General features: G+C 71.6%; 92 protein-coding genes and 4 pseudogenes (2 of these 96 only partly in view). 59 read left to right on the top strand and 37 right to left on the bottom strand.

The features are described from left to right. The 4 genes from ACI2K4_RS21360 to ACI2K4_RS21375 form a co-directional block, all read left to right on the top strand. Positions 1-528 carry the end of a PhoH family protein gene (locus ACI2K4_RS21360; protein WP_404513475.1) on the top strand. It extends 885 nt beyond the left edge of the window, so only the last 528 of its 1,413 coding nucleotides appear in the window; the start codon falls outside the window, past its left edge; the stop codon is at positions 526-528. A 284-nt stretch (positions 529-812) separates the two neighbouring features. Further along, positions 813-1,487, top strand: coding sequence for a lytic transglycosylase domain-containing protein (locus tag ACI2K4_RS21365; RefSeq protein WP_404513476.1), 675 nt, complete (start codon positions 813-815; stop codon positions 1,485-1,487). 150 nt (positions 1,488-1,637) lie between these two features. Then, positions 1,638-2,288, top strand: coding sequence for a rhomboid family intramembrane serine protease (locus ACI2K4_RS21370; RefSeq protein WP_404513477.1), 651 nt, complete (start codon positions 1,638-1,640; stop codon positions 2,286-2,288). Between the two features lie 159 nt (positions 2,289-2,447). Next, positions 2,448-3,416 carry an NAD(P)/FAD-dependent oxidoreductase gene (locus ACI2K4_RS21375; protein ID WP_404513478.1) on the top strand — a complete coding sequence of 323 codons (969 nt, stop codon included), beginning with the start codon at positions 2,448-2,450 and terminating at the stop codon, positions 3,414-3,416. A gap of 188 nt (positions 3,417-3,604) precedes the next feature. Here the strand turns inward: ACI2K4_RS21375 and ACI2K4_RS21380 are convergent, their stop codons facing one another. Then, entirely contained in the window at positions 3,605-4,471 is an 867-nt protein-coding gene (locus tag ACI2K4_RS21380) for a TetR/AcrR family transcriptional regulator (protein ID WP_404513479.1), read from the bottom strand. Positions 4,472-4,614: 143 nt separating this feature from the next. On the opposite strand from ACI2K4_RS21380, the gene ACI2K4_RS21385 reads away from it, so the two are divergent. Beyond that, a complete protein-coding gene (locus ACI2K4_RS21385) occupies positions 4,615-5,544 on the top strand; it encodes an NAD-dependent epimerase/dehydratase family protein (RefSeq protein ID WP_404513480.1) in 930 nt (309 codons plus the stop codon). Between the two features lie 45 nt (positions 5,545-5,589). Here the strand turns inward: ACI2K4_RS21385 and ACI2K4_RS21390 are convergent, their stop codons facing one another. Further along, entirely contained in the window at positions 5,590-6,570 is a 981-nt protein-coding gene (locus ACI2K4_RS21390; protein ID WP_404513481.1) for a DMT family transporter, read from the bottom strand. Beyond that, entirely contained in the window at positions 6,567-7,598 is a 1,032-nt protein-coding gene (gene glpX, locus ACI2K4_RS21395; protein WP_404513482.1) for a class II fructose-bisphosphatase, read from the bottom strand. The genes ACI2K4_RS21390 and glpX overlap by 4 nt, the downstream gene beginning before the upstream one ends. Before the next feature lie 158 nt (positions 7,599-7,756). Between glpX and ACI2K4_RS21400 the strand changes: the two genes are divergently transcribed. Continuing rightward, positions 7,757-8,473 carry a DUF4245 domain-containing protein gene (locus tag ACI2K4_RS21400; protein WP_404513483.1) on the top strand — a complete coding sequence of 239 codons (717 nt, stop codon included), beginning with the start codon at positions 7,757-7,759 and terminating at the stop codon, positions 8,471-8,473. A 161-nt stretch (positions 8,474-8,634) separates the two neighbouring features. Next, complete coding sequence (locus tag ACI2K4_RS21405) at positions 8,635-9,432, top strand: hypothetical protein (protein ID WP_404513484.1); 798 nt, start codon at positions 8,635-8,637, stop codon at positions 9,430-9,432. A 98-nt stretch (positions 9,433-9,530) separates the two neighbouring features. On the opposite strand, the gene ACI2K4_RS21410 is transcribed toward ACI2K4_RS21405, so the two are convergent. Together ACI2K4_RS21410 and xseA are read right to left on the bottom strand one after the other, a co-directional pair. Beyond that, positions 9,531-9,770 carry an exodeoxyribonuclease VII small subunit gene (locus ACI2K4_RS21410; RefSeq protein WP_404513485.1) on the bottom strand — a complete coding sequence of 80 codons (240 nt, stop codon included), beginning with the start codon at positions 9,768-9,770 and terminating at the stop codon, positions 9,531-9,533. Between the two features lie 126 nt (positions 9,771-9,896). Further along, entirely contained in the window at positions 9,897-11,123 is a 1,227-nt protein-coding gene (gene xseA / locus ACI2K4_RS21415) for an exodeoxyribonuclease VII large subunit (RefSeq protein ID WP_404513486.1), read from the bottom strand. 129 nt (positions 11,124-11,252) lie between these two features. Between xseA and ACI2K4_RS21420 the strand changes: the two genes are divergently transcribed. Together ACI2K4_RS21420 and ACI2K4_RS21425 are read left to right on the top strand one after the other, a co-directional pair. Next, positions 11,253-12,281 carry a 4-hydroxy-3-methylbut-2-enyl diphosphate reductase gene (locus ACI2K4_RS21420; RefSeq protein ID WP_404513487.1) on the top strand — a complete coding sequence of 343 codons (1,029 nt, stop codon included), beginning with the start codon at positions 11,253-11,255 and terminating at the stop codon, positions 12,279-12,281. Positions 12,282-12,496: 215 nt separating this feature from the next. Next, positions 12,497-12,826 (top strand): hypothetical protein, encoded by a 330-nt coding sequence (locus ACI2K4_RS21425; protein WP_404513488.1) that lies wholly within the window; start codon positions 12,497-12,499, stop codon positions 12,824-12,826. 81 nt (positions 12,827-12,907) lie between these two features. Here the strand turns inward: ACI2K4_RS21425 and ACI2K4_RS21430 are convergent, their stop codons facing one another. Together ACI2K4_RS21430 and ACI2K4_RS21435 are read right to left on the bottom strand one after the other, a co-directional pair. Beyond that, on the bottom strand, positions 12,908-16,168 hold the full coding sequence (locus ACI2K4_RS21430) for a S8 family serine peptidase (RefSeq protein ID WP_404513490.1): 3,261 nt from the start codon (positions 16,166-16,168) through the stop codon (positions 12,908-12,910). 155 nt (positions 16,169-16,323) lie between these two features. Continuing rightward, positions 16,324-17,499 carry a DNA recombination protein RmuC gene (locus ACI2K4_RS21435; protein WP_404514055.1) on the bottom strand — a complete coding sequence of 392 codons (1,176 nt, stop codon included), beginning with the start codon at positions 17,497-17,499 and terminating at the stop codon, positions 16,324-16,326. A 79-nt stretch (positions 17,500-17,578) separates the two neighbouring features. On the opposite strand from ACI2K4_RS21435, the gene ACI2K4_RS21440 reads away from it, so the two are divergent. Both ACI2K4_RS21440 and ACI2K4_RS21445 read left to right on the top strand, forming a co-directional pair. Beyond that, a complete protein-coding gene (locus tag ACI2K4_RS21440) occupies positions 17,579-18,445 on the top strand; it encodes a hypothetical protein (protein ID WP_404513492.1) in 867 nt (288 codons plus the stop codon). A gap of 193 nt (positions 18,446-18,638) precedes the next feature. After that, positions 18,639-19,277 carry a hypothetical protein gene (locus ACI2K4_RS21445; protein WP_404513494.1) on the top strand — a complete coding sequence of 213 codons (639 nt, stop codon included), beginning with the start codon at positions 18,639-18,641 and terminating at the stop codon, positions 19,275-19,277. A 92-nt stretch (positions 19,278-19,369) separates the two neighbouring features. Here ACI2K4_RS21445 and ACI2K4_RS21450 read toward each other — a convergent pair whose 3' ends face one another. Next, entirely contained in the window at positions 19,370-19,867 is a 498-nt protein-coding gene (locus ACI2K4_RS21450) for a winged helix-turn-helix transcriptional regulator (RefSeq protein WP_404513496.1), read from the bottom strand. Between the two features lie 160 nt (positions 19,868-20,027). Here ACI2K4_RS21450 and ACI2K4_RS21455 point away from each other — a divergent pair, with 160 nt between their 5' ends. Continuing rightward, positions 20,028-21,503 carry an MFS transporter gene (locus tag ACI2K4_RS21455; protein WP_404513498.1) on the top strand — a complete coding sequence of 492 codons (1,476 nt, stop codon included), beginning with the start codon at positions 20,028-20,030 and terminating at the stop codon, positions 21,501-21,503. 22 nt (positions 21,504-21,525) lie between these two features. Here ACI2K4_RS21455 and valS read toward each other — a convergent pair whose 3' ends face one another. From valS to ACI2K4_RS21480, 5 genes are all read right to left on the bottom strand, one after another. Next, entirely contained in the window at positions 21,526-24,129 is a 2,604-nt protein-coding gene (valS, locus tag ACI2K4_RS21460; RefSeq protein WP_404513500.1) for a valine--tRNA ligase, read from the bottom strand. Positions 24,130-24,321: 192 nt separating this feature from the next. Further along, a complete protein-coding gene (locus tag ACI2K4_RS21465; RefSeq protein ID WP_404513502.1) occupies positions 24,322-26,202 on the bottom strand; it encodes an ABC transporter ATP-binding protein in 1,881 nt (626 codons plus the stop codon). Then, a complete protein-coding gene (locus ACI2K4_RS21470; RefSeq protein WP_404513504.1) occupies positions 26,199-28,085 on the bottom strand; it encodes an ABC transporter ATP-binding protein in 1,887 nt (628 codons plus the stop codon). The genes ACI2K4_RS21465 and ACI2K4_RS21470 overlap by 4 nt, the downstream gene beginning before the upstream one ends. 37 nt (positions 28,086-28,122) lie before the next feature. Continuing rightward, positions 28,123-28,644: a methylated-DNA--[protein]-cysteine S-methyltransferase gene (locus tag ACI2K4_RS21475; protein ID WP_404513506.1), complete on the bottom strand. Its 522-nt coding sequence runs from the start codon at positions 28,642-28,644 to the stop codon at positions 28,123-28,125. Further along, positions 28,641-30,119, bottom strand: a complete 1,479-nt coding sequence (locus tag ACI2K4_RS21480) for an AlkA N-terminal domain-containing protein (protein ID WP_404513508.1) — start codon at positions 30,117-30,119, stop codon at positions 28,641-28,643. The genes ACI2K4_RS21475 and ACI2K4_RS21480 overlap by 4 nt, the downstream gene beginning before the upstream one ends. A 183-nt stretch (positions 30,120-30,302) precedes the next feature. On the opposite strand from ACI2K4_RS21480, the gene ychF reads away from it, so the two are divergent. Both ychF and ACI2K4_RS21490 read left to right on the top strand, forming a co-directional pair. Next, on the top strand, positions 30,303-31,388 hold the full coding sequence (ychF, locus tag ACI2K4_RS21485) for a redox-regulated ATPase YchF (RefSeq protein WP_404513510.1): 1,086 nt from the start codon (positions 30,303-30,305) through the stop codon (positions 31,386-31,388). Between the two features lie 440 nt (positions 31,389-31,828). After that, entirely contained in the window at positions 31,829-32,938 is a 1,110-nt protein-coding gene (locus ACI2K4_RS21490; RefSeq protein ID WP_404513512.1) for a peptidoglycan-binding protein, read from the top strand. 27 nt (positions 32,939-32,965) lie between these two features. On the opposite strand, the gene ACI2K4_RS21495 is transcribed toward ACI2K4_RS21490, so the two are convergent. Beyond that, positions 32,966-33,331 (bottom strand): PH domain-containing protein, encoded by a 366-nt coding sequence (locus ACI2K4_RS21495; RefSeq protein WP_404513514.1) that lies wholly within the window; start codon positions 33,329-33,331, stop codon positions 32,966-32,968. Positions 33,332-33,443: 112 nt separating this feature from the next. On the opposite strand from ACI2K4_RS21495, the gene ACI2K4_RS21500 reads away from it, so the two are divergent. Continuing rightward, entirely contained in the window at positions 33,444-34,637 is a 1,194-nt protein-coding gene (locus ACI2K4_RS21500) for an aromatic acid exporter family protein (RefSeq protein WP_404513516.1), read from the top strand. Positions 34,638-34,654: 17 nt separating this feature from the next. On the opposite strand, the gene ACI2K4_RS21505 is transcribed toward ACI2K4_RS21500, so the two are convergent. Beyond that, the gene (locus tag ACI2K4_RS21505; RefSeq protein WP_404513518.1) at positions 34,655-34,969 is read right to left on the bottom strand and encodes a 4a-hydroxytetrahydrobiopterin dehydratase; all 315 of its coding nucleotides are present in this window, start codon (positions 34,967-34,969) and stop codon (positions 34,655-34,657) included. Between the two features lie 181 nt (positions 34,970-35,150). Between ACI2K4_RS21505 and ACI2K4_RS21510 the strand changes: the two genes are divergently transcribed. Next, the gene (locus tag ACI2K4_RS21510; RefSeq protein WP_404513520.1) at positions 35,151-35,618 is read left to right on the top strand and encodes a (deoxy)nucleoside triphosphate pyrophosphohydrolase; all 468 of its coding nucleotides are present in this window, start codon (positions 35,151-35,153) and stop codon (positions 35,616-35,618) included. A 169-nt stretch (positions 35,619-35,787) separates the two neighbouring features. Here ACI2K4_RS21510 and ACI2K4_RS21515 read toward each other — a convergent pair. From ACI2K4_RS21515 to ACI2K4_RS21545, 7 genes and pseudogenes are all read right to left on the bottom strand, one after another. Beyond that, positions 35,788-36,030, bottom strand: a pseudogene (locus ACI2K4_RS21515) (succinate dehydrogenase/fumarate reductase iron-sulfur subunit); the annotation flags it as partial. A gap of 48 nt (positions 36,031-36,078) precedes the next feature. Next, positions 36,079-36,831 (bottom strand): annotated as a pseudogene (locus ACI2K4_RS21520) (succinate dehydrogenase/fumarate reductase iron-sulfur subunit); the annotation flags it as partial. Beyond that, positions 36,831-38,786 carry a fumarate reductase/succinate dehydrogenase flavoprotein subunit gene (locus tag ACI2K4_RS21525; RefSeq protein ID WP_404513522.1) on the bottom strand — a complete coding sequence of 652 codons (1,956 nt, stop codon included), beginning with the start codon at positions 38,784-38,786 and terminating at the stop codon, positions 36,831-36,833. The pseudogene ACI2K4_RS21520 and the gene ACI2K4_RS21525, both read right to left, overlap by 1 nt. Before the next feature lie 9 nt (positions 38,787-38,795). After that, positions 38,796-39,602: a hypothetical protein gene (locus ACI2K4_RS21530; RefSeq protein WP_404513524.1), complete on the bottom strand. Its 807-nt coding sequence runs from the start codon at positions 39,600-39,602 to the stop codon at positions 38,796-38,798. A 310-nt stretch (positions 39,603-39,912) separates the two neighbouring features. Next, positions 39,913-41,295, bottom strand: coding sequence for a TldD/PmbA family protein (locus ACI2K4_RS21535; protein WP_404513526.1), 1,383 nt, complete (start codon positions 41,293-41,295; stop codon positions 39,913-39,915). A 49-nt stretch (positions 41,296-41,344) separates the two neighbouring features. Further along, complete coding sequence (locus ACI2K4_RS21540) at positions 41,345-42,781, bottom strand: TldD/PmbA family protein (RefSeq protein ID WP_404513528.1); 1,437 nt, start codon at positions 42,779-42,781, stop codon at positions 41,345-41,347. Between the two features lie 27 nt (positions 42,782-42,808). After that, positions 42,809-43,363, bottom strand: a complete 555-nt coding sequence (locus ACI2K4_RS21545; RefSeq protein WP_404514057.1) for a Uma2 family endonuclease — start codon at positions 43,361-43,363, stop codon at positions 42,809-42,811. Positions 43,364-43,675: 312 nt separating this feature from the next. Here ACI2K4_RS21545 and ACI2K4_RS21550 point away from each other — a divergent pair, with 312 nt between their 5' ends. The 5 genes from ACI2K4_RS21550 (at position 43,676) to ACI2K4_RS21570 (ending at position 49,568) form a co-directional block, all read left to right on the top strand. Next, positions 43,676-44,737, top strand: a complete 1,062-nt coding sequence (locus tag ACI2K4_RS21550; RefSeq protein WP_404513530.1) for an ABC transporter ATP-binding protein — start codon at positions 43,676-43,678, stop codon at positions 44,735-44,737. Beyond that, positions 44,734-45,714 (top strand): ABC transporter ATP-binding protein, encoded by a 981-nt coding sequence (locus ACI2K4_RS21555; RefSeq protein WP_404513532.1) that lies wholly within the window; start codon positions 44,734-44,736, stop codon positions 45,712-45,714. Before ACI2K4_RS21550 ends, ACI2K4_RS21555 begins: the two co-directional genes overlap by 4 nt. Beyond that, positions 45,711-46,739 carry an ABC transporter permease gene (locus ACI2K4_RS21560; protein ID WP_404513534.1) on the top strand — a complete coding sequence of 343 codons (1,029 nt, stop codon included), beginning with the start codon at positions 45,711-45,713 and terminating at the stop codon, positions 46,737-46,739. Before ACI2K4_RS21555 ends, ACI2K4_RS21560 begins: the two co-directional genes overlap by 4 nt. Continuing rightward, entirely contained in the window at positions 46,736-47,731 is a 996-nt protein-coding gene (locus tag ACI2K4_RS21565) for an ABC transporter permease (protein ID WP_404513536.1), read from the top strand. Before ACI2K4_RS21560 ends, ACI2K4_RS21565 begins: the two co-directional genes overlap by 4 nt. Positions 47,732-47,807: 76 nt before the next feature. Continuing rightward, positions 47,808-49,568: an ABC transporter substrate-binding protein gene (locus tag ACI2K4_RS21570; protein WP_404513538.1), complete on the top strand. Its 1,761-nt coding sequence runs from the start codon at positions 47,808-47,810 to the stop codon at positions 49,566-49,568. Between the two features lie 45 nt (positions 49,569-49,613). Here ACI2K4_RS21570 and ACI2K4_RS21575 read toward each other — a convergent pair. Next, a pseudogene (locus ACI2K4_RS21575) lies at positions 49,614-51,293 on the bottom strand (prolyl oligopeptidase family serine peptidase); the annotation flags it as partial. Between the two features lie 86 nt (positions 51,294-51,379). Further along, positions 51,380-51,836, bottom strand: a pseudogene (locus tag ACI2K4_RS21580) (peptidase S9); the annotation flags it as partial. A gap of 96 nt (positions 51,837-51,932) precedes the next feature. Between ACI2K4_RS21580 and mshB the strand changes: the two are divergent. The 3 genes from mshB to ACI2K4_RS21595 all read left to right on the top strand — a co-directional run bounded on the left by mshB (position 51,933) and on the right by ACI2K4_RS21595 (position 53,883). Then, the gene (gene mshB, locus ACI2K4_RS21585) at positions 51,933-52,865 is read left to right on the top strand and encodes an N-acetyl-1-D-myo-inositol-2-amino-2-deoxy-alpha-D-glucopyranoside deacetylase (RefSeq protein WP_404513540.1); all 933 of its coding nucleotides are present in this window, start codon (positions 51,933-51,935) and stop codon (positions 52,863-52,865) included. Beyond that, the gene (locus ACI2K4_RS21590; RefSeq protein WP_404513542.1) at positions 52,862-53,350 is read left to right on the top strand and encodes a hypothetical protein; all 489 of its coding nucleotides are present in this window, start codon (positions 52,862-52,864) and stop codon (positions 53,348-53,350) included. The genes mshB and ACI2K4_RS21590 overlap by 4 nt, the downstream gene beginning before the upstream one ends. A gap of 68 nt (positions 53,351-53,418) precedes the next feature. Continuing rightward, positions 53,419-53,883, top strand: a complete 465-nt coding sequence (locus ACI2K4_RS21595) for a hypothetical protein (RefSeq protein WP_404513544.1) — start codon at positions 53,419-53,421, stop codon at positions 53,881-53,883. 30 nt (positions 53,884-53,913) lie between these two features. Here ACI2K4_RS21595 and ACI2K4_RS21600 read toward each other — a convergent pair whose 3' ends face one another. Continuing rightward, positions 53,914-54,933: a GNAT family N-acetyltransferase gene (locus tag ACI2K4_RS21600; protein ID WP_404513546.1), complete on the bottom strand. Its 1,020-nt coding sequence runs from the start codon at positions 54,931-54,933 to the stop codon at positions 53,914-53,916. 78 nt (positions 54,934-55,011) lie between these two features. On the opposite strand from ACI2K4_RS21600, the gene fdxA reads away from it, so the two are divergent. From fdxA to ACI2K4_RS21620, 4 genes are all read left to right on the top strand, one after another. Next, on the top strand, positions 55,012-55,338 hold the full coding sequence (gene fdxA, locus ACI2K4_RS21605) for a ferredoxin (RefSeq protein ID WP_170208586.1): 327 nt from the start codon (positions 55,012-55,014) through the stop codon (positions 55,336-55,338). 56 nt (positions 55,339-55,394) lie between these two features. After that, positions 55,395-56,501, top strand: a complete 1,107-nt coding sequence (gene dapC, locus ACI2K4_RS21610) for a succinyldiaminopimelate transaminase (protein ID WP_404513549.1) — start codon at positions 55,395-55,397, stop codon at positions 56,499-56,501. A 348-nt stretch (positions 56,502-56,849) separates the two neighbouring features. Further along, complete coding sequence (locus ACI2K4_RS21615; RefSeq protein ID WP_404513551.1) at positions 56,850-60,794, top strand: ThuA domain-containing protein; 3,945 nt, start codon at positions 56,850-56,852, stop codon at positions 60,792-60,794. 173 nt (positions 60,795-60,967) lie between these two features. Beyond that, on the top strand, positions 60,968-62,122 hold the full coding sequence (locus tag ACI2K4_RS21620) for an acyl-CoA dehydrogenase family protein (RefSeq protein ID WP_404513552.1): 1,155 nt from the start codon (positions 60,968-60,970) through the stop codon (positions 62,120-62,122). 16 nt (positions 62,123-62,138) lie between these two features. Here the strand turns inward: ACI2K4_RS21620 and ACI2K4_RS21625 are convergent, their stop codons facing one another. After that, positions 62,139-63,497 (bottom strand): dipeptidase, encoded by a 1,359-nt coding sequence (locus ACI2K4_RS21625; RefSeq protein ID WP_404513554.1) that lies wholly within the window; start codon positions 63,495-63,497, stop codon positions 62,139-62,141. A gap of 149 nt (positions 63,498-63,646) precedes the next feature. On the opposite strand from ACI2K4_RS21625, the gene ACI2K4_RS21630 reads away from it, so the two are divergent. From ACI2K4_RS21630 to ACI2K4_RS21645, 4 genes are all read left to right on the top strand, one after another. Continuing rightward, positions 63,647-64,315: an SIMPL domain-containing protein gene (locus ACI2K4_RS21630; RefSeq protein ID WP_404513556.1), complete on the top strand. Its 669-nt coding sequence runs from the start codon at positions 63,647-63,649 to the stop codon at positions 64,313-64,315. 9 nt (positions 64,316-64,324) lie between these two features. Continuing rightward, on the top strand, positions 64,325-65,011 hold the full coding sequence (locus ACI2K4_RS21635) for a nucleoside/nucleotide kinase family protein (protein WP_404513558.1): 687 nt from the start codon (positions 64,325-64,327) through the stop codon (positions 65,009-65,011). 217 nt (positions 65,012-65,228) lie between these two features. Then, on the top strand, positions 65,229-68,330 hold the full coding sequence (locus ACI2K4_RS21640; RefSeq protein ID WP_404513560.1) for a putative bifunctional diguanylate cyclase/phosphodiesterase: 3,102 nt from the start codon (positions 65,229-65,231) through the stop codon (positions 68,328-68,330). Between the two features lie 139 nt (positions 68,331-68,469). Next, entirely contained in the window at positions 68,470-69,378 is a 909-nt protein-coding gene (locus ACI2K4_RS21645) for a DUF559 domain-containing protein (RefSeq protein WP_404513562.1), read from the top strand. A gap of 137 nt (positions 69,379-69,515) precedes the next feature. Here ACI2K4_RS21645 and ACI2K4_RS21650 read toward each other — a convergent pair whose 3' ends face one another. Then, positions 69,516-70,079 (bottom strand): sugar O-acetyltransferase, encoded by a 564-nt coding sequence (locus ACI2K4_RS21650; protein WP_404513564.1) that lies wholly within the window; start codon positions 70,077-70,079, stop codon positions 69,516-69,518. A 231-nt stretch (positions 70,080-70,310) separates the two neighbouring features. Between ACI2K4_RS21650 and ACI2K4_RS21655 the strand changes: the two genes are divergently transcribed. Further along, positions 70,311-73,781, top strand: coding sequence for a S8 family serine peptidase (locus ACI2K4_RS21655; protein ID WP_404514058.1), 3,471 nt, complete (start codon positions 70,311-70,313; stop codon positions 73,779-73,781). 44 nt (positions 73,782-73,825) lie between these two features. Here ACI2K4_RS21655 and dapD read toward each other — a convergent pair whose 3' ends face one another. Next, on the bottom strand, positions 73,826-74,785 hold the full coding sequence (gene dapD / locus ACI2K4_RS21660) for a 2,3,4,5-tetrahydropyridine-2,6-dicarboxylate N-succinyltransferase (RefSeq protein WP_404513566.1): 960 nt from the start codon (positions 74,783-74,785) through the stop codon (positions 73,826-73,828). A 181-nt stretch (positions 74,786-74,966) separates the two neighbouring features. Between dapD and dapE the strand changes: the two genes are divergently transcribed. After that, positions 74,967-76,040 carry a succinyl-diaminopimelate desuccinylase gene (gene dapE, locus ACI2K4_RS21665; protein ID WP_404513568.1) on the top strand — a complete coding sequence of 358 codons (1,074 nt, stop codon included), beginning with the start codon at positions 74,967-74,969 and terminating at the stop codon, positions 76,038-76,040. A 77-nt stretch (positions 76,041-76,117) separates the two neighbouring features. On the opposite strand, the gene ACI2K4_RS21670 is transcribed toward dapE, so the two are convergent. Further along, positions 76,118-76,288 carry a hypothetical protein gene (locus ACI2K4_RS21670; RefSeq protein ID WP_404513570.1) on the bottom strand — a complete coding sequence of 57 codons (171 nt, stop codon included), beginning with the start codon at positions 76,286-76,288 and terminating at the stop codon, positions 76,118-76,120. Between the two features lie 200 nt (positions 76,289-76,488). On the opposite strand from ACI2K4_RS21670, the gene ACI2K4_RS21675 reads away from it, so the two are divergent. The 17 genes from ACI2K4_RS21675 to nudC all read left to right on the top strand — a co-directional run bounded on the left by ACI2K4_RS21675 (position 76,489) and on the right by nudC (position 98,623). After that, positions 76,489-77,337 (top strand): TIGR00730 family Rossman fold protein, encoded by an 849-nt coding sequence (locus ACI2K4_RS21675; RefSeq protein ID WP_404513572.1) that lies wholly within the window; start codon positions 76,489-76,491, stop codon positions 77,335-77,337. Between the two features lie 4 nt (positions 77,338-77,341). Next, positions 77,342-77,887, top strand: a complete 546-nt coding sequence (locus ACI2K4_RS21680) for a TIGR00730 family Rossman fold protein (protein WP_404513574.1) — start codon at positions 77,342-77,344, stop codon at positions 77,885-77,887. 97 nt (positions 77,888-77,984) lie between these two features. Next, positions 77,985-81,470 carry an ATP-dependent helicase gene (locus ACI2K4_RS21685; RefSeq protein WP_404514059.1) on the top strand — a complete coding sequence of 1,162 codons (3,486 nt, stop codon included), beginning with the start codon at positions 77,985-77,987 and terminating at the stop codon, positions 81,468-81,470. Then, positions 81,467-84,838, top strand: a complete 3,372-nt coding sequence (locus ACI2K4_RS21690; protein WP_404513576.1) for a UvrD-helicase domain-containing protein — start codon at positions 81,467-81,469, stop codon at positions 84,836-84,838. The genes ACI2K4_RS21685 and ACI2K4_RS21690 overlap by 4 nt, the downstream gene beginning before the upstream one ends. A gap of 226 nt (positions 84,839-85,064) precedes the next feature. Next, entirely contained in the window at positions 85,065-85,268 is a 204-nt protein-coding gene (locus ACI2K4_RS21695; RefSeq protein WP_007464836.1) for a cold-shock protein, read from the top strand. 268 nt (positions 85,269-85,536) lie between these two features. Further along, entirely contained in the window at positions 85,537-86,835 is a 1,299-nt protein-coding gene (locus ACI2K4_RS21700; protein WP_404513578.1) for a DEAD/DEAH box helicase, read from the top strand. A gap of 196 nt (positions 86,836-87,031) precedes the next feature. Continuing rightward, on the top strand, positions 87,032-87,238 hold the full coding sequence (locus tag ACI2K4_RS21705) for a hypothetical protein (RefSeq protein WP_404513580.1): 207 nt from the start codon (positions 87,032-87,034) through the stop codon (positions 87,236-87,238). A 92-nt stretch (positions 87,239-87,330) separates the two neighbouring features. Further along, the gene (locus tag ACI2K4_RS21710) at positions 87,331-88,281 is read left to right on the top strand and encodes a hypothetical protein (protein ID WP_404513582.1); all 951 of its coding nucleotides are present in this window, start codon (positions 87,331-87,333) and stop codon (positions 88,279-88,281) included. Positions 88,282-88,371: 90 nt separating this feature from the next. Beyond that, entirely contained in the window at positions 88,372-89,385 is a 1,014-nt protein-coding gene (locus ACI2K4_RS21715) for an ABC transporter ATP-binding protein (protein WP_404513584.1), read from the top strand. Next, entirely contained in the window at positions 89,382-90,170 is a 789-nt protein-coding gene (locus ACI2K4_RS21720; protein ID WP_404513586.1) for an ABC transporter permease, read from the top strand. Before ACI2K4_RS21715 ends, ACI2K4_RS21720 begins: the two co-directional genes overlap by 4 nt. Further along, the gene (locus ACI2K4_RS21725) at positions 90,110-91,528 is read left to right on the top strand and encodes a sensor histidine kinase (protein ID WP_404513588.1); all 1,419 of its coding nucleotides are present in this window, start codon (positions 90,110-90,112) and stop codon (positions 91,526-91,528) included. The genes ACI2K4_RS21720 and ACI2K4_RS21725 overlap by 61 nt, the downstream gene beginning before the upstream one ends. Then, a complete protein-coding gene (locus tag ACI2K4_RS21730; RefSeq protein ID WP_404513590.1) occupies positions 91,525-92,130 on the top strand; it encodes a response regulator in 606 nt (201 codons plus the stop codon). The genes ACI2K4_RS21725 and ACI2K4_RS21730 overlap by 4 nt, the downstream gene beginning before the upstream one ends. A gap of 143 nt (positions 92,131-92,273) precedes the next feature. Further along, the gene (locus ACI2K4_RS21735; RefSeq protein WP_404513592.1) at positions 92,274-93,848 is read left to right on the top strand and encodes an FAD/NAD(P)-binding protein; all 1,575 of its coding nucleotides are present in this window, start codon (positions 92,274-92,276) and stop codon (positions 93,846-93,848) included. A gap of 10 nt (positions 93,849-93,858) precedes the next feature. Then, a complete protein-coding gene (locus tag ACI2K4_RS21740) occupies positions 93,859-95,037 on the top strand; it encodes an LLM class flavin-dependent oxidoreductase (RefSeq protein WP_404513594.1) in 1,179 nt (392 codons plus the stop codon). Positions 95,038-95,046: 9 nt separating this feature from the next. After that, positions 95,047-96,357, top strand: coding sequence for a M16 family metallopeptidase (locus tag ACI2K4_RS21745; protein WP_404513596.1), 1,311 nt, complete (start codon positions 95,047-95,049; stop codon positions 96,355-96,357). Beyond that, a complete protein-coding gene (locus ACI2K4_RS21750; protein WP_404513598.1) occupies positions 96,354-97,676 on the top strand; it encodes a M16 family metallopeptidase in 1,323 nt (440 codons plus the stop codon). Before ACI2K4_RS21745 ends, ACI2K4_RS21750 begins: the two co-directional genes overlap by 4 nt. Next, entirely contained in the window at positions 97,673-98,623 is a 951-nt protein-coding gene (gene nudC / locus ACI2K4_RS21755; RefSeq protein ID WP_404513600.1) for an NAD(+) diphosphatase, read from the top strand. Before ACI2K4_RS21750 ends, nudC begins: the two co-directional genes overlap by 4 nt. Positions 98,624-98,785: 162 nt before the next feature. On the opposite strand, the gene ACI2K4_RS21760 is transcribed toward nudC, so the two are convergent. The 3 genes from ACI2K4_RS21760 to ACI2K4_RS21770 all read right to left on the bottom strand — a co-directional run bounded on the left by ACI2K4_RS21760 (position 98,786) and on the right by ACI2K4_RS21770 (position 100,765). Beyond that, a complete protein-coding gene (locus ACI2K4_RS21760; protein ID WP_404513602.1) occupies positions 98,786-99,094 on the bottom strand; it encodes a hypothetical protein in 309 nt (102 codons plus the stop codon). Between the two features lie 398 nt (positions 99,095-99,492). Beyond that, positions 99,493-99,738 (bottom strand): DUF397 domain-containing protein, encoded by a 246-nt coding sequence (locus ACI2K4_RS21765; RefSeq protein ID WP_404513604.1) that lies wholly within the window; start codon positions 99,736-99,738, stop codon positions 99,493-99,495. Positions 99,739-99,808: 70 nt separating this feature from the next. Beyond that, positions 99,809-100,765: a helix-turn-helix domain-containing protein gene (locus tag ACI2K4_RS21770; protein WP_404514060.1), complete on the bottom strand. Its 957-nt coding sequence runs from the start codon at positions 100,763-100,765 to the stop codon at positions 99,809-99,811. A gap of 658 nt (positions 100,766-101,423) precedes the next feature. Between ACI2K4_RS21770 and ACI2K4_RS21775 the strand changes: the two genes are divergently transcribed. Further along, a complete protein-coding gene (locus tag ACI2K4_RS21775) occupies positions 101,424-102,662 on the top strand; it encodes an MFS transporter (RefSeq protein WP_404513606.1) in 1,239 nt (412 codons plus the stop codon). Positions 102,663-102,780: 118 nt separating this feature from the next. On the opposite strand, the gene ACI2K4_RS21780 is transcribed toward ACI2K4_RS21775, so the two are convergent. Next, complete coding sequence (locus ACI2K4_RS21780; RefSeq protein WP_404513608.1) at positions 102,781-103,029, bottom strand: mycoredoxin; 249 nt, start codon at positions 103,027-103,029, stop codon at positions 102,781-102,783. Between the two features lie 77 nt (positions 103,030-103,106). On the opposite strand from ACI2K4_RS21780, the gene ACI2K4_RS21785 reads away from it, so the two are divergent. The 3 genes from ACI2K4_RS21785 (at position 103,107) to ACI2K4_RS21795 (ending at position 106,155) form a co-directional block, all read left to right on the top strand. Next, the gene (locus tag ACI2K4_RS21785; protein ID WP_404513610.1) at positions 103,107-105,275 is read left to right on the top strand and encodes an ATP-dependent DNA helicase UvrD2; all 2,169 of its coding nucleotides are present in this window, start codon (positions 103,107-103,109) and stop codon (positions 105,273-105,275) included. 125 nt (positions 105,276-105,400) lie between these two features. Beyond that, positions 105,401-105,655, top strand: a complete 255-nt coding sequence (locus ACI2K4_RS21790; protein ID WP_404513612.1) for a hypothetical protein — start codon at positions 105,401-105,403, stop codon at positions 105,653-105,655. Positions 105,656-105,789: 134 nt separating this feature from the next. After that, on the top strand, positions 105,790-106,155 hold the full coding sequence (locus ACI2K4_RS21795; RefSeq protein ID WP_404513614.1) for a WhiB family transcriptional regulator: 366 nt from the start codon (positions 105,790-105,792) through the stop codon (positions 106,153-106,155). A gap of 403 nt (positions 106,156-106,558) precedes the next feature. Here the strand turns inward: ACI2K4_RS21795 and ACI2K4_RS21800 are convergent, their stop codons facing one another. The 3 genes from ACI2K4_RS21800 to ACI2K4_RS21810 all read right to left on the bottom strand — a co-directional run bounded on the left by ACI2K4_RS21800 (position 106,559) and on the right by ACI2K4_RS21810 (position 109,506). Further along, complete coding sequence (locus ACI2K4_RS21800; RefSeq protein ID WP_404513616.1) at positions 106,559-107,935, bottom strand: ABC1 kinase family protein; 1,377 nt, start codon at positions 107,933-107,935, stop codon at positions 106,559-106,561. A gap of 77 nt (positions 107,936-108,012) precedes the next feature. Continuing rightward, a complete protein-coding gene (locus tag ACI2K4_RS21805; protein WP_404513618.1) occupies positions 108,013-109,089 on the bottom strand; it encodes a hypothetical protein in 1,077 nt (358 codons plus the stop codon). Between the two features lie 249 nt (positions 109,090-109,338). Beyond that, positions 109,339-109,506, bottom strand: coding sequence for a DUF5679 domain-containing protein (locus ACI2K4_RS21810; protein WP_199736319.1), 168 nt, complete (start codon positions 109,504-109,506; stop codon positions 109,339-109,341). Between the two features lie 508 nt (positions 109,507-110,014). Between ACI2K4_RS21810 and ACI2K4_RS21815 the strand changes: the two genes are divergently transcribed. Together ACI2K4_RS21815 and ACI2K4_RS21820 are read left to right on the top strand one after the other, a co-directional pair. Further along, complete coding sequence (locus ACI2K4_RS21815; RefSeq protein WP_404513620.1) at positions 110,015-110,542, top strand: M48 family metallopeptidase; 528 nt, start codon at positions 110,015-110,017, stop codon at positions 110,540-110,542. A gap of 61 nt (positions 110,543-110,603) precedes the next feature. Next, entirely contained in the window at positions 110,604-111,206 is a 603-nt protein-coding gene (locus tag ACI2K4_RS21820) for a hypothetical protein (protein WP_404513622.1), read from the top strand. 23 nt (positions 111,207-111,229) lie between these two features. Here ACI2K4_RS21820 and ACI2K4_RS21825 read toward each other — a convergent pair whose 3' ends face one another. Then, entirely contained in the window at positions 111,230-112,468 is a 1,239-nt protein-coding gene (locus tag ACI2K4_RS21825) for a zinc-dependent metalloprotease (protein ID WP_404514061.1), read from the bottom strand. Between the two features lie 181 nt (positions 112,469-112,649). Here ACI2K4_RS21825 and ACI2K4_RS21830 point away from each other — a divergent pair, with 181 nt between their 5' ends. Both ACI2K4_RS21830 and ACI2K4_RS21835 read left to right on the top strand, forming a co-directional pair. After that, positions 112,650-113,666 carry a PDZ domain-containing protein gene (locus ACI2K4_RS21830; protein ID WP_404513624.1) on the top strand — a complete coding sequence of 339 codons (1,017 nt, stop codon included), beginning with the start codon at positions 112,650-112,652 and terminating at the stop codon, positions 113,664-113,666. Between the two features lie 145 nt (positions 113,667-113,811). After that, a protein-coding gene (locus tag ACI2K4_RS21835) for a UPF0182 family protein (protein ID WP_404513626.1) crosses the window boundary here: on the top strand, positions 113,812-115,343 show its 5' portion. 1,495 nt of this gene lie beyond the right edge of the window; only the first 1,532 of its 3,027 coding nucleotides appear in the window; the start codon lies at positions 113,812-113,814; the stop codon falls past the right edge of the window.

A 115,343-nucleotide genomic window follows, 5' to 3' on the forward strand; every position in this document is an offset into this window, starting at 1 on the left:
GCGCTCTGCGCCGGGCTCGAAGCGGTGATGGAGCGCCGCCGGCACAAGAAGGTGATCGTCTTCCGCCCGCTCTACGCGGTGGGTGGACAGGAACTGGGATACCTGCCCGGGTCCGAGTCGGAGAAGATGTCGCCGTGGGCCCAGGCGGTCTTCGACACGCTCGGCGCCGTGGTGCACGAGAACGTGATGGACGAGGTGCTCGCGCGCGGCATGCTCGAGGTGCTCCCGCTCACCCACATCCGTGGTCGTAGCCTGCACGACGCCTTTGTCATCGTGGACGAGGCGCAGTCGCTGGAACGCGGGGTGCTGCTCACCGTGCTGTCCCGGGTGGGGCAGGGGTCGCGGGTGGTGCTGACCCACGACGTCGCGCAGCGCGACAACCTCCGGGTCGGCCGGCACGACGGTGTCACCGCCGTGATCGAGGCGCTCAAGGGCCACCCGCTCTTCGCGCACGTCACGCTGACCCGTTCGGAGCGGTCGCCGATCGCGGAAGTGGTCACCGATCTCCTGGAGGACATCCCGCTGTAGGCGCTCCAACGGGGGCTTTGCGACTAGTTTGTGCCGATATTTTGAGTGGCCCAAATCACAATCGAGGTCGTTGGTTTCCCAGCCGACTCGCTGTGCGCGATGGTGTGCTTCGAGCACTCCTGCCCCACGGAGATCGCCGATAACCGGTCCCGGGGGGAAGCGGTACGGGCGGTCACGAGCCGTACGGACCGGCGATCCGGGCGGATCGAGGTGCTCGCGGTGCGCAGGTGCCGGCCCTCCGGCCGGATCGCGCCGGTCCTTGTCCCCGACGAAGGGATCATTTCGTGAGTCGGCTGTGGAGCCGCTACGGCATCCGGGCGCTCGCGGTTTCGTTGCTGCTGGTCGGTGTTGCCGGCGGCTACTTCCTGGGCGAAGACCGGGAAACCCAGCAGAGCGGGATCGACGCCCAACTCGTCGCCGATGCCGAGCGCGCGGAGTTCCAGTTGTTGCGTGAGCGCAACGCGGCGCACAAGCAGGCGATGGCGGCGCAACTCGCGGCCGAGCGGGAAGCCGCCCGCAAGGCCACCGAGACCGCCAAGGCCGCCGCCGAACGGGCCAAGAAGGCCGACGCGGCGGCGGACCGGAAGAAGCGGGCACAGAAGGCGGCGAACGCGCCCGCCAAGCCGTACGACGGGCCGATCCCGTCCTCGTGCAACGAGTACAGCGGCAACCGGGCGATCGGCTGCGCGCTCATGCTGGAGGCCGGATTCCCGATCGCCGAGATGCCCTGCCTGGAGAAGCTCTGGACCAAGGAGAGCGGCTGGAACCACAAGGCGAGCAACCCCTCGGGCGCGTACGGCATCCCCCAGGCGTTGCCCGGCAGCAAGATGAGCTCTGCCGGCTCGGACTGGCAGAACAGCCCCGCCACCCAGATCGAGTGGGGGCTGGGCTACATCAAGGGCAGGTACGACACGCCCTGTGGGGCGTGGACCTACTTCCAGAACAACGGCCACTACTGAGCGCCGTTCGGTGACCCGGACCGAGGGGGCGGACGAGGGTCCGTCCCCTCGATCTTTTCCCGCCCTCTTCTCCGCTCGACCGCCCGGCGGCGGGGACCGGTGTGACGAGTTGGGTGGCGGTTGTCGGCGATAGCTGATAGCTACTTGAAGGTGACTTTCGAATCCCGCGGCGGTGGTGACCCGCACCGGTTCGGCACCGACGCCTTCTACTCGGCCCTCGGGCGCGCCTTCGTCGCCATGTGCGCGGCGGTGCCGGTGCTCTTCGCCATCGAGGGATTCGACTACTGGCTCGACGCCGGGCTGGACACCACCGCCGGCATCATCCCGCACCGGATCGACGGCCTGGACGGCGTCTTCTTCGCGCCGTTCCTGCACCACGGCTTCAACCACCTCTACAGCAACAGCGTGCCGCTGATCCTGCTCGGTACGTTCGTGCTGGCCGCCGGAGCCCGCCGGTTCCTCTACTCCACCCTGATGATCATGTTTGTCAGCGGCCTCGGGGTCTGGTTCACCGGTTCGTCGAACTCGGTTGTCGTCGGCGCCAGCGGGATCATCTTCGGCTACCTGGGCCTGCTGCTGATGCGGGGAATCGTCGAGCGGAGTTGGTGGAACTTCGCGGTGGTGCTGCTGGTCGGGCTTCTCTACGGCGGGCAGTTGTTCGGCGTGCTACCCACCGACGAGCCGATCTCCTGGCAGGGGCACCTGTTCGGGCTGATCGGCGGGCTGGTCGCGGCGATCCTGTTCCGGCGCCGGCCGGACCGCGACCCGTACTCCTCCACCTCGACGCTCACCCTGCCCTGACCGCCGACCACGTCGCTGCCGGCGGGACGCTCCGGGGAGCCTCGGGAGCCCGTCGGGGGACGAATCCGCAATGGGACGTGTCTTGCCCCGGCCTCATCCGGCCACCTACGGTCGAAATCAGCAGATGTTGATCCGTAGGCGGAAGGCGACGGTGAGCACATGCGCGAGGTCGATGTCGCCATAATCGGAGCCGGTCCGACCGGTCTCTTCGCCGCCTACTACGCCGGCTTCCGGGGTCTCTCGGTCGCCGTCATCGACGCGCTGCCCGAGCCGGGCGGCCAGGTGACCGCAATGTACCCGGAGAAGGTCATCTACGACGTGGCCGGCTTTCCGTCGATCAAGGGTCGGGACCTGGTCGCGAACCTGGTGGTCCAGGCCGCCGCGTTCGACCCCGAATACCTGCTCGGCGTACGGGCCGAGGGACTGTCGTACCGGTCCGGCCTGCCGGTGCTGAGCCTCAGCCAGGGTGAGGACCTGGCCTGTGGTGCGGTGCTGGTCACCGGTGGCCTGGGCAGCTTCACACCACGCCCGCTGCCGGCGTCGGACGGGTTCGTCGGTCGGGGTGTTGTCTTCTTCGTGCCGCACCTGGCGGACCTGGCCGGTCAGGACGTGCTGATCATCGGAGGCGGGGACTCCGCCTTCGACTGGGCACAGGCCCTGGCCCCACTGGCCAAGTCGATCACCCTGGTACACCGTCGGGAGAAGTTCCGGGCCCACGCGGCGACCGTGGACCGGGTCCGAAAGCTGCCCGTACGCATCGTGGTCAACGCCGAGGTAACCAAGATCCATGGCGTTGACGCGGTGACCGGCGCGGACATCGTGGTAAAGGGTGGGATCGCCGAGACCGTGCCGGTCGACACCGTGGTGGCGGCGCTCGGCTTCACCGCCGATCTCGGACCCCTGGCCGAATGGGGGCTGACGCTCGACAAGCGACACATCCTGGTCGACAGCACGATGGCCACCAACCTGCCCCGGGTCTTCGCGGCGGGTGACATCACCGAGTACCAGGGCAAGGTCCGGTTGATCGCCACCGGGTTCGGCGAGGCGGCGACCGCGGTCAACAACGCGGCAGTGATCATCGACCCCGCCGCGCACCTCTTCCCCGGGCACTCGTCCGACGCCGGCTGACCGTCGCACCTCCCGGCGGCAGGCGCTCCGGCGCTCGCCGGCCTCCGCCGGGCCTCGGTCGGCGTCCGTCACCTGCCGTTCGGGCGCCCCGGTGAGACCCGGTCGGCGTGCCGGCCGCTTCGCGACCATCCCCGGCCGGTGCTCGGGCCGGAGCGGGGTCGGTCAGGAGCGCTGGCGGAGGAGGATTGTCAGGGGAGGCCGGCCAGGTCGGCCATCAGCCGCATCTGATGGTCGAAATAGGGCTCGCGGTGCTCGACGACCTGTTCGAGCCGGCCGAAGATCTCGAAGCTGAGCAGGCCGAAGAGCTGATGCCAGCCGGCGAGTCCCCTGGCGAGCTCCTCCTCGGTCAGGGTCCCACCGATCTGGACCGTGTCGACCTGGGTCATGAGCCGGGCCAGGTCGGCCCGGACCGGGGCCGGCGGCACGGTTGTGGTCGGCGGCACGGTTGTGGCCGGTGCCCCGAGACGCCCGTCAGCGGCAGCGTCGACCAGGATGCGGGCCAGAGTCAGTGGCACCCGCTGGGCCTGCATGGTCGTTTCCGGCGGGGCGACGTAGCCCGGCACCGGGCTGCCGTAGATCAGCGCGTACTCGGCCGGGTGCTGTAGCGCCCACTCCCGTACCGCGCGGCAGACGGCGAGCCAGCGCGCACGGGGTTCCGTCTTCGGCTGGGTTGTCCCGGCCTGGTCGGCTGTTCTGCCCTGCTCGGCGGTGCTGCCGTGCTCGGGCGTGTTGGTCCGCTGGGCTGCTTTGGCGTGCTGGGCTGTGTCGGCCTGCTCGGCTGTGTCGGCCTGCTCGGCTGTGTCGGCCTGCTGGGCTGTGTCGGCCTGCTCGGCCGCGTCGCCGAGGGCCCGGTACGCGTCGAGGATCAGCGCGGTGAGCAACTCGTCCCGGCTGGCGAAGTAGCGGTAGAGCGCGGAGGAGACCATGCCCAGGTCACGGGCGACCGCGCGGAGCGAGAGGTTGGCGCCGTCGGTGGCGAGGTGTCGGCGGGCCACCGACTTGATCTCCTCGGTCAGCTCGGCGCGTACCCGGGCCCGGATCGAAGGTGCGGACATGGTGCCACTCTGCCAGAGGTGAGATCGGTTATCCAAAACGAGAGCACTGCTCTTGACGTACGGATCGAGCCGTGCCAGGCTTCGTGACCTGGCCAGAGAACACTGCTCTCGCATCGGTTCCTTGATCCGAAGAGGTGGCAAACATGTCGTTGCACGTGGTTGTCGGCGCGGGTCCGGTCGGTTCGGCCGTTGCCCGGCTGCTGGCCGGGCGGGGCGATCGGGTGCGTCTGGTCACCCGGCGAGGCTCCGGCCCCGAACACCCGGCGATCGAACGGGTGGCCGCCGACGCGACCGACGCCGAGCGGTTGGAGCACCTGACGGCCGGGGCGGTGGCGCTGCACAACTGCGCCAACCCGGCCTACTACCGTTGGCCGGTCGACTGGCCGCCGCTCGCCGCCGCCCTGCTCCACGCGGCCGAACGGTCCGGCCCGGTCCTAGCCACCGTCAGCAACCTGTACGGCTACGGCCCGGTCGACCGGCCGATGACCGAGGACATGCCACTGCGCCCCAACTCGGTCAAGGGCCGGGTGCGCGTCGAGATGTGGCAGGACGCGCTCGCCGCCCACCAGGCTGGCCGGATCCGGGCCACCGAGGTACGTGGCTCGGACTACCTCGGCGCGGGTGCGCAGACCACGCTGAACGTGCTGGTGATTCCGAGGGTGCTGGCCGGGCGACGGGCCACCGTACCGGGAGATCTCGACGCGCCGCACAGTTGGACGTACGTGGGCGACGCTGCCCGTACCCTGGTCGCCGCCGCCGACGACGAGGGCGCCTGGGGACGGGCCTGGCACGTGCCGAGCGCACCGCCGGCATCGATCCGGCAGGTCGCGACCCGGGTCGCGGAGTTGGCCGGGGCGCCCGCCCCACGGCTGAGCCGGATGCCGGCACCGGTGCTCTGGCTCGGTGGCCTGTTCGACCCGACCGTACGCGAGCTGCGTGAGGTGTCGTACCAGTTCGACCGGCCGTTCCGGCTGGACTCGTCGGCCGCCACCGCGCGGTTCGGCATCGAGCCCACCCCGTACGACGATGCCCTGCGCGAGACGATCGCGGCGACCCCGCACGACAAGCGTTAGGAAGGGCCCCTTCCTATACAAAAAACGATAGGAAGGGGCCCTTCCTTACCCGCTGCGGGGGCGGCGGCTGGCCACTAGGACGGCGGTCAGGGTGAGGAGCGCGCCGAGCAGGGTGAAGGGGCCCGGAGAGCTGGCGTTGCCGGGGGCGAACAGGTCGATCAGGACGGCGCCGACCACCTGACCGGCGATGGTCGCCAGACTGAGCAGCAGCACGCCGGTGAATCGGACCAGGGCGGCGGCGACCGCGATGAAGAGGATCCCGATCGGGCCGCCGAGGTAGAGCCAGGGCTCGCCGGGCAGTCCGCCGGTCGGCCAACCGCGTACGGCGGTGCTCACCGCGAACGCGACCAGCAGCGCCGCCGTACCGACCGCGAAGTTGACCAGGGTGGCGGTCAGCACGCTGCCGGCGGCGGCCCGGACCCGACCGTTGACCGCCTGCTGCCAGGCCAGGCCCAGGCCGGCCAGGAGGGGAAGCAGGGCCAGGGCGAGCCCGGCCGGGTCGTCCGGACGGTCGCCCACCGCGAGGAACACCGCGGGTACGGTGAGCGCCGCTCCAGCGAGCCGGGCAGCCGTGACCCGTTGCCGCCCGGCGGGGCCGATCCCGGCCCGGTCGACCACCAGGCTGCTCGCCGACTGCCCGGCGACCACGGCCACGGTGAAGATCGCCACGCCCAGCCGCCCGACGGTCAGTCCCTGGTTGGCCACCATGAACGCGCCGCAGGCGCCGCCGAGGCACTGCCAGGGGCGCAGCGAGCCGTCCCGCAGGGCCGACCGGAACACGCCGAGGTGACGGCGCCCGGCGGGGCTGCCGAAGGCGAGGGCGGCGAGCGTGACCAACCCGATGCCGAAGGAGACCACCGCCGCCGCGATGCCGTCGTGCAGGCGTACGCCGAGTTCGCCGTTGATCCGTGACTGCACGGCGACGGCGCCGCCGGAGACGAGGGCGAGCCCGACGGCCCCGGCGCGGCGCAGCCCGGGAGTGGTTCCGGGGGTCTTCGCGGTGAAACGCGTGTTGAGCAGGCTCATTCCTGCTCGGCCAGGGGACGGCCGTCGTAGTCGACGGCCGAGTAGAGGTTGAGCTTCTCCAACCGGTGGTAGGAGTCGATCACCCGGATGGTGCCGCTCTTGGAGCGCATCACGATCGACTGCGTGTACGCCCCACCGGCCCGGTAACTCACCCCGCGCAGCAGGTCGCCGGAGGTGACGCCGGTGGCGACGAAGAAGCAGTTGTCCCCGGAGACCAGGTCGTCGGTGTGCAGCACCCGGTCCAGGTCGTGCCCGGCGGCCAGCGCCTTCGCCCGCTCGGCCTCGTCCTGCGGCCAGAGCTTCGCCTGCATCGCGCCGCCCATGCACTTGAGTGCGCAGGCGGCGATGATGCCCTCGGGGGTGCCGCCGATCCCCATCAGCACGTCGACCCCGGACTCGCCCCGGGCCGCCGCGATCGCGCCGGCGATGTCACCGTCGGAGATGAACCGGATGCCGGCCCCGGCCCGGCGGATCTCCCGGACCAGGCCCTCGTGGCGCGGTCGGTCCAGGACGCAGACGGTGACGTCGGACACCTCGCTGTCCTTCACCTCGGCGATCCGGCGCAGGTTGTCGGCCACCCCGGCGTTGATGTCGATCGCGTCCGCGTACGCCGGGCCGACCGCGATCTTCTCCATGTAGAACACCGCGCTCGGGTCGAACATCGCCCCGCGCTCGGCCACCGCGAGTACGGCGAGCGCGTTCGGCATGCCCTTGCTCATCAGCGTGGTGCCGTCCACCGGGTCGACCGCCACGTCCACCTCGGGACCGGTCCCGTCGCCGACCGACTCGCCGTTGAAGAGCATCGGGGCGTTGTCCTTCTCGCCCTCACCGATCACCACCACCCCGCGCATCGGGATCGAGTTGATCAGCTTGCGCATGGCGTCGACGGCGGCGCCGTCGCCGCCCTCCTTGTCGCCCCGGCCGACCCAGCGGCCGGCGGCCATCGCCGCCGCCTCGGTCACCCGGACCAGGTCGAGAGCGAGGTTGCGGTCCAGATCCTGCGGAATTCGGGTCCTGGTGACGGTCATGGCGGGGCTCCTCCTCGCGACGGTGCGGGGTGAACCGGCAGAAGGCCGAGCCTGCCGCCGGCCATGTCATTAGATCCTGGCATGGACGCGAACGTGGATCAGGTGCGGGCGTGGGTGGTCCAGATCGCAGCGGCCGGCATGGCTGTCACTATGGGTACGTGGACTCCGCTGCGCCAGTTGACCGCGATTCGAACGACGGCACCCCAGACGACCGTACCCAGAGTGCTCAGGCACCGGGCGGGCTCGGGTCAAGTGACGTCACTCCGGGTGACCAGCCCTCGGCTTCGGTCGCCCGTACCCCGAAGGGTTCGGCCGGGGTTGTGACGATGGACACGCCTGCGACCGAGGAAGTGGTCCAGGCGGCCACCCGGGCGGAGCGGTCGCCGAAGGACATGGCCATCTCGTTGCTGGTCCTGCTGATCCCGATTGCCCTGCTGATCGGCTTCTACCGGGTTTTCCTCGGCGGTGACCAGCCGACCCAGGTCGATCCCGCGCCGACCCTCGCCCAGGCCCGGTCGATCAACGCCTTTCCGGTGAGCGAGCCGGCGGGTCTGACCGACGGGTGGCAGAGCGTGACCGCCACCCTTCAACGCCCCGACGGGGCGGTGACGCTGCGCCTGGGCTACCTGAGCCCGGACGGCGGTGCCGTGCAGGTGGTGCAGAGCAACGTGCCGGTCGAGCGGTTGTTGCCGAACGAGCTGACCGCCAAGGGCCAGCCGCAGGGGGCCTTTGAGGTGGGCGGGCGGAGTTGGATGCGGTACACCGCACGGGCCAGCGAGCGGGCCCTCGTGCTGATGGAGCCTGGGCGGACGGTGATCGTGGTCGGCTCGGCCAAGGAGAGCGAACTTCAGGATCTGGCCGGATCTCTGCGCTAGACGCGAGATCTCTGCGCTAGACGCGAGCTGATTTATGGCAGAAATCCGCGAGTTTTATGTAATACTTAAGGGTTTCTGTGTAGGGGATGCCCAGGCGTTAGGCTACGGCCGTTCGACCAGCGGCGCATTGACGCCGGAGACATCCTGAAGGGGATTTCCACGTGAGAATTCGGCGCTCGAGCGTCACCGTTCTCGTCAGCGCAGCTCTGCTCGTTCCCGGAATCGCCGCGTGCGAACCGGGGGGAGCGAAGACCGCCACGTCGCAGAGCCCCGCCACCTCCACCGACCCCAAGCAGGCCCTGCTCGCCTCCACGGCGGAGATCGCCAAGGGCAACTTCAGTTTTGTCATCAGGAGCGCCAGCACGCAGGGCGAGGGTGTGGTGCACGCGCCCAGCCAGAGTGCCCGGATGAAGATGACCTTCGGCGTCGCCGGCAGCTCGATCGCGACGGACATCATCTACATCGGTACGGACGGGTGGGCCAAGGTCGAGGGAAACGGCCTGAGCGCGCTCCCCGGCCTTGACCTGCTCGCCACCGGCAAGTACCACCACCTCGACAAGACCAGGATCTCCGGCGCCGCCCTGCTCGACTTCGACTTCTCGGACGTCGACCCGGCCGGAGCCGCGACGCTCACCCAGGCCATCGTCGACGTGCGGAGCAGCGGCGACGGGGGCTACGTGGGTCACATCGACCTGGCCAGGGCATCCGACGCGAGCCTGGTCGGCGGATCGATTGTGAGCGATCTCGGCGCGGCGGCCAGCAAGCTTCCGTTCGAGGCCAAGGTCGACCCGCAGGGCCGGCTCACCGAGCTGACCATCAAGGTGCCCGCGGTGGGCAAGACCGCCGCCCAGGAGCTGCGGGTCAGCTACTCCGACTACGGTGCCGCCCCGGCTCCGAAGGCGCCGCCGGCCACCGAGGTGGTCGAGGCGCCGGCCGAGCTGTACGAGATGCTGAAGTAGCTTCCGCCTGGGTTCTGCCCGGTGTGACGGGGTGGACGTCGTCGCCCCGTCACACCGTCGCGAGCCGTTCAGGTCAGGCGCTCGCGAGGGGCCCCGGCTCAGGCGGGTGTGCCGCTCTCCCGGGCCCGCCGGGCGGCGTCGATCCGGTCCCGGGCGCCGTCCAGCCAGTGCTGGCAGATCTCGGCCAGCCGCTCGCCGCGTTCCCAGAGCGCCAGCGACTCCTCCAGCGAGATCCCGCCGGTCTCCAACCGCTCCACCACCGATGCCAGCTCCGCGCGCGCCTGCTCGTAGCTCGGCCGCTCGTCCGACCCGGTGGTGCGCTTCTGCTCTTTGGTCATGATGTCCCATCTTCGCGTGGTACACGGCGATCCCGGCCCGCTCCTGACCCACGACCGCCCTCGTCTGATCGGTACGCGCCGGTCACGGCCAATCGTGGGTGCCCGGCAATCACGGCTGCCCGGCGGTCACGGCTGCCCGTCCACCGTCGCGGTCAGCTCGCCGTCGGCCAGGCGGATCCGGAGCTGGTCGCCGCCGGCCACCTCGTCGGCCGCGCGGACCACCTGCTCGTCGGCGCGTTGCACGATGGCGTACCCGCGCTCCAGGGTGGCGGCCGGGGAGAGGGCCCTGAGCCGGGCCACGGTCTGACGTAGCTCCCCGGTGGCGGCGGTCAGTCGGCTGTCGAGGCATCGACCGGCCCGGTCGCGCAGCGCGCCGGTGTCGGCCGCCCGCTGGTCGAGCATGACCTGGGGACGGGCGAGCACCGGTCGGGAGCGCAGCCCGTCGAGTCGGTGCGTCTCCCGGTCGAGAAGATTGCGTACGGCGCGATCGAGGCGGTGCCGGGCCTGGCCGATCAGCCGCTGCTCCTCGGCCAGGTCGGGCACGATCCGTTTGGCCGCGTCCGTCGGGGTGGAGGCGCGCAGGTCGGCGACGTAGTCCACCAGCGGGGCGTCGCTCTCGTGCCCGATCGCGCTGACCACCGGCGTACGGCAGCCAAAAACGGCCCGGCAGAGCGCCTCGTCGGAGAAGGGGAGCAGATCCTCCACCCCGCCGCCGCCCCGGGCCAGCACGATCACGTCCACGCTCTCGTCCGCGTCGAGTACGCGCAGCGCGTCGATGATCTGCGGCACCGCCGTCGGCCCCTGTACGGCGACGTTGACCGTCCGGAAGTCCACCGCCGGCCAACGGCGCTGGGTGTTGAGCAGGACGTCCCGCTCGGCGGCCGAGGCCCGGCCGGTGATCAGACCGACCCGGTTCGGCAGGAACGGCAGCCGCCGCTTGCGGGACCGGTCGAACAGCCCCTCGGCGGCGAGCAGCTTCCTCAGCTTCTCCAGCCGGGCCAGCAACTCGCCGAGCCCCACCTGCCGGATCTCGTCGGCACGCAGGCTGAGCGTGCCCCGCCCGGCGTAGAACTCCGGTTTTGCGTGCAGCACCACCCGGGCGCCCTCGGCCAGCTCCGGGGCACCGGCGTCGAGCACGTCCCGGCTGGTGGTGACGGTGAGGCTGAGGTCGGCCGACGGGTCACGCAGGGTGAGGAAGACGGTGGCGGCGCCGGGGCGGCGGTTGATCTGGGCGACCTGGCCGTCCACCCATACCCAGCCGAGTTTGGCGATCCAGGCGCTCACCTTCTGGCTGACCACCCGGACCGGCCACGGCTCGTCGGGGGTGCTGCGCGGGGCGCCGGCCTCGGTCATCCGGTCAGCCTACGGCGGGCCACCGACGGTGCCGGCCCGCCCCGCCCCGCCGCACGCCGGCCGGGTGGCGCTGGCGAGGTGCTGCGGCGGCCCGCCGCCCCGGCCCGGATCGGCACGTAGACTGAGCCTGTGATCGAGGCTGAGGCGACTTCCCAGACCCGCAAGCGCGTGCTGCTGGCCAAGCCGCGAGGTTACTGTGCCGGCGTCGACCGGGCGGTGCAGACCGTCGAGGAGGCGCTCAAGCTCTACGGCGCGCCGATCTACGTACGCAAGCAGATCGTGCACAACAAGCACGTCGTACAGACCCTGGAGCGGCAGGGGGCGATCTTCGTCGAGGAGAACGACGAGGTGCCGGAGGGCGCCACGGTGATCTTCTCCGCGCACGGCGTGGCGCCCGAGGTCTACGAGCAGGCCAAGGAGCGCTCACTGCGGGCGATCGACGCGACCTGCCCGCTGGTCACCAAGGTCCACCACGAGGCACGGCGGTTCGCGGCCGACGACTACGACATCCTGCTGATCGGTCACGAGGGGCACGAGGAGGTCGTCGGCACGGCCGGCGAGGCCCCGGCGCACATCCAGCTCGTCGACGGGCCGGACAGTGTCGACCAGGTCACCGTACGGGACCCGGCGAAGGTCGTCTGGCTCTCCCAGACCACGCTCTCGGTGGACGAGACGATGGAGACCGTGGCCCGCCTGAAGCAACGGCTGCCGCTGCTCCAGTCCCCGCCCAGCGACGACATCTGCTACGCCACCTCCAACCGCCAGCACGTGGTCAAGCAGATCGCCGCCGACTGTGACGTGGTGATCGTGGTCGGGTCGCGCAACTCGTCCAACTCGATCCGGCTGGTCGAGGTGGCCGTCGACGCCGGTGCCCGGGCGGGCTACCTGGTCGACTACGCCTCGGAGATCTCCGACGAGTGGTTGGCCGGCGCCGGCACGGTCGGGCTGACCTCGGGGGCGAGCGTGCCGGACGAACTGGTCATGCAGGTCCTGGACCACCTCGCCGAGCGGGGCTTCACCGACGTGGCCGAGGTGACCACCGCCGACGAGCGGCTCACCTTCTCGCTGCCGCAGGAGCTCAAGCGCGACATGAAGGCCGCCGCCGCGGCCCGGTCCGCCGAGGCCGCCGCGCTCGCCGCCAGCGCCGGCAACGGCTGAGGCGGGTCACGGTGTCGGCCGGAGAGCACGGTACGCCGACCCCGCCGCGCCCCGCGTCCGTACGCCCCGGGTGGAACGTCCGCCCGGGAGATCGCGTCGGAGTACGTATGAAGTCGTTCCGGATCGGGTTCTCCGCGGTTGCCGTCTGCGTGGTCCTCGGCGCCTGCGGCGAATCCGCGACCCCGCCTTCGGTCAACCCCTCAGGAGGACCGTCGTTGTCGAGCATCAAGCCCAGTGACCCGAACGCCGAACCACCGTTGCCGCCGGCCAACTCCACCGCCCCGGCCAGTCCGACCGGCCGGCCGACCCCGAGCAAGTCCCCCGGCGGTTCCGCGCCGACCGGCACGATGACCGTGACCGGTGTGGTCACCCCCGGGGTCGAGCCGAACTGCCTGCTGATCGACAACTACCTACTCGTCAACGGCCCGCGCGACCAGCTCCGCAGCGGCGCCCGGGTGACCGTGACCGGGCGGCTCCAACCCGGCCTGATGACCACCTGCCAGCAGGGCACCCCGTTGCTGGTGGAGAGCGTCAGGCCCGCCTGACACCCACCCCGTCGCGCGGTGACCGGAAAACGTGGAGCCCGCCCCCGACCGGGGACGGGCTCCACGTCTGTTCTCGAACGGTTAGTTGACCGAGCCGATCGCCACGTTGCCGCGGCCGACGACCGCGCCCTCGCTGGTCACGATCTGGAGCTCACCGAAGAGCTGCCGGCCGGCCGGCGGTGCGCTCAGCACGGTGACCGCGCCGGTGACGCTGCCGGTGGAGCCGTTCTTCGGCAGGGACACCCAGGTGCCCGACGCCGAGATGTTGCCGAGCGCGGCCGAGTAGAACACGTCCCGGTAGTCGTACGCGGTGGTGCCGGCGGGTACGGCGTACCCGTCGATCTCGACCGTGTAGACGCCCGCGGGCGGGTTCGCCAGCGACACCGCCTCTTCCGAGTCCCCGTCAGCGGCCTGCCCGACCAGCGTGCCGTTGCGGTAGACGAAGAGGTCCAGGTCCGCGCCCGGGTCGCTGGTGTTGCCGATCGCGACGTCGAGCCGGGTGGCACCGGCCGGCACCGCCACCTCGAAGGTCTGCACCTCGTGGTTGGCGATGGTCGGACGCTGCGACACGACGCTACCGAGCGCGCCGCCCTGGCCGGAGACGGTGACCGGGCCGTAGGTGTTGCTCAGCGACCAGGTGACCGGGGTGGGCTGACCGGCGGTGACGCTGGGCAGCTCGACCACGGACGGCTGCACCGCGACGCCCTGGATCCGGGCCTGCAGCGCGAACGGGTTCTCCAGCAGGCCGGAGGTACGGCGGGACTCCACCTCGATCTCCCAGACACCCGGAACCGGGTTCAGGTACGACCGCTCGTCCGGCTTGCAGACCGCGGCGTCGGAGAAGTTGGTGTAGCAGTTCAGGCTCGAGGTGCTCTCCACCGGGACGCCGTACGGGCTGTTCGCGATGAAGCGGGTCTGCGAGCCCGGGGCCACCCCGGTCAGGTTGACCTGCAGCGCCGCCGCGCCCTCGGGCACGGTGACAAAGAAGGACTTGGAGAGGTTGCGGTCGACCGTGCCGCTGGCGGTGAAGTCGAAGTTCGGCTTCGTCGGCACGTTGGAGATGACGACCGTGTTGAGGAAGGCGAAGTCGACGATCGAGGTCGCCGGGTCGTCCACCTGCATGATCGCGCTGTGCGAGCCGACGCCGGCCCGCGACTCGATCGTGAAGGTCACGGTCTTGTTCAGCGGGAGGATCAGGTTCTTCGGCGCGTTACGGAACACGCCGGCCTCGTTGCCGACCCAGCGGACCGTGTGCTTGATGTCCTTGTTGGCCCCGGTGGTCCGGGTGACCTTGACGGTGTACTTCTTCGCCACGTCCGGCCGCTGGCCGCCCTCGGTCACCGCGCACCGGTTGTAGATCCCGACGCCCTTGTCCGGGGTCACCAGGAAGTCGGAGAGCGGGGTGCAGACCGGTGCGGCCGCCTGGTAGCCACGAACGTCGAAGCCACCGGCGAGCAGGTCCCAGGCGCCCGGCACGTTGAACTTGCCGTTGCCCTGACCCTGCGCGCTGACCCCGTCGATCCAGGTGGCGGAGGAGTAGATCGCCTTGCGGAGCTTCGTCGGGGAAGCGTCCTTGCCGGTGGCCTTCGCCGCCGAGAGCAGCAGCGCCGCCGCGCCCGTCGCCTGCGGCGAGGACATCGAGGTGCCGTTGATCATCTGGATGCCCGGCGGGAGCTGGTAACCGGCCTCGGCGACCGGGATGCCCGGCTGCCACACCGGCGTGGTCGACAGGGCCGACCCCGGCGCGGTGATGTTCGGCTTGAAGGCACCGTCCTCACGCGGCCCGCGCGAGGAGAAGTTGAACAACTGGTACGGCGTACGGGTCTCCGAGCCGTAGTTGGCCAGGTAGGTCTCCTGGCTGATGCCGGCCGCGACGCTGACCACGTCGGTCGCGGTGGACGGGTCGCCGAGGGTGTTCACGCCCGGACCGTCGTTGCCGGCCGAGATGAACATCTGGACGCCGTAGTCCTGGATCAGGCGGTCGTAGAGCTGCGCCCGGGCGTTGTTGCCGTCGTTCAGCGTCGGCAGGCCACCGATCGACATGTTGACCACGTCGACGCCGCGGTTGACGACCAGGTCGACCATGCCGTCGGTCAGCGCGGCGGCGGTGCAGCCACCGCCCCAGGAGCAGGCGCGGGCGGAGACCAGCTTGGCGCCGGGGGCGGCGCCGTCGAAGTTCGCGTTGCCCAGCATGTCGTTGGCGGCGGTGATGCCGGCGACGTGCGAGCCGTGCTCGTCCTCGATGATGCCGATGTTGACGAAGTCGGCGACGCCGGGCAGGCCGGCGGGGGTGACGTCGACGTCCTCGCGGTACTCGACCACGAACGGGATCTGGTCGCGGACGGCGGTGGCCGGGTTGTCGGTACCGAAGTGACCGACGTCGTAGCGCTCGCCGTACGGCCGCATGACCGGGTCGTCGTTGAAGTCGCGGTTCTGGTTGGCGTCGACCCGGATGTCGTGGCTCACCGGGTCGTAGAGCACACCGAACGCGTCGGTGGTGTCGCCGTCCCGGTTGACGTCACCGCCGGGCGAGCTCGCCGCGGTGATGTTCTCCGAGAACCGGTTGATCTTGTACGTCCCGGCCGGCGCGGTCCAGCTCGTCCCGCCGTAGTTGAAGGCCGGTCCGGTGACGTCGGTCAGCATCGCCCGCCAGGTCGCGTCACTGTCGAACAGCGGGTCGGTGGCGGTGAACCAGTCGACGATCTTCCGCTCGCCGGTGGTGGTGGTCTGCAGCGCCGGGTTGTCCAGGTCGACGCCGGAGTCCATGATGCCGATGGTCACCCCCCGCCCGTCCCACTCGGGGTGCGCCTGCTTGAAGGCGACCGCGCCGGTCTCGCTGGTCGGCATGTACGGGTTGACCGCGGCGGTGTCCGCGCCCGGCCCGCTCGCCGTCACCGCCGCCTTGGCGCCCGCCTTCACCGGCTCCGGCTTCGGCAACTGGATCGTCTCGTTCAGGTCCAGTGCGGAGACGCCGGGCAGCTTGGCGGCCTTGAGGACGGCGCTGGTGGGAATGCGCGCGCGGACGTAGCCGACACCGTCCACCTGCTTGCCGATGACGCCACCGAGCTTCTTCAGCTCCGCCGCGACATCCTTGGCCTCACCCTTGTCCGTCGCCACGATCACCGTGACGTCCTGCTCGCGGTTGGCCTCGGCCTTGGCGAGCAGTTCGAGATCGTGGGAACCCAACGTGTCAGTGGGGGTCCCCTTGAGAACGTCGGCTTCGGTCGACGGGTTGGCGCTGGCGGTGGTGACACCACCCGTCAGTGTCATGGCGCCCGCCGCCACGACTGACGCGAGGAGGCCGGCGGAGGTACGCCGACTCCAGGTGCGGGGTTTACTCACGTTCTCTTCCTCCAGAGAACAGGGCCCTTAGAAACAGGGCACGTGTGAGCGCATCCTTCGCGTCAGGCCCGATCCTGTCACTACTCCTGAGATCGTTGTGACCAGCCCGTGACATTGATCGAATGGCATTCGTATATTCCTATGCTACGATCCGGCTACTCTCTGTGAATCTCGTGCTGGCCTTTATCGGTCAGCTCCGGAGCCTGTAATTGGCGGGTGGTCAGCTCGACCTGTGCCGGCGCGGACAGCTCCTCGCCCGACACGCCAAGGTCGGCCAGCTTGCGTGCGCTCACCAGCACCCGCGACTCCAACGAGCCGACGGCACGGTTGTAAGCGGTCACGGCCGAGCCGAGCGAACCGCCGAGCTTTGCCACGTGTTCACCCAGAGTGGACAGTCGCCCGTACAGCTCGCGCGCCAGCGTGTGCACCGCCACCGCGTTGGCCGCGAGCGCCTCCTGACGCCAGGCGTACGCCACCGTGCGGAGCAGGGCGACCAGGGTGGCCGGGGTGGCGAGCACGATGTTGCGGGTGAAGGCGTGCTCCAGCAGGGTCGGGTCCCGCTGCATCGCGACGTCGAGGAACGGGTCGGCCGGGACGAAGAGCACCACGAACTCCGGGGTCTGCGCGAACGCCGACCAGTACGCCTTGGCCGACAGCGCGTCCACGTGGGCCCGCAGGTGGCGGGCGTGGTTGTCCAGGTGGGCGTCCCGCCCGCGCTCGTCCCGCGCCTCCATCGCGGTCAGGTACGCCTCGAACGGCGCCTTGGCGTCCACCACCACCGACCGGCCGCCGTGCAGCCGGACCACCAGGTCGGGGCGGACCACCCGGTCCTCGACGGTCGAGGTGACCTGCTCGGCGAAGTCGCAGTGCTCCAGCAGGCCGGCGGCCTCGACGATCCGGCGCAACTGGTGCTCGCCCCAGCGCCCCCGAACCTGGGGTGCGCGCAGTGCCGCCACGAGCTGTTTGGTCTCGGTACGCAACTCACCGGAGACCGCACCCATCGAGCGCACCTGCTCGCGCAGCTCGGCGTACGCGTCGACCCGGTCGCGTTCCAGCTCGACCACCCGCTGCTCGTAGCGGCGCAGGGTCTCGTGCAGCGGCGCTACCGCCCGGGCCACCGCCTCCTGGGACTGCGCGGTCGCCTCGTAGGAGAGCGCCCGCATCGACTGCTCCAGCCGCCCCTCGCCCTCCCGGGTGGCCCGCAGCGTCGCGTCCAGTCGGGCGATCTCGGCGGCGGAGCGGGCGCGGGCGGCCAGCCAGCCGACCGCGCCACCGGCGCCGAGACAGACGACCACCACCAGCACCGTCGCGACTCCCACGTCGCTGAGCATGCCAAACGCGTACGACACCGGTGTGACCTGGATCGCCGGTAAGGCCGGCTGCTTGGCTGGCGGCGCTACCGTCGTACGCATGGTATGGGTCCTGGTCCTGCTGGTTCTCCTGGTCGGCGGCGTCACCTGGTGGCGACGCGAGACCGCCGCCCGGCAGGTGCGTGAGCTGGCCGACGCGCGGGCCGACGCGGTGCGTTGGTACGAGCGGCTCGGCGGACAGGTGCTGAGCCTGCGGGGCGACGAACCCGCCGTACGGCAGGCGCTGAGCGACGCCGGGGAGCGTTACAACGCCGCCGGTGGCCAACTGGAGCAGGCTCGCAGCGCCAAGCAGTACGAGCTGGCCCGGGAGACCGCGCTGGAGGGCCTGGCGTACGTCCGCGCCGCCCGGACGGCGCTCGGCCTCGACCCCGGTCCCGAACTGCCGCCGCTCGCCGCCGCCCGGGGCGCCGGAGCGCTCACCCGGGAGCGCGAGGTCAAGGTCCAGGGGCAGGTGTTCCGGGCCGGTCCGCAGCCGGGCACGGGCACCCCGTACTACTACCCGGGTGGGCGCTACCAGGGTCGGCCGGTTCCGTCCGGCTGGTACTCCACCCCCTGGTGGAAGACCGGACTGGCGGCCGGCGCCGGGGTGGTCGGCGGCATGCTGATCGCCGACGCGCTCTTCTCGCCCGCGTTCGCCGACCCCGGCTACGGCTACGACGCCGGCTACCAGGAGGGCTTCGCCGACGGCACCGACGCCGGTGACCCCGGAGCGGGCGGCGACGCCGGGGCCACCGACGCCGACTACACCGACATCGGCTACAGCGGCGACGCCGACTACAGCGCCGCCGACTATCCCAGCGACTCCGGCTTCGGCGGCACCGACGGCGACTGGTCCGGCGGCACCGACGGCGACTGGTCCGGCGGCGGCGACTGGGGTGGCGGCGACTTCGGCGGCGGCGACTTCTGACCGCCCAACCCCGAACCCGACCTTGTTGATCATGAAACTGTCGCGTGCTTGGAGGCCCGAGCGCGCGACAACTTCATAATCAACTGCCCGGTGGTCGGGTGGTTGGTTCGGGTTAGCCCGCCCGGGGATGGTAGGGCTGGCGGGATGGCCAGTAGGCGTCGTAAAGGGCAGAGTCGGCGGGGTGAGCGTAGACATGCGAATCGTGACGCCGCAGCGGCCCGGAACGGCCACCAGTTGGCTCGGCAGCCTGGCCGTGGCCGCGTTGGCGGTGGTGGCGGTGACCGTGACCGCCCAGTCGATCGACCGGTTCCACTGGTGGGCCGGCTTCGTCCTGGTGCCCGGCGCGCTGATCGCCGCGACCGGCGGGCCGCTGCTGGTCCGTGGCGGCGGACGAGCGTTCGCCGGATACCTGGTGGCCTGTGTCGGCACACTGGTCTTCACGGTCGGCGCGTTGCTCATGCTCGGCGCTATGGGCCGGGGCTGGCCGCTGATGATCATGTTTCCGTCGCTCGCCGTGGCCGGCACCTACGGTTGGCACCCGGCCCACCCGCTGGCCCGCGCGGCGCACCGTACGGTGGCCATGCTCGCGCTGGGCGGTGCGGCGCTCGGTGTCACCTTTCTGCTGTTGCGCTCCGGGCGGATCGACTTCGGTCGGACCGACTGGTGGGGCGGGTTCATGATGCTGGCCGGAGTGATCGTCTTCCTGAACGCGGTCGAGCTGACCCGGCACCGGATTCCGTACCGGTTGCAGGCGATCACCCTGCTGCTCGGCCCGGCCGTGGTGACGTTCCTGCTCGGGCTGCGTTTCCTGCGGGGCGACTGGCCGTACTGACCAGCCAGGGCGACTGGCCGTACTGACCGGCCGGGGCGACCGGCCGTGCTGACCGCCGGGTGGGTGTGCTGACCGGTCGGGCGGGACGGGAATCAGCGTCGGGTGCCGGTCAGCACCTCGCGGGCGATGGCCGCCCGCTCGGCGTTCTCCCGTTCCGTCGCCTCCCGTTCGTCGGCCGCGCGGGCGTCGTACGCGGCGCGGGCGCTGGCGATCTGGTTCTGGTGCTCCTCGGTCCAGGTGACCAGGCTCCGGATCGTCGAGTGCAGGGTCGCCCCCATCGGGGTGAGCGCGTAGTCCACCCGGGGCGGCACGATCGGGCGGACGGTACGGCTGACCAGCCCGTCACGTTCGAGGTGACGCAGGGTACGGGTGAGCATCCGCTGGCTGATCCCGTCCACCCGGTCGCGCAGCTCGGTGAAGCGCAGGCTGCGCCGGTCCAGCAGCGCGATGATCAGCAGCGACCACTTGTCGGCGATCCGGTCGAGGATCTGCCGCACCTCGCAGTCCTCCCGGGTGTCCCACTGGAGGATGTCGTAGTCGCCGTCGGTATCCCCGCAGTAACCGGGGGACTTCGAAGTGCCGTCTTCCATGCCCTCCGATGCTGCCCGACGATTCTGCTGGTTACAAGAGGGAACCGGCACCACTGAGGGGAACCGTGTGGGCCGACAGGCCCGGTGACCGAACGGGACGGCGCCGGTTCCGTCTTCCGGGATCCGTTTCCGGATCCGCCCGTGGGAGAGGAGTCGGCTCGTGTCCGTACCGGAAAATCGGCCTGGGGATCGGATCAACGGCCGCGCGTGGGGCGTGTTGTTCGTGTTGTGCGGGGCGATCTTCCTGGAGGGGATCGACGTGGCGATGCTCAACGTGGCGCTGCCGTCGATCCGGGCCGACCTCGGCCTCTCCACCGGGATGCTGAGCGGCGTGGTCAGCGCGTACGTGCTCGGCTACGGCGGTTTCATGCTGCTCGGCGGGCGTGCCGCCGACCTGCTCGGCCGCCGGCGGATGTTCCTGGTCTGGCTGGTCGTCTTCCTGGTCTTCGCCGGCCTGGGCGGGTTCGCCACCAACGGCTGGACCCTGCTGGTCGCCCGCTTTGTCACCGGGGTGGCCGCCGCGTTCCTGACCCCGGCCGGACTCTCGCTGCTCACCGCCCACTTTCCGCAGGGGCGGCAACGCAACAAAGCACTCGGGGTGTACGCCGGGACGGCGGCGGGCGGCTTCTCACTCGGCCTCGTCGCCGGTGGCCTGCTCACCTCGGTCGGGTGGCGCTGGGTCTTCTTCGCCCCGGTCATCCTCGCGGCGCTGATCCTGCTCGCCGCCGTACGACTGATCGGGGACACCGGACGACCCGACCGACCGGCGGGTGGCTTCGACATCGCCGGTGCCCTGAGCATCACTGGCGCGATGCTGCTGTTGGCGTACGGGGTGATCCGGCTCGAACACGGCGGCGACGGTCTGGCCGTGACCGTCGGCGTGTTCGCCGCCGGACTGGCCGCGTTGGTCGCCTTCACGACGGTCGAACGGAGATCGGCGAGCCCGCTGGTACGGCTCGGCATCCTGCGTTCGGCGCCGCTGGTGCGGGCGAACCTCGCGGCGCTGCTCTTCCTCGGTTCCTTCGCCGGTTTCCAGTTCCTGGTGACCCTCTACCTACAGGAGATCCGTGGCTGGGGCACGTTGCAGACCGGACTGGCGATGCTGGTCGTCGCCATCGACACCATCCTCGCCCCGACCCTGACCACGCGGCTGGTGAACCGGTACGGGAACGCGCGGGTGCTGTTCGGTGGCATGGCGCTGGCGGCGGTGGCGTACGCGCTCTTCCTGCCCGCCGGGCTGGAGTGGGCCTACACCGCGATGCTGCCGACCCTGGTCCTGCTGGGTCTTGCCTTCTCGCTGGCGTACGGTCCGCTGACCCTGGCCGCCACCGACGGCGTCGACGAGCCCGAGCACGGGCTGGCCGGCGGCCTGCTCTACACCGCGATGCAGTTCGGCACCGCGCTCGGCCTGTCGGCGGTGACCGCGGTGAACGTCGCCGCGCTCGCCGGCGTCGGCGCTCCCCAGGACGGGGTGGTCGGTGGCGCGTCGCCGCAGGCCGCGCTCGACGCGCTCCGAACCGCCCTGCTCGTCCCGGTCGTGGGCGCGGTGCTCGGTGTGGTCGTTGCCGCGCTCGGCCTGCGGACCCGTACGCCCGCCGTCCCCGCGTCCGAGCCCGAGCCGGCGCTCAAGGTGTAAGGAAGGGGCCCTTCCTTACACCTCAGAAGGCGGCGGCGATCACCAGGTCGGGGGCGCGGTCGGGGAGCAGGTCGAGCTTGGCGATCCGGCCGGCCGAACGCAGGTCGTCGGCGACCAACGCGAGCTTCTCCAACACCTCGGCGGGGCCGAGCGCCTCGGCGAGCGGCACGTCGGTACGCATCGACAGCTTGCGGTCCGACTTGGCCCGGCGCACCTGGGTCAGCGCCGCTCCGGCGAGTCGGAGCAGTTCCGGGTCGCCGTCCCGCGCCGCCTGACTCAACTCGTACCTCGTCGGCCAGGGCGCCTGGTGCACCGAGCCGTACCGCCACCAGGACCAGACCTCCTCGGTGACGTACGGCAGGAACGGGGCGAAGAGCCGCAGTTGGGCGGAGAGCGCGATGGCCAGCGCCGCACGGGCGGAGTCCGCACCCGGCCCGGACCCGTACGCCCGTTCCTTCACCAACTCGATGTAGTCGTCGCAGAACGTCCAGAAGAACGACTCGGTCGCCTGTAGGGCGGCCGTGTGGTCGTACCCGTCGAAAGTGGTCGTGGCGGTGCCGACCACCGTGCCCAACCCGGCCAGCATGGCCCGGTCCAGCGGCTCGGTGACCTCGGCCCGCAACGCGCCCCCGGCGCCGAGCCCGAGCGCGAACTTGGACGCGTTGAGGATCTTGGTGGCGAGCCGGCGGCCGACCTTGATCTGGGCCGGGTCGAAGGCCAGGTCGGTGCCGGGTCGGCCGTTCGCCGCCCAGTACCGCACCGCGTCGGCACCGCTGGCTTCCAGCAGCGACATCGGGGTGACCACGTTCCCCTTGGACTTGGACATCTTCTTCCGGTCCGGATCCAGGATCCAGCCGGACAGGACCGCGTCCCGCCAGGGCAGCACCCCGTGTTCCAGGTGGGCCCGGACGACCGAGGAGAAGAGCCAGGTACGGATGATCTCCTGCCCCTGCGGACGCAGGTCCATCGGGAAGACCCGGGCGAAGAGGTCCGGGTCGGTCTCCCAGCCGCCGACGATCTGCGGGCTGAGCGAGGAGGTGGCCCAGGTGTCCATCACGTCCGGGTCGGCGGTGAACCCGCCCGGCTGGCCGCGCTGGGCCTCGTCGAAACCGGCCGGGGTGTCGCTCGACGGGTCAACCGGGAGCAGGGACTCGTCCGGCGTGAGAGGGTGTGCGTAGTCCGGCTCGCCAGCGTCGTCGAGCCGGTACCAGACCGGGATCGGCACCCCGAAGAAGCGCTGGCGGCTGACCAGCCAGTCGCCGGTCAGGCCGCCCACCCAGTGCTCGTAGCGGTGCCGCATGTGTGCCGGCACCCAGCGCAGCTCCTCGCCCCGGGCCAGCAACTCGGCCCGCAGCTCGGGCTCCCGGCCGCCGTTGCGCAGGTACCACTGGCGACTAGAGATGATCTCCAGCGGGCTGTCGCCCCGCTCGTAGAACTTCACCGGGTGGGTGATCGGCTTCGGCTCGCCGACCAGGTCACCGGCGGCGGTGAGCATCGCGACCAACTCGCGGCGGGCGGCGTTCACCGTCCTGCCGGCCAGCGGCGCGTACGGCACCGGGTCGACGCCGGCCGGCGGCTCGGGCAGCAGCCGACCGGTCCGGCCGATCACCACCCGGGTCTCCAGTTGCAGGTCCCGCCACCAGGTCACGTCGCTCAGGTCGCCGAAGGTGCAGACCATCACCAGACCGGTGCCCTTGGTCGGCTCGGCCAGCGGGTGCGCGTGCACCGGCACCTCGACCCCGAAGACCGGGGTCCGGACGGTGCCGCCGACCAGGTGGGCGTAACGGTCGTCGTCCGGGTGGCAGACCAACGCCACGCAGGCCGGCAGCAGCTCCGGGCGGGTGGTCTCGATCTCGACGTACGGCCCGGTGCGGTCGGGCACGGCCGGATCGGCTCCGGCGATGCCGGGGGACGCGATCGTGAACCGGAGCCGGTGGTACGCCCCCGGGCGCTCCCGGTCCTCCAACTCCGCCTGGGCGACGGCGGTCCCGAAGCCCACGTCCCAGAGCGTCGGCGCCTCGGCCTGGTACGCCTCGCCCCGGGCCAGGTTGCGCAGGAACGCCCGCTGCGACGTGGCCTGCGCCCGCCGACCGATCGTGGTGTACGTCAGCGACCAGTCCACCGACAGCCCGAGTCGCCGCCACAACGCCTCGAAGACCTGCTCGTCCTCGCCGGTGAGCCGGGTGCACAACTCGACGAAGTTACGGCGGGAGATCGGGATCGGGTTCTTCCGCGCGTCGTCACTGACCGGAGTCGCCGGGGGCCGCCACTGCGGGTCGTACGGCAGCGCCGGCTCGCAGCGCACGCCGTACACGTTCTGCACCCGGCGCTCGGTCGGCAGACCGTTGTCGTCCCAGCCCATCGGGTAGAAGACGGCCCGGCCGCGCATCCGCTGGAACCGGGCGACCGTGTCGGTGTGGGTGTAGGAGAAGACGTGCCCCATGTGCAGCTCGCCGGATACGGTCGGCGGCGGGGTGTCGATCGCGTATACGCTCGCCCGGTCCTTCGACCGGTCGAACGCGTACGTGCCCTCCTCCTGCCAGCGGCGCGACCAGGTCTCCTCGAGTCCGTCCAGGCTGGGACGCTCGGGGACACCGGCGCGCTGGTTCCTCGCCGTATCCGTCATGACCCGATGCTACCGAGCGATCGACACGGTCCGTGACCGGCAATACCGACATGCGGGACGTGACCGGATCGGAGCGGCAGCCTGGACCGGTGAGGTGACCCGGGGGACGGCAGCCGGGCGCCGCCGCCGCCCGCCCGGATCCGCGAGCCGGTCCACCGTCCGCCCGGATCGGCGAGCCAGCCCACCGTCCGCTCAGATCAGCGACTCGCGCCACTGCCGGTGCAGGGCGGCGTACCGGCCACCGTCCTCGACCAGCCGGGCCGGTGGGCCGTCCTCGACGATCCGGCCGCCGTCGACCACCAGCACCCGGTCGGCGATCTCCACCGTGGAGAGCCGGTGCGCGATCACCAGCGCGGTCCGGTCCCGCAGGATCGTGCGCAGGGCCCGCTGCACCAGCCGTTCGCTCGGTACGTCCAGCGACGAGGTCGCCTCGTCCAGGATCAGTACGGTCGGGTCGGCGAGGAAGGCGCGGGCGAACGCGACGAGCTGACGCTGCCCGGCGGAGAGCCGGCCGCCGCGCCGGTGCACGTCGGTGTCGTACCCCTCGGGCAGGGTCGAGATGAACTCGTGTGCGCCGATCGCCCGTGCCGCCGCCTCGATCTCGCGCCGCGCCGCCTCGGGTCGGCCGAGGCCGATGTTGTCGGCGATCGATCCGGTGAAGAGGTAGTTCTCCTGGGTCACCATCACCACCGCCCGGCGCAGGTCGGCGTCGGCGAGCTGCCGCAGGTCGACCCCGTCCAGGCTGACCGTCCCACTGGTCGGGTCGTAGAACCGGGCGACCAGCTTGGCCACCGTGGACTTTCCCGCACCGGTCGCGCCGACCAGGGCCACGATCTGCCCGGCCGGGATCCGCAGGTCGAGTTCGGGCAGGACCGGGGTCCGCTCGCGGTAGCTGAACGTCACCGCGCGGAACTCGACCGCCCCGCCCCGGCCGCCGCCGGGCAGTGGGGTCGGCGTCGACGGCTCCGGCACCCCCGGCCGTTCGTCGAGCACCCCGGAGAGCTTCTCCAGGGCGGCGGTGGCCGACTGGAGCGAGTTGTAGAACTGGCTCAGCTCCTGCATGGGTTCGAAGAAGCGACGTAGGTAGAGCAGGAACGCGGCGAGTACGCCGATCTCGGTCTCGCCGTGCAGCACCCGCCAGCCGCCGTACGTCAGCACCACCGCCACGGTCACGTTGCCGATCACCTTGATCGCCGGTGAGTAGGTGGCGATGAGGCGGAACGCGCGCAGGTTGGCCTGCCGGTACTCGTCGTTCACCGAGGCGAAGATGCGCTGGTTGCGCGGCTCCCGCCGAAACGCCTGCACCGCCCGGATGCCGCCGAGGGACTCGACGAAGTGCACGATCACCAACGCGATGGCCTCCCGGGTACGTCGGTAGGCGAGCCCGGAGGCGCGGGCGAACCAGCGGGAGAGGACCAGCAGGAACGGGAACGCGAGCAGTGTCACGGCGGCCAGCGGCGGATCGAGCCAGAGCAGCACACCGGCGACGGAGACGATGGAGAGCCCGGCCAGCACCAGGTCGTCGATGCCGCCGTCGACCAACTCGGCGATCGAGTCCATGTCACTGGTCAGCCGGGCGATCACCCGTCCCGAGGTGTACCGCTCGTGGAAGCCGACGGAGAGCCGGAGGAAGTGTTCGTACACCCGTTGGCGCAGGTCGATCAGGATGGCCTGACCGATCCGCGAGGAGAGGGCGAGGAAACCACGCTTGCCGGCGTACTCGGCGGCGGCTGCGGCGGCGAACGCGACCGCCACCACGACCAGCAGCCACGGGTCACCGGCGCGCAGCGGCTCGATCGCCCGGTCGATGCCGAGCATGACCAGGTACGGCCCGGCCATGCCGGCCACGTTCTGCACCAGCAGCAGCAACACCGCCACCCCGATCAGCCGGCGGTGTGGCCGGAGCAGCCCGCCGAGCAGGACCCGGCTGCGCGTACGGAGCAGGGCGAGCGCGCGGGCGGTGCCCCGTTCGGCGCTGGTCCGTTCGGCGTCCGGATCGGTGGCCACGCCCCGCCAGCCGCGCAGCGGGTCGTCCGGGCCGAGTTCTCCGGCGGGTACGGATTCGGCGGTCACGAGTGGATCAGACCGGCGTCGTCGGGCCTCCCGGTCGGGTCCGGGTCGTCGTCGGGCCTCCCGGTCGGGTCCGGGTCGTCGGCGGCGGGCTCGGCCACGGCGGAGAGGACCGCGCGGTAGTCCGGGACGGTGGCGAGCAGCTCGGAGTGGGTGCCGACGGCGGTGATCCGGCCGTCGGCGAGCAGCGCCACCCGGTCGGCGAGCGCGACGGTGGAGGGGCGGTGCACCACCAGCAGCGCGGTGGTGTCCCGCAGCACCCGGGCCAGCGCCGCCTCCACCAGGGCCTCGGTGTGCACGTCGAGGGCGGAGAGCGGGTCGTCGAGCACCAGCACGCCCGGTCGGCCGAGCACCGCGCGGGCCAGGGCGAGCCGTTGGCGCTGGCCGCCGGAGAGGGAGAGCCCCTGCTCACCGACCCGGGTCCGCAAACCCCAGGGCAGCTCGTACACGAAGTCGGCCTGAGCCACCGTGAGCGCGGCGCGCAGCTCCTCCTCGGTCGCGTCGGGTCGACCCAGGGTCAGGTTCTCCCGGACCGACATGGAGAAGAGCGTCGGTTCCTCGAACGCGACGCCGACCACCCGACGCAGCCCGTCGAGCTGGACGTCACGGATGTCCCGCCCGTCCAGGGTGAGCCGCCCGGCGGTGACGTCGTAGAGCCGGGGGACCAGCGACAGCAGCGTGGTCTTGCCGGAGCCGGTGGCGCCGACGATCGCCATCGTCTCGCCCGGCCGTACCTCCAGGGTGATGTCGCGCAGGACGGGGGCGGCGGTTCCGGGATAACCGAAGCCGACCCCTTCGAACCGGAGGTGGCCGCGTACGGCACGGCGGCGCAGGGCGACCGCGTGCGGCCGGTCGACGATGCTCGGCTCGGTGTCGAGCACCTCGTGGATCCGGTCGGCGGCGGTCACCGCCTCCTGCCCGTTGGCGATGATCCAGCCGAGCGACTCGATCGGCCAGATCAGCATCAGTTGCAGCGTGACGAAGGCGACCAGCTCACCGATGGTCAGCGCGCCGTACGCGACCGCCGGTGCCCCGGCGACCAGCACCACCGCCAGGGTGAGGTTCGGCACCAGGTCGAACTCGGCCGAGGTGCGTGCGATCAACCGGCCCTTGCCGGTGGCGGTGTCGTGCAACTGCCGGGCGCGTACGGCGAACCGGTCGGCCATCTCGGGCCGCCGGCCGAACGCCTTGATGGTCCGCAGCCCCTGGGCAGACTCCTCGATCAGGGTGGCCAGGTCGCCCTGCTCGTCCTGCATCCGGCGGGACGCGGCCAGGTACGACCGGGTGAACCGCCGGCTGACCGTGAACAGCGGCACCGCGCTCGCCGCGACCAGCAGCCCGAGCGGCCAGTAGAGGTGGATCAGGAGCCCCACCACGGCGAGATAGGTGACGGTGTTGACGACGAGGAAGAGCAGTCCGAAGGAGAGGAACCGGCGGATCACCGACAGGTCGGTGGTGACCCGGGAGAGGAGCTGTCCGGACTGCCAGCGGTCGTGGAAGCCGACCTGGAGTCGTTGCAGGTGGGCGTAGACGTCGTCGCGGATGGTCGACTCGATGCCGAGCGCGGTGGAGGACTGCACCCAGCGGCGTACGAAGATCAGCACCGCTTCGGCGAGGCCGAGCAGGAGGGCCAGGGCGCCGAGCCGGAACAGGCCGCCCGGGTCGCGCTCCGCGATCGGTCCGTCGACCACCTGCCGGATGACCAGGGGTACGGCGAGACTCGCCCCGGTTGCCGCGAACGCGACGATCAGCAGCCAGCCGAGCTGCCCCGCGTACGGCCGCACGTAGCGGCGCAGCCGCCACAGGTTGTGCCCGAACCGGACCGGCGGGGTTGCCTCCGTACCGGTGTCGACCAGTGGATTCGGGTCGTCGGGTTCCGGAGGCACCCCTGCACCGTATCGGTAAACATAGATTCAGTGACAGTCAGCTTCCGGTCAATCGCCGCTCGTGACCGAGTAGCCACTCCTTGACGTCCAGCCCCCACCGGAAGCCGCCGAGCCCACCGTCGGTGCGCAGCACCCGGTGGCAGGGGACAAAGAGCGCGGCGGCGTTGCGGGCGCAGGCAGCCGCCGCGGCGCGGACCGCCCTCGGCCGCCCGGACAACTCGGCAAACCCGGTGTACGTCACCGGCTCGCCCGCCTTGACCTGGCGCAACGTCTGCCACGCGTGGGTCATGAACTCGCCGCCGCTGTACTGCTCGACCGGCACCCCGTCGATCGCGGTCAGCTCGCCGTCGAGGTACGAGCGGACCGCCACGGTCACCGCCCCCAGGTCGGCGCGGGGCCGGACCGGGGCCCGCAGGCTCGAGTGTACGACCGCCAGTAGCGCGTCCACCTCGCCGGTCCAGCCGGCGGCCCGGACCGCCCCGTCCGGGTTGGCCAGCACGGTCAACGGACCGGCCGGGGTGGCGACGGTCGCGCTGCTCAGTTGCCTCACGTCGGTCATGATGCTGCTCTCCAGAGTCGGATGGTGGCGTAGGAACGCCAGGGACGCCAGCGGACGGCGTGGTCGGCGAGGCCGGTCGGGCTCTCCGGCAGTCCGAGCGCGGTCGCGCCGTGACGTACGCCGAGGTCGGTGGGGAGGAACGCGTCCGGGTCGCCGACCGCGCGCAGCAACACGTACGCGGCGGTCCACGGTCCGATCCCCGGCAACCCGGTCAGTGCGGCGGTGAGCTGCTCCCGGTCCGCCCCCGGGTCGAGGTCGAGCCCGCCCTCGGCGACCGCCCGCGCCACCGTACGGATCGTCTCGCGGCGGGCGGCCGGCATGCCGTAGGCGCTGTCCGGTAGCGCCAGCACCCGCTCCGCCGACGGGAACGCCCGCAGGGACCGCCCGGTCTCGCCCCCGGCTCCTCCGGCGACCGCTTCGGGGTCGGTCGGCTCCGGCTCCGTCGCGGCGGCGACCAGCCGGCCCAGCACGGTTCGGGCGCCGGCCACGGACACCTGCTGGCCGACGATCGCCCGGACGGTCATCTCGAACCCGTCGACCGCCCTCGGCACCCGTACGCCGGGCTCCTTGGCGACCGCGTCGGCGAGTGCCGGGTCGGCGCCGAGCGTCGCGTCCACCGCCTCCGGGTCGGCGTCCAGGTCGAGCAGGCGGCGGCAGCGCGCCACCGCCGGCGCCAGGTCGCGTACGTCGGTCAGCCGCAGCCTGGCCGCGACGTGGCCGGGCAGCGGGGTCAGGGTCACCTCCGCCGGCCCGTGCGGCAGCCGCAGTGCCCGGCTGTACGAGCCGTCGCCGACCCGTTCCACCCCGGCCAGGGCGCGCAGGGCGAAGAAGTCGAGCAGGGCGTCGACGTGCAGCGGCGCCCGGTACGCGAGCCGCAGCGAGACCGTGCCCGCCCCGGAACCGACCGGCCGGTGGCGCGCGGTCGCCCGGAGCGTCGACGGGACCGCCGCGTACACCTCGCGGATCGTGTCGTTGAACTGCCGTACGCTGCCGAACCCGGCGGCGAACGCGATCTCCGCGAGCCCGAGTCCGGTGGTCTCGATCAGGATCCGGGCGGTCTGCGCGCGCTGCGCCCGGGCCAGTGCCAGCGGCCCGGCGCCGACCTCGGCGGTGAGCATCCGGTGCAGGTGCCGTTCGGTGTAACCGAGGCGGGCGGCGAGCCCCGGAACCCCGTCCCGGTCCACCACACCGTCCGCGATCAACCGCATCGCCCGCCCGACCACGTCCGCCCGTACGTCCCAGTCCGGCGAGCCCGGCGCCGCGTCGGGGCGGCACCGGCGGCAGGCCCGCAGTCCGCCGCGCTGGGCGGCGGCGGCCGACGGGTAGAAGTCGACGTTCTGGCGCTTCGGCGTGACGGCCGGGCAGGACGGCCGGCAGTAGATCCCGGTGGTCCGTACGCCGGTGTAGAACCAGCCGTCGAACCGCTGGTCACGGCTGTCGACGGCCCGGTAGCACCGCTCGAAGTCCAACTCCACGCCACCGATCGTGCCCCCGCCACAGCCCACCCGCTAGCGGAATTCGGACCTCTGTGTAAGGAAGGGGCCCCTGTTATCGCTTTCTGTATAGGAAGGGCCCCTTGTTAACCGCTCAGCTCCGGCGATCCGGCGGGCGCGGGCGTGTCGCCGGGGGGCGCGAGCAGTTGCGTATGCTGGTCTGTCGTGGCTATCTCGCTAGGTATCGTCGGCCTGCCCAACGTCGGCAAGAGCACGCTCTTCAACGCCCTCACCAAGAACGACGTGCTGGCCGCGAACTACCCGTTCGCGACGATCGAGCCGAACGTCGGCGTGGTCGGCCTGCCGGACGAGCGGCTGGACAAGCTGGCCGAGATCCACGGCTCCCAGAAGATCCTCCCCGCGCCGGTGACCTTCGTCGACATCGCCGGCCTGGTCCGGGGCGCCTCCAAGGGACAGGGCCGGGGCAACGCGTTCCTGGCCAACATCCGTGACGCGGCCGCGATCTGCCAGGTGGTCCGGGCCTTCTCCGACCCGAACGTGGTGCACGTCGACGGCAAGGTCTCACCCGCCGACGACATCGAGACGATCAACACCGAGCTGATCCTCGCCGACCTCCAGACCCTGGAGAAGGCGCTGCCCCGGCTGGAGAAGGAAGCGAAGCTCCGCAAGGACCGGGCGGCGGCGGTCGAGGCGGCCAAGAAGGCGATCGAGCTGCTCAACACGGGTGTGACCCTCTACGCGGGCGGGGCCGGCGCCGGGATCGACACCGCCGAGCTGCGCGAGCTGCACCTGCTGACCACCAAGCCGTTCCTGTACGTCTTCAACGTCGACGAGGCCGAACTCGGCAACGCCGACTTCCTGGACGAGTTGCGCGCGCTGGTCGCTCCCGCCGAGGCGGTGTTCATGGACGCCAAGGTGGAGTCGGAGCTGATCGACCTGCCGCCGGAGGAGGCCCGTGAGCTGCTGGAGTCGATCGGGCAGCCGGAGCCGGGGCTAGACCAGCTGATCCGGGTCGGGTTCCGTACCCTCGGGCTCCAGACGTACCTGACCGCCGGTCCGAAGGAGGCGCGGGCCTGGACCATCCCGGTCGGCGCCACCGCGCCCGAGGCCGCCGGAGTGATCCACACCGACTTCCAACGCGGGTTCATCAAGGCCGAGATCGTCTCGTACGAGGACCTGGTCGTGGCGGGTTCGATGGCGGCGGCAAAGGCGGCCGGGCGGGTCCGGCTGGAGGGCAAGGACTACGTCATGCAGGACGGCGACGTGGTCGAGTTCCGTTTCAACGTCTGAGCGCGACACCCGTTCCCTCTTTCCGATCGCGGATCGAAGACCGCCGAGGACGACCCACCGAGGACGACCCGCGAGGGTACGGATTCCGGCCTCCCCCGTGGCTGCCGGAATCCGTACCCTCGCGGTTGTCGTGGGCCGTACCCCTCGGTCCCACCACCGGCATCCCCGCACTCGCGGGTCCGCCTTCGCTCCAGGTCACCCCGTTCGGTGCTGGGGACAGCTTGACCAAGATCCGTCGGCTTGAGAACAGGCTTGCCCTGTCCGGGACGCGACTGCGCGTGTCCGGGCTGGTCACCGAAGTGTCGGTCGGCTGTCCCGGACAACCGGGCGGGGCGCGGCGGCAGTCGATGTGGCCCGTCGGCCGCCGAGGTGTCGACACGTACTATTCCGGGTGGGTGGTTCTGGGCGAGTTCGACGGTTGACGAGCACCTGGAGGGCAAGTGCCACAGGGCGACGCCGACGGGAAAGACGTCACGTCGGTGGCCACGTCCGGGGAGTTTGTCGCGCTGCTGCGACAGCTCCGGGACGATTCCGGACTGACCTACCGGGAGATCGAACGCCGAGCGGTTGCCGCCGGCCACTGGTTACCACGGAGCACGCTCGCCACGCTTCTGTCCCGCACCACCCTGCCGAGGGAGGAGCTGGTCGTCGCGTTGCTGACCGCCTGCGGGACCCCGTCGTCCGAGCTGGAACGGTGGCGCAGGGTCCGGCAGGAGCTGGCGGACGGGAGCAGGGTGGCGGTCGGTCCGGACCGCCCGACCCCGACCCCGACCCCGACCCCGAACGCCGAGCCGGAGCCGGTCTCGGTTGGCCCGGGGCGCGGGGCGGCCGGCGCGGTCGCTGCCGACGGTGTCACCGCCACTGCGGCCGGCGCGGCCGCAGGGCGCCGCCGGCCGAGGTGGCGGTGGAGCCGGCTGGCCATGATCGCGGTCGGCTTCGTGATGGTCACCGCGCTGGCCGGTGCCGGTCTGGTGACCCTCGAACCACCCGCCGACGCCCGACGCCCGTCGGGCGCCACGCCGTTGCTGCTCTCCGACGACTGCCCGGAGACGCTGGCGATCGGCGCGGTCAGCAAGTGCGTACAGGATCTCCAGGAGCGGATGCGGATCCGCGGCCTCGACCTGCCGGCGGACGGCTGGTTCGGGCCGCACACGAAGATGCGGGTGATGGCCTTCCAGGCCCTGTCCGACCTGCCGCCCACCTCGATCGTGGACGAGGAGACAAAGCGGGCGCTGTACGCCGAGTCAATCCCGCTCCCGACCTGGTCCAAGGACGAGGTCGAACGCGCGTTGCGGGCGAGCTTCCCGGAAGACCCGGACGGGGCCGTACGGGTGGCGAGCTGCCTGTCGGAGCTGGACCCCTACTGGATCTTCGGGTACTCCGACGGGTCACGCCGATGGGGCTTGTTCCAGTTCTCCGACCGGGAGTTGAAGGCGTCGGGGGTGGGACCACCCGAAGGGCTGAGCCTGGGCTGGAGCGTCGCGACCGCCCGGACGATCTGGAGCCGTACCCGGGATTTCAGTCACTGGAACTGCCCGCCGCCGGGCTGACCGGCCGGCGGCGCCCCCGCTCGGGCGCTACGAGATGAAGCTCAGGATGACGTTGTGTACGTGGTGACCCTTCTGGTCGCCACGGAACTCGACCTCGTACGTGTGCGTCCCGACGTGGATGGCGATCGCGCCGGTGGAGAAGAACGCGCCGCCCCAGGACTTGTTGCTCACCACGCTGACACTGGTGATCTTCGAGTACGGGATGCTGGTGATGGCGAACTTCTTGCCCACGAACGACTTGTCCTGGATGATCACGCGCCGGTTGGTCAGGCCGATGAAGCCGGTGCCGGTGCCGATCGCGTCGTAGACCGCGATCACCTGTTCGCCGTCGAGCAGGCCGCTCTGGATCTGCTGGAACTGCTCCCGACGGTCGTACGTGACGTTGTTGGCCATGCGCCCGAGGGTAGGAGTGCGGTGCCACCCCGCCCGACGCCGAACGGGCCGCGAGCCACGACCGATTTGCGGTGGTAGCGATTCGTTCGGCCGGGAGTGGGTAAGCCCGGCCGTGCTCTCGATCCGCCGCCGTCAGGGGCGTCGCAGCGCCCCCGCGCTGCCGGCCGACTCCGTCACGCGTCGCATCGACGAGATCCTGACCGGCTGGGCCGCGGCGGGCAGGGTCAAGGTCCGGGACCGGTTCCGCCAGATCGAGATCAACGTGATGGTCGCCGTACAGGCCGGTGCCGCGGCGGCGCTCTCCTGGGGGATCGCCCACGACATTCTGGACACCCCGCAGCCGGTGTTCGCGCCAGCGGCGGCGGTGGGCACCATCGCCTCGTCGGTGGGGCAGCGGCTGCACCGCACCATCGCGCTGATCCTCGGGGTCGCGGTGGGTATCGGGGTCGGCGACGTACTGATGCTGCTGGCCGGCAACGGCGCGTGGCAGTTGGGGTTGATCGTCGCGCTCGCCGTGATCGGCGCGATCCTGCTGAGCGGCCGGGGTGTGCTGGTGGCACAGGCCGGGGGTACGGCGGTGCTGATCGCGGCCCTCTCCCCGGAGGTGGGTACGTTGGAGTACCCCCGGTTCGTCGACGCGCTCATCGGCGGCGGGGTGGGCATGGTGGTGGTTGTGCTGCTCCTGCCGCTGAACCCGCGCCGGGTGGTGCAGCGGGCGGCGGGTTATCCGATCGAGGAACTGGCCCGGCAGTTGGAGGCCACCGCACGGGCGCTGTCGGCCCGCGACAGCGCGAGCCTGGCCCGGGCCGCCGACGGCTTCAGCGGCATTCAGTCGGACCTCAACAACCTGCACGCGGCGGTGGAGGGGGCGAAGGAGGTCGTGCAGTTGGCGCCCGCCCGCTGGCACCGACGCCCGACCCTGGCACTGTTCGCCCAGGGCGCGCAGTACCTGGACAACCTGGTGTGGAGTAGTCGGGGTCTGGCCCGGCGGGCCGTCGGCCTGGTCGAGGACGAGGAGCCGCTGCCGGACTGCCTGCCGGTCGCGGTCGACCGGTTGGCGGAGGCGGTGCGCCTGCTGCACGACGAGTTCCGCGACGGCTGGGAGCCGGACGAGGCGCGCAGGCGGGTACTGCGAGCGGTGTACGAGGCCAGCCGGGGTTACGACGAGGGGGTCGGGCTCTCCGGGGCGGCGGTGGTGGCGCAGGTCAGATCCGCCGCGACCGACCTGCTGCGGGCTACCGGGGTGGACCACGACGACGCGAACCAGCTCATCCGGCAGGCGGCCGAGCCCTCGGTCACGCCCTGAGCCCGGTGCTGGTCTGGTCAGTCGACGCTGGTGACGGCGCGGTAGACGTCCTCGATCCGGGCGGCCAGGGTGACCACGTTCTCGGTGATCGTGTCCTCGTCCGGTGCGCCGATCTTGATCTGGGTGTGGCCGTCGAGCCGCCGGAGTTCTGGACGGATGTGTACGGCGTCTGCGACGATCTTGACGCGTTCGGTCAGCGCGGCGTGCTGGGTATCGTCGAGAATGAGGGTGCGTTTGAGCTGGCGCCCCTCACGCACCCAGCCGGGCAGGAGCGTGAGCGCGTCCGTCAGGTAGTCACGCTGGGATCGACTGCGCCAGAGCGCACGCTTCACGATACCTCCCAAGCGTCGTTGCCGGCTTGTGGCCAAATCGTCGCTGTCCCGTGTCCTCGTCGGTGCTCCCTAGTCTGTCGCCGGCCGGCTGGTGTGTCCACGTCCACAGTTCCGTGTTCTTTTGCCCTACGGTCTAGCTACGGCACCCGAACCGCCGATTGATCTGGCACCGTTGAGGCCCGTGCATACCGAACGGGCGAGTGGGGATGAGGGTGTCGGTTACCGTGGCGAGTCGACTGATCACGCAAAGCGAAAAATGAGGGTTATTGTCGGGGCGGCCATCATCGCGGGCGGCAGGGTGCTCGGGTGCGCCCGGGCGAAGCCGCCGGAGGTGGCCGGCAGATGGGAGTTTCCCGGCGGGAAAGTCGAATCCGGCGAAAGTGAAATTGACGCACTGATCCGGGAGTGCGCCGAGGAGTTGGCCGTCCGGATCGAGGTAGGCGACCGGGTCGGCGGCGACGTACCGCTCGCGCACGGTCGGGCGGTGCTCCGCGTCTACCAGGCACGACTCGTCGGAACCGACCAGCCGCGGCTGCTGGAGCACGCCGAGTTGCGCTGGTTGGCCGTCGACGAGTTGGCCTCGGTGCCGTGGCTGCCCGCCGACGAACCGATCGTGGTCGCGCTCCGACCGCTGTTGACGCTCGGATAGGTGTCCGACGACGAATGACGATAACGACGACAAAGAGGGTTGTCGTACTGAAGGTGGCGGGCAACGACGCTCGTACCCGAATGGGAGTTGTGCCCGGATACGGCCGAAGGATCGGCGGCGGATGCCGCCGATCCTTCGGTTCGACGTACGGGCGAAATGCGCCCCCGGATCAGTCTTTCTGGTCCGGGTGGGCGTAGTTCAGATGGTCCGCGGGAAGCGGGAAGGAGATGTCGTCACCGAACGGTGACGGCGCCGCGGGCCGGTCGAAGGTGAACTCGCTCAGCGGCATCTTGCCGCGCTCGTCCACCACCGGACTGGTCGGGTGGGGGACCTGGCGGTGCCAGTTCACCCCACGCTGAGCCTGCTGCTCGGCCACCGGGTCGCCGGACGAGCCGCCGTGGGAGTGGTGCTCGCGGACGCCGGACGGATCGGTACGCGCACCGCTCTCGTCGCCGTCGGTCTGACCCCGTCGGAAGATCTTGCTACCTAGCCACACAAGAGGATCGTACCTGCGGTCGACCACGCGTTCCTTCATCGGGATGATCGCGTTGTCAGTGATCTTGATGTGCTCGGGGCAAACCTCGGTGCAGCACTTGGTGATGTTGCAGTAGCCGAGGCCCTGCGACGCCTGTGCGTACTCCTTGCGGTCGGTCTTGGTGTCCAGCGGGTGCATGTCCAACTCCGCCGCCCGGATGAAGTACCGGGGACCGGAGAACGCCACCTTGTTCTCCTCGTGGTCACGTACCACGTGGCAGGTGTTCTGGCACAGGAAGCACTCGATGCACTTGCGGAACTCCTGCGACCGCTCGACGTCGACCTGCTTCATCCGGTAGTCGCCGGGGGCGACGTCGGCCGGAGGAGCGAAGGCCGGGGTCTCCCGAGCTTTCTCGTAGTTGAACGAGACGTCGGTGACCAGGTCCCGGATCACCGGGAACGTACGCAGCGGGGTGATCGTGACCGTCTCGGCCTCTTCGAAGGTCGACATCCGGGTCATGCAGCCCAGCCGGGGCATGCCGTTGATCTCCATCGAGCAGGAGCCGCACTTGCCGGCCTTGCAGTTCCAGCGGCAGGCCAGGTCGGGCGCCTCGGTGGCCTGCAGCCGGTGGATCACGTCGAGGACAACCTCGCCCTCGTTCACCTCGACCTGGTAGTCCTGCAGGTCACCGCCCTGCTCGTCGCCCCGCCAGACCCTGAATTGGCGCTTGCTGCCCATTACTTGCCCGCCTCCTGCGCGTGCACGCCGCCGCTCTGGACGTCCTCGCTGAGGGCGTCGAAGTCGGCCAGCTCGTCTTCGGTCAGGTACTTGGCCAGTTCGGTGCGGTCGAAGAGCTGGATCAGCTCGGCCCGCATCTTCGGCAGGGGCTTGTGCTCCAGCCGTACCTTGTCGCCGTCGAGTGAGCAGACCAGGTTGACCGTGCGCCAGTCCGGCGCCATCTTCGGGAAATCCTCCCGGGTGTGCCCGCCGCGCGACTCCTCGCGCTCCAGCGCCGCCTTGGCGGTGCACTCCGAGACGATCAGCATGTTGCGCAGGTCGAGCGCCAGGTGCCAGCCCGGGTTGTAGCGCCGGCCACCGGTCGCGCCCACCTTCGCCACCCGCTCCCGCAGGTCGGCCAGGCGGACCAGGGCGTCCTCCAGCTCACCCTTGCGCCGGATGATGCCGACCAGGTCGCCCATCACCGCCTGGAGGTCCTGCTGCAACTTGTACGGGTTCTCGCCGTCCGGGCGCTCCAGCGGAGCCAGCGCGCGGTCCACCGAGGCCGCGACGTCGGTCGCCGCCACCTTCGGGCGGGCGCTCAGACCGTCGGCGTACGCCGACGCGTGCCCGCCCGCCCGCCGGCCGAAGACCAGCAGGTCGGAGAGGGAGTTGCCGCCGAGCCGGTTGGAGCCGTGCATCCCGCCGGAGACCTCACCCGCGGCGAAGAGCCCCTGGATGTGCCCGTGTGCCGCCGCGCTGTCCGGGTCGACCTCGACCCCGCCCATCACGTAGTGGCAGGTCGGCCCGACCTCCATCGGCTGCTTGGTGATGTCGACGTCGGCCAGCTCCTTGAACTGGTGGTACATCGACGGCAGTCGGCGCTTGACCTCCTCGGCCGGGAGCCGGCTCGCGATGTCCAGGTAGACGCCGCCGGCCGGGGTGCCGCGACCCGCCTTCACCTCGCTGTTGATCGCGCGGGCGACCTCGTCGCGGGGGAGCAGCTCGGGCGGGCGCCGGTTGTTGTCCGGGTCGGAGTACCAGCGGTCCGCCTCCTCCTCGGTCTCCGCGTACTGCTTGCGGAAGACGTCGGGGACGTAGTCGAACATGAACCGCTTGCCGTCGGAGTTCTTCAGCACCCCACCGTCACCGCGTACCGACTCGGTGACCAGGATGCCCTTCACCGACGGCGGCCAGACCATGCCGGTCGGGTGGAACTGGAGGAACTCCATGTTGATCAGGGTGGCGCCGGCCCGCAGGGCGAGCGCGTGCCCGTCCCCGGTGTACTCCCACGAGTTCGAGGTGACCTTGTACGACTTGCCCACCCCGCCGGTCGCCAGCACCACGGCCGGCGCCTCGAAGAGAACGAACTCGCCGGACTCCCGGTAGTAGCCGAACGCCCCGGCGATCCGGGGGCCGTCCGGGCCGGACGAGTCGAGCAGCAGCTCGGTGATGGTGGTCTCGGCGAAGACCTTGATCCGGGCCTCGTAGTCGCCGTGCTCGCGCTTGTCCTCCTGCTGCAACGAGACGATCTTCTGTTGCAGGGTCCGGATCAGCTCCAGCCCGGTCCGGTCACCGACGTGCGCGAGCCGGGGGTACTCGTGGCCGCCGAAGTTGCGCTGCGAGATCTTGCCGTCCTTGGTGCGGTCGAAGAGCGCCCCGTACGTCTCCAGCTCCCAGATCCGCTGCGGCGACTCCTTCGCGTGCAGCTCGGCCATCCGGAAGTTGTTCAGGAACTTGCCGCCGCGCATGGTGTCCCGGAAGTGGACCTGCCAGTTGTCCCGGCCGTTCACGTTCCCCATCGCCGCCGCCGCGCCGCCCTCGGCCATCACCGTGTGGGCCTTGCCGAAGAGCGACTTCGAGATGATCGCGGTGCGCTTGCCGGCCAGCCGGGCCTCGATCGCCGCCCGCAGGCCGGCGCCGCCGGCCCCGATCACGACGACATCGTAGTGGTGTCGTTCGATTCGCGTAGTCATGTCAGGCCCTCAGTTGATGAACCGCAGGTCGCCGAACCATTCGGCGGACAGCGCCATGATGTAGAAGTCGGTGAACGCCAGTGTGCCCAGCGTGACCCAGGCGAGTTGCATGTGCCGGGTGTTCAGCTTGGACACGAAGGTCCAGAAGCGGTAACGCACCGGGTGCTTGGAGAAGTGCTTCAGCCGGCCACCGGCAATGTGCCGGCAGGAGTGGCAGGAAAGCGTGTACGCCCACAGCGCGATCACGTTGACCCAGAGGATCACGTTGCCCAGACCGAATCCGAAGCCCTCCGGACTGCGGAAGGCGAGCACGGCGTCCCAGGTGTTGATGAGCGAGATGACCGCGGCGGCGTAGAACGCGTACCGGTGCGCGTTCTGGAAAATCAGCGGGAAGCGGGTCTCGCCGCTGTAGGTCTGGTGTCCGTCCGGCACCGCGCAGGCCGGCGGCGAGAGCCAGAAGGCCCGGTAGTAGGCCTTGCGGTAGTAGTAGCAGGTGAGTCGGAAGAGCAGCAGGAACGGCAGGGTCAACGCCGCGTCCGGGATGATCCACCAGCCCGGCAGCACCCGGCCGAAGTGCGCCGCCTCGGGGATGCACCGCTCGGTCACGCAGGGCGAGTAGAACGGGGTCAGATAGTGATAATCGTCGACCCAGTAGAAGTCGTGCATGAACACCCGGACCGTGGCGTAGGTGACCCAGGCACCGAGTCCGATGACCGTGATCAGCGGCGCGAGCCACCAGCGGTCGGTACGCAACGTCCTCGCCGCGATGGCGGCGCGCGCACGCGCACCACTCGGCCTCGTTGCCGTCGTAGTCATTCCTATGTCTCCCTGACAGGGCCCTGTCTGGCTGACGGGCACGGATGGTGTTCCGGCGAGCGCGCGGGGGCGGCGGAATAGAGCCGAAGTCGCGCCACCCGCGCGCTGTACACCAGCACCTATGCCTTCCGGCGCAGTTCGGCGTACACGTTACGCCGCACGCCGAGCGCACGATGCGCAAGGGAGTCTCGCGTGTGTCCTACCGGTAACGAAAGTCCCAGCAGTCATTCCGGGCGTGGTTGTGCAGAACTTCACTCATGATCGTGAGCCTGGAGCGGCCCCAGCCGGCGGGCCGCCGGCTGGCGGGGGATCAGCCCGAGGCCCCACCGGTGAAGTTCCAGGACGCCAGGCGCAGCGCCGGTGCCGACCACCAGGAGGCGTCCCAACTGTCCGGCAGCAGCGAGGCGTGCCGGCCGAGGCCGAGCACCGCACCCGGGGCGAGCGCCTGCGGGTACGACTGGGTGAAGCGGAAGTTGCGTACCGCCGTGGTCACCTCGCCGTTCTCGACCAGCCAGACCCCGTTGCGGGTCAGCCCGGTGACCACCAGCGACTTCGGGTCCAGCACCCGGGTGTACCAGAAGTCGGTGACCAACAGTCCACGCTCGACCCCGGCGACCAGCGCGGCGGTGTCCGAGTCGACCACCGGCCCGGAGACCTCGGTCGGACCGTCGCCGGTCCCGTCGGCGGCCAGCATCCGTAGGTTGTTCGGGATCGCCCCCCAGGAGGCGCCGCCGTGCGTCGCGTGACCGGTCGAGTCGACCCCGGCCTCGGCGGCGGTCCGCCGGTCGTGCGCCACGGTACGGGTCACCCCGCCCTCGACCAGCGCGATCCGGCGCTTCGGCGTGCCCTCGGCGTCGTACGGCAGGCCGAGGGTGTCGAGCGCGTCGTCGACCAGGGTGATCGCCGGGTCGAACTGGGCGGCGCCGAGGTCGGCGAAGGAACGCCGCTCGTTGTACGCCTTGCCGTTGAACCCGAAGAGCGCGAAGTTCTGCAGGATGTCGACCACGGCGGTCGGCTCCAGCACCACCTCGTACCGGCCCGGTGCCAGCTCGACCGGGGCCGCGCCGGCCCGTGCCTTGACCGCCGCCCGCGCGCCGAGGACCGCTCCGTCCAGATCGGAGAGGCGACCGGTGTTGCGCCGGGCCACCCCGTCCGCCCCACCCGCGCGGGCGACGCCGTCCATCGCCGCCTCGGCCGAACGACCGGCGACCGACTGCCCGGCGCTGTTCGCGAACGCTCCGGACCAGCTCACCGTACGGCAGTAGCCGGCCGTCTCCAGGCCGCCGGCCGCCGCCACGAAGTCCCTGACCCGGTCGGCCCGCTCGTCCGGCGAGGCCGACGCGGTCGCCTCGTCGAAGTTGCCCGCCCCGGCCAGCGGCGTCGGCGGGGTCAGTCCCGGCCAGGCCGGGTCGGGTGGGCAGAGCCGGGCGGCGTCGACCGTCCGCCGGACCAGCGCGCGCAGGCCGTCCTCGCTGACCACGGTGCTGGAGCCGGCCGCGGTACGCCCGTCCACGTGCAACCGCAGTCGCAGGCCGGTGGTCTCCTCGGCGACGTTCTGGTGGATCGCCGAGTTGGCGAACCGGGTCAACGACTGGGCGGTGTGGGTGACCGAGGACTCGGCCTGGGCGTCCGCCCCGGCGATCTCCCGGACCAGCTCCACCACCCGACCGGCGAGATCGAGCTCCCGACTCATCGAGACGTTTCCCTTCGCTCGTCGCGTACGGCGATGGTCCTCGCGCGGGTCATCCGCGCACCCCCACCCGTACGTTGGTGAAGCGGGCCGGGGCGGCCGGGTGACCGGTGTGGCCGACCTGGCCCGGCTGGCCCTTGCCGCAGTTCGGGGTGCCCCAGGCGACGGTCTCGCCGGAGAGCATGTCCATCGAGCGCCAGAACTGCGGGCCGATCCCGGTGTAGGTGGGGTTGCGCAGCATCCGCCCCCGGCGACCGTTCTTGATCTCCCAACCGATCTCGCAGCCGAACTGGAAGTTGAGCCGCTTGTCGTCGATCGACCAGGAGCGGTTGATGTCCATCAGCACGCCGTCGTCGGTCGCGTCGATGATCTCGTCCAGGGTGTGCGGTCCGGGCTCCAGACCGACGTTTGTCATCCGTACCATCGGCAGCCGCGACCAGCCGTCGGAGCGCACGCTCCCGGCGTAGTCCAGGCCGGCGACGGCGGCGGAGTCGCGTCCGGCCAGGACACCCACCCAGCGACCCTCACGGACCGCGTCGCGCTTGGCGGCCGGGGTGCCCTCGTCGTCGAAGCCGAAGCTGCCCAGCGCGCCGGGGATGGTCGGGTCGATGGTGATGTTCATCAGCTCCGAGCCGTACCGGAGCCGCCCGAGTTGGTTGAGGTCGAGCCACGAGGTGCCGGCGAAGGCCGCCTCCCAGCCGAGGATCCGGTCCAGTTCGATGGCGTGTCCGACCGACTCGTGGATCTGTAGCGCGAGCTGTTCGCCACCGAGGATCAGGGTGGTCTCGCCGCTCGGGCAGAGCGGCGCGGTCAGCAGCGCGCGGGCCTCCTCGGCGATCCGGGTGGCGTGCGCGCCGAGGTCGAGCGAGTCGACCAGCTCCCACCCGCTGGTGCCGTACTGGCCCCGGTAGCTGGGGTAGGAGCGACGCTGGGTCTCGCCGTCACCGATCACGGTGGCCGAGATCCCCGCCCCGCACTCGCGTACGTGCTGGTCGATCCGGTGGCCCTCGCTGGAGACGAACCACTTGTTGGTGTCCCAGATCTGGTAGATCCCCTCGGCCACGTCCGCGCCGGCCCGGTGCGACAGCTCGGTCGCGCGCACCAGCAGGTCGCCCTTGTCGGAGAGGGCGACCGAGAGCGGGTCGACCGCGCAGGTCGACGCCCACGATCCGCTCTGGCCGCCGGTCGGCACCAGGTCGACGGCGGGGCCGGGGACGCGCGCGCTGGCCGAGGCGATCCGCGCGGCGCGGGTGCCGGCCGCGCGGGCGGCGGCGTCGGAAAGTTCGGGTACGGCGAAGAAGCCCCAGCTCGAACCGACCAGCGCCCGTACGCCGATGCCGGCGTCCTCGTCCTGGGACAGTTCCTCGATCTCGCCGTTGCGGGCGGTCATCGACTCGTAGCGCCGGTGCATCACCCGGGCGTCGGCGTAGCGCGCGCCCGCGTCGAGTGCGGCCTGCACCGCGGCCGTGGCCACGTCGAAGTGGGTCATGACCATGACCCTAAACGAGAACTTGGGTCAGTGGCGGGGCAGCAGTCCGCTCGGGTCGATCTCGGCGGGCAGCGGCTCGGTGAGACGCAGTACGTCGCCGGGCTTGGTCACCGACTCCTCGACGTAGTGGCTGCCCCGCAGCCGGTAGAGGTGCAGGGCGCCGGTGTCCTGTTCGACCAGCAGGTACCAGGGGATGCCGGCGACGGCGTAGTAGTGCATCTTCAACACCCGGTCGGTCGAGGCGTTGCTCGGCGAGATGATCTCGCAGACCAGCCGGACCTCCTCGGCGTCGACGACCGGTTCGTCGAAGTCGATCTCGCCCGTGACGACCAGGTCCGGGATGGGCATCCGGCCAGGTCGCAGCCGTACGTTGACCGCCTCCAGCACGTGCAACCCGGCGGCGTCGGCACCCGGGTCCAGCATGCTCGCCAGCCGGCGGGAAAGGTACTGGTGGCGGGGAGTCGGTGCCGGGGTCACGTAGAGGCTCCCGTCGAAGAGTTCGACCCGTTCCGGTGTCTCGCCGAGCGCGAGGTAGTCCGCCTCGGTCCACGGCCCGCCGTGCCCGAACAGTGCCGAGGTCATCGTCACCTCCGACTTCTCCGGCGGACGCCGCCGCCGCGCAGTGCGTGACCTTTCCGCTGGTCAGTCTCGCACGCGGGAGGTGGCTGTCGCAGCGTGACCCAGGGTGGGGGCCGGGCCCGTGTCAGGACAGTGGACGACGCGCGTGCACGATGCCGAGTCGTTACTGTTTGTCGGCTGACAGGTCTGTTTCCGTCGCATACTTTCGCCTTTACCACCCGTTACGCGCACTCTCCGGCTGTTTGCAGTAGGTTCGCCGGCTGTGACGAGCGGAGATCCGGCACCGACGGCAGTGGAGAGAGGCGGTCGAGCAGGATGCCCGGAGCACCCCGGCAGCGGGGCGACGACGGTCCGTACCTGCGGGTCCGGGATCTCCGGGTCGGCTTCGACACCCCGGACGGGCTGGTCCGCGCCGTGGACGGCGTCTCGTTCACCGTGGACCGGGGCCGTACCCTCGGCATCGTCGGCGAGTCGGGCTCCGGCAAGAGCGTGACCGGGCTGGCCGTACTGGGTCTGCACGATCCGGGGCGGACCACGGTCAGCGGCAGTGTCCTGGTCGGCGGGCGGGAGCTGGTCGGCCGGCCGGAGGAGGAGATCAGGCGGCTGCGTGGCCGGGACGTCGCGATGGTCTTCCAGGACTCCCTCTCCGCGCTGCACCCGTACTACTCCGTGGGCCGGCAGATCGCCGAGGCGTACCGGGTCCACCACCCGGGCGCCGGCCGCCGCGAGGCCCGGCGCCGTACGGTCGAGATGCTCGACCGGGTCGGCATCCCGGAGCCCGACCGGCGGGCGGACCAGCATCCGCACGAGTTCTCCGGCGGGATGCGCCAGCGCGTGATGATCGCAATGTCGCTGGTCAACGACCCGGATCTGTTGATCGCCGACGAGCCGACCACCGCGCTCGACGTCACCGTGCAGGCCCAGATCCTCGACCTTCTGGCCGACCTGCAACGCGAGTTCAACTCGGCGATCGTCCTGGTCACCCACGACCTCGGCGTGGTCGGTCAGGTGGCCGACGAGGTGCTGGTGATGTACGGCGGCCGGGCGGTCGAGCACGGGAGCGCGGAGCAGGTGCTCCGCCGGCCGCAACACCCGTACACCTGGGGTCTGCTGGCCAGCGTGCCGTCCCTGCGCGGCCCGGCCGAGGCCGACCTGGCGTCGATCGGCGGCAACCCGCCGAGCCCGGTCGACCTGCCGCCGGGCTGTGCCTTCCACCCCCGCTGCCGGTACGCCGGCCGTGGCGGCGAGCGTTCCCGGACCGAGGTCCCCGAGCTGCGACCGGTGGTCGAGCGCGGGCACCTGGTCGCCTGTCACCTGCCCGAGGCGGAGCGCAAACGGCTCCGCGCCGAGGAGATCGCCGTCGGGGCGCGGCGATGAGCGAACCGTTGCTGCGGGTCGAGGGACTCACCAAACACTTCCCGGTCCGGGCCGGGTGGCGTTCGTCGGCCCGGGTCCGCGCGGTCGACGGGCTCGACTTCGAGGTACGCGCCGGCCAGACACTCGGCCTGGTCGGCGAGTCCGGCTGTGGCAAGACCACCACCGGGCGGATGCTGGTCCGGCTGCTGGAGCCGACCGGTGGACGGATCACGTTCGAGGGACGGGACATCACCCACGCCCGGCGGGGAGTGCTGCGCCCGCTCCGTCGGGACCTCCAGATCATCTTCCAGGACCCGTACGCGTCGCTGAACCCGCGCCACACGGTCGGTCGGATCGTGGCGATGCCGCTGCTGGTCAACGGGATCGAACCACCCGGCGGGGTACGTCAGCGGGTCGGCGAACTGCTGGAGCTGGTCGGGCTCGGTCCGGAGCACCAGAACCGCTATCCGCACGAGTTCTCGGGCGGTCAGCGGCAGCGGATCGGGATCGCCCGCGCGCTGGCGTCGGGACCGAAACTGATCGTCGCCGACGAGCCGGTCTCCGCCCTGGACGTCTCGATCCAGGCGCAGGTGATCAACCTGTTGCGGAAGCTGCAACGGGAGCTGGACCTCGGGTTTGTCCTCATCGCGCACGACCTCGCCGTGGTCCGGCACTTCTGCCAGCGGGTCGCGGTGATGTACCTCGGGAAGATCGTCGAGGTGGGGGAGCGGGACGACATCTACGCCCGACCTCAGCACCCGTACACCCGGGCGTTGCTCTCCGCCGTGCCGGACGTGGGTCGGCTCGGTCCGACCGGGAGGATCCGGCTCACCGGTGACGTGCCGACGCCGCTCGACCCGCCGTCCGGGTGCCGGTTCCGGACCCGCTGCTGGAAGGCGCGGGCGATCTGTGCCTCGACCGAACCCGAACTCGTCCCGCGCGACGGTGGCCGGCAGTCGACCGCCTGCCACTTCCCGGAGCGGGGGGAGTTGGCGTGAGCGAGCGGCAGGTGGTCGCCGGCACGGCGGCGGCCGAGGATGCGCCGGGGTCGAACCCGGGTGCCGGACCGCTCGGCGGCCGGGCGGCCGTCGGCCGGTCACCGGGGCAACTCGCCTGGTCGCGGCTGCGGCGCGACCGGGTCGGGATGGTCAGCGGCGGGGCGCTGCTCTGCTTTGTCCTGCTGGCGGTCGCGGCGCCGCTGGTCGAGCGGCTGTACGGCAAGGGGCCGCTGGACCGGTTCCCGGAACGGCTGGACCGCAACGGCTTCCCGCTCGGCTACGCCGGGATCGACGGCGAGCACTGGCTCGGCATCCAGCCCAACCTGGGGCGGGACGTCTTCATCCAGCTCGTCTTCGGGCTGCGTACGTCGCTGCTGGTGGCGTTCACCGCGGCCCTGCTCACGATCGGGATCGGCGTCGTCGTCGGGGTGCTCGCCGGCTACCTCGGCGGCCGGGTCGACGCGCTGCTGAGCTGGCTGGTCGACCTGACCATGGCCTTCCCGTTCTTCATCTTCTGCTTCGCGGTGATCCCGGTGGCGGTCAACCAGTTCTACGGCGTACGCGACGCGGAGGCGCCCTGGTTCCGGCCGGTCCTGCTGATCGTCGTCTTCGCCCTGTTCAACTGGACCTACACCGCGCGGCTGGTCCGGGGCCAGGTGCTCTCGCTGCGTGAGCGCGAGTTCGTGGACGCGGCTCGGGCCGCCGGGGCGGGACTCGGACACATCCTGTTCCGGCAACTGCTGCCGAATCTCTGGACGCCGATCCTGATCACCTTCTCGCTCAACGTACCGGCGCTGATCACCGCCGAGGCGGCCCTCTCCTTTCTCGGCATCGGCATCCTGGAACCCACCCCGGACCTGGGCCGGCTGATCAGCGACAGCGTCGACTTCGTCCGGGAGGTGCCGAGCTTCACCGTTGTCGGCGGGACCACCCTCTTCCTGCTCGTGCTCTCCTTCAACCTCTTCGGCGACGCGCTGCGCGACGCGCTCGACCCGAGGTCGAGTCGCCGGGGAGCCCGGCGATGATCCGGTTCCTGGTCAGGAAGCTGCTGCTCGCGACGGCGACGCTCGTCGCGGTGAGCGCGCTGACCTTCGGCCTCTTCTTCGCCGTGCCGAACAACCCGGCCGAGCTGATGTGCGGCAACGGCAAGGTGTGCGGGCCGGAACGGCTGGAGACGATCGAGCGACGGATGGGGCTGGACGCCCCCGTGCCCCAGCAGTACGCCGGCTTCATGAAGGGGATCTTCACCGGTCGTACCCTGGGCGAGGGCGCGGCGGCGCGCGAGTGCCCACGTCCCTGTCTCGGGTTCTCCTTCCGCAACGACGAGCCGGTGTCGCGGATCGTCGGGCGTACGCTGCCGGTGACGCTGAGCCTGGTCGCCGGGGCGGCGGTGGTCTGGCTGCTGGTCGGGATCTCGCTGGGGATGGTCTCCGCGTTGCGTCGGGGCACCCTGCTCGACCGGCTCGCGGTCGGCTTCTCGCTGGTCGGTGCCTCGATGCCGATCCTGCTCTTCGGACCGTTGCTGCTGATCGTCCTGGTCTACGAGACCGGCTGGCTCGGCTACCCGCGCTACGTGCCGGTCACCGAGAACCCGGCCGCCTGGGCGAGCGCGATGATCCTGCCCTGGCTCGCGCTGGGCCTGCTCAACTCGGCGTCGTACGCCCGGCTCTCCCGGGCCCAGCTGCTGGAGACCCTGACCGAGGACTTCATCCGTACCGCCCGGGCGAAGGGGCTGCCCAGGGCCAGGGTGTACGGCCGACACGCGCTCCGGGCGGCGATCACGCCGATCGTCACGATCGCCGGGCTCGACGTCGGCACCTACCTCGGCGGAACCGTGATCACCGAGACCGTCTTCGGGTTCACCGGGCTGGGCAAGGCGTCGCTCAACGCCGCGATCAACCTCGACATGCCGGTGGTGATGGCCACCGTGCTGCTCGCCGCGGTCTTTGTCGTGGCCGCCAACCTGGTGGTCGACCTGCTCTACGCGGTGATCGACCCGAGGGTACGACTGGGCTGACCGGTGCGACCGGGTGCCGACCAAACCAAAGGTGCGGGAGGAGCACTCCCGCCGGACCGATCGGGAGGACCGACTGATGCGACCAGGACGTGGGGTGGCGGTGGCCGGCGTGGCGTTGTTGCTGGCCTCGACGCTGGCGGCGTGCTCGGAGAACACCGGGGACCCCGACGCGGGGCCCGACGACGGTGCCGTCCAACAGCGGACCAGCGCGATCGCCACCGACCCGAAGGAGTCGCAGGGCCCGGCCCCGGCGGTTCCCGGGGCCAGCCGGGGCGGCACCATCCGCACCATCGTCCAGCAGGATTTCGAGCACCTGGATCCGCAGCGCACCTACACCGTCGTCGCGATGGCCGCGCAGCACCTGCTGGTCCGTACGCTGACCCAGTTCCGCGAGGACGGCCAGGGCAAGCTCACCCTGATCGGTGACCTGGCCGAGACGCCCGGCAGGGACGTCAACGGCGACTGCCGGGTCTGGGAGTACAAGGTCAAGCAGGGCGTCCGCTACGAGGACGGCAGCGAGGTCCGTGCGGCCGACATCGCGTACGGCATCGCCCGGTCGTTCGAGGAGTCGATCGACGGCGGTGCCACCTACCTCCAGGAGTGGCTGGCCGACAGTCCCGCCTACAACGCCACCTACAAGGGGCCGTACACCTCGGGCAGCACCGCCGTGCCCGGCCTGAGCATGCCGGACGACCGGACCCTGGTCTTCACCTTCGCCAAGCCGCACTGCGATCTGCCGTTCGCGCTCTCGCTGCCCACCACGGCGCCGGTGCCGCAGGCCAGGGACACCAGGACCGAGTACGACCGCAGGATCTTCTCCTCCGGCCCGTACAAGATCAAGGAGTATCTGCGGGACAGCCGGCTGGTGTTGGAGCGCAACCCGCACTGGAATGCCGAGACCGACCCGCTGCGGCACGACTACCCGGACAGCTTCGTCTGGGAGATCGGGCCGGACGACGTCGCGCAGACCGAGCGGATCATCGCCGACGCCGGTGCCGACGCGTACGCGATCAGCAGCGACGGCGCCCCGCAGGCACTGGTCAACCAGGTGCTGGGCAACCCGGACCTGAAGCAGCGGACAATCTCGGCACCGCAGCCGTTTGTCCACTATCTGAGCATCAACAACGAGCGGATCACCGACGTCGACGTCCGCAAGGCCATCGCGTACGCGATCGACAAGCGGGGCATCGTGCTCACCCAGGGCGGTGACGCCGGTGGCCGGGTCACCAACACCCTGCTCGCCGACAGCACGATCGGCTGGAGGAACTACCCCAACCCGTGGGACGGCGGCCCGAACGGCAACCCGGACAAGGCGCGGGAACTGCTCGGCGGTAGGAAGGTCAAACTCGTCTTCATGGCCCGCAGCAACGCGTACGGGCAGGTCACCGCGCCGGTGGTGAAGGAGAGCCTGGAGCGGGCCGGGTTCGAGGTGGTGGTCAGGACGGTGGAGACGCCGCAGCACAACCCGACCGCCCGGACCCGGGGCAACGAGTACGACATCTACCTCTCCAACTGGGTGGCGGACTGGCCCAGTGCCGCCTCCACCATCCCGGTTCTCTGGGACGGCCGCAGCCTCGGCCCGAAGGGCAACTCGAACGTCTCGTACTTCAACTCCGACGAGGTCAACCGGAGAATCGACGAGGTGAGCGCGCTCCCGGCGGGCGAGGCCGGACCGAGGTGGGCCGAGATCGACCAGCTCATCCACGAGCGGTACGTGCCGGTGGTGCCGCTCTTCCAGGCGTACTTCACCGGGGTGGTGGGCTCCAAGGTCGGCGGCGTCTTCCTCTCCGAGTCCATCGGCACCCACGTCCTCTACAACGCCCACGCTCGCGGGTAAGGAAGGGCCCCTTATTAACGCATAGCGTTAATAAGGGGCCCTTCCTTACCCCAAGTGGCGGCGGAGGAAGTCGAGTTCCAGGCGGAGCAGGCGTTCGGCGGCGCCCCCGGCGGCCAGGTGGGTGGCCCCGGTCAGCGGGATCACCGCGTGCGGGCGGCCGGTGGCGAGCATCGCCGCCGAGAGTCGCAGTGTGTGCGCGGCCACCACGTTGTCGTCGATCATCCCGTGCACCAGCAGGATCGGCCGGGCGTCGTCCGGCGTGACCGGCGGTTCACCGGCCAGCTCCAGCAGGCAGTGGTGCGCGTACACCTCCGGACTGTCGTCGGGCAGGCCGAGGTAGCGCTCCGCGTACGCGGTGTCGTAGAGGGTCCAGTCGGTCACCGGAGCACCCGCGATCGCGCACCGGAACAGTTCGGGGTGGCAGAGCGTGGCCAGCGCGGCCAGCCAACCCCCGAACGACCAGCCCCGGATCGCCACCCGGTCCAGGTCGAGGTCGGGGTGCTTCTCGGCGAGTGCGGTGAGCGCGTCCACCTGGTCGAGCAGGATCACGTCGGCGAGCCGTCGGTGGATCACCTTCTCGAACGAGGGCGCGACTCCCGGCGTACCCCGGTTGTCGACGGTGACCACCGCGAACCCGGAGTCGGCCCACCACTGCCGTTCCAGCCAACGGGAGCGGGTGGCCAGCACCTCCTGGTGTCCCGGCCCACCGTAGACGTCGAGCAGCACCGGCAGCCGGCGGCCGGTGACGTGGCTGCGCGGGTAGAGCACGGCCGTGGGCAGCCGGCGGTCGGTGACCCGCTCCAGCACGGGGCGCGGCGCGTACGGCGGGTTCGCCGCGAGCGAGGCGAGTGCGCCCACCTCACGGTCGCCCTGCCAGACGGTCCACCGGGTGCCGGGGTGGTCGAGCGAGGCGGTTCCCACCACCAGTACGTCGCCCCCGACGACCCCGGTGTGCCAGCCCGGGTCGGCGGTCAGCCGGCGGGACTCCACCCCACCGCCGATCGCGGTACGCACCCGGAACAGGTGCTGCTGGCTGGGCTCCCCGTCGCTCGCCTCGACCAGCAGGTCGGTCGTACCGGGACCGGCCGGGAGCGGACCGACCACCCGGCGGATGTAGAGCGACGGCGGGGTGAGCAGGGTGCCGTCGGCGAAGAGGCAGCGCGCGTCGTAACCGTCGTGGGCGAGTTCGCCGCCGACCAGCACCCGGCCGTCGGGCAGGTGCCGGGGGGTTCCGGCGACCGGTTCGACCCAACGCGGGTCGGCCAGTTCCGCGTGCACCTGGGTCTCCCCGGTCCGCGGGTCGACCGCCAGCACCAGACCGTGCTGCTGCAACCGTCGCAGTACGGTGATCAGCGGACCGGTGTCGGCCCAGCGCACCGACACCAGGTAGGGGTAGGTCTCCCGGTCCCAGTGCACGTCGACCCAGCCCCCGTCGAGGTCGAGCAGGTGCAGGGTGACCTCGGCGTTCGGTCCCCCGGCCCGGGGGTACGCGACACTGCGCGGTGGGCTGGCCGGGTCACCCGGGTCGTGCAGGTGCCAGCGGGACAGCCGGGACTCGTCGACCCGGGCGGCGAGGATGGATCGCCCGTCCGGGGCCCACCAGTAGCCCCGGTAGCGGCTGAACTCCTCGGCCGCGATGAACTCGGCGAGCCCCCAGCTCACCCCGGCCTCCTCACCGGCGAGCAGGGTGTCGCTCCCGTCGGCCTCGATCACCCGCAGTTGTCCGCCGCACCGGCCGCCGTCGCCGTTGCCGTTGCCGCCGTTGCCGCCCGCTCGGGCGGGGGTGCCGGTCCGGCCGTCCGATCCGGGACCCTCGGTGACGTACGCCAGCCGTTCGCCGGTCGGGTCGGGGCGCGGGTCGATCACCGGTCCGGTGACCGCCACCTCGACCACGTCGCCGTGCACCAGGTCGGCCCGGAACAGGCGACCCGCCAGGGCGAAGACCGCCACCCGGGCGGCCGGGTCGGTGGCGTACCCGCCGATGCCGCCGGCCTGGAGCCGCTGCCGTTCGCGTAGCGCCCGTTCGGCGGTTGGCAGCGGCAGGGTGTCCTGCGGGTCCGTCGGGTCGGCCTCCAGCAGCAGGGCCGGATCGGCGACCAGGCGTTCGGTCGACGTGGCGACGTCGAACAGCCAGAGCGCGTCGGCCGGGTCCTCCGGGCCACCGGACCGGAGGAAGACCACCCGGGAACCGTCGGTGGCCACCGACACCGACCGCGGTGCGCCGTGGCTGAACCGGCGGGTACGGGCGGCCAGTTCCGGATAGTCCACATCGCCGATCGTAGAGTGGCGCGATCGATGATGGGGCTGAGCTGCGTATCGTGTCCGTACCTCGGCGGGGGCGGTCCGCCGCCCCGGACGCGTAGAGTGACTGCCGTGACGAACCTGGCCGACCGACGGCTCCTGCTGGTGCACGCACACCCCGACGACGAGGCGATCGGGACCGGCGCGACGATGGCGCACTACGCCGCCGCCGGAGCGGGGGTCACCCTGGTGACCTGCACGCTCGGTGAAGAGGGCGAGATCCACGTACCGGCGCTGGCCGGACTGGCCGCGGACGCGGCCGACCAACTCGGCGGCTACCGGGTCGCCGAACTGGCCGCCGCCTGCGCCGCGCTCGGCGTGTCGGACCACCGCTTCCTCGGCGGGGCGGGCCGCTACCGGGACTCCGGGATGATGGGGCTCGCCACCAACGACCACCCGCGCGCCTTCTGGCAGGCCGACCTGGACGAGGCGGCCGGCCACCTGGTGGAGATCATCCGGGAGGTACGCCCCCAGGTGCTGGTCACCTACGACCCGAACGGCTTCTACGGCCACCCGGACCACATCCAGGCGCACCGGGTCGCGATGCGGGCGGCCGAGCTGGCCACCGCGCAGGGGTTCGGACCCGCCAAGATCTACTGGACGGCGATGCCGAAGAGCGTGCTGGAGGCGGGGATGGCCGCGTTCGGGGATTCCTCGGACAACCCGTTCGCCGGGATCGACCGTTTCGACGACCTGCCCTTCGGCACCCCGGACGACGAGATCGCGGCCCGGATCGACGGCACCGACGAGCACGCCGCCAAGGAGGCGTCGATGCGCGCGCACGCCACCCAGATCCCCGAGAGCTCCTGGCTCTACTCGATCGCCGGCAATTTCGGCGGCGAGTTCATGGGGGTGGAGTACTACACCCTCGCGGTCGGCGAGCGGGGACCGGGCGGTGGCCCGTACGGCTGGGAGGACGACCTCTTTGCCGGCCTGGCGCCCGAGGCGGCCGGCCCGGTCGGGGTCGACACGCTGGCGGAGAGCGGAGTGCGGTGACCCTGTCCAGCCCACCCACGCCCGTGTCCGACCAGGTGTCGCCCGAACCGGAGCCACCGGGTCGGACCGCGCTCGCCCGGATTGTCGACCTGTCGCTGCGGATCGTCGGCGCGGCGCTGGCGGTGTTCGCCGCGCTGGTCACCGCCACGCTGGAGTTGCTGCTCGCCACGGTCCGGGTCGGCGGTCAACTGATCGGTGTCTCGGTGCTGGTCGCGATCGTGGCCAACCTGGTGCTGAGCTGGTTCGCGTACACCACGGTGGGGCGGCGCTGGGCCGTCGCGCTGCCGGCCGTGCCCTGGTTCGCGCTGATGGCGGTGGCCGCGATCAAGACCAGCGAGGGCGACGTCCTGCTCGCCGGGGACAACTGGGTCGGGGTTGTCATGATCTTCGCCGGCTCGATGGCCTTCGCCGGGATGGCGTTCCGGCTGATCGTCACCCGCCCCGTCGGTCCGCTTCCGCCACCGAGCCGTCCGGCCAGCGGATAGGGACTCACAGCTCGGAGTGGTAAGTATCTTCCAGCGGTACGGGAACCGGCTGTTTCTGGAGGCGTGCGATGAAGGACCGTTGGCTGCGCGTCGGCGTGCTCGCGGCGGTGTTTTTCCTGATCAACGTGATCGCCCGACTGGTGATCCGGTTCGGCTTCCCCGACGACGTGGAGGCGTCCGACCGGCTCTCGCTGGGCATGTTCGCGCTGATCGGGTTGATCCTGGCCACGATCGCGTTTGTCGTCGGGCGCCGCCAACCGGTCTCCCGCTGGGGCGCGGACGCCGCGGTCGCGGTGCTCGGCGCGATGGCCCTGACCGTGATCGTCGGCCCGTTCGTCAGCGGCAGCTACCCGTTCGCCAACGGCGCGGGCGAGTTCTTCTCCCAGATCTGGCTCTACGCGGCGTTCGCCGGTGCCGGTGCCGTGCTCGGCTTCCTGCTGGTCACCGCGCTCGGACTCGACTACCGCTCCCAGTCGCTCAAGCGGTACGCCGAGAACAAGCTCGCCAAACCCCGCCGGGTCGTCCGCCGCTGAACCCGGCCAGCGCCGGTGTAGTAGCGGCCCTCAGGGGGCGGGTGGTGCCACCCGGGTCAGGTACGTGTGGTGGGTGGTGAAACCGAGCCGCCGGTAGAGCGCCACCGCCGCCGCGTTGTCCTGCTCGACCTGTAGGAACGCGTCGGTCGCGCCCAGCCCGGCCGCCCACTCGGCGAGCGCCCGGACCAGGTGTTGGGCCAATCCCTGTCGGCGGGCCTCGGGCACCACCTCGACGCTGGTCAGGCCGAACCAACGGCCGGCACCGGTCACCGTGCCCCGGCCGGCGGCGATCAGTTTCCGGTCGGAGTCGCCGCCGGGCGCGTACACGTGGGCGAAGCGGACCTGGGCCACCGAGGTCAGGATGTGGCGGGCGGCGGCCGGGAGGGTCGCGAGCGGATCATCCCCGGCGGCGGTGCCGGCGTGCGCCGCCTTGCGGGCCGCGCAGAGGGCGAGCCACTCGTCCGACGGGGCGGTCGCCAGCTCCACGGCGGCCAGGTCGGTCCGGACCGGCGTACGGGCCAGCAGGGTGGGCAACGGTGCGGTCTGGGCCAGTGTGGGCTTGCGACTGGTCCACCCGCGCTCGTCGAGCGCCACCCCGACGGGGGCGGCGAGCGGCAGCGGAGTGTTGATCATCGCCGGCCGACCGAGGTCGGCGTACCAGCGCTCGACGGCGTCGATCGCGGCCTCCAGCGGGCGGTCCGGGTCACCGACCGGCAGCGCCGAGTTGGCCCGGCCGGTCCAGCCGCCGGCGCAGCGGAGCAGCCAGCCGCCCAACCGGTCCTGCACCGGTGCCGGCCAGGCCTCGTTCGCCGCGAGTTCGAGCTCGACCACGGCCTGCGCGCTCGGGCGCCGCGCGGGCGGTACGCGTTTGGCCCGGTGCACCTCGGTCAGCGGCACCCGCAGTTTCCCCCGCTCGGTGACGAGGGTGAGGTGGGTCTCGGTCAGCTCGACCAGCTCACCGAGGGCATCGCTGAAGAGCGGGCGGTCAGCTCGACCCCCTACAATTCGTCGGACTACCACGCGGTGTCCCAGATCCTGCCGTCGGAGCACGATCGCCCTCCTCCCCGGCGAGATACTAGGCTCTTACCGTCGCGGTTGATCGCGGCGTAGCTTGCGGAGGAGAGATCGGTGACCTACATCATCGCCGAGCCGTGCGTCGATGTGCTCGACAAGGCATGCATCGAGGAGTGCCCAGTCGACTGCATCTACGAGGGCAACCGGATGCTCTACATCCACCCCGACGAGTGCGTGGACTGCGGGGCGTGTGAGCCGGTCTGCCCGGTAGAGGCCATCTTCTACGAGGACGACGTGCCGGAGCAGTGGAAGGACTACACCTCGGCGAACTACGAGTTCTTCGAGGACCTCGGCTCGCCCGGCGGTGCTTCCAAGATCGGTAAGGTGGAGAAGGACGCGACCTTCGTCGCGGCGCAGGAGCGGCGCGGAGAGGGACACTGAGCGGCGTTCCGACCGGTGGGGGCACGGCCCCCGGTGGCAGGAGTGGAGGTGGGCCGGTGGGCACGGCGGCGAGCCGGATCAGCGGCCTACCCGATTTTCCCTGGGATCTGCTGGCACCCGCGAAGGTGGTGGCCGGCGGGCATCCCGACGGGATCGTCGACCTCTCCATCGGGACGCCGGTCGACCCGGTGCCGGAGCTGATCCGGGCGGCGCTCTCGGCCGGATCGGACGCCCCGGGCTACCCGCTGACCGCGGGCGCCCCCGCGCTCCGGTCCGCGATCGCTTCCTGGGTCGGCCGCAACTGCGGGGCCGACCCGGCCGCTGTCGGCGTGCTGCCCACCGTCGGGTCCAAGGAACTGGTCGCCTGGCTGCCCACGCTGCTCGGGCTCGGACCGGACGACGTGGTGGTCATCCCCGAGGTCTGCTACCCGACCTACGAGGTGGGCGCCCGGCTCGCCGGGGCCACCGTGATCCGGGCCGACTCGTTGACCGCGATCGGTCCGAACCCCCGGGTACGCCTGATCTGGGTCAACTCCCCGTCCAACCCGACCGGCCGGGTGTTGCCCGCGACGCACCTGCGCAAGGTGGTCGACTGGGCGCGGGAGCGCGGCGTGGTGGTGGCCAGCGACGAGTGCTACCTGACGCTGGGCTGGGAGTCCGAGCCGGTCTCGGTGCTCTCGCCGGAGGTCAGCGGCGGGTCGTACGACGGCCTGCTGGCCGTGCACTCGCTCTCCAAGCGCTCCAACCTCGCCGGCTACCGGGCCGGCTTTGTCGCCGGTGACCCGGACCTGGTGTCCCGGCTGCTGGCGGTGCGCAAGCACGCCGGCATGATCGTGCCGGAGCCGGTCCAGGCCGCCATGGTGGCCGCGCTCGGCGACGAGACGCACGTGGCCGAGCAGCGGGACCGCTACGCCGCCCGCCGCGAGGTGCTCCGGCCGGCGTTGCTCAAGGCCGGCTTCACGCTCGGCGAGTCGACCGCCGGCCTCTACTTCTGGGCCAGCCGGGACGAGGACTGCTGGGCCACCGTCGACTGGCTGGCCGAGCGGGGCATCCTGGTCGCCCCGGGCTCCTTCTACGGGCCGGCCGGAGCGCGACACGTCCGGTTCGCGGTGACCGCGACAGACGAGCGGATCGCCGCGGCCGCCGAACGCCTCGCCGGCTGAGTAGCCGCCGAGCGTCTTGCCGCCCGAGTAGCCGTCGGCGCGCGTCCGGCGGCCTCGGGTGCCCCTCGGAACCCGTACGGAGTTAGCCGTACGTCGATTTTGTGGCCGGAAATCCGTAATGGATCATCGCTGGTCACGTCCACCGTCGTGGCTTGGAGAGCGCTCTCAGGATTGTCGAAACAATCCTTGACGAGCCCGCAATCCAGCCGTAACGATGTATGCGCATACCTCGCATCCGTACCGGCCGTCGGCGTGCCGGCCGGGTGCGAGAGAGCGCTCTCGACGGCACCACCCGGCAAGGGCGTGATCGGCGCACGCCGTCCTCCATCGGATCAGGAAGGGACTCACGTGCGTAGATCACTCCGATCGTGGCTCGGCGCTGTGCTGAGTGCGGTCCTCGTGGTGGGCGGCATCGTCGCCGTACCACCACCGGCCAGCGCGGCGGCGTTCAGCGTGCTGGTCTTCTCCAAGACCGCCGGATTCCGGCACGGCTCGATCACCCCGGGCATCGCCGCGATCCAGGCCCTCGGCTCGGCCAACGACTTCACCGTCGAGACCACCGAGGACTCGGCCCAGTTCACCGACGCCAACCTGGCCAGGTTCGGTGCGGTCATCTGGCTCTCCACCACCGGCGACGTGCTCAACGCCGCGCAGCAGGCCGCGTTCGAGCGGTACATCGCGGCCGGTGGCGGTTACGTCGGCGTACACGCGGCGGCCGACACCGAGTACGACTGGCCCTGGTACGGCGGGCTGGTCGGCGCCTGGTTCGCCTCGCACCCGGCCGAGCAGACCGCGACGGTGAAGGTGGCCGACCAGGTGCACCCGGCGACGGCCGGGTTGCCGCAGCGCTGGTCCCGGTTCGACGAGTGGTACAACTACCGGACCAACCCGCGCGGCAACGTACACGTGCTGGCCACGCTGGACGAGACGACGTACAGCGGCGGCAGCAACGGCGCCGACCACCCGATCAGTTGGTGCCACAACTACGGTGGCGGCCGGTCCTGGTACACCGGGATGGGGCACACCGACGCGTCGTACGCCGACGCCAACTTCCGCCGGCACCTGCTCGGCGGCATCCAGGGGGCGGCCGGCGCGGTGCCGGTCGACTGCGGCGGCACGGTGAACAGCAACTTCCAGCAGGTCACGCTCGCCCGTGGGGTGGCCGAGACCGGCGAGCCGATGACCCTGACCGTGCTCCCCGACCGGGGTGTCTTCCACACCTCGCGGGAAGGCACGATCCGGCACACCGACGTCAACGGCAACACCAAGATCGCTGGCACCATCCCGGTCTACACCGGTGACGAGGAGGGGTTGCAGGGCATCAAGGCCGACCCCAACTTCGCCACCAACCGCTGGGTGTACGCGTACTACGCCCCGCCGTTGAGCACGCCCGGCGGCGGCGCCCCGGCCACCGGCACCCCGGCGCAGTTCGCCGCCTGGAACGGGGTGAACCGGCTGACCCGGTTCACCGTCAACGCCGACAACACGTTCAACATGGCCAGCGAGACGCTGGTCCTGGAGGTCCCGACCAGCCGGGGCATGTGCTGCCACGTCGGCGGCGACATGGACTTCGACGCGGCCGGCAACCTCTACCTCTCCACCGGGGACGACACCAACCCGTTCGACTCGGCCGGGTTCAGCCCGATCGACGAGCGGGCCGACCGCAACCCCGCCTTCGACGCCCAGCGCACCTCGGCGAACAGCAACGACCTGCGCGGCAAGGTGCTCCGGATCAGGCCGAGCGCGGCCGGCGGCTACACCATCCCGGCCGGCAACATGTTCGCGCCGGGCACCGCCCGGACCCGCCCGGAGATCTACGCGATGGGCTTCCGCAACCCGTTCCGGATGAGCGTCGACAAGGCCACCGGCGTGGTCTACCTCGGCGACTACGGGCCGGACGCGGGCACCGCCGACCCGAACCGGGGACCGGCGGGCAACGTCGAGTTCGCCCGGATCACCCAGCCCGGCTTCTACGGCTGGCCGTACTGTACCGCGCGCAACGACGCGTACAACGACTACACGTTCCCGAGCGGGCCGTCGGGGCCGAAGTTCAACTGTGCCGGCGGGCCGGTGAACAACTCGCCGAACAACACCGGCATCACCCAACTCCCGCCGGCCGTGCCGGCCTGGCTGCCGTACGGCGGCTCCGGCTCCCCGCCGGAGTTCACCGGTGGCGGTCTCTCCCCGATGGGTGGACCGGTCTACCGCTACAACCCGGCCTCGACCTCGGACGTGGCCTTCCCGCAGTACTACGACGGGACGTACTTCGCCGGTGAGTTCGGTCGGCGCTGGATCAAAAACGTGAAGATCGACTCGGCCGGCGAGCCGTTGAAGATCAACCCGTTCCCGTGGACCGGCACCCAGGTGATGGACATGGAGTTCGGCCCGGACGGCGCGCTCTACGTGCTCGACTACGGCACCGGCTGGTTCAACGGCGACGCCAACTCGGCGCTCTACCGGATCGAGTACGCCCGCGAGGGGCGCGCCCCGCAGCCGAGGGTCACCGCCACCCCGACCAGCGGGGTGGCGCCGCTGACCGTGGCGTTCTCCTCGGCCGGCACGATCGACCCGGACGGTGACCCGATCACCTACGCCTGGGACTTCGACAACAACGGCAGCACCGACTCGACCGTGGCGAACCCGAGCTTCACGTACACCACCAACGGCGTACGCAGCCCGACGCTCACGGTGCGGGACAGCACCGGCAAGACAGCCACCGCGAGCGTGGTGGTGACCGTTGGCAACAGCGCCCCGGTGGTCACCGTCAACACCCCACTCAACGGCTCGACGTTCAACTTTGGTGACGCGGTGCCATTCACGGTGACCGTCACCGACGCCCAGGACGGCGCGATCAACTGTGCCCGGGTCAAGGTGAACTACGTGCTCGGCCACGACTCGCACGGACACCAGCTCGGCAGCGTGCAGGGCTGCACCGGGGTCATCCAGACCTCGGCCGACGGCGAGCACGACACCGCGGCGAACATCTTCGGCATCATCGACGCCGAGTACACCGACCTCGGCGGCGGCGGCCAGCCGGCGCTGACCACGCACGCCCAGGCGGTGCTGCAACCACGGGTGCGGCAGGCCGAGCACTTCGGCGACTCCAGCGGCATCCAGATCACCAACCCGGGCAACGCCCAGGGCGGCGGGGCGATCGGGTACGTCGACAACAACGACTGGATCTCGTTCAGCCCGTACAACCTGACCGGCATCCAGTCGTTCAGTGCCCGGGTCGGCGCCCCGGCCGGCGGTGGCGGCACGCTCGAACTGCGGGTCGACTCGCCCACCGGACCACTGGTCGGTTCGGCCACGGTGGTGCCGACCGGGGGGTACACGTCGTGGGCCACGGTCACCGGCGGCGTCACCGCCCCGACCGGCACCCGCACGCTCTACCTGGTCTTCAAGGGCACCGGTCCGTACTTCGACGTGGACCAGTTCACCCTCTCCACCACGCCCGGTGGTCCCGGACCGGATCCCGACCCGGATCCCGAGCCGGGCGGCAACCTGGCGCTGAACCGGCCCGCCCGGTCGTCCAGCGTCCAGGACGCCTTCACCGCCGGGCTCGCCTTCGACGGGGCGGCCGGCACCCGTTGGGGCAGCGCGTTCAGTGATCCGCAGTGGATCGACGTGGACCTCGGTGCGTCGTACGCGATCAACCGGGTGAAGTTGACCTGGGAGGCGGCGTACGGCAGCGCGTACCAGATCCAGACCTCGCCGGACGGGGTCACCTGGACCACCATCCGGAGCGTGACCGGCGGTGACGGCGGGGTCGACGACCTCACCGGCCTGACCGGCACCGGCCGCTACGTCCGGCTCAACGGTACGGCCCGGGGCACCGCCTGGGGCTACTCGCTGTTCGAGTTCGAGGTGTACGCCGGCAGCGGGCCGAACAACCCGCAGCCCGGCGGCAACCTGCTGCTGAACAAGCCGACCCTCACCTCCAGCAGCGAGGCGGCCGGCATGTCCGGCGCCCAGGCGGTGGACGGCAGCCTCACCACCCGCTGGTCGTCGCTCTTCACCGACCCGCAGTGGCTCCGCGTCGACCTCGGTGCGCCCACCGCGATCGGCCGGGTGAAGCTGACCTGGGAGGCGGCGTACAGCAGCGCGTACCAGATCCAGACCTCCAACGACGGCACCACCTGGACCACCGTGCGCTCGGTGACCGGGGCCGACGGCGGGGTCGACGAACTGACCGGTCTCGGCGCCAACGGCCGCTACCTGCGGATCAACGGCACCGCCCGGGGCACCGGCTACGGCCACTCGCTCTGGGAGTTCGAGGCGTACGCGAGCTGACCACCACCACCAACGATGTGGCCGGCACGGATCTCCGTGCCGGCCACATCGCCGTCCGGCGGGTGCAGACGACCGCCGCTGTCCGGGTGGCCGATCTGGCGTACGCGAGCGGTCCGGACATCGAGCTGCTTCGCTGATTTCCGGTGGCGATCGACGGTTCTAGGCTGGCGGCCATGTCGCTGGCGTTGATCGACCAGGTTCGTGCCCTCTCCGCCCGGATCGGGGCGCTCGCGCCCCGGATCGAACAGGACCGGGCGCTCCCGGACGACCTGCTCGCCGACCTCACCGCACTGGGCCTGTTCCGGCTCGCCGCCCCGGCGCGGTCGGGTGGCGTCGAGACGGATCCGCTGACCATGTTCGAGGTGTACGAGGAACTGGCGCGGGCCGACGGCTCGGTCGGCTGGTCCACCATGATCGGTGCGGCGACCGGGATCGTGCTCGGTTACCTGGACGACACCACGGCGGCGGAGTTGCTCGCCGACCCCCGGCTCCTGGTCGCCGGGGTCGCCGCGCCGTCCGGCCGGGCCACCGTCGTGCCCGGCGGTCACCGGGTGCGCGGACGCTGGTCGTTCGCCAGCGCCAGCCGGCACGCCACCCATCTCGTCGGCGGCTGTGTGGTGCTGGACGGGACCGGGTCGGTCGTCACCGGGCCGGGCGGCGCGCCACAGGTACGGCACGTGCTGGTGCCCGTCGTCGACGTCACCATTCACGACAACTGGGACGTGGTCGGACTCGCCGGGACCGGCAGCCACGACTTCGAGGCGGTGGAGGTCTTCGTGCCGGAGGCGTACTCGTTCTCGATCTTCGGGCCGGCACGTCAGGACCGGCCGCTCTACCGGTTCCCGCTGTTCGGCCTGCTCGCGTTCGGCGTCGGCGCGGTGGCGCTCGGCATCGCCCGTGCCGCGCTGGACGAGTTCGCCCGGCTGACGGCGGAGAAGCGGGACCCGCTGACCGGTCAACCGATCGCCGGCAAGACGGCGATCCAGGCCACGCTCGCCGAGGCGGAGGCGGTTCTCGGCGGCGGGCGGGCGTACCTGGTCGGCGAGATCGCCGAGTGCTGGCGGCTGGTGTCGGCGGGGGAGCCCGTGTCGGTCGGGCGCCGCGCCCGGCTGCGGCTGGCCGCCGGGTACGCGGCGAGCAGCGCGGCGCGGGCGGTCGACCTGGCGTACCACGCGAGTGGTGGTGCCTCGGTACGGATGGCCAGCCCGTTGCAGCGGTGCTTCCGGGACGTGCACGTGGCGACCCAGCACGCGCTGGTCGGCCCGGACGTGCGGGAGCTGGCCGGCGCGGTGCTGCTCGACCAGCCGGCGATCACCGTACGGCTGTAGCGCGGCCGGCGGAGCCTCAGTCGGGGAGCTCGGCCAGCTTCCTCAGCAACAGTGCCTCGGCCAGGCAGACCCGGGCGAACTCGCCCAGGTGCAGGCTCTCGTTCGCTCCGTGCGCCCGGGTGTCGGGGTCCTCCACCCCGGTCACCAGGACCGACGCGTCGGGGAACGCGTCCTGCATCATCGCGATGAACGGGATGCCGCCGCCGATGCCGGTGTCCACCGCGTCGGTTCCGTCCCAGGCTGCCCGAAGCGCGGCGTGGGCCGCCCGGTAGACCGGCTCGCCGGTCCGGATGACGCAGGGCGCCACCTCGAGTTCGGGCGAGAGCGACACCCGCGCGCCCCACGGTACGTGCTTCTCCAGGTGGGCCCCGAGCGCCCGGTACGCCCGCCCGGGGTCGTCGCCGGGTGCGAGCCGCAGGCTCAGCTTCGCCCCGGCGGTCGGCACCAGCGCGGCCGGCGCCCCGGCGGCCGGTGGGGCGTCGATGCCGAGCACACTCAGCGCCGGCTTGTGCCAGAGCCGGTCGGTGAGCCGACCGGTGCCGACGAGGGCGACACCGTCGAGCATGCCGGAGTCGAGCCGCAACCGGTCCTCGGCAAGGTCGACGGTGGCGGTCGCCGCGCCGACCAGCCCCTCGACGGCGACATCGCCGGCATCGTCGTGCAGGGTGGCGATCAGGCGACTGAGCACGGTCAGCGCGTCGGGCACCGGGCCGCCGTACATCCCGCTGTGTACGGCGTGCGACAGCGTCCGTACCTCGACGTGGCAGTTCAGCGCGCCGCGCAGGGACGTCGTCAGCGCCGGTACGCCGACGCTCCAGTTGGCCGAGTCGAGCACCACGATCACGTCGGCGGCGAGCTGGTCGTGGCGCTCGGCGAGCAGCCGTCCGAGCGACGGTGAGCCGAACTCCTCCTCGCCGTCGGCCAGGATCACCACGCCCACCGGCAACGCGTCGCCGAAGGCCCGGAGCACGGCGACGTGTGCCATCAGCCCGGCCTTGTCGTCCGCCGCGCCGCGGCCGTAGAGCCGGCCGTCCCGCTCCACCGGTTCGAACGGGTCGCCGTCCCAGAGGCTCGGGTCACCTGCGGGCTGTACGTCGAAGTGGGCGTAGAGCAGCACCGTCGGCGCACCGGGCGGGGCTGGCCGCCGGCCGATGACCGACGGCTGCCCGCCGGCCCGGACGATCTCCGCGTCGAGCCCGCAGCCGGTGAGGAGTTCGGCCACCGCCTCGGCGGAACGTTCGAGGTGGGAGTGGTCGAAGCCGTCGTACGCGATGCCGGGGATGCGGATCAGCCGCTCCAGGTCGGCCCGGACCCCGGGCAGCTCACGCTCGACGGCGTCCCGCAGGGCGGCTTCCGAGAAATCCGTTTCACTCACCGCACAGCACCTATTCCGCTCAATTCGCACTGGTCCGGTGCACATGCTGCCACTGGCCGGACGGTTCGCGTACGCCGGGTCTCAGCCGGGTCCTCGTCGGTCGCCGCCGGGCATCCCCAAATCCGTCGCTTGCCCATAGGGTTGGTGCCATGGTCGATGGTCCGGTGGTGGCGGTACGGGGCGAGGCGTTTCGCGAGGTGCCGCCGGAGCTGGCGCGGTTCGCGGTGACGGTGGACGTACGGGACCGGGATCGTCCGGCCACCCTGAACCGGCTGGCCGAGCGGTCCGAGGCGGTCCGCGCGCTGGTCGACTCCTACGGGCCGGCGATCGAGCGCCGGGAGACCGGCCAGTTGGGGGTCTACCCGCAGACCAGACGCTCCGGCGAGCGGATCGTCGGTTACCGGGGCAGCGTGACCACGACCGTGACGGTCACCGATTTCGGGGTGCTCGGCGAGCTGATGCTCCGCCTGGCCGACCAGGACCAGACCCAGGTCGCGGGACCGTGGTGGGCACTGCGACCGGACAGCCCGGTGCACCGGGAGGTTCGCCGGGCGGCCATCGCCGAGGCCGTCGACCGCGCCCGGGAGTACGCGGACGCGCTCGGCGCGCGGGTGGTCGCCCTGGTCCAGCTCGCCGACCCCGGGGTGGAGCAGCACCGGCCGATGATGATGGTCGGGGCGGCGAGCTTCCGGGCCAAGGGCGCCATCGACAGCGTGCCCGAGTTGGAGCTCGACCCGCAGGTGCAGACCGTGCAGGCCGTCGTCGAGGCGCGCTTCACCATCAGCGAGCCGACGGTGCTCGCCGAGCCGCGCGGCTGAGTGGCGGCTGTGCCCGTACCGGCCGAGCCGTACACCTTCGAGCAGCTCGTCGCCCGAGCCCGCGCGCTGGCCGAAGCCGGTCCCCGGCAACTGCTCGGCATCGCCGGTGCGCCGGGTGCCGGCAAGTCCACCCTGGCCGGGCGCCTGGTCGCGGCCCTCGGGGCGACGGCGGCGCTGGTGCCGATGGACGGTTTCCACCTGGCCGAGGCCGAACTGCACCGGTTGGGCCGGCACGACCGCAAGGGTGCCCTGGACACCTTCGACGGCGCCGGGTTCGTCGCCCTGATGCGTCGCCTCCGTGGTGCCCGGACCGACGGGGACGACGAGGCCGTTACCGCCCCGGCTGAGCCGTCCGTCGGCGACACGGTCTACGCGCCGGAGTTCCGCCGCGAGCTGGAGGAGTCGATCGCCGGTGCGATCGCCGTGCCGGCCCGGGTGCGCCTGGTGGTGACCGAGGGCAACTACCTGCTGGTGCCCGCCCCGCCCTGGGGTCAACTGCGCGGGCTCCTCGACCAGGTGTGGTTCCTCGACCTCGACGCCCGGGAGCGGCTGCGCCGGCTGACCGACCGGCACATCGGCTTCGGACGGCCGCCGGCCGAGGCGTCCGCCCGTGCCCGGGGGACCGATCAGGTCAACGCCGATCTGATCGAGACCACCGCCGACCGCTCCGATGTGGTCGTACGACTCGTCGGCTGACGCCGAACTCGCCGGTTCGTCGTTGACCGGCCGGGTGACCAGTGTTAACCAGGTAATTGTCGTACGCGAGGTAGTCGTGTTCCCGACCTTGGCACTCATCGTCGCCAACCACTGCCCACCCTGGCGATAGCGAAGCGCATCGAGGACTGGTAAACCGGGCGGACGACGTCGATTTGGCGGGTTCGGTACGTTGCTCTCGAACATCGACAGGAGGCCCGTGTCCGCTCGGAAGGTATTGACCTGGTACGCGGCTGGAATGGGCGTACTGGTCGGCTGTTTCTTCGTCGTGCCGGCGCTGCGTACCGCCCTGTTCGCGCTGGTGGGGCTTGCCGGGGCCGGTGCCGTGCTGGTCGGCGTACGGTGGCACCGCCCGCAGCGGGGATACACCTGGTGGCTGCTTTCCGCCGGCATGGCGCTGCTCGCGGTCGGCGACACGCTCTACAGCGTGGAGGCCGCGTTGCCGAGCGACGCGCCGGCGTCGGCCGCGGATGTTTCCTATTTGTTGATGTTCCCGTTGATCGGGGCCGGGCTACTCGGACTCACCCGATCGAATATTGTCGCCCGTGACCGGTCGCAGTTTCTCGATTTCCTGATCTTCTGCACCGCCGCCGGATTCCTGCTGTGGATCTTTGTGCTCGGTCCCTACCTGGACGAACCCGGAGTCACCCCGTTCAGCCGGTCCACCCTGGCCGCGTTCGCGTTCGCCGATCTGCTGGTGCTGGCGACCACCGCCCGGCTGCTGACCGCCACCCCGGTGAACCCGGCCGCGGTGCTGCTGGTGGTGGGTTCCGCCGGGATGCTCGCCGCCGACCTCGGCTACGGGATCGCCCTGCACAACGGCGGCTGGCAGCCGGGCGGGCCGGTCGAGCTGGGCTGGTTCACCTTCTCCGTCTGCTGGGGCGCGGCCGCCCTGCATCCCCGGATGGCACGGTTGACCGAACCGGCCCAACCCCGACAGATCGAGGTCGGGCGGATTCGGCTGGTGCTGCTCGGCTTCGCCGCCGTACTCGCCCCGGCGGTGCTGCTGCTGGAGGCGGTCACCGGCGAGGTGCACGACGGGACCGTGATCGCCGCCGTCTCCGGGGTGATGTTCATCCTGGTGCTGAGCCGGCTCGCGGACGCGGCGGACGCGCACCGGTTGGTGGTCAGCCGGGAACGGAGCCTGCGCAAGGCCGCCGCCGACCTGGTCTCGGCCACCGCCGCCCGCGAGGTCGACCGAGCCGTACGGGCGGCGGTCGCCCAACTGGTGCCGAAGCACGCGCCGCACCGGGTCGTCTTCACCGTGAACCGGGCCGATGGGGTGCCCGCCCTGGCCACCAGCATCTGGGGGCCGGCGGTCGCGGAGCCGTCCGCGTACTACCCGGCACCGAGCGCGGCGACCGCCCGGCGGACCCGGGTGCTCCGGGTCGGCATGCTCCAGCCGGCGCTGGCCGGGCAACTGGGCGAGTTCAAGACCGCCGTGCTCTGCCCCCTGGTGCTGGACGAGCGGGCCACCGGGCTGCCCCGGGTCGGCGCGCTGCTGGTCGCCGCCGACCAGGTGGTGCTGGCCGGGCTGCGGGACTCGCTGGAGGTGCTGGCCGCGCAGGTGGCCCTGGCGCTGGAGCGGATCGGGCTCAGTCAGGAGATCAGCCGGCGGGACACCGAGGCGTACTTCCGCAGCGTGGTGCAGAACGCGACCGACGTCATCCTCGTCGTCGACGACGACCGGTCGGTCCGGTACGCCAGCCCGTCGGTCCGTACCGTGATCGGCATCGAACCGGCCGACTGCGCCGAGCTGGACTCGGTGGTGCACCCGGACGACCGGGGGCTGATCGACGACCTGCTCGACCCGGGCCGTACGGCGGCCGGGGAGTGGGCCGACTGGACCGTACGGCGACCCGACGGCGAGCGCATCCACCTGGAGGTGAGCTGCCGGGACCTGCGCCGGGACCGGACCGTGCGCGGCCTGGTGGTGACCATGCGGGACATGACCGAGCGGCGGCGGCTGGAACGGGAGCTGACCCACCGGTCGATGCACGACGTGCTGACCGGGCTGGCCAACCGGGCGTCGTTCCAGGACCAGGTGTACGCGGCGGTCGGCCACGCCCGGCGCAGTGGGCGTACGGTCGGGGTGCTCTGCGTCGACCTGGACGAGTTCAGCGCCGTCAACGACGCGCACGGCCACGCGGTCGGGGACGGGCTGCTGGTCGCGGTCGGTGAGCGGCTGCGTGAGCTGGTCGGCGCGACCTGCATGGTGGCCCGGCTCGGCGGCGACGAGTTCGCCGTTCTGGTGCCGGACGCGGAGAGCCCGGAGCAGGCCGAGCGGATCGCCGAGCGTCTGGTCCGCGCACTAGCCGAGCCGCTCGCGGTGGGCGACACCCTGGTCAACGGCTCGGTCAGCGTCGGGGTCGCGACCAGCGCCGACGCCACCGACGCCGGTGAGCTGCTCAAGCACGGGGACCTGGCGCTGTACGTGGCGAAGGGCGCCGGCAAGGGCCGGTGGTGCCGCTACCAGTCGGAGCTGCACACCGCGATCGTGCAGCGGCTGGAGCTGCGTACGGCATTGGCCGAGGCGGTCGAACGGCGCAGCTTCGCGGTCGAGTACCAGCCGATCGTGGATCTCTACAGCGGCGCGGCCAACGGGTTCGAGGCGCTGGTGCGTTGGCACCACCCGGGTCGGGGCCTGGTCCCGCCGGACCAGTTCATCGCGTTGGCCGAGGAGACCGGCCTGATCGAGCAGATCGGGGACTGGGTGCTGAGGGAGGCGGTCGCCGCGGCCGGCCGTTGGCGGCAGGACCGGGAGCCGTCGGCGATCCCGTACGTCAGCGTCAACGTCTCCGCCCGGCAACTGCGTACGGGCGGCTTCGTCGAGCGGGTACGCGGCGCGTTGGCGGCCGCCGACGTACCACCGACCCTGCTCATGCTGGAGATCACCGAGAGCCTGCTGCTCCGCGACGAGGACCAGGTCTGGGCGGAACTGGCCGAACTGCGGACCCTCGGCGTACGGGTGGCTATCGACGACTTCGGCACCGGCTTCTCGTCGCTGAGTTACCTCCAGCAGATGCCGGCCGACGTGATCAAGATCGACCGTTCGTTCACCGCCACGGTCGCCTCCTCCCGTCGCCAGCTGCTGCTGCTGGAGGGCATCATCCGGCTGGCCGGGACGCTCAGCCTGGACATCATCGCCGAGGGGGTGGAAACCGAGGTGGTACGGACCCTGTTGATGGACATGGGTTGCTCGGCCGGGCAGGGTTACCTCTTCTCCCGCCCGCTCGCCGAGGAGGACGCCGCCCGGTGGGCCCCGGACCGGCGCGCCCCCGCCCCGATCCAGCGCGGCTGACCGGAGCTTCTCCTCCCGACGACGGGAGTTCCCTAGCACAGTCGGGCTTGACCAGGTCGTTTTCCACAGCCGCTGCTGTTGTCCACAGCGCGGTCGGAGCGGGTGGCCGTCGCGCCACGCCACCCGCAGGCTGCACTCCGTGGACGTACGACTACAAGCGTTGCTGGCACTTGGCGACGGCCTGGTCACCCGGGCCGCGTCCGACCGGGTGGCGCCTGGATGGGCGATCGACAACGCCTGCCGGTCGGGGGCGTTGAAACGGGTGCTGCCCGGGGTCTTCCTGGACCCGGCGAGGGCGGAGGACGATGCGCTGCGGCGCCGGGCGGCGCTGGCCTACCTCCGGAAGCGAGGATCGTTCAGCCACACCACGGCGCTCGCGCTCTGGGGGCGTTGCCGGGTGGCGGCCGGGGAGCCGATGCACATGACGGTGCCCGCCTCGGTGCGGCTACGGGCCTCCCCCGAGTTGGTGTTGCACCGGGTCGACGGATTCTCGGCGGCGCCGCCGTGGACGACCGAGCGGCAGGGGTGCCCGGTCACCCGGCTGGAGCGGAGCATTGTCGACTCGTGGCCGCTGCTGCCCCGGGACGAGCGGAGGGGAGTGGTCATCGACGCGGTCAACGACCGCCTCACGACGGTGGCGCGACTCGGCAACGCCCTGGCGGCGGCGCCGAAACTGGCCGACCGACGGGAACTCCGGGTGTTGCTGGAGCGGTTGGCGGCGGGCTGTCGGAGCCCGCTGGAGATCTGGGGCCACGAGCGGATCTTCCGCGGTCCGGGTATGCCGGCCTTCCAGTGGCAGAAGCGGGTGCGGATCGGTGCGAGGGTCGTCGACCTGGACGTCTACGCCGAACGCGAGCGGGTCGACTTCGAGCTGGACGGGGCAGCCTGGCACGGCGGTCAGCGGCAGCGCGAGCGCGACCTGCGCCGGGACGCACTGCTCGCGACGGTCGGTGTCCTGGTGGTCCGGTTCGCCCACCGTCGTCTGGTCCACCAACCCGAGGAGGTACGCCGCGAAGTGCTCGCCATCCTCGCCGCCCGCCGCAGGTAACCGCTGGTGGGCCGGGCCGAGAGCAGGACAGAGCTTGATCCCCGCGCTTCCTGCTGTTCCCCGCGCCACCCGGACAACAGCTCACGTCGCAACAATCGTGCTGGGGTGGGTGGGTGGGTGGGGTGGGTGGGTGGGGGTTAGGGAGGGGTTAGGTGGCGGGTTGGTCGGGCGGGGTTGCCGAGGGCGACGACGTTGGCGGGGAGGTCGCGGGTGACCACGGCACCCGCGCCGACCACCGTGTTCTCGCCGATGGTGACGCCGGCCAGCACGATCGCGCCGGCACCGAGCCAGACGTTGTCGCCGATGGTGATCGGTTTGGCCGCCTCCCACTTGGCCCGGCGCGGCTCCGGCTCGGTGGGGTGGGTCGGCGTCAGTAGCTGCACGTTCGGACCGATCTGTACGTCCGCACCGATCGTGATCGGGGCTACGTCGAGCAGCACGGCTCCGTAGTTGACGAACGTACCGGCGCCGATGCTGATGTGGTAGCCGAAATCGCAGTAGAACGGTGGGCGGACCCCGACCCCGTCGCCGATCGAACCGAGCAGTTCGGCGAGTAGTCGTCGTCGGTGCTCCGGATCGTCGGTTTCGCTGGTGTTGAAGCGTTCCATGAGTCGTGCCGAGCGTCGGGCGTCGCTGACGATTTCCGGATCATCGGCGAGGTAGAGATCGCCGGCCAGCATGCGTTCCTTCTGTGAGGCCACGCCTCGTCCGTTCCTTCCCTCGGGTCGTCACCCGCCCGCTCCGTACGAGGCCACGGCCTCTTCCGGCGGGTGCCGTGGATGATCCAAATAGGAGCATATCGATCAGACTCATGATCGTCAGTCGAATCGCGTGGAGCGTTGGGAAATGATCACAAGCGATTGAATGGTGTAATTCTTGATAGCGTCAGGGGTATCAGATACATACTCGGTATGCAATGCTAACCGGTGTCCATGCAGGACCTGGCATCCGTGGTGATGTCGACCGGGGAGGTTTCGTTGCAGGTATCGAGGAGATTGACCGCAGTCGCACTGGGGGTCGGGTTGGTGCTCGGCACCGGCTCGGCCGGCTTGGCCAGTCCCGTCCCGGCGACCGTGTCGCCGACCGCGAAGACGACCGCGAAGACGACCGCGAAGACGACCGCGAAGACGACCGCGAAAGCGACCGTAGAACCGACCGCTCGGGCGGCGGCCCGACCCGTCACCGTCACCCTGCTCACCGGTGACCGGATCACGCTCGCCTCGGCCGACGCGCGCACCGGGGCGGTGCGACCGGCGAAGGGGCGGGAGAAGATCCCGTTTGTCGTGCAGCGTGACGCCGACCACCTGTACGTGATCCCGCAGGACGCGCAGCGCCTGATCGGGACCGGGCAACTCGACCGGCGCCTGTTCGACGTCACCGGTCTGGTCCGCGCCGGCTACCACGACGAGGTGCGGAACAACCTTCCGTTGATCGTGACGTACCGCGAGGGTGCGCTGGCGTCCGGCGCCGGCACGCTGCGCGGAGCCGGGGCCCGGGTGGTCCGCGACCTGCCGGCGATCGGCGGGGCCGCGGTCGCGGCCGAGAAGGATCGGGCCTCGGCCTTCTGGGCCGGCGTCACCGCCGGGCAGGGTGCCGCCCGGGTCGCCACCGCCGCCGGGATCGAGAAGATCTGGTTGGACGGCAAGCGGCAGCTCACCCTGGACCACAGCGTGCCGCAGATCGGCGCGCCCGCCGCGCACCAGGCCGGTTACACCGGGAGTGGGGTCACCGTCGCGGTGCTCGACTCCGGTGTCGACGTCAACCACCCGGATCTGGTCGGTCGGGTCGCCGAGGCGCGGAACTTCAGCGAGGAGGCCGACCCCGCCGACCTGGTCGGGCACGGCACCCACGTCGCCTCGATCATCGCCGGGAGCGGTGCCGCCTCGAACGGGCTCTACCGGGGAGTGGCCCCGGACGCCACCCTGGTCTCCGGCAAGGTCTGCGAGATCTACGGCTGCACGGAGTCGGCGATCCTCGCCGGTCTCCAGTGGGCGGCGGTGGAGAAGCGGGCCGACGTGGTGAACATCAGCCTCGGCGGCTACGACGGGCCGGAGATCGATCCGATCGAGGAGGCGGTCAACACCCTGACCGCGCAGACCGGCACGCTCTTTGTTGTCGCGGCCGGCAACAGCGGCGTCAACGCCTCGGTCGGCTCGCCGGGCAGCGCGGACGCCGCGCTGACCGTCGGCGCGGTCGACCGGGACGACAAGCTCGCGGAATTCTCCAGCCGTGGACCCCGGACCGGCGACGGCGTGGTCAAGCCGGACATCACCGCTCCCGGTGTGGAGATCGTCGCGGCGAAGGGTGCCGGCACGCTGCTCGGTACGCCGGTCGGTCAGCACTACGTGGCGATCTCCGGAACCTCGATGGCGACCCCGCACGTGGTCGGCGCGGTGGCGCTGCTCGGTCAGCAGCACCCGGACTGGACCGCGGCGCAGTTCAAGTCGACCCTGATGGCGTCGGCGAAGCCGGACCCGGCGCTGAGCGCGTACCAGCAGGGGGCCGGCCGGGTCGACGTGGCCCGCGCCATCACCCAGCCGGTGACCACCGACCCGGCCAGTGTCTCCTTCGGCCGCACGGTCTGGCCGCACGCGGACGACACGCCGGTCACCCGGACCGTCACCTACCGTAACCCGGGTTCCGCCCCGCTGACCCTCGACCTGAGCCTGCGCATCGTCGGCCCGGAGGGCGCGGTCGCGCCGGCCGGTCTCTTTGTCCTCGGCGCGGACCGGGTGACCGTGCCGGCCGGTGGCGAGGCGGCGGTCACCGTGAGCACCGACACCAGCGTCGCCAGCGCGGACGGTTACTGGTCCGGCCGGCTCACCGCCACCGCCGGCTCGATCGTGGTCACCACCCCGGTCGGGGTGGACAAGGAGGTGGAGAGCTACAACCTCACGTTCTCCTACCTCGACCAGAACGGCGCCCCGACCAGCCAGTACGGCAGCACCCTGATCGGGTTGGACAAGTTCTCCTTCACCGGCGTGTACGGCGAGGACGGCACCGCCACCGTCCGGGTGCCCAAGGGGCGTTACGGACTGGACGCCGCGATCTTCGTACCGCGTGGTGAGGACGAGTCCGACGCGGCGTTCCTGGCCCGGCCGGAGATGGTGGTCGACCGGGACGCCAGCCTCGTGCTCGACGCCCGGCAGGGTCGTCCGGTCCGGGTGACCGTGCCGAACCCGGCCGCCGCACCGGCGCTGATCGACATCTCCGCCAACTGGTCCACCGAGTCCGGCGGGCTCGGCTCGAGCCTGCTCGCCACCTCGTTCGAGGGCCTCACCACCGCCCAGTTGGGCACCGGCACCTCGGCGGCGTTCAACGGCGGGGTCGGCACCCAGTGGGCCGACCCGGGCGCGGACGGACAGTTCCAGAACAGCCGCTACCTCTACGCGACCAGCGAGGTGGTCCCCAACCGGTTCCCGACCGGGTACGCCCGACACTTCCGTGACCGGGACCTCGCCACCGTCAAGAACGACATCCGGGGCAGCGCGCCCGGTCAGAGTGCGTACCGCGTCGTCTACCCGTGGTACGAGCAGCCGGTGGGTGGTTGGGCGGTCGTGCTGCCGGTGGCCGTACCGGGGCAGCGGGTGGAGTACTACAACACCGACGACGGTGTGCGGTGGGACCAGGCGCTGGAGTTCGCGGTCGAGGGGCCGGACGGTTTCCCGACCACCCAGGCGGTGTTGCAGTCGGCGACACCGGTGGAGTACCGGGCCGGCCGCAACTATCAGCGGGTCTGGAACAACGCGCCGTACGGGCCGTCCTTCCCCGAGCCGCGCTGGCCGGACCAGGGCATCGCACGTCAGGGAAACACGATCGTGGTCGACGTACCGATTCACAGCGACGCCACCGGCAACCCGGGTGGTTCGTTGTACGACACGGCCCGGACCGCGCTCTACCGCGACGGCGAGCTGGTCGGTGAGGTCCAGGACCCGGGCTGGGCGAGGTTCGACGTGCCGGCCGGGCGGGCCGACTACCGGTTGGCGGTCTCGTCCAACCGCAGCGTCGCGGAACTGGCCACCTCGGTCGAGGTGAGCTGGACGTTCCGCTCCGGCGAGGTGCCCGGGGAGGAGTTCGCCAAGCTTCCCGCGATGGCGATCCGGTACGCGCCGCAGCTCGACACCGGCAACGCCGCCCCGGACGGTCGGGAGTTCGACATCCCGGTCACCGTGCAACGGCAGCCCGGCGCCCCGGCCGCCCAGGTCCGGAGCCTGACCGTCGAGGTCTCCTACGACGACGGGCGGACCTGGCGCAACGCCTCGGTCAAGGCGGGCAAGTCCGGCTGGGTGGCGAGCGTACGGCACCCGAACGGCGCCGACTACGTCTCACTTCGCGCCAAGGCGACCGACTCGGCCGGCAACACGGTCACCCAGAAGGTGATCCGGGCGTACAAGCTCAGGTGAGCGGGAACGGGTGCCGGCCGCGTGCGGTCGGCACCCGTACCCTTTCAGTCGTTAGCGTGCAGGGCGGCGTTGAGTTCGATCCCGTGCCCGGTCCGCGGCCGGGCCTCCAGCGCGCCGGTGAGCGAGTTGCGCCAGAACAGCAGCCCGGCCACGCCGGAGAGTTCACGGGCCTTGACCACGGTCCCGTCCGGCAGGGTGATCTTGGACCCGGCGGTGATGTAGCAGCCGGCCTCGACCACGCAGTCGTCGCCGAGCGAGATGCCGATCCCGGCGTTCGCGCCGAGCAGGCTGCGCTCGCCGATGCGGACCTTCTCGGTGCCGCCGCCGGAGAGCGTGCCCATGATCGAGGCGCCGGCACCGACGTCCGAGCCGTCGCCGACCACCACCCCGGCCACGATCCGCCCCTCCACCATCGAGGTGCCGAGCGTGCCGGCGTTGAAGTTGCAGAACCCCTCGTGCATGACCGTGGTGCCGGGGGCCAGGTGGGCGCCGAGCCGGACCCGGTCGGCGTCGGCGATCCGGACCCCGGACGGGACCACGTAGTCGGTCATCCGGGGGAACTTGTCCACCCCGTACACGGCCAGGTGGCGGCCGGCGGCGCGCTCGATCACCCGCAGCTCGTCCACCCGGTCCGGCGGGCACGGCCCGGCCGAGGTCCAGGCGACGTTCGCCAACTGCCCGAAGATGCCGTCGAGGTTGAGCTCGTTGGGCCGGACCAGGCGGTGGGAGAGCAGGTGCAACCGCAGGTACGCGTCGGAGGCGTCCTTGATCGGGTCGGCCAGCGAGCCGATTTCCGTGATCACCACCACGGTACGCAGACCGGGCAGTGCCCGCTCACCGACCGCGCCCGGCGGCAGGTCGAGTACGTCCGCCTGCTCCTCGCCCGGCACCAGCGGCAGGGCGCCCAGGCCGAGCTTGCCGGTCGGGTACCAGGTGTCGAGCACCTGCCCCTCGGCGGTGATGGTGGCCAGTCCGATACCCCAGGCGGGCTGCGCGGTCGTCACTGAGTCATCCTTCGTGTCTTGGGTTCCGGTCCGGCCCCGCGCTGGCGGCAGCCGTCGGGCCTGCGCCGATTGTCGCGCGCGAAGGGTCGGCCGGTGGCGAACTCGGGGCCGACGAGTCACGGACAGCACAGCTCGTCAGCTCGGTCCGCGCCCGCATAATCTTGACGGTACCGTGCCGAACATGGAGAACCCGCTGACCCCCGAGGTGTTGGCCGATCCGGTCGCGCTGACCCGCGCACTGGTCGACATCGAGTCCGTCTCGCTCAACGAGAAGGAGATCGCGCACCACGTCGAGGAGGTGCTGCGGACGGTTCCGTACCTGGACGTGCGGCGGCACCAGAACACGGTGATGGCCCGTACCGAGCTGGGGCGGGAGCAGCGGGTGGTGCTGGCCGGGCACCTGGACACCGTGCCGTTGAACGACAACTTCCCGTCGACCCAGGACGGCGACCTGATCTACGGCTGCGGCACCTCGGACATGAAGTCCGGCGTTGCGTACGCCCTGCACCTGGCGACCACCCTGGCCGAGCCCCGGTACGACGTGACGTACCTGTTCTACGAGGCCGAGGAGATCGACAGCCGCTACAACGGGCTGAACCTGGTCGCCCAGGTGCACCCGGAGTGGCTGACCGCCGACTTCGCGGTGCTGCTGGAACCGACGTACGGCGTGGTCGAGGCGGGTTGCCAGGGCACCCTGCGGGCGATCGTGACGACCACCGGTCGGCGGGCGCACTCGGCCCGCTCCTGGCGCGGGGTGAACGCGATCCACGCGGCCGGTGCGGCACTCGACCGGCTGGCCGAGTACCAGGCCCGGACGGTCACCATCGACGGCTGCGTCTACCGGGAGGGGCTGAACGCGGTCGGCATCCACGGTGGGGTGGCCGGCAACGTGGTGCCGGACCGGTGCGAGATCGAGGTCAACTTCCGGTTCGCGCCGGACCGGTCGCCGGAAGAGGCGGAGCGGCACGTACGAGAGGTCTTCGCCGGTCTGGAGGTGACCCTGGTCGACGTGGCCGCCGGGGCACTGCCCGGCCTGACCTCGCCGCCGGCCCGGGAGTTCCTGGCGGCGGTCGGCGAGGAGCCGGTGGCGAAGCTGGGCTGGACCGACGTGGCCCGGTTCGCCGCGCTCGGAATCCCGGCGCTCAACTTCGGGCCCGGTGACCCGAACCTGGCCCACGCGCCCGACGAGCACGTCGAGATCGGGAAGATCCGCGACGGCGCCGCGACGCTGCACCGCTGGCTCGCGCCGGCCTGACCGGACCGGGCCGGCGGGGCCGGCGGGCGGGTCAGCGGGTGCGGGCAGGCGGGGTGAGCGGGTGCGGGACGTGCCGGTCAGCTCGCCTCGCCGGGGCCGCCGGGGCTCTCGGCGGCGACGGCCGAATGGTCGAACGTGTCGTCGTCGGGCAGATCCCGCTGCCGGGCCAGCCGGCGCTCGGCCACCACGGCGCGGATTCGCTGGTGCATTTGGCGCCGCTGTCGGATGATCTCGTTGTTATTGATCACGGTTGCGCCTCCCCCCAAAGGTGTCCGACGGCGCTGCCGGACCCCGTGCATACCTCGTATGTGAATAGTAAGACGCATCGGAGGCGCATTCGGTTGCGCTGATCGCCACACTTTCCCGCTCAAGGACTTGATCGCCGTACTTTTGTCGGCGCCGGGGTGACTCGCGTACGGCGCTGGGCGGTCCCACTACCGTGGAGCGCATGAGCCACAGCAAGGGACGAAGCGGCAGGGCCCGTGGGCCGGAGCGGCACGGTGGCGGGGTCACCCTGCGTCGGGACGCCATTCCGACGAGTACCGCCGACCAGCGCCTGCTCGACTCCCGTACCCGGGGCGACTGGAAGACCAAGGACGCCTGGCGGGCGCTGCGGATCCTCTCCGAGTTCGTCGAGGGCTTCGACACCCTGGCCGACCTGCCACCCGCGGTCAGCGTCTTCGGCTCGGCGCGCAGCCTGCCGGACAGCGACGAGTGCAAGCTGGCCGAGGAGTTGGGCGCCGCCCTCGCCGGGGCCGGTTACGCCGTGATCACCGGCGGCGGACCCGGCGTGATGGAGGCGGCCAACCGGGGCGCCACCGAGGCCGGGGGCCTCTCCGTCGGTCTCGGCATCGAGCTGCCGTTCGAACAGGGCATCAACGACTGGGTCGACATGGCGATCGACTTCCGTTACTTCTTCGCCCGCAAGACCATGTTCGTCAAGTACGCCCAGGCGTTTGTCGTCCTGCCCGGTGGCTTCGGCACCCTCGACGAACTCTTCGAGGCGCTCACCCTGGTGCAGACCGGCAAGGTCACCCGGTTCCCGGTGGTGCTGATGGGTGCGGCGTACTGGAGCGGACTGCTGGCGTGGCTGCGCGACACCCTGGCCGCGACCGGCAAGATCGGGGCGGCCGATCTGGAATTGATACTGGTCACCGATGATGTGGCCGCCGCCGTCGGGCATATCATCGATGCGGACGCGGCACTCGCCGCGGAACAGGAAGCGCTTCAGGAGTCGGCCATCGCCCAGGCGGGGGCGGACCAGCAGGCGGCTTCCACCACTCGTCGGGAGGACTGAGCCGATGGCCGCGATCTGTGTCTTCTGTGCCTCCTCCCGTACGCTCGACCAGCGCTGGCTCGACCTGGCCACGGTGACCGGCGGTGAACTGGCCCGGCGCGGCCACACCCTGGTCTCCGGCGGCGGCTGCGTCGGCATGATGGGCGCGGTGGCGGACGGCGCGCGGGCGGCCGGCGGGCACACGCTCGGCATCATCCCGCAGGCGCTGGTGGACCTGGAGGTCGCCGACCGGCACGCCGACGAGCTGGTGATCACCGACAGCATGGCCAGCCGGAAGACCGCGATGATCGACAAGTCGGACGCCTTCCTCACCCTGCCCGGTGGACTCGGCACCCTGGACGAGCTCTTCGAGGTCTGGACGATGGCCACCCTCTCCCTGCACCACAAGCCGGTGGTCCTGCTCGACCAGGACGGCTTCTACACCGGCCTGGTCGACTGGTTGACCGGGCTCGCCCCCGGCACCTTCGCCCGCAGGCCCGCGCTGGACCTGCTGGTGGTGGTCGACTCGGTGCCGGCCGCGCTGGACGCGATCGAGGCCCGCCTCGCCTGAGTTCTTCGGTTAGGAAGGGCCCCTTGTACAACCAAAAGCGATAACAAGGGGCCCTTCCTTACCGGGGTCGTCGGGGTGGCATGGTGTGATGGGCGGCGTGCAGGCGTACCGGCTGGTCCGTCGGCCGGCCGAGGCCGTGCCGGCGCGGATCGACGATCCCCGGCAACGGGAGGTGGTCGCGCACACGGACGGGCCGCTGCTCGTACTCGGCGGTCCGGGCACCGGCAAGACCAGCACCCTGGTCGAGTCGGTGGTCGCCCGGGTGGTCGAGGGGACCGACCCGGAACAGATCCTGGTGCTGACCTTCGGCCGACGGTCCGCCACCGCACTGCGGCACCGGATCGAGGCCCGGGTGACCGGGATCGGCGCCCGGGTGATGCACGAACCCCTGGTACGCACCTTTCCCGCGTACGCGTACGGGCTGCTCCGGCGGGCGGCGGCCGAACGGGGCGAGCCGTCACCGCGGCTGTTGACCGGACCGGAACAGGACCTGATCATCCGGGAACTGCTCGACGTGGTGGGCGAGGACGGTGCCGGCGAGCCGGACGGTCCCGCCGACCGGGTCGGCTGGCCGGAGCAGTTGCGGCCGGCGCTGCGTACCCGCGCGTTCGCCGAGCAACTGCGCGACCTGATGCAGCGGGCCGCCGAGCGGGGCGTCGGCCCGGCCGAGCTGGCCCGGCTCGGCGAGCGGTTGGGGCGCTCGGACTGGCCGGCCGCCGCCCGCTTCCTGCGCGAGTACGTCGCCGTGCTCGCCCTGCGCGACGCGACCAGCCGGGGCTCGATCGCGTACGACCCGGCCGAGCTGGTGCGGGCCGCCAGCGGAATGCTCAACGACGATCCGGAGCTGCTGGCCGGCGTCCGGCACCGGTTGGCGTACGTCTACGTCGACGAGCTCGCCGACACCGACCCCGCCCAGCTCGAACTGCTCGCCCTGGTGGCCGGGGGCGGCAAGCCACTGGTCGCGTTCGCCGACCCCGACTCGTCCACGTACGCGTTCCGGGGCGCCGACCCGGCCGGGGTGGGCGCGTTCCCGCACCGGTTCCGTACCGCCTCCGGGGCGATCGCCCGGACCGTCCTGCTGACCAGCGGTTACCGGGCCGGGGCCGGACTGCTCGGCGCGACCGCCCGGGTGGCGCGCCGGCTGCGAGGACCGGTCGGGCACCGGCAACTGACCCCGTTGCCGGACGCCGAGCCCGGCGCCCTCTCGGTCCGCACCTTCCGCTCGGCGACCAGCGAGTCGGCGTACCTGGCGCACGCGCTGCGTACCGCCCACCTGATCGACGGGCTGCCGTGGTCCCGGATGGCGGTGCTGGTCCGGTCGGCGCCCCGGCAACTTCCGTCGTTGCAGCGCGCGTTGCAGGCGGCCGGGGTGCCGACCGTCGTGCACGCGGAGGACCTGCCGCTGCACCTGCAACCGGCGGTCGCACCACTGTTGTTGCTGCTCCGCTGCGCCCTGGAGCCGGACCGGCTGGACGAGGAGGCGGCGGTCGCGCTGCTGCACTCGCCACTCGGCGGCGCCGACCCACTCGCCGAGCGGCGGCTGCGGCAGGGACTGCGGGCCCTGGCGCTGGCCGCCGGTGACCGGCGGCCGTCGGGCGAGCTGTTGGTCGAGGCGCTGCGCGACCCGGCCGAGCTGGCCGCGATCGAGCGCCGGTGGGCCGCACCGGCCCAGGCGGTCGCCGGACTGCTCGCCACCACCCGGGCGGCCGCAGCCGCCCCGGGTGCCACCGCCGAGCAGGTGCTCTGGGCGGTCTGGCAGGCGAGCGGGCTGGCCGAGCGCTGGTCCGGCCTGATCAGTCGGGGGCGCGCTGGTCTCGGCGAGGGGGAGAACACGCCCCGGTGGCGATCGGTCGCGGCCGACCGGGACCTCGACGCGATCGTGGTGCTCTTCGACGCGGCGGCGCGATTCGTCGACCGCCTGCCGGGCGCGCGTACCGAGGTCTTCCTGGACCACGTGCTCGGTCAGCACCTGCCGGCGGACACCCTGGCGCCCAGCGCCGATCCCGGCGACGCGGTTCGGCTGCTGACCGCGCACGCGGCCAAGGGACTGGAATGGGACCTGGTCGCGGTGGTCGGTGTGCAGGAGGGGACCTGGCCGGACCTGCGGCTGCGGGGCAGCCTGCTCGGTTCGGAGCGGCTGGTCGAGGTGCTGGCCGGGCGGAGCGACGGCACCGGGCTGGCGGCCAGTCTGGTCGGGCAGACCTCGGCGCTGCTGGACGAGGAGCGCCGGCTCTTCTACGTGGCGACCACCCGGGCCCGGCGTCGGCTGCTGGTCAGCGCGGTCGCCTCGGCGGCGGTCGGCGGGTTGGACCACGAGGAACAGCCGAGCCGATTCCTCTACGAGTTGGCGCCGCCCGCCGACCCCGGACCGGAGCCGGTCGGTTCCGGTGCCCGGCCCGACCCGGACGACGGAGCCGACGGCCCGACCAACGGCAACGGCACGACGAGCGGGAACGGTTCGACCAACGGGAACGGTCCGAACCCGGACCCGGGCGGCGGCAACGGGCCGGAGGAGCGGGCGGAGCCGGACGAGCCGGTCGAGCTGGCGGTGGAGCGGCCACCCCGGGCGCTCACGCTGCCGGCGCTGGTCGCCGAGCTGCGTACCGTGGTGGTCGACCCGGCCGCCTCCGACCAGCGCCGACAGGCGGCGGCGGCCCAGCTCGCCCGGCTCGCCGTCGCGGGCGTGCCGGGCGCTCATCCGGACGACTGGTGGGGGCTGCGCGCGCTCAGCGACGACCGGCCACTGGTCGACGAGGGCGAGCCGGTCAAGGTCACCCCGTCCACCATGGAGAGCGCGCTCCGGTGCAGCCTGCGCTGGCTGCTCGAACGGCACGGCGGCGCGGCACCGGCCAGCGGCGCCCAGGGTGTCGGCAACCTGGTGCACGCCGCCGCGATGCTCGCCGAGGACGCGAGCGTGGACCGGTCCCAACTGATCGAGTACGTCACCGCGCGGTTCGACGTGATCGACCTAGCCGCGCGTTGGATGGTCGGCCCGGAGCGGCAGCGGGCCGAGGCGATGGTCGACAAGCTGCTCCGCTGGCTCGCCAGCAACCCGCGCCGGCTGCTCGCCATCGAGCACGAGTTCGCGGTCCGGCTGGACGACCCGGTCCGACCCATCGAGCTGACCGGCCGGGTGGACCGGCTCGAAGTCGACGCCGAGGGCCGGCTGGTCGTGATCGACCTCAAGACCGGCAAGTCGACGGCGGTGACCGGGAGCGAGTTGGCCGAGCACCCGCAGCTCGGCGCGTACCAGGCGGCGGTGGAGGCGGGCGCGTTCGCCGAGTTCGGCGAGGAGTCCGGCGGGGCGGCGCTGGTGCAGCTCGGCACCGGGACCAAGGACGCGAAGGAACAGGCGCAGGCGCCGGTCGGCGGGAGCGACGAGGCGGACTGGGCGCGGGCGATGGTCCGGCGCACCGCCGATACGATGGCGGCCTCGACCTTCGCCGCCGTGGCCAACAGCAAGTGCCGGGTCTGCCCGGTGCGGACCAGTTGCCCGGTCTCCGGCAAGGGACGGCAGGTGGTCGAACCCCCGGCCAGACGGTCCGGGATGACCCCGCCGACCCAGCGTGGAGAGCAGGCTTGAGCCAGTCGTCACTGTTCGCCGCGCCGGCGCCACCGCCCTCGCGGGCAGCCGACTCCGGACCGCGTTACACCCCGGTCGAGCTGGCCAAGCTGCTCCGGCTGCACGCCCCGACCCGGGAACAGGCGGCGATCATCGCCGCGCCGGTGGAGCCGCTGCTGGTGGTGGCCGGCGCGGGGTCCGGCAAGACCGAGACGATGGCCGCGAGGGTGGTCTGGCTGGTCGCCAACGGGTACGTCCAACCGGAGCAGGTGCTCGGGCTCACCTTCACCCGCAAGGCGGCCGGGGAACTCGCGCACCGGATCCGTACCCGGCTCGACCAGCTCGTCAGGCGGCTCGGCCGGGACCGGCGGGACCCGCACGGGGACCAGTTCGGTGGCGAGCCGACGGTGGCGACGTACCACTCGTACGCGGCCCGGATCGTCACCGAGCACGGGCTGCGGGCCGGCTACGAGCCCTCCACCCGGTTGCTCACCGAGGCGTCCCGCTGGCAGCTCGCCGACCTGCTGGTGCGCACGTACGACGGGGACATGTCCGAGGTCGACCGGATGCCGAGCACGATCACCGACGCGGTGCTGGCGCTCGCCGGTGAGCTGGCCGAACATCTGGTCACCCCGGACGAGCTGGCCGCCTGGACCGGGCGGTTCTTCGGCGAGGTCAACGCGCGGCCGGGCAAGATCTACGCCGACGTACGCAGGGCACTGCGGATCCAGCAGATCCGGCTCAAGCTGATGCCCCTGGTCCGCGCGTACGACCAGCGCAAGGACGACTTCGAGGCGATGGACTTCGGCGACCAGATGGCGCGCGCGGCCCGGGTCGCCCGGGACCACCCGGAGGTCGGCACGATCGAGCGCGAGCGCTACCGGGTGGTGCTGCTCGACGAGTACCAGGACACCAGCCACGCCCAGGTGGTGTTACTGCGCGCACTCTACGGCGGCCACCCGGTCACCGCCGTCGGCGACCCGTGCCAGTCGATCTACGGCTGGCGCGGCGCGAGCGCCGGCACCCTGAACCGCTTCCCGGCCGAGTTCGCCGGCTCCGACGGCCGGGCCGCCCGGACGCTGACGCTCAGCACGAGCTGGCGGAACCGGCCGGAGATCCTCGGCGTCGCGAACGGGCTCGCGGTGCCGCTGCGCGCGGCCGGGGCGCAGGTGAGCGAGCTGGCCGCCGCGTTGCGGGTGGACGATCCCATTCCCGGCCGTACGGCCCGGGGGGCCGCCGCCGGGACGGTGCACTGCGCGTTGCTCGCCACCTACGAGGAGGAGGCCGACTGGATCGCGGACGGGGTGCTCGCCGCCTGGCGGGGCGCGGCGCGGATGCCGGGCGTGCTGCCCGAGCACATCCCGGTCGAGCGTCGGCCGAGCACGGCGGTGCTGGTCCGGGTCCGCAGCCAGATCCCGGCGATCGAGGCGGCGTTGCGGGAGCGGGGCCTGCCGGTCGAGGTGGTCGGACTCGGCGGCCTGCTCGACACCCCGGAGGTACGGGACGTGGTCTGCACCCTGCGGGTGCTGGCCGACCCGACCGACGGCGCCGCCCTGCTCCGGCTGCTCACCGGCGCGCGTTGGCGGATCGGCCCGCGGGACCTGGTGGCGCTGCACCAGCGGGCGCGGGCGATCGCCGTCGCCCGGCGAGAGTTGCCGCGCACCGGGGAGGACGACGAGCCGGAGATCACCACCGACCGGCTGGACGACGCGACCCTGGTCGAGGCGCTGGCCGATCTCGGGCCGGCGCAGGCGTACTCGGCCGAGGGTTACCTGCGGCTGCGCGCGTACGGCCTGGAACTCGGCCTGTTGCGGCATCGCCTGGACCAGTCGCTGCCCGACCTGGTGGCGGACGTGGAGCGGACCATCGGGCTGGAGGTGGAGGTCGCGGTCCGGGCCGGTACGGACGGCCGGGGCGGCGACGCCGGCCTGGCCCGGGGTCACCTGGACGCCCTCGGTGACGTGGCGGCCCGGTTCTCCGGCGACTCGACCAACGCCTCCCTCTCCGGCTTCCTGGCCTTCCTCGCCGCCGCCGAGGAGGAGGAGCGGGGCCTGGCACCGGGTGAGCTGGAGGTCGTGGAGGGCGCGGTGCAGATCGTCACCGCGCACGCCGCGAAGGGGCTGGAGTGGGACGTGGTCGCGGTGGCCGGGCTGACCCGTGGGGTCTGGCCGGGACCGGTGCGCAACTCCGACCACTACCTGCTCGGCCTGGGTGTGCTGCCGTTCCCGCTGCGCGGCGACGCGGACGGGCTGCCGGCGTTGGAGTTGGACGAGGCGGGCGACCAGAAGGCGGTGGCGAAGGCGCTCGTCACCTTCACCGAGCAGTGGCGGGCGCACGACGAGCGGGAGGAACGGCGGCTGGCGTACGTGGCGGTCACCCGGCCCCGACGGCTGCTGCTCTGCTCCGGCTACTGGTGGGGGGAGGGGTCGAAGCTGGCCCGGGGCCCGTCGGTCTTCCTCCGCGAGGTGTACGACCGCTGCCTCGCCGGTGACGGCTACGTGATCGACGCGTGGGCACCCGAGCCGGCCGGGGACGCGACCAACCCGACGACCGAGGTGGTGGTCCGGGCCGAGTGGCCGGCGGACCCGCTCGGCTCCCGGCGGCCGGCGATGGCCGAGGCGGCGGCCCTGGTCCGGCGCCACATGTCCAGCGACGGCGACCCCGCCCCGGCACCGGCTGAGGAAACCCTGGCCGCCGAGGATCCGGAGGTCGAGCGGTGGCGGCGGGAGACGGACCTGCTCCTCGCCGAGCGGGCGGAACTCGCCGCGCGGAGCGGGCCGATCGAGGTCGCCCTCCCGGCCCATCTCTCCGTCTCACAGTTGGTCGCACTCCGTCGCGACCCGTACGCGCTGGCCCGCGCGTTGCGCCGGCCGATGCCGAGCCGCCCCGAACCGTACGCCCGGCGGGGCACCGCCTTCCACGCCTGGCTGGAGCAGCGCTTCGGTGCCGACCGACTGCTCGACATCGACGAGCTGCCCGGGGCGGCCGACTCCGACGCCGCGCCGGACGAGGCGCTCGCCGAGCTGCGGGAGCGGTTCCTCGCCAGCGAGTGGGCCGATCGGGTGCCGGTCGAGGTGGAGGTGCCGTTCGCCACAGTTGTCGCCGGAGTGGTCGTGCGGGGACGGATGGACGCGGTCTTCGCCGGGCCGGGCAGCCGCTTCGACGTGGTCGACTGGAAGACCGGACGGTTGCCGGTGGGGCCGGCGGCGGACGCCGCGGCGGTGCAGTTGGCCGCGTACCGGTTGGCCTGGGCGGAGCTGGCGGGCGTGCCGTTGGAGCAGGTCCGGGCCGCCTTCCACTACGTACGGGAGGGTGTCACGGTCCGTCCGGTCGACCTGCTGGACGCGGACGGCCTGGCGGCGCTGATCACCGCCTTGCCGGTGGCTTGATGACCTTTCCGGGGTGTCCGTGCTATGCTGGGCTGGTTGCAGTTTTGGTTCCCAGAGACTCTGTGTGCGCCTGCGGGATTGTGACCCAGGCGCTCTTTGTTATGTCCGGAGTTCTCCGGGCGGGGCGACCAGGGGGCGACACCGATCCGCGCCTACCGGGCGCGGGCGATTCTCTTCGGCCCGCAAGAAGTGCGGGACCGATCGTTCCGTCAAGGAGACGAAACAAATGGCAATTGGCACCGTCAAGTGGTTCAACGCTGACAAGGGCTTCGGCTTCATCACCCCGGACGGCGGCGGCGCCGACGTCTTCGCCCACTTCTCGGCGATCCAGTCCTCCGGCTACCGGAGCCTGGACGAGAACCAGCGGGTCGAGTTCGAGGTGACCCAGGGCCAGAAGGGCCCGCAGGCCGAGAACATCCGTCCGCTCTGAACCCTGCCCCATCCTGTCGCGTACGCCCTGGCCGGCGGCACGTCGTCACGACGTGCCCCCAGCCTGAGGGGTTAGCGACAACCGTTCGACCCTGCCACGCCCGCCGGGCGTGGTGACGTGACCGGCCCGCGCCACGCTGGCGCGGGCCGGATCCGCGTTCTTACCTCGGTTCGTGCTTGCGACCGCTGGTGGAGCCGCCACGGCTCCCGGCGGCAGTGCCCGACGGGCACCTTCCTCGACACGTGCCGTTTCGAGGAAGGTCACATCCATGAGCCGTGCCGTCGCGTCGTTCGCCGACGCCCAGCTGGCACCCGCGCTGCAAACCGCACTGGCCGCGAACGGCATCACCGAGCCGTTCCCGATCCAGTCCGCCACCCTGCCCGACTCGCTCGCCGGTCGGGACGTACTCGGCCGGGGTCGGACCGGATCCGGCAAGACCCTCGCCTTCGGGCTCCCGCTGCTCTCCCGCACCGCCGGCCGTCGGGCCCGCCCGGGACAGCCGCTGGCGCTGGTCCTGGTGCCCACCCGTGAACTGGCCCAGCAGGTCACCACCGCACTCGCGCCGTACGCCCGCGCGGTCAACCTGCGCTGCGTCACCGTGGTCGGCGGTCTCTCCCTCCAGCGCCAGGCGGACGCCCTGCGGGCCGGGGCCGAGGTGGTCATCGCCACCCCGGGACGGCTCGCCGACCTGACCAACCGGGGCGACTGCCGGCTCGACCAGGTGAGCATCACCGTGCTCGACGAGGCCGACCAGATGGCCGACATGGGCTTCCTGCCGCAGGTCACCAAGCTGCTGGAGCAGGTGGCGCCGAACGGCCAGCGGATGCTCTTCTCGGCCACCCTGGACCGGGGGGTGGACCGGCTGGTCCGCCGCTTCCTGAACAACCCGGTGTCGCACTCGGTGGACCCGGGGACCGCCACGGTCACCGCGATGACCCACCACCTGCTGCACCTGGACGCCGCCGACAAGGCCGCCACCACCACCCAGATCGCCGCCCGTGAGGGCCGGACGATCCTCTTCACCGGCACCAAGCACCGGGCCGACCGGTTGGCCCGGCAACTGCTGGCCAGTGGCGTACGCGCCGCCGCCCTGCACGGTGGCAAGTCGCAGCCGCAGCGGACCCGGGTGCTGGAGCAGTTCCGCAACGGCCAGGTGACCGCCCTGGTCGCCACCGACGTGGCCGCCCGGGGCATCCACGTGGACGGGCTGGACCTGGTGGTGAACGTCGACCCGCCGACCGAGGCGAAGGACTACCTGCACCGTGGTGGGCGTACCGCCCGCGCCGGTGAGTCGGGCGCCGTGGTCACCCTGGTCCTGCCGGACCAGCGCCGGGACATGGCCCGGCTGATGGCGACCGCCGGGATCAGGCCGGAGTCGGCCCAGGTCCGGCCGGGCGACGAGGAACTGGTCCGGGTGACCGGAGCCCGGGTGCCGTCGGGCGTGCCGGTGACGGTCGCCGCGCCGAAGCCGGCCCAGGTGCCGGCCCAGGGCGGTGCCCGTGCCCAGCACCGGGGCTCGGGTCGTCCCCGTCGCCCGCGCCGCCCCGCCGCCCCGCGCGCCTCCTGACCCAGGCCGCCCCGCGCGCCTCCTGACCCAGGCCGCCCCGGCGGTCGACAGCGGCAACCGAACGAAGTCGCAGGGTTGCCGTTCAGGACAGGTGATTGCGTCCGATGGATGACTGCGTTGTGTCCGACGATCGGTGATTCTGGTCCGTGGGGAGTTGACGGGTCGGTGGTACGGGCTCCCTGATGGGGAGGTCGTCATGATCTTGACCGCGGGTCCCGGGGCCGTACGGGAAATCCTCGTCGTGCTCGCGGTCGCCCTCAGTGGCCTGCTCCTCGCCCTGGTCGCCGCCTTCACCCCGTGGTACCACGCCCCGAGCGAGCCGCGTCGTGCCCAGGTGGTCGAACTCCAGGCCCCACCGGTGGCCTCCGACACGGTGGAACCGAACGCCGCCGGCTCCCGCTGAGCGGAGCCGTCGGCGGGCGAGGGACGACACCCGGTCGGACCGGACGTACGGCGGTTCCGCGCCGGGCCCCGTGGTGGTGTTCACTGGGGAGGATGCCTGTCGCGACGCCGCCCGAGCCGCCGTACCGGTCCACACCCGGTCCGGGGTGGACGGCTGGTCCGGTGACCAGACTCGGCGCTCCGCCTGTCGCGGCACCGACCGGACCGGACGGGTCGACGCGCACCCTGCTCGGCGGCGCGCGGCTGGACCGGCGTCGGCTCTGGCTGTTCGGCGGGGTGGCCGCCGGGGTGCTGGTAACCGGCCTGGTGACGGTTGTCGTGCTGACCGTCGGCGCCGGCCCGCACCGGTTCGGCGACAGGTTCGCCGCGCCTCCCGACGTCCGACCGCCACTGGCCCGGATGTGCCCGCCGTCGTCGGCGCCGCCGGCGGCCACCACCGCGCCGGCCCCGCCCGCCCCGTCCCCGTCCGGTCCAGCCAACGCGCCGTCGTCGTCACCCGGTGGGGAGCCGTCACCCGGTGTGGAGCGGCGTACGGTCGACGAGGAGGCGGGCATCTCCTACCGGGCGTACGGGGCTCCGTGGCAGCCGTGGGAGACGGTGTGGAACGCCGGCACGCTGGAGGTGCCGTACGGGGTCGGCCAGCACTTCGTCACCGAGCAGGCGTACGACGGCGTCAGTGACTACCACGCCTCGATCCTCTCCGCCGCCGTACCGGCCGCCGAGAACGACGCGCTCACCTTCGACCTGGAGTGTGTGGGCCGGCAGGTCGCCGCCGACGTGCGCGCCGAGTACTACCCGCAGCCGAGCCGGCTCGAACTGTTCCGGGACGAGCGGACCACGATCGGTGGTCGACCGGCCTGGGTGACCGTGTTCCGGCTGCACTTCAGCCGCCCGGGCCTGCGGGCGACGGACGAGTTGGCCGCCGTCGCCTGCCTCGACGTGGGACGGGCCACGGCGGCCGTCTTCTACGTCTCCATCCCCGGCACCCACCGCCAGTTCGACTGGGTCGTCGAGGACGCGCTCGCCTCGGTCCGTCCGACCTGACATTTGTCACCGCCCGGTGGTGCCGGAACTCAGCCGGATTGATGCGCCTCGACACTGCCCGCTGTCCGACCCGGACGGCACCCTGAGTGGGTGGACAATGCGATCGAGGTACGTGAACTGCGTCGCCGCTACGGCGGCCCGACCGGGTTCGAGGCGGTCCGAGGCGTCTCCTTCTCGGTCCGGCGAGGTGAACTCTTCGCCCTGCTCGGCACGAACGGGGCCGGCAAGACGTCAACGCTCGAGCTGATCGAGGGGTTGGAACGGCCCACCGGCGGTGACGTACGGGTGCTCGGCCGCGACCCGTACCGGGAGCGGGGCGAGGTGCGGCCCCGGATCGGCGTGATGTTGCAGGAGGGCGGCTTCCCGTCCGACCTGACCGTGGCCGAGACGGCCAGGATGTGGGCCGGGCTGCTCACCCGTGCCGAGCCGGTCGGCCGGATCCTCGAACTGGTCGGGCTCGCCGAGCGGTCCAGGGTGCCGGTCAAGCAGCTCTCCGGCGGCGAGCGGCGTCGGCTCGACCTGGCCCTCGCCCTGCTCAACCGACCCGAGGTGCTGTTCCTGGACGAGCCGACCACCGGTCTGGACCCGGAGAGCCGGCGCAACACCTGGCGGCTGGTCCGGAGACTGCTCGCGGACGGGACCACGGTGCTGCTGACCACGCACTACCTGGAGGAGGCCGAGGCGCTGGCCGACCGCTTGGCGATCATGCACCGTGGACAACTGGTCACGGTCGGCACCCGCGACGAGGTGGTCGCCGCGTACCCGGCCCGGATCAGGTTCACCCTGCCGGACGGGGTGGACCCGGCGGAGGTGCCGGCGCTGCCCGGGGCGCGTGCCGTGGGGGCCGGACCCGGCGTGGCCGACCCGGGGCCGGACAGGGCCTCCGATCCCTGGTCCGACGCGGGTGACCGGCGGTCGACCGTACTCACCGACGACCTCCAGGGGGCGCTCGCCGCGCTGCTGGCCTGGGCGAAGTCGCGCGACATCAGGTTCTCGCACCTGGACGCCCGGTCGGCCTCGCTGGAGGAGGCGTTCCTCGCCGTAGCCGAGTCCGGCACGGCCGTCGCCGAAACCACCGGCCCGGACCTGGAGCGGGTGGCATGAGCGGCCGGTCGCTGCGGCGGATCAGCGGGCTGGGGCGCTTCGAACTGCTGCTGTTCTGGCGCAACCGGACCGCGATGTTCACCGCCCTGCTGCTGCCGGTGGGCACGGTCGGCTTCCTGGCCAGCATCGGCACCGCCACGCCGGGCGAGCTCTCCGCCGACGCGTTCGTGCTCACCGGCCTGTTCGGATTTGTGCTGCTCTACGTCGTCTACTACAACCTGGTCTCCACCTACGTCGCGCGCCGGGAGGAACTGGTGCTCAAGCGCCTGCGTACCGGCGAGGTGACCGACGCCGAGATCATCACCGGGACGGCCGTACCGGCGATGTTCGTCGCCCTGGCCCAGTCGGTCGCCGGGGTGGCCGCCGGTGCGGTGCTGCTGGACCTGCCGATGCCGGTCAACCCGGTGGTACTGCTCGGCGCACTGCTCGCCGGGATCGCGCTCTTCGTGCTCCTGGCCGCCGGGTCCACGGTGTTCACGAAGAACGTGGAGATGGCCCAGTTGAGCACCATGCCGCTGCTGCTGGTCTGCTTCCTCGGCTCCGGCGTCATGTTTCCGCTGGACGCCCTGCCGGACCGGCTGGCCGAGGTGCTGAGCTTCCTGCCGCTCACCCCGGTGCTGGAACTCGCCCGGCTGGGCTGGCTCGGCACCGACGGCAGCTCGGCGCCGACCGGGTTCGTGGGCGTGTTCGGCGCGGCACTGGGACCGTTTGCCATCCTCGTCGGATGGACGCTGATCGGTCTGTACGCATTCCGCCGTTGGTTCCGCTGGGAGCCGAGGCGGTGACGCCGACCGGGCCGGGGGTGATCGGCACGGGGGCGGCCATCCCCGGCCCGGCGCCGGGGCCGGAGCGGGCGAGCGGTCCGATGGTGGAGCGGGCGAGCGGGAGCGGTCCGGTGGTGGAGCGGGACCGGCTGGGCACGGACCCGTTCGGCTGGTGGCGGCGGACCAGCCAGCCGCAGCGCTTCGACATCTACACCCGCAGCTCCCTGTACTTCATGATGGCGATGGAACCGTTCCTGCTGGTCCTCGGGATCGGCCCGGAGCTTGGTTCGTCCCGGAAGCTTCTGGTGCTCTTCTGTGCCTCCCTGCTGCACTCGGTGAGCTGCCTGGTGCTGCTGCGTGCCGGCCTGGCCCACGCCCTCGCGGCCCGCGCCCGCCCGACCCTGGTCGCGATCGTCGCCGCCGTGCTGACCGGCGCCTACGCGGTGACCGCGGTGCTCGTCCTGGACGAGGAGGGGACCGTGCGTGGGCTGGAGATCGTCGCCGCGTTCATCTTCTACGGCGCGCTGTCGGTGGCATTTCCGCTCCGGACCACGATCTGGCTGGGCACGCTCGGTATCGTCCTGCTCAACCTGCTGCTCTGGCTCGACGGTGTGCCGCCGTTCGGTTTGGTCGGGTTCACGGTGGCCCTGGTGGCGGTGTTCGTCGGCGCGCTGATGGCGTTCCGGCTCTCGCTGTGGATGATCGACCTGATCTGGCAACTGGAGCGTTCCAGGTCCGTACAGGCCCGGCTCGCGGTCGCCGAGGAGCGGCTGCGGTTCGCCCGGGACCTGCACGACGTACTCGGGCGCAACCTGTCGATCGTCGCGCTCAAGTCCGAACTGGCCGCGCAACTCGCCCGGCGGGGACGGCCCGAGGCGGTGCAGGAGATGCTGGAGGTACGTCGGGTGGCCCAGGAGTCGTTGAGCGAGGTACGCGAGGTGGTCCGTGGGTACCGGAAGTCCGCTCTCGATCTCGACGCCGAACTTGCCGGGGCCCGTTCGGTGCTCGGTTCGGCCGGCATCGAGTGCCGGGTGAACGGGGAGGGCCGAGGGCTGCCGGAGCAGGTCCGCGACGCCCTCGGCTGGGTGGTCCGGGAGGGTGCGACAAACGCCCTGCGGCACAGCGACGCGCGTACCTGTGTGATCAGGCTTGCCGCCGACGGCCCGGCGGCGGTGGTGTTCACGATGGAGAACGACGGCGTGCGGGGAGACCCGGAACCGGGAGCGCCGGTGCTGGGAGCGGGGCTGGCCGGGCTGGCCGAGCGGGTGACGGCGGTGGGTGGGACCGTGCTCGCCGAGCATCGTCCGGGCAACAGGTTTCTGCTCACCGCGCGGATGTCGGTGCCGGCACCGGCGCGAAACGGGGAAGGGGAGGCGTGATCGGGATCCTGCTCGCCGACGACGAGCATCTGATCCGGGGTGCCCTGGTGGCGCTGCTGCGGCTGGAGGAGGACCTGGAGGTGGTCGGCGAGGCCGCGACCGGGGCGGCGGCGCTGTCGATGGCCCGTGCGCTCCGGCCCGACGTGGTCCTGCTCGACCTGCAACTGCCGGACCTGGACGGCATCACCGTGGCCCGGAGCATCGCGGCGGAGATGCCGACCAGCCGTACGGTCATCGTCACCAGCCACGGACGGCCCGGCTATCTCAAGCGGGCGCTGGCCGCCGGGGTGCGTGGTTTCCTGCCCAAGACGGTATCGGCCGCGACCCTCGCCGCCGCCGTGCGCAACGTGCACGCGGGCGGGCGGTACGTCGACCCGGAGTTGGCCGCCGAGGCGATCAGCTCCGGCGACAGCCCGCTCACCGTTCGCGAGGCCGACGTGTTGGAACTCGCGGCGGACGGGGCCCCGGTGGAGGAGATAGCCCAGCGGGCGGCGCTCTCGCCCGGCACGGTCCGCAACTACCTCTCGTCGGCCTCGGCGAAGGTGGGGGCGCTGAACCGGCACGAGGCGGTGCGGATAGCCCAGCGCTACGGCTGGATCTGACCGGCCGGTCCGGGCGTCGTCCGGTCCGCCCGCTCGTTTCGACATGTACAGCGCACCAACTTTGTCATTCTGATCTAGCGGTGCGCCGACGGCATATCCTACCTTCAACGTGGGATTTTCCGGATCAAGGTCGGGGCGGCAGAATGAGCCGGACGGTGGTGGTGGTCGGTGGCGGCTGTAGTGGCGCACTGGTCAGCCGGGAACTGCTACGCCACACCGTGGACTCGGTGGTGCTGGTCGACCCCGCCGAGGCGCCCGGCACCGGCGTCGCGTACGGCCCCGCCGCCCGCCCCTGGCACCTGCTCAACTCCCCGGCCGGCGCGATGAGCGCCGACCCGGACTCGCCGGGCGACTTCGTCGACTTCTGCCGGACCCGGCGACCGGCCGTGACCGCCGCCGACTTCATGCCCCGGAGCTGGTACGGCGACTACCTCCGGCAGGTCCTCGAGAACACGCGGCGGGCGGCGGCGGGGCGACTGCGGATCGTCCGGGACCGGGTCACCCGGGTGACTGCCGCCCCGGCCGGGGCCACCCACCCGGGCGACGGCGCTGCCGGTCGGCCCGGTACCGGAGGTGGGGCCGGCATCGAGGGCGGGACCGGGGTCGGCATCGAAGGCGGCGCTGGCGCGGGCGCCGGAGGTGGGATCGGCGTCGAACTCGGGTCCGGGGCCTGGTTGTCGGCCGACCGGGTGGTGCTCGCGATCGGGGCGCCGGCCTCGGCGGACCCGCTCGCCCAGTGGCCGGCGGCGGCCGACGCTTGCTCCAATTGGGTCCGCGACCCGTGGGCGCCCGGGGCGCTGGAGTCGGTCCCCACCGACCAGCCGGTGCTGCTGCTCGGCACCGGCCTCACCGCGATCGACGTGGCGCTCAGTCTGGCGGCCACCGGCCGGCGTGCCCCGATGGTCGCCGTCTCGCGGCACGGCCTGCTGCCGAACCCGCAGCGGCGTCCCGGTCCGCCGGTGGCAACCCCGGCCGGCCTGCCCGAGTCGGCGACCTCGCTACGTCAACTCGTCGGCCAGGTACGCGCACTGGTCCGGGCGGGCGCCGACTGGCGAGCCGTGGTCGACGGGCTGCGGCCACGGCTGGACGGCTACTGGGCCGCCCTCTCCCCGGTGGACCGGGACCGCTTCCTGCGCCACCTGGCCCGCCACTGGGAGGTGCACCGGCACCGGATGGCGCCGGAGATCGCCGACGAACTCGGCCGGCTGCGGGCCGGTGGCCGGCTGACCGTACGGGCCGCCGTGGTCGGCGGGGTGGCACCGAACCCGGCGGGCGGGCTGGACGTACGGCTCGACCACCGCTTCTCGTCGGCTCCGTCGACCCCGTCCGCTCCGTCGACCCCGTCCGCTCCGGACGCGACGGCCGGTGTTGTCGGCTTCGGTGCCGTGGTCAACTGCACCGGACCGGGACGGCTGCCCGCGTCGGCGGATTCCCTGGTACGGCAACTGCTCGCCGACGGCCTTGCCCGCCCCGGGCCGTACGGGCTCGGACTGGACGTGGACGATGCCGGCGCGCTCCGTGACGCGGACGGTGCGGTGCGCGGTTTGCTCTGGACCCTCGGCCCGCCACGTCGGGGTCGACTCTGGGAGACCACCGCGGTGCCGGAGATCCGTGCCCAGGCCAGGGCGCTCGCCATCCGGCTCGCCACCGAAGACGGGTCTGGACAAGATTCCTACTTAACTAGTAGGACTTACCGGGTAGGGATTCCGGCCGGGTAGGACCCGAAGGGTGGGACTCGGCCACGAGCGCGCCTCGGGCGCGGGAGGCGAGCAGACCGTGACCTTCCACTGGTTCCTTCCCACCTCCGGTGACGGCCACCAGGTCGGCGCCGCCACCGTACGCGCGGGAGCGGCCCGGCACGAGCGGGCGGCGACCGTGGACTATCTCGGTCAGGTGGCCAGGGCGGCCGAGGAGTCCGGCTTCGACGCCGCGCTGACGCCGGTCGGCTCCGGCTGCCCCGACCCCTGGATCGTCTGCAGCGCCGTGGCACAGCACACCGCCCGACTGCGGCTGCTGGTGGCGGTCCGGGCCGGATTCGCCCTACCGACCCTGCTCGCCCAGCAGGCCGAGGCGTTCCAGATGATCTCCGGCGGGCGGTTGGCGGTGAACATCGTCACCGGCGGCGATCCGGCCGAGCAGCGGGCGTACGGCGACTGGCTGGACCACGACGCCCGTTACGCCCGGACCGCCGAGTACCTGGAGGTGCTCCGCCTGGCCTGGTCCGGTGCCCCGTTCGACTACCGGGGCGAGCACTACCGGATCGAGCGTGGCGGCCTGCTCAGCCCGTTGGCCGAGGTGCCGCCGGTCTACTTCGGCGGGGCCTCGCCGGCCGCCGAGGCGGTGGCCGCCCGGTTCGCCGACGTCTACCTGATGTGGGGCGAGCCGCCGACGGCGATCGGTGAGCGGGTCGACCGGATCCGCCGGCTCGCCGCCGCGCACGGCCGGGCCATCCGGACCGGGCTGCGACTGCACGTCATCGCCCGGGAGAGCGCCGAGCAGGCGTGGGCCGAGGCGGACCGCCTGCTCGCCGGCATGGACCCGGACCGGATCGCCGCCGCGCAGGCCCGGTTCGCCCGGATGGACTCGGTCGGCCAGGCCCGGATGGCGGCCCTCAACGCCGGCACGACCAGCGGGTTGACCATCGCGCCGAACCTCTGGGCCGGTGTCGGCCTGGTACGGGAGGGCGCCGGTACGGCCCTGGTCGGCAGCTACGCCGAGGTGGCCGCCCGGCTCGACGAGTACGCCGCGCTCGGTGTCGACGAGTTCGTGCTCTCCGGTTGGCCGCACCTGGAGGAGGCGTACCGGGTGGGTCGTGAGGTGTTGTCGCTCACCCGAAGCGGTGCCGGCGCTGATCGGCGGCCGGCGGTCGGGGCAACGTCACCGCACGCGGGCCTGGGGACGCGCTAGGGTCGGGTCGTGGCGGCACGGAGATCAAAGATTCCAGCGACGAATTACCCGGTCGAGCGGTTCACCCTCGACAACGGCCTGAGGGTGGTGCTGACCCCGGACAGCAGTGCGCCGGTGGTCGGCGTGGCGGTCGTCTACGACGTGGGCATCCGCACGGAGCCCGAGGGTCGGACCGGCTTCGCCCACCTCTTCGAGCACCTGATGTTCCAGGGCTCGGCGAACCTGGAGAAGCTGGCCCACTTCAGGCACGTGCAGGGTTCCGGCGGCACCTTCAACGGCTCCACCCACCTCGACTACACCGACTACTTCGAGACGCTGCCGAGCAACGCCCTCGAACGCGCCCTCTTCCTGGAGGCCGACCGCATGCGCGGTCCACGGCTGACCGAGGAGAACCTGCGCAACCAGGTCGACGTGGTCAAGGAGGAGATCCGGGTCAACGTGCTGAACCGCCCGTACGGCGGTTTTCCCTGGCTGCGGCTGCCGCCGATCATGTTCGACACGTTCCCGAACGCGCACGACGGCTACGGCTCCTTCGACGACCTGGAGAGCGCGACCGTCGACGAGGCGGCCGACTTCTTCGACCGCTACTACGCCTGCGGCAACGCTGTGCTCGCGATCGGCGGCGACCTGGACGTGGCGCAGACCCGCGAACTGGTCGAGCGGCACTTCGGCTCGGTGTCGGCCCGGCCCGCACCGAGCCGGCCGTCCTTCGCCGAGCCCGACCTGACCGCCGAGCGACGACAGTCGTACCCGGACCGGCTCGCCCCGCTGCCCGCGGTCGCCAGCGCCTGGCGGGTGCCGGACCCGATCACCGACCTGACCGGCTACCTGGCGTACGTGGTGCTGGCCGAGGTGCTCACCGACGGTGAGGCGTCCCGGCTGGTCGAGCGGCTGGTGCTGCGCGACCGGTCGGTCACCAGCATCGGCGGCTACCTCGGGTTCATGGGCGAACCCTTCGGCGTACGCGACCCCACCGCCCTGCTGATGGAGGCACACCTGCCGCCCGGCGGTGACGTGGAGAAGGTGCTCCGTACGGTGGACGAGGAGACCGCCCGGCTGGCCACCGACGGGCTGGTCGACGGTGAACTGGCCCGGATCCAGGCCCGGATGGCCACCCACCTGCTGCGCGGCACCGACGCGGTGCTCGGCCGGACCCTCCAGATGGCCGTGCTGGAACAGCAGCGTGGCGCCCCCGAACTGCTCAACGACCTGCCCCGGCTGATCGGCGAGGTGACCGAGGAACAGGTCCGGGCCGCCGCGGCCACCCTGCGTCCGGACCGTCGTGCGGCCGTCGAGGTCATCCCCGGAGGAGCGAAGTGACTCTCACCCTGCCCGCGCTGGGGCCCACCCGGAAGCTCAAGGTGCCGACCGGGGCCGAGCGCAAGCTGGCCAACGGGCTCACCGTGATCGCCGTCCGCCGGCCCTCCGTACCCCTGGTCGAGCTGCGCCTCTGGGTGCCGTTCGGGCAGGCGCCGCTGGCCCGGGGCGTGCTGCTCTCGCAGACGATGCTCTCCGGCACCGGCACGATGTCCAACCTGGACATCGCCGCCGAGTTGCAGAAGGTGGGCGGCGGTCTGACCGCCGGTGCCGACCCGGACCGGTTGATGATCTCCGGTAACGGCCTGGTCACCGGCCTGGACCGGATTCTGGAACTGCTCGCCGAGGTGCTCACCGACGCGGCCTACCCGGCCGACGAGGTGGCCAACGAGCGGGAGCGGATGGTCGACCACATCCAGGTGGCGAAGAGCCAGCCGGCACACCTGGCCCGGGAGGCACTGCTGCGCCGGATGTACGGCAAGCACCCCTACGCGGTGCAGACTCCGGAACCGGAGCAGGTACGCGCGGTCCGGCCGGGCCAGTTGCGTACGCTGCACGGCGAACGGGTCCACCCGAGCGGCGCGGTCCTGGTCATCGTCGGTGACCTGAACCCGGACCGGGCGCTGGACGCGGCCGAGGCGACGCTGGGCGGCTGGAAGGGGGCGGGGCCGGCGCTCGAACTCCCCGCCGCGCCGCCGCTGACGCCCGGCCCGCTGCTGCTGGTCGACCGTCCGGAGTCGGTGCAGTCCTCGCTCCGGATCGCCCTGCCGGCGGTCCCGCGTACCCATCCGGACCACGCTCCGCTGCACCTGGCCAACCTGATCTTCGGCGGCTACTTCTCGTCCCGTTGGGTGGAGAACATCCGCGAGGACAAGGGCTACACGTACGGGCCGCACTCGGTGATCGAACACGGGGTGGCCGGCTCGGCGCTGATCGTCGCCGCCGACGTGGCCACCGAGGTGACCGGCCCGGCGCTGCTGGAGACCAGCTACGAGCTGGGGCGGCTGGCCTCGCTGCCGCCGAAGGAGGAGGAGCTGGAGCAGGCCCGCCAGTACGCCCTCGGCACCCTGCAACTGGGCATGTCGACGCAGGCCGGGCTGGCCGCGCTGGCGAGCGTCTACGCCGGGTTCGGGCTGCGGCTGGACTTTCTCGCGGAGCACTCGGCCCGCCTGGCACGGGCCACCCTGGAGGAGGTGGCCGAGGCGGCGGCGAAGTACCTGGCGCCGGCCCGGGCGGTCACCGTGGTGCTCGGTGACGCCGAGCGGATCGCCGGTCCACTCGGTGCGCTGACCCAGGTCGAGACCGCGGCACAGCCGTCGTGACCGGTCCCGCCGACGCCGACACCCCACCCCTGGCCCGTACCAGCCTGGACCGGGCGGCGCACCGGCGGACCGATCCGCAGTGGCTGGCACGGGCCTGGGAACGGGCCCGGTTGCTGGTGGTGGACATCGGTGGCGGTGGTCGGGCACTCGTCCGCACCACCGCCGACCGGCCCGAACTGCTGCTGCTGGACGCTTCGGAGTTGCCGGCGGACACCACCGGACGGCTCTTCCTCGGGGTGGAGCCGGACGGCACCCCGTACTTCGCGGTCGACGCGCCGTTGCCGGTGGTGCCCCAGACCCGGGCGGTCTCGCTGCGCGATGTCGGGCACCTGCTCAGCGACTCCGACGCCGGGCTCTTCACCACCGCGGTGGCGCTCGGCAACTGGCACACACGGCACGCGTACTCGTCAACCACCGGGTTGCCGACCACGGTGACCGACGCCGGGTGGACCCGGGTGGACGAGGACGGCAACCACGTCTGGCCGCGTACCGACCCGGCGATGATCGTGTTGGTGCACGACGGCAAGCCGGGACCGGACGGGCGGTGCCTGCTCGGCAACAACGCGGCCTGGCGGCCGCACCAGGGGGTACGCCGTTACTCCTGCCTCGCCGGTTACGTGGAGCCGGGCGAGTCGGCCGAGGCCGCGGTGCACCGGGAGGTGGCGGAGGAGGTCGGAGTCGGTCTGGACCACCTGGAGTACGCCGGCAGCCAGGCCTGGCCGTTCCCCGGTTCGCTGATGCTGGGCTTCCTGGCGCGGGCCGATCCGGCCCAACCGGTCCGGATCGATCCCGACGAGATCGCGCACGCCCGTTGGTTCACCCGGCGCGAGATCACCGACGTGCTCGCCGGCCGGCCGGTCGACGCCGACGAGGGGCACCGGGTGGGGCTGCCGCCCGCGTCGAGCATCGCCCTCTACCTGGTCCACCGGTGGCTCGACGAGTCCTGAGCGTCCGCCCTCCTGAGCGGCCTATCGGTGGGCTGGATTTGGACAAACCTTGGCTCGTGACCGTCGTTGCCGCGGCGGTCACGAGCCAAGATCATTTAGCCGTCGTCGCCGGCTGTGGCGTGGTGCACGGCGGGGGAGCCGGTCCGGCGTACGACGGTCGCTCTATGGGGTTGTGTCGGTCGGTGGCCGGTGGTCGACCGCCGCCCGTTCCGGCCACCGGTTCGGCGAGTGCTGCTCCGGGTCCCACAGGGGCAGGACCTTCACCCGTTGCCGCCCCGACCGCACGGCCCCGACGGTGGAGAGTGCGCGGGCCAGCACCAGGGCTGCGTCCCGGTTGTCCGCGCGGACTGTCTGGCGGCGGTGCTCGGGCGCGGTCTGCTCGTTGCGCAGGCAGCCCCCGTCGGCCCAGATCGCGGCCAGGTCGTCGTCGGCTGCGGTACGGATGTCGGTGCGAACGATCAGAAACCGCATGGGCGTCTCCGGGATCAACCGTGACGGATGATGATCGTGTAACTACGGTGTGGAGTCGGTTCGTGGAACTTCCACGTAGTCCCACACGCCATGTTACGCACCGAAGCGCCGCCGGCAAGTGATACGCGCTGATCGGTTTCGCGGGTCAGCCAAACGGGTGAAGGCTGCTCAGTGGTGGTGTCACAGTGGATCAACCTGCGGGAAACGGCACCGTCAGGGAGCGGAAAACGCGAAATCCGTTGTGGTGGAAGGTGACTGAGCGCTTCGGTCCACTCTGTTGTGGAACCACGGACGGTCCCGGTCACCGGCACCGCCGGGCCACCCGTCCGGCGTACCGTGGCGGGGTGGCCGGCGTCCGGCCCGGACCGATCCGACCAGCCGGGTGCGTGCGGTTCGGCTCAGTTCAGGTCGAACTCGCCGTCCTTGGCGCTCGAGATGAAGTCCAGCCACCGGGTGCGGGAAAAGACCAGGACCGGGCCGCCGCGGTCCTTGCTGTCGCGCAGCGCCACCGGCGCCCGGCCGTCGCCGAGCGGGGCGACCTCCACACAGTTCGAGGTCTGACTGCGTGAACTGGTACGCCAGGCGGCGCGGGCCAGGTGTTCGCCGAGCGGCTCGGGCACCGGGGACGTCCGGGCTGTCGTCATGGTCAGCTCCTGCCTGACTGGTGCAACGTGACGGGGGGCCGTCCCTCCAACGGCACCCGGCCCCGCGGGGTCACTGTCCGGTCAGGCGTTCGGTCCGTCGGCGCTGGACCGGCGGCGACGCCGGTGTCCGGGACGGCGCCGCGCGCCCCGGGTCGCCGTGTCCCCGGCCGGCCATCTCGGCCAGCCAGGACAGGGTGTCCTCCGGGCTCAGCGCCGCCGACTGGAGCCAGTCGAAGACCACCGTGTAGCGGTCGAGTTCGTCCCGGTCGTTGAGCACCTGGTTGGTGGAGTGGCCCTCGATCGCCAGCGTCTCCGGGTCCTGCGGATCGGCGAACCGGTAGAGCGAGAAGCCGGTGTGCGGCATGTACCAGTTCGCGATCCGCGCGTTGGTGGTCAGCACCTGGAGCGTCACGTTCGGCAGCGCGGCTAGCTTGCAGAGCTGGTTGAGCTGTGCGCGTACCACCTCCGGTGGACCGGCCCGCCGGCTCAGCGCGGCCTCCTCCAGCACCGCGGCGTAGCGCGGCGAGTCGTCCTCGCGCAGCAGTCGTTGCTGCCTTGCCATCCGGGCCTCGACCTCGATCTCCGGATCGTCCACGTCCGACTTCTCCGGGTCGCCGGAGTGGTTGCCCAACGGCCGGAAGGAGATGATCCGGGTACGCGCGTACTCCCTGGTCTGCAACAGTCCCGGTACGACGAACGGGCTGTACTCGCGGATGTCGGCGCAGCCGGCCTCCAACTCGGCGAAGCCGCGCTGCCGTGGCGTCATCGCCCGGTACGAGCGCAGCCAGCTCCGGACGTCGCCCGCCTCGCGGGTGATCGCCTCCAGTTGGTCGCGGAGTGGACCGGTGACGCCGTAGAGCTCCAACAGGTCCCGTACGTCACGCGGGTCGGGGCGACTGCGGCCGTTCTCCAGGCGGGAGAGTTTCGATGCCGAGGCCCAGCCGAGATGGTCGATGACCTGGTCGCCGGTGAGGCGGGCGGACTCGCGCAACCGGCGCAGTTCCAGGCCGAGCCGGCGTCGGCGCAGGTGCGGGCTCGGTGGTGTCGCCTTGGGCTGGGCCGGATTGGGTTGAGCTGGAGGCAACGGGTCCTCGCTCTCGATCGTGTCGTGCCCGGCGGTTGCCGGACATCGTGTCGAGCCCGGCGGTTGCCGGGCGATCGCCGTTTCAGACTGCCCCCCACGGTCAGTATGCCGCTCGTCGCACTCCGCCGACGAACCGGCCTCGGCGTGTCCCGGAAAGGATCTCTTTCCAAGGAAAGCTTTTGAAAGCTACGCTTCCGGCCATGCCGCAACCGGCCGTCCGGGAGACAGGAGATCCACGGACGCTGCGCGCGACGGCTCACCCGCTCCGGCCGCGCACCCATCAGGTCCTGCTCCACCCGGGGTACCGGGCGCGGCGAGACTGGCTGGCCAGCCGGCACGCGGAGCCTCCACAGTGGCGCTACGCCGGCCTGCTCACCCAGTTCGCCGGCAGGTGTACGGCCGCGCGGCTGGCCGAGACCGGAGCGGCCGTCACCGATCCGCTGGCCCCTCGACTGCCCAGCCCGACCGACCCCGAAGCCCGACCACTCGACGCGCGACCGGTCCGCTTCACCGCCTGGGGGCGTGTCGGCTCGACCACCCGAGCCGGCCACCGCCGACGACGGCTGACGCCGTCCCCCGTGCTCGAAGGGACCCCCTCGTCATGCGTGCCATCCTCCGCCGCCCCGATTTCCGTCTCCTCTTCGGAGGGCTCGTCGCCAGCATGGTCGCCGAGTCGATCCTGCTGCTCGCGCTCGCCATCTGGGTCAAGGACCTGACCGGATCGGACGGGATGGCCGGGGCGACGGTCTTCGCGATCGTGGCGCCGATGGCGCTCGCGCCGCTGGTCGGCTGGATGGTGGACCGGTTCCGACGACGTCCGTTCTTCATCGCCGTCAACCTCTGCACCGCCCTACTGCTCACCCCGCTCTACGCGGTCCGGGACCGGCACGACGTCTGGATCATCTACGCGGTGAGCGCGCTCTACGGGCTCTCGTACATCGCGCTCAGCGCCACGCTGATCGGGCTGATCAAGGAGATCGTCCCGGGTGACCTGCTGGCCGAGGCGAATGCCGCGTTGCAGACGGTCAAGCAGGGTCTGCGGCTGGTCGGCCCGCTCGCTGGCGCGGCGCTCTACGCCGGGTTCGGCGGCTGGGCCCTGGCCACGCTCGGGGCGCTGGGCTTCCTGCTCGCGGCCGGTTCGGTGAGCCGGATGCGGGTACGCGAGGCGCCGCCGAAGCCCGCTCAGCCGCGCTGGCTGGCCGAGATCGGCGCCGGGGTACGGCACATGCTCGGCGACCCGGCCCTGCGGCGGGGCGTGGTCGGCACCTCGCTCACCATGCTCGTACTGGGCTTCAGCGAGTCACTGATCTTCGCGTACGTCGACCAGGGGCTGGGGCACCAGCCCGCCTTCGTTGGTGTGCTGCTCACCGTGCAGGGCATCGGCGGACTGCTCGGCGGCCTCTCGTCGGCGAGCATCGTGGGGCGCCTCGGCGAGGTCGGAGCCCTGGCCACGGGGGTGGCCATCTTCGCGCCGGCGGTGCTCGCCCTGGTGCACCCGAGCCTGCTGCTCGGCTTCGTCGCGATGGTGATGGCCGGGTTCGCGCTGCCGATCGTGATCGTCTCGCTCAACACGCTGACCCAGCGCCGTACCCCGGTGTTGCTTGTGGGGCGGGTGGCGGCGGCATCCGAGGCCGTGGTCAGCGGGCCACAGTCGATCTCCATCGGGCTCGGGGCGGTGCTGGTCGGCGCGGTCGACTACCGGCTGCTCTTCGCCCTGATGGCGACCGCGATGCTGGTCGTGGCCCGCTACCTCTGGTTGGGGCGCCACCTGTCCGCGCCCCAACCAGCCCTGGCCCACGCCCTGCCGCTGGAGCCCGCCCCCGCCCGCCTCGCCCCCTGACCGGCGTCGATCATGAGGTTGTCGCATCCTCGACCGACGCTCCGGCGCGACAACTTCATGATCCACTTGCTGAAGGGCGGACGCGGGCGACCTTTGGGGCCGGGTGTGCGTGGGTGGGTCAGTTGGCGGGGGTGGGGGTGGTCAGTCGGGTCTTGACCTGGGTGATGGAGGGGTTGGTCAGGGCGGTGCCGTCGGGGAAGAGCACGGTCGGCACGGTGGCGTTGCCGCCGTTGACGCTCATCACGTACTCCGCCGCCTTCGGGTCCTGCTCGATGTCGACGACCTGGTAACTGATGCCCTCCCGATCGAACTGCGACTTGAGCCGGTGGCAGTAGCCGCACCAGGACGTCGAGTACATGGTCAGCATGATCAGGTCCTCCAGATGTTCGTCGATCGACAGGCTATCCGCTGTAACGCCGGCGCCGGCTGCGATGATTCCTAGCTGTGGCAGTTGACTCAAGCGCGGAACGGGTGCTGGCGGGGCTCGATCCGGAGCAGCGTGCCGCGGTGACGGCGGTGGCCGGTCCGGTCTGCATTCTCGCCGGCGCCGGCACCGGCAAGACCAGGGCGATCACGCACCGGATCGCCTACCGGGCGCTCTCCGGCGAGATCGCCGCCCGGCACGTGCTCGCGGTCACCTTCACCGCGCGGGCCGCCGCCGAGATGCGGGCCCGGCTGACCGCGCTCGGGGTCGGCGGGGTGCAGGCGCGGACGTTCCACGCGGCGGCGCTGCGGCAGGTCCGCTACTTCGCGCCCCGGCTGCTGGAGGGGCGGCCGATGCCGGAACTGCTGGACAGCAAGGTGCGGCTGGTGACGCTGGCCGCCGCCCGCTCCGGGATGCCGCGGACCGACCGGGCGGCGGCCCGGGACCTGGCCGGCGAGATCGAGTGGGCGAAGTCCTCGCTGGTCGAGCCGGCGGAGTACGTGGTGGCGGCGGCCAAGGCGCTGCGCGAGACACCGTACGACCCGGCCCGGGTGGCCGAGGTCTTCGCCGCGTACGAGCAGATCAAGCGGGCCAACGGGGTGATCGACTTCGAGGACATGCTCCGGGCGGCGGTCTGGGGGATCGAGGAGCACCCGGACGTCGCCGACCAGGTACGCGCCCAGTACCGGCACTTCGTGGTGGACGAGTACCAGGACGTCAACCCGCTCCAGCAGCGGCTGCTCGACGCCTGGCTCGGTGGCCGGGACGACCTGACCGTGGTCGGCGACGCCAGCCAGACCATCTACTCGTTCACCGGCGCGACCTCGGGCTACCTGGTCGACTTCCCCCGACGGCGCCGGGACGCAGTGGTGGTCCGCCTGGTTCGGGACTACCGCTCGACGCCGCAGGTGGTCGGGCTGGCGAACGCGGTCATCCGGCAGGCCCGGGGCACCGAGGCACAGCTACGGCTGGAGCTGGTCGGGCAGCGGCCACCGGGCGCCGAGCCGGATCTGCGGATCTTCCCGGACGAGCCGGCCGAGGCGGCGGCGGTCGCCTCCCGGTGCCGGCAGCTCATCGCCGCCGGTACGCCGGCCCGGGAGATCGCCGTGCTGTTCCGCACCAACGCGCAGTCCGAGGCGTACGAGAAGGCGCTGACCGAGGCGGAGGTGCCGTACCTGGTCCAGGGCGCCGAGCGGTTCTTCGAGCGGACCGAGGTGCGCCAGGCGATGCTCGCGCTGCGCTCCGCCGTACGGTCGACGCCGGCCGGGACGCCGCTGGTCGAGTCGGTGGTCGACGCGCTCTCCGCGGTTGGCTGGACCCGTGACCAACCGCCGCCCGGCGGCGCGGCCCGGGAGCGCTGGGAGGCGCTGGCCGCGCTGGTCCAGCTAGCCGAGGAGTACGCGAACAGCCCGAACCTGCTCCCCATCGGGGAGGGTGCGGTGGTGGAGCGGGCGGTGTCGCTGGCCGACTTCGGTGAGGAGTTGCAGCGGCGGGCCGCCCAGCAGCACGTGCCGACGGTGGACGGGGTCACGCTGGCGTCGCTGCACTCGGCGAAGGGGCTCGAGTGGGACGCCGTCTTCCTGGTGGGGCTCGCCGACGGCACCCTGCCGACCACGTACGCAAAAACGACCGAGCAGGTGGAGGAGGAGCGCCGACTGCTCTACGTCGGGGTGACCCGGGCCAGGGAGTGGCTCTGGCTGTCGTACGCCTCGGCCCGCTCGCCCGGTGGTCGACCCCGGCGGCCCAGCCGGTTCCTGCCGCAGCTCGAACGTTCCGGCGGTGGGGAACGGGCGACCGTGACCGCCACCGAGGGTCGGAAACCCGACCCGCGCCGTAACCGGGTGGTCTCCTGCCGGATCTGCGGCGCGACCCTGCTGGCCGGCGTGGACCGGAAGCTGGGGCGCTGCGCGGACTGCCCGTCCGACCGCGACGACGAACTGTACGAGCGCCTGCGCGACTGGCGCGCGCGAGTCGCCAGTGTCCAGAAAGTCCCCGCCTACGTGGTGTTCACCGACGCCACCCTGACCGCGCTGGCGGAGCGGCGACCGACGGCGCGCGACGGGTTGTTGGCGATCGCCGGGATCGGCCCCCGCAAGTTCGGCCTGTACGGCGAGGCGGTGCTCGCCCTCGTGGACGGCGCGACGGTGGACGAGCTGGCCCCGGAAAAAACTTCGGCAAACGAGCCGTAAAACCGTTTGCCCTCGCCCCAGGAAGAGGAATAGCCTCAAGGCACACCTCGCGAGCTGGGGCTTTAACCCTGCTCAAGAGGGGTGACGACATGTTGGTGACGAGTGTGGGACAGGAGGCGAGACCAGTGGAGATCTACCTGAACGAGCGACCGTCGGTCATGCCGACTGTGCTCACACCCGCGTCGACGGGCAGGACTCTGCTGTCCGTCTGCAACCCGTTGGTTCCACAGGCGCACCAGGCCCAGGTCCAGACCGAGCTGGTCCGGGCTGCCGTGTCCGCCGGAGCCAATGGCACGAGTGGCTTCACGGGCGAAGGCATCCGGCTGGGCAAGAAGCGGATGGATGTCCGCGGTGTTCCACCTCGAGGAAGGCCGGTCTGATCCACAGACCTCACCGGCTCACCTCGAGGCCGCGGAACCCGCTACCGGGATCCGCGGCCTCAGTTTTTGTTTCGCCACGAGTACTGGAAACAGCGATCCACGAGATCGAAGCGCGAGAGAGAGGTGACCGGGCGATGAGTCTGGCGTTGGCCCCCCTTGACTTGAGTGTCGAGTTGGAGGCGAATCTGCCCTGCCGGAAGTTCGACCCCGACCTGTGGTTCGCCGACTCGCCCACCGAGCTGGAACTCGCCAAGTCGCTCTGCGGGGACTGCCCGCTGCGCGTCGAGTGCCTGGCCGGTGCGGTGGATCGGGCGGAGCCCTGGGGCGTCTGGGGCGGCGAGATCTTCGAGCGTGGCGCGGTTGTCCCGCGCAAGCGGCCCCGGGGCCGTCCGCGCAAGGAGGACGTCGCGCGGGACGTGGCGTTGCGGGTCGAGGCCGAGGCGCGGTTGGCGGCCGACGGGCTGTCCGAGTCGCGCGGCGCGGTCCGGTTGGCGGCCTGACATGAACCCGATCGAGCTGTACGCCGGCACCGAGCCGGTACCGAACGTCTATCCGAACACCGTGATCAGAAATCCCCATGGAGTTGTAGAGATGTATCTCATCCACGAAGCGTTGTCCCGGGCCCGAATGCGACTGCCTCAGGCCGGTCGTAACACCACGCGCACTGAGGCAACCCGATCCGCCCGCGTCATCGCACTGGAGGCCCGCCGTCGGGCCGCCCGTGACCTGGGCTCCTTCTGACCGATCCAGCGGTCCCGCCCGATGACTCGGGCGGGACCACTGACTGACAACTCGCTGGTCGATGCCGACCAGCCCGTGCATCGGGGCGGGTCCGGCGTGAGTCTTCACGCCGGACCCGCCCCGTCACGTATCCGTCGGGCACCGCTCGCGGACCGGTGCGGGTCAGGCTGGCGGGGCGAACCCCGGCAGCCAACGCTCCACGATCGCGCGGTACGGCGCCTTTGCCTCGAGCTGGCTGAGAATTCCGATCGAGCCGAGCGTGACCCGGTGGATCAGCAGGTACGACGGCGGCAGGTTGAGCTGCCGGCTTAGCTGGTAGGCCGGCGACCTCGGGTTGGTCAGCCGTCCGGCCTCGACCCGCAGCCAGGCACGGGTGAACCGGAACTCCTCGACGGAGAGCGGCTCCAGCACCGGCATGATGAAGTCGAGCACCGCCTGGGCGTCGATCTCCTCGGTCGGCTTGATGAAGCCCTCACCGCGCAGGCCCGCCACCACCGCCTCGGCCTCGCCGGCCAGGGCCAGCCGGACCAGCCGACCGACCGGCTCGGGGTGGCCGCCGGGCAGTCGGGCCACCGCACCGAAGTCGATCACGCCGAGTCGGCCGTCCGGCAGCAGCCGGAAATTGCCCGGATGCGGGTCGGCGTGCAGCAGCCCGGCCCGACCCGGCGCGGAGAAGTGCAGGGTAGCGAGGTGACGCCCGGCCTGGTTGCGCTGTTCCTCGGTGCCGCTGGCGATGATCTGGGACATCGGGATGCCGTCGACCCAGTCGGTGACCAGCACCCGGGGGCTCGCCGCCACCACCTCGGGCACGAAGATCTCCGGATCGCCCGCGTACGCGGCGGCGAAGGCGCGCTGTGACTCCGCCTCCAGCTCGTAGTCGAGTTCCTCGCTGATCCGGTCGCGCAACTCGGCCAGCAGCGGCTTGATGTCCAGTCCGGGCTGGATGGCCCGGAACATGGTGCCGAGCCGGGAGAGTTGCTTGAGGTCGGCGAGCAGGGCGTCACCGGCGCCCGGGTACTGCACCTTGACCGCCACCGGCCGACCGGTGGCGCGGGCGGCCGCCTTCGTGCCCCGGCGACGGGTGCCGGCCGGGACGACCGGCGGACCGTTCCAGATCGCCTGGTGGACCTGCCCGATACTCGCCGCCGCGGCCGGTTTGTCATTGAATTCGAGGAAGTACGACTGCCAGTCCGGTCCGAGCTGCTCGGCCAGGACCTTGTGCACGCTCGCCACCGGCAGCGGCGGCGCCGCCTCCTGAAGCTTGGTCAGCGCCTGCCGGTACGGCGCCGCGATCTCCTCCGGCAGCGCCGCCTCGAACACCGAGAGCGCCTGGCCGAACTTCATCGCGCCGCCCTTGAGCTGCCCGAGCACGCTGAACAACTGTTCGGCCGTACGTTGCTGGATCTCGGCCGAGATCACCTCCGAGGCGAGCCCGGTGACGCGCTTTCCGACGCCGAGCACGGTCCGACCGGCGAAGCCGAGCGGCAGGGCGGCTAGCTTGGCGGTCCGGGAGACGGCCCGGCGTGGGATGTCGGTCACCAGATCATTGTTACCGACTTTCGGTGGTCGCGGCCGCCGTCGCCGGGTGGCCCCGGCCACGCCGACCCCGGTGTCCGCTATTGCGTCCGTTCGGAGCGCCGGCCGGGCCGCCGCGAGGAACAGCCACAGGCCGGGTGCGGCGGCCAGGTACGGCGCCGAAACCGCCCCGGTGTCCGGATCTCGACCGCCGCGCCGACGGTCTCCGGCGTACCGCCGTCGAGGAAGGTGAGCACCTCGCCGGCCGCGTACCCGACCGCCGCGATCAGCGTCGGTGTGCTGCACGCCTGGCCGGCCGGCTCGGCGGCGAGTTGGGCGGCGAGTTCGGGCCAACCCGGGTCCCGGTCCCGGCGGTGCAGGTCGCGACAGTTCAGACACGGGGTGCCCCGCGCCCCCACCAACGGCCCGACCACGGGTACGCCGTCGTGCAGGCTGAGCAGCAGGTGCGCCTGCCGGCGCTGGGCGTACCCGGCGGCGAGCAGGCTGGCCGGTCGATCGGTGCCGACCTGGATCACCAGGCTGGCCCGGCCCCGGCGGACCGGCCGGGTCTCGGTGCCGGGTGCGGTGCGGTTGATGGCGTCGGTGATCGCCTCGGCGCGGGGACGGTGCAGGTCGGCGGTGACCACACCACCGCCGACCACGTCGACCGGCTCCACCCGTCCGGCCAGGTCGGGATGGACGTGCCCGACGCCGGCCTGGGCCAGGGCGAGCGCGACCGGACCGGCGAGCCGCCCCTGACCGGTCACCACGACCCGGGCGGCGCGGCGTCGCCGCAGCAGTTGGGCCGGGGTGGCGGGGGCGTCCGGGCCGAGCAGGGCGATCGCGGTGGCCTCGCCGGCCAGTCGCCGCCGATCGGGTTCGGGCAGGTCGGCGGGGAGCAGCGACTGGGCCCCGACGACCAGGCCGGCGGCGCGCAGGGTGTCGATCAGCGTACGGGCGTCGTCCCGCTGGACCCGCAGCCGCACCGCCTGGTCCAGCACCATCCGCTCGCTGCGGGTGCCGTCGAGCAGGTCGAGCAGGCGGGCGGCGCCGGGATCGGCCAGCTCCAACAGGACGGCGTGCCGTGGATCGAGGCCGAGTTGCAGGGTGTGCGGGTCGCGCCAGAGCCGGGCCAGTCCCGGGAGCAGGGTGGGGCGGGGGAGTGCGGTCCGTGTCATGGATAACAGGCTGTCATCGTTGCCCAACGGTCGGTCGATCGTTATCCACAGGCGATGCCGGCCGTGCAGTGCACTATCCACAGGATCTGACCGGTTATCCACAACCAATCGGTAACTTGGTTGTACCGGGGACATGACGGCGCGTGTTCGGACCGCCACCACGGGCCCGCTGCCGGCTTGCGCCGGACAAGCGGGAAGGGGCGGCCACCCGGCCGCCCCTTCCCCGCGATGTGATTGCGTACGTGCCGATCAGACCTTGGCCTTGCCCAGGATCCGGTTGACCGTGGTGCCGCAGACTGGACATTTGCCCTTGGCCATGTTCATGCCCGTCTTGGACACCTCGACGTTGCCCTCGAAGTCGCGCTTTTCCTTGCACTTGACGCAGTACCCGTTGTAGGTCTGGGCCTTGTCGGCCACGGTGTCCTCCTCTTCCGTCGGGTCGCTCACCCGACGTCTGCCCGGCGGCGGGCCTGCCGAGGCCCCGGCGCTGGGGTTTCTTCCGCGATCACCACTGTGTGACCGCCGGTCCGCGGACCCTACCCAGGTGCGGGCGGTTCCATGTCGGCAATGCGTCGGCTCTGTGAGTAAGCCGACGACGAGAGTGTGCATGCCGGAATAGGTCGGATAAGTCAGTTTCGCAGGGACACGCCGGATGAACGCCTCCAGAACGGCATTCGGGGGGACCGGTGAACGGCTCCGAGGTTGATCGTTTACCGTGGAGTCGCCCGCCCGTAGTAGAGCGCCCCTAGGGCCGCCCGAGCCTTCGCAGACTCCGTCGGCGGGTCTCGCCAAATAATTTTTTCGGACGGTAGGCCGCTAACCGGGATTTTCCTGGCGCGGGTCGGTGGGTTGGCTCTTGCGGTCCCCTGGTCACTACGCATTAGTTTTCCTTCGTGAATGAAACCCGGGCTGTCGCGGGCCGGTAATGGCTGGGGCGCGCAAGCCGGTCGTCGAGGTACGGCGCAGTGTGCGTCGGCGCCGGACGGTGTCCGCCTACCGGGACGGCGAGCGGGTCGTGGTCCTCATCCCGGACCAGTTCTCCCGGGCCGAGGAGAGCGAGTGGGTCGACCGGATGCTCGCCCGGCTGGCCGCCCGGGAGGAACGCACCGGGCGCTCCGACGACGACCTGCTGATCCGGGCCCAGCGGCTGATCGACCGCTACCTGGCCGAGCACGGACGGGCGGCCGTACCGGCCAGCGTCCGGTGGGTGACCAACCAGAACGGGCGCTGGGGCTCCTGCACACCCGCCGACCGCACCATCCGGATCTCGCACCGGATCCAGGAGATGCCCGAGTGGGTGATCGACTACGTGTTGCTGCACGAGTTGGCGCACCTCGTGGTGCCGAGCCACAACGCCAGGTTCTGGGCACTGGTCGGCCGCTACCCCAAGACCGAGCGGGCCAGGGGCTACCTGGAGGGTGTGGCGGCGGCCGGGGTCAACCTGACCGACTGAGCCGCCGGATCGCCCGTACCGGGCCGGAGGCGTCGGCCGGCGGGCGGGCTAGATTCAGCGGATGGCCCGACGTCTGGTGGTAACGCTGCTGGGACCGACACACTGGGCGCCGCCCGGCACCGACCCCTCCCGCTGGCAGGCGGCCCTGGCCGAGGACGTGGTCGACCTGATCGCCACCCTCAGCGAGGTGGAACCCGCGATCGCGGCCGCCGCCGCCGAGCGTCCCCTGGCCGACGCCGTGGCCTGGCCGGGAATGCCGATCTACGACCTGCCGGTCCGTACCGTGGGAGCGGCCCTCGCCGCCGCGGCGGCCGACGGGTACGACCAGGCGGCGGTGATCGTCGCCGACGCACCCGACCTGCCCGGCCTGATCCTGGGCAAGCTGCTCCGCCCACTGGGCAGTCGACAGGTGGCGGTCGCCCCGGCGGGTCCCACCGGACCCGGGCTGCTCGGGCTCGCCGCCCGACTGCCCGCCCCGGACTGGCTGGCCGACGTCGACCTGGACACGACCGATGCCGCCGCGCTCCGTGCGGTCGCGCCAAATCCGGCCGAGGTGGCGGTCACACCCGGCTGGCGTCGCCTGCGCGGCCCGGCCGAACTGGCCACGCTCGACCCGGCGGTCGAGGGCTGGGACACCACCCGGACGCTCCTCTCCGCTCCCTGACGGCCCGGAGAGGAGCCCCGCGTCTAGCTCGGGTTCTTCTCCCCGGGCTGGTCCGGACCCTCGCCGGTCGGGCCGTCCCCGCCGTCGCGGTCGCCGCCCTTCGGGCCGCCGGGCTGGGTGAAGTCGAAACTGTCCAGCTCGTCGAGGTCGAGCTGGGCGCGGGCGAAGCCCTGCGGGTCGGCGAAGTCCTCGCCGGAGGGGAGCAGGTCCGGGTGCCCCCAGAGGGCGTCCCGGCCGGCGATGCCCCGGTGCTCGGTCAGCGCCGCCCAGAGCGCGGCGGCCTCCCGCAGCCGGCGCGGGCGCAGCTCCAGCCCCACCAGCGCGGCGAAGGTCTGTTCGGCCGGTCCGCCCGCCGCCCGGCGCCGGCGGAACGCCTCGGCGAGCTTGACCACGTTCGGCAGCCGCTCCGCCGCCGCGCTGTCGACGACGTGGCAGACCCAGCCCTCGATCAGGGCCAGGGCGGTTTCCAGCCGGGCCAGCGACGCCTTCTGCGCCGGGGTGTCCTCCGGCGTGAAGATGCCCTCCAGGGCGAGCGCCTGCATCGACTCGGGATTGGTCGGGTCGACCCGGCCCATCGCCTCCTCGATCGCCTCCCGGTTCACCGTGATGCCCGCGGCGTACATCTCGACGGCGGTGAGCACGTGCCCGCGCAGCCACGGCACGTGTCCGAAGAGCCGCTGGTGGGCCGCCTCGCGCAGGGCCACGTAGAGGCGGACCTCGTCCTCGGGCAGTTCGAGGCCGGTGCCGTACTCCCGGATGTTGGCCGGGACGAGCGCGGCGGTGCCGGCGGGACCGAGCGGTAGCCCGATGTCCCCGGCCGAGAGCACCTCGGCGGCGAGCGAGCCCAGGGCCTGGCCGAGCTGGCCGCCGAAGAGGGCCCCGCCGAGGCTGGCGACCATCGACTGCATCGCCCCGAGCTGGGCACGGGCCTCCGGCGGAACCAGGTCACCCATGGCGGTGACCATCCGGCCGGCGACCGGGTCACAGAGCTTGCGCCAGACGTCGAGGGTCCGGTAGATCCACTCGTTTCGGTTCCAGGCCACCGAGGTCTGGATCCCGGAGGGCAGCGCCGAGCTGGGCTCCAGCCACAGGTCGGCGAGGCGCAGCGCCTCCTCCACGGCGTGTCGCTCGAACGGGGTGACCGCCGGGTCTCCGGTCGAGCTGAGCTGGCTGGCCGCCACCTGGCGGGCCAGGTCCCAGTTGACCGGGCCGCTGCCCGGGGCGGCGAGCAGTTGCTGCAGTTGCGCCATGAACTGCTGCATCTGCTGTGGGTCGTTGGGATCGGGCGGCTGACCACCCGGGAGCGCGAAGCCGAACGGAATATCAGGCACCCGTCCACGGTACGCGCGAGCGAGCGCGGAATGCCGGTCCGGGAGTTGCGCTCAGGGAGAACTAGGGGTTCGACCGGCGGACCCCCGGGGGTGGCTCGGTACGCTCTGGCCCATGAGACGTCGCGGGGTCACAGTCCTGCTCGGTGCGCTGCTCACCGCCCTGCTCAGCCTCGGCGTGATCGGGACGCCGATCCCGTACGTGGTGCTCGGCCCCGGCCCCACCGTGAACACGCTGGGTTCCGAGGACGGCAAGGAGGTGATCAAGGTGTCCGGACGGGAGACCTCCACCTCGGCCGGGCAGTTGCGGCTCACCACGGTCGGTGTCCAGCCGGACGTGCGGCTGCTCTCGGCGATCTCCGGCTGGCTCTCCGACTCGGAGGCGGTGGTGCCGCGCGAGCTGATCTACCCGCCGGGGCAGACCCAGCAGCAGGTCGACGAGCGCAACGCCGAGGAGTTCACCGCCTCGCAGACCAGCGCCGAGACCGCCGCGCTCACCGAGCTGGGCTTCCCGGTGCAGGTGACGGTCAAGACGGTCACCGCGGGTGGGCCGTCGGTCGACCGGCTCAAGCCCGACGACGTGATCACGTCGGTCGACGGGCAGCCGGTCCCCACCGCCAACAAGCTCACCGAGCTGGTCCGGGCCCGCCCGGCCGGCACCGCGCTCAACATCGCCTTCGTACGCGCGGGGGTGCCCGGGACGATCAGCGTCACCACGACGGCGGCCAGCGGGCAGCCGCCCCGGATCGGGGTGGAGATCGAGCAGCGGCAGCCGCACCCGTTCGAACTCGACATCGACCTGAACGACATCGGTGGACCGAGCGCCGGGCTGATGTTCACCCTGGGCATCATCGACAAGCTCACCACGGACGACCTGACCGGCGGAAAGATCATCGCGGGCACCGGGACGATCGACGACGAGGGCAACGTGGGGCCGATCGGCGGCATCCCGCAGAAGCTGGTCGGGGCGAAACACGCCGACGCGGTGGCGTTCCTGGTGCCGGCCGACAACTGCGCCGAGGCGGTCCGCAACCCGCAGCCGGACCTGCCGCTCTACCGGGTGGCCACGCTCAAGGACGCACTGAACGCGTTGACCCTGCTACGCACCGGAGGCCAGCCGCCGCGCTGCTGAGTGGCTGGCGACCAGGTCACCGGGAGGTCGACGAACACGCTGTTGACCCGACGTGTTCACCTTGGGCTCATCCCGCTCAGGTGGACCCCGTACTCTGGGTGGCCTGGTCGGAGCCGATCACCGTGGAGCGGAGCCAACAGTGGTCATGCGTAGCAGTCCCCTACCGAGAATGAGTCGCCGTGGCCGGGTCACGGTGGGCGTACTGGTCGGGGTGTTCCTGCTGTTCACCCTCCTGGGCTGGGGGGTCCAGGCCTGGACCGACTGGCTCTGGTTCGACGAGGTGAACTTCACCCAGGTCTTCACCGACGTCCTGGTCACCCGGATCCTGCTCTTCGCCGCGGTCGGGGTGGCGATGGCCCTGCTGGTCGGCGGCAACCTCTGGCTGGCCTACCGGCTCCGTCCGGTGCTGCGCCCGCACTCGGCCGAGCAGGCCACGCTGGAGCGCTACCGGATGGTCCTGGCGCCCCGGATCGGGAGCTGGATCAGCGCGCTCGCGGTGATCGTCGGCCTCTTCGCCGGCCTCAGCGCGCAGAGCCGCTGGAGCCAGTGGTTGCTCTTCCGCAACGGCGGCAGCTTCGGGGTCAAGGACCCCGAGTTCGGCATCGACATCGGCTTCTACGTCTTCCAGTTCCCGTTCTGGCGCTACCTGCTCGGGGTCGGCTTCACCGCCGTGGTCCTCTCGGTGATCGGCGCGCTCGCCGTGCACTACGTCTTCGGCGGGGTGCGGTTGCAGGGCGTGGGGGACCGGATGACCAACGCCGCGCGGGCCCACCTGACCACCCTGGTCGCGGTCTTCGTCCTGCTCAAGGCGGTCGCGTACGTGCTCGACCGGCGGGCGATGCTGCTCGAGTTCAACGAGAGCGTCAACACCTACGGCGCCGGTTACGCCGACATCAACGCGCTGCTGCCGGCGAAGGAGATCCTGGCCTACATCTCGGTGGTGGTGGCGATCGCGATCATCGTGTTCTCGAACGCGGTGATGCGCAACCTGGTCTGGCCGGGCATCTCGCTGGCCCTGCTCGGCATCTCCGCGGTGGCGATCGGCGGGATCTACCCGTGGGCGGTGCAGACCTTCGAGGTCAAGCCGAGCCTCAAGGACAAGGAATCGCAGTACATCCAGCGCAGCATCGAGGCGACCCGGGCCTCCTTCGGGCTGGCCGGCACCCAGACCGCCCCGTACGGCGCGGGCAACCTGAAGCCGCCGGCCACGCTCGCCACCGACACCTCGGTGGTGCCGAACATCCGGCTGCTCGACCCGCAACTGATCTCCGAGACGTACACCCAGTTGCAGCAGGTGCGTGGCTTCTACGACTTCGGTCCCAAGCTCGACATCGACCGCTACACGGTGAACGGCGCCACCCAGGACTACGTGGTTGGCATGCGGGAGATCAACTACGGTGAGCTGACCACCCAGCAGAGCAACTGGATCAACCGCCACACCGTCTTCACCCACGGGTACGGCCTGGTCAGCGCCCCGGCGAACCAGGTGGTCTGCGGTGGGCAGCCGTTCTTCGTCTCCGGCTTCCTCGGCGACCAGGCGCAGCAGACCTGTTCGTCGTCGACCGAGCAGATTCCGGCCGAGCAGCCGCGGATCTACTACGGCGAGCAGATGGACGACAGCGACTACGCGATCGTCGGCCAGACCGACGAGAACCGTCACGTCGAGTTCGACCGGCC

Origin of the sequence: Micromonospora sp. NPDC050397 (assembly GCF_044901685.1) — a bacterium.
GTDB lineage: Bacteria > Actinomycetota > Actinomycetes > Mycobacteriales > Micromonosporaceae > Micromonospora_G.

What these genes read in the sequence shown, in the direction of transcription:
- ACI2K4_RS21375 (WP_404513478.1), top strand. Translation starts at nt 2,448, where the DNA reads ATGCGCGAGGTCGATGTCGCCATAATCGGAGCCGGTCCGACCGGTCTC.
- ACI2K4_RS21380 (WP_404513479.1), bottom strand. Translation starts at nt 4,471, where the DNA reads ATGTCCGCACCTTCGATCCGGGCCCGGGTACGCGCCGAGCTGACCGAG.
- ACI2K4_RS21385 (WP_404513480.1), top strand. Translation starts at nt 4,615, where the DNA reads ATGTCGTTGCACGTGGTTGTCGGCGCGGGTCCGGTCGGTTCGGCCGTT.
- ACI2K4_RS21390 (WP_404513481.1), bottom strand. Translation starts at nt 6,570, where the DNA reads ATGAGCCTGCTCAACACGCGTTTCACCGCGAAGACCCCCGGAACCACT.
- glpX (WP_404513482.1), bottom strand. Translation starts at nt 7,598, where the DNA reads ATGACCGTCACCAGGACCCGAATTCCGCAGGATCTGGACCGCAACCTC.
- ACI2K4_RS21410 (WP_404513485.1), bottom strand. Translation starts at nt 9,770, where the DNA reads ATGACCAAAGAGCAGAAGCGCACCACCGGGTCGGACGAGCGGCCGAGC.
- xseA (WP_404513486.1), bottom strand. Translation starts at nt 11,123, where the DNA reads ATGACCGAGGCCGGCGCCCCGCGCAGCACCCCCGACGAGCCGTGGCCG.
- ACI2K4_RS21435 (WP_404514055.1), bottom strand. Translation starts at nt 17,499, where the DNA reads ATGCTCAGCGACGTGGGAGTCGCGACGGTGCTGGTGGTGGTCGTCTGT.
- ACI2K4_RS21440 (WP_404513492.1), top strand. Translation starts at nt 17,579, where the DNA reads ATGGTATGGGTCCTGGTCCTGCTGGTTCTCCTGGTCGGCGGCGTCACC.
- ACI2K4_RS21445 (WP_404513494.1), top strand. Translation starts at nt 18,639, where the DNA reads ATGCGAATCGTGACGCCGCAGCGGCCCGGAACGGCCACCAGTTGGCTC.
- ACI2K4_RS21450 (WP_404513496.1), bottom strand. Translation starts at nt 19,867, where the DNA reads ATGGAAGACGGCACTTCGAAGTCCCCCGGTTACTGCGGGGATACCGAC.
- valS (WP_404513500.1), bottom strand. Translation starts at nt 24,129, where the DNA reads ATGACGGATACGGCGAGGAACCAGCGCGCCGGTGTCCCCGAGCGTCCC.
- ACI2K4_RS21475 (WP_404513506.1), bottom strand. Translation starts at nt 28,644, where the DNA reads ATGACCGACGTGAGGCAACTGAGCAGCGCGACCGTCGCCACCCCGGCC.
- ACI2K4_RS21495 (WP_404513514.1), bottom strand. Translation starts at nt 33,331, where the DNA reads ATGGCCAACAACGTCACGTACGACCGTCGGGAGCAGTTCCAGCAGATC.
- ACI2K4_RS21525 (WP_404513522.1), bottom strand. Translation starts at nt 38,786, where the DNA reads ATGACTACGCGAATCGAACGACACCACTACGATGTCGTCGTGATCGGG.
- ACI2K4_RS21530 (WP_404513524.1), bottom strand. Translation starts at nt 39,602, where the DNA reads ATGACTACGACGGCAACGAGGCCGAGTGGTGCGCGTGCGCGCGCCGCC.
- ACI2K4_RS21535 (WP_404513526.1), bottom strand. Translation starts at nt 41,295, where the DNA reads ATGAGTCGGGAGCTCGATCTCGCCGGTCGGGTGGTGGAGCTGGTCCGG.
- ACI2K4_RS21540 (WP_404513528.1), bottom strand. Translation starts at nt 42,781, where the DNA reads ATGACCCACTTCGACGTGGCCACGGCCGCGGTGCAGGCCGCACTCGAC.
- ACI2K4_RS21545 (WP_404514057.1), bottom strand. Translation starts at nt 43,363, where the DNA reads ATGACCTCGGCACTGTTCGGGCACGGCGGGCCGTGGACCGAGGCGGAC.
- ACI2K4_RS21550 (WP_404513530.1), top strand. Translation starts at nt 43,676, where the DNA reads ATGCCCGGAGCACCCCGGCAGCGGGGCGACGACGGTCCGTACCTGCGG.
- ACI2K4_RS21555 (WP_404513532.1), top strand. Translation starts at nt 44,734, where the DNA reads ATGAGCGAACCGTTGCTGCGGGTCGAGGGACTCACCAAACACTTCCCG.
- ACI2K4_RS21565 (WP_404513536.1), top strand. Translation starts at nt 46,736, where the DNA reads ATGATCCGGTTCCTGGTCAGGAAGCTGCTGCTCGCGACGGCGACGCTC.
- ACI2K4_RS21570 (WP_404513538.1), top strand. Translation starts at nt 47,808, where the DNA reads ATGCGACCAGGACGTGGGGTGGCGGTGGCCGGCGTGGCGTTGTTGCTG.
- ACI2K4_RS21595 (WP_404513544.1), top strand. Translation starts at nt 53,419, where the DNA reads ATGAAGGACCGTTGGCTGCGCGTCGGCGTGCTCGCGGCGGTGTTTTTC.
- ACI2K4_RS21620 (WP_404513552.1), top strand. Translation starts at nt 60,968, where the DNA reads ATGTCGCTGGCGTTGATCGACCAGGTTCGTGCCCTCTCCGCCCGGATC.
- ACI2K4_RS21630 (WP_404513556.1), top strand. Translation starts at nt 63,647, where the DNA reads ATGGTCGATGGTCCGGTGGTGGCGGTACGGGGCGAGGCGTTTCGCGAG.
- ACI2K4_RS21655 (WP_404514058.1), top strand. Translation starts at nt 70,311, where the DNA reads ATGCAGGACCTGGCATCCGTGGTGATGTCGACCGGGGAGGTTTCGTTG.
- dapE (WP_404513568.1), top strand. Translation starts at nt 74,967, where the DNA reads ATGGAGAACCCGCTGACCCCCGAGGTGTTGGCCGATCCGGTCGCGCTG.
- ACI2K4_RS21675 (WP_404513572.1), top strand. Translation starts at nt 76,489, where the DNA reads ATGAGCCACAGCAAGGGACGAAGCGGCAGGGCCCGTGGGCCGGAGCGG.
- ACI2K4_RS21680 (WP_404513574.1), top strand. Translation starts at nt 77,342, where the DNA reads ATGGCCGCGATCTGTGTCTTCTGTGCCTCCTCCCGTACGCTCGACCAG.
- ACI2K4_RS21695 (WP_007464836.1), top strand. Translation starts at nt 85,065, where the DNA reads ATGGCAATTGGCACCGTCAAGTGGTTCAACGCTGACAAGGGCTTCGGC.
- ACI2K4_RS21700 (WP_404513578.1), top strand. Translation starts at nt 85,537, where the DNA reads ATGAGCCGTGCCGTCGCGTCGTTCGCCGACGCCCAGCTGGCACCCGCG.
- ACI2K4_RS21705 (WP_404513580.1), top strand. Translation starts at nt 87,032, where the DNA reads ATGATCTTGACCGCGGGTCCCGGGGCCGTACGGGAAATCCTCGTCGTG.
- ACI2K4_RS21710 (WP_404513582.1), top strand. Translation starts at nt 87,331, where the DNA reads ATGCCTGTCGCGACGCCGCCCGAGCCGCCGTACCGGTCCACACCCGGT.
- ACI2K4_RS21720 (WP_404513586.1), top strand. Translation starts at nt 89,382, where the DNA reads ATGAGCGGCCGGTCGCTGCGGCGGATCAGCGGGCTGGGGCGCTTCGAA.
- ACI2K4_RS21725 (WP_404513588.1), top strand. Translation starts at nt 90,110, where the DNA reads ATGGACGCTGATCGGTCTGTACGCATTCCGCCGTTGGTTCCGCTGGGA.
- ACI2K4_RS21735 (WP_404513592.1), top strand. Translation starts at nt 92,274, where the DNA reads ATGAGCCGGACGGTGGTGGTGGTCGGTGGCGGCTGTAGTGGCGCACTG.
- ACI2K4_RS21760 (WP_404513602.1), bottom strand. Translation starts at nt 99,094, where the DNA reads ATGCGGTTTCTGATCGTTCGCACCGACATCCGTACCGCAGCCGACGAC.
- ACI2K4_RS21765 (WP_404513604.1), bottom strand. Translation starts at nt 99,738, where the DNA reads ATGACGACAGCCCGGACGTCCCCGGTGCCCGAGCCGCTCGGCGAACAC.
- ACI2K4_RS21775 (WP_404513606.1), top strand. Translation starts at nt 101,424, where the DNA reads ATGCGTGCCATCCTCCGCCGCCCCGATTTCCGTCTCCTCTTCGGAGGG.
- ACI2K4_RS21780 (WP_404513608.1), bottom strand. Translation starts at nt 103,029, where the DNA reads ATGCTGACCATGTACTCGACGTCCTGGTGCGGCTACTGCCACCGGCTC.
- ACI2K4_RS21795 (WP_404513614.1), top strand. Translation starts at nt 105,790, where the DNA reads ATGAGTCTGGCGTTGGCCCCCCTTGACTTGAGTGTCGAGTTGGAGGCG.
- ACI2K4_RS21805 (WP_404513618.1), bottom strand. Translation starts at nt 109,089, where the DNA reads ATGACACGGACCGCACTCCCCCGCCCCACCCTGCTCCCGGGACTGGCC.
- ACI2K4_RS21815 (WP_404513620.1), top strand. Translation starts at nt 110,015, where the DNA reads ATGGCTGGGGCGCGCAAGCCGGTCGTCGAGGTACGGCGCAGTGTGCGT.
- ACI2K4_RS21820 (WP_404513622.1), top strand. Translation starts at nt 110,604, where the DNA reads ATGGCCCGACGTCTGGTGGTAACGCTGCTGGGACCGACACACTGGGCG.
- ACI2K4_RS21825 (WP_404514061.1), bottom strand. Translation starts at nt 112,468, where the DNA reads ATGCAGCAGTTCATGGCGCAACTGCAGCAACTGCTCGCCGCCCCGGGC.
- ACI2K4_RS21830 (WP_404513624.1), top strand. Translation starts at nt 112,650, where the DNA reads ATGAGACGTCGCGGGGTCACAGTCCTGCTCGGTGCGCTGCTCACCGCC.